Genomic DNA, 115,343 nt, shown 5'->3' on the forward strand with positions numbered 1-115,343 from the left:
CGTCCGGATTGACAGCGCGCCACATCAGGCCCTGCATCACGCCGGCGATCCACATGGCGGCGATGTACAGCACGATGCCGATGGTGGCGACCCAGAAGTGCACGTCGATCAGCTTGGTGCTCCACATCTTTTGCTGGCCCGACAGGCGTGGCAGCAGGTAGTAGATCGAGCCCATGGTGATGAAGCCCACCCAGCCCAGTGCGCCGCCGTGAACGTGGGCGATGCCCCAGTCGGTGTAGTGCGACAGCGAGTTGACGGTCTTGATCGACATCATCGGGCCTTCGAAGGTGGCCATGCCGTAGAACGACAGCGAGACGATCATGAATTTCAGGATAGGGTCGGTACGCAGTTTGTGCCATGCGCCCGACAGCGTCATGATACCGTTGATCATGCCACCCCACGACGGTGCCAGCAGGATCAGCGAGAACACCATGCCCAGCGACTGGGTCCAGTCAGGCAGCGCGGTGTAGTGCAGGTGGTGTGGGCCGGCCCACATGTAGGTGAAGATCAGGGCCCAGAAGTGCACGATCGACAGGCGATACGAGTACACGGGACGCTCGGCCTGCTTGGGGATGAAGTAGTAGACCATGCCCAGGTAGCCGGCCGTGAGGATGAAGCCCACGGCGTTGTGGCCATACCACCACTGGATCATGGCGTCCTGCACACCGGCGTAGGCCGAGTAGGACTTGAAGGCCGACACTGGCAGGCTGGCGCCGTTAACGACGTGCAGCAGCGTCACCGCCAGGATGTAGCCACCGAAGAACCAGTTGGCCACGTAGATGTGCTTGACCTTGCGGGTGATCAGGGTGCCGAAGAACACGGTGGCGTAGGCCACCCACACGACGGCGATCAGGATGGTGATCGGCCATTCGAGCTCGGCGTATTCCTTGCCGCGGGTCAGGCCCATCGGCAGGGTGATCACGGCGGAGAGGATGACGGCTTGCCAGCCCCAGAACGTGAAGGCGGCCAGCTTGTCAGAGAACAAACGCACCTGGCAGGTGCGTTGAACGACGTAATACGAGGTGGCGAACAGGCCACTGACGCCAAAGGCGAAGATGACGGCATTGGTATGGAGCGGGCGTAGCCGTCCATACGTCAGCCAAGGGATGTCCAGGTTCAGAGCCGGCCATGCCAGCTGGGCGGCGACAATGACGCCTACCAGCATGCCCACTATGCCCCAGACTACCGTAGCGATCGCGAATTGCTTCACGACCTTGTAGTTGTAGTTCAGTGCTTGATCCACTTGATGTTCTCCTGAGAACGCTTCGATGATGTGGATCAAAGGGTACGAGGAAGGACTTCAAAAATCTTTGATTTGGATCAAAATTGCCGGAATGAAGCCATGTGGAGACGGGGCCACGAGATTTCAATCACTTTTTTTGTCGTCAGGGGCAGGCGGACGGTCATCGTCCTGCAACACGCGCAGGCCGGGGCCCACCAGGTCGTCGAACTGGCCATGGTCGGCGGCCCGGAAGAACAGCCACAGGGCGCCGAACACCAGCAGCACGCTGAGGGGGATGAGCAGGTACAGGGCTTCCATGATGGCGAATGAATAATCTTTTAAAAATGATCAGGCGCGCCGCAGCCGCACGGCGTTGAGCACCACCACGGCCGAGCTGATCGCCATGCCGGCGCCCGACAGCCAGGGATTGAGCCAGCCCAGCGCGGCGGCCGGGATCGCCACCAGATTGTACAGCGTGGCCCAGGCCAGGTTCTGGCGGATCACGGCCATGGTGGCGCGCGCCGTGCGGGCCGTGCCGGCCACCGCGTCGAGCGAACCGGACAGCAGCACCGCGTCGGCCTGGGCCTGCGCCAGCGCCGCGCCCGAGCCCATCGCGAACGACACGTTGGCCGCGCGCAGCACGGCCGCGTCGTTGATGCCGTCGCCCACCATGGCCACCACGGCGCCGTCCGCTTGCAGTTTTTGCACATAGGCCAGCTTGTCGGCCGGCAGGCAACCGCCCTGCGCCTCCGTGATGCCGAGCGCTTCGGCCACGTGGCGGGTCAGGCCCGGCGTGTCGCCGCTCAGCAGCACCACCGTCTTGCCGGCGGCGCGGAAATAGTCGACCGTGGCGCGCGCGTCCTCGCGCAGCGCGTCCTGCAACAGGAAGCAGGCCAGCCAGCCTTGCGCGCTGCCGAGGAACACGGCCGTGGTGCCGGGCGCGCCGGCCACCAGCGGACCGTCGCCGTTGGGCCCGGCCAGGCCCGCCACGAAGGCCGCGTTGCCTAACCGGTAAAGTTGTCCATCCACCATGCCGGCCAGGCCCTGGCCCGGCGTTTCCTCCACTTGCGTCGCATTCCACGGCAAGGGGCCGTCGGCCGCCGCCGCCAGCGCGCGCGCCAGCGGGTGGGCGCTCGACGCTTCCAGCGCGGCGGCGATCTGCACGCAGTGGGCGCGGCGCGCGCCGCCATACAGCAGCACGTCCTGCAGCACGGGTTTGCCCACGGTCAGGGTGCCGGTCTTGTCGAACACGATGTGGGTGGCGCGGTGCAGCGTTTCCAGCGTTTGCGGGCCCACGGCCAGCACGCCGCGCCGCAGCAGCCGGTCACCGGCCGCTGCCAGCGCCGTCGGCGTGGCCAGCGACAACGCGCACGGGCACGACACCACCAGCACGGCGATCGCCACCGGCCAGGCGCGCGACGGGTCGTACCAATACCAGAAGCCGAAACTGAGCAGCGCGAAGACCAGCAGCGCCGTCACGAAATGGGCGGCCGCCTTGTCGGCCCACAGGGCGATGCGCGGCTTGCCCTGGCCGGCCCGCTCCACCAGCCGGATCAGGTCCGACAGGGTGCTGTCGCGCGCCGTGCGCGTGACGCGCGCCAGCACGGCGCGGCTGGCGTTGATGGCGCCGCCGGGCACGGCCTCGCCCACGTGCTTGAGCTGGGGCGCGCTCTCGCCCGTCAGCAGCGAGACGTCGAACGCCGTGTCGGCGTCGAGCAGCACGCAGTCGGCCGCCACCGCCTCGCCCGGCTTGACGAGGATCACGTCGCCCACGGCCAGCGTGGCGGCCGGCACCACGGCGCCGTCCAGTTGTTGCGGATAGCCGGCCACGCGGGTGGCCGAGGCCGGCAGCGCGTGGTGCAGCCGCTGCAACGCGCCGGCCGCCTTGCGCCGCGCCTGCAGCTCCAGGTAGCGGCTGCACAGCAGCAGGAAGATGAACATGGTGACGGAATCGAAATACACCTCGCCCGTGCCGCGCCACGTCGCCACGAGGCTGGCGCCGAAGGCGGCCACGATGCCCAGCGTGACGGGCACGTCCATGCCCGGCACCCGGGCCCGCAGGCTGGACAGCGCGCCGCGGTAGAACGGCAGCGCCGAATAGCAGACCGCCGGCAGCGTCAGCAGCAGGCTGGCCCAGCGCATCAGGGCCGCCATGGCCGGTTCCAGCGTGCCGTCGTCGCCGGCCAGGTAGGCCGGCGCCACGTACATCATCACCTGCATCATAGCCAGGCCGGCCACGAACAGCTGGCGGCCCAGGGTCTTGACGGCGCGCTGCAACTGCTCGCCGTGGCGGCCCGCCTCGTACGGGTAGGCCGTGTAACCGACTTCGCGCACGGCTTGCAGGATCCGGGCCGGCTCGCACAGCGAGGGGTCCCAGCGCACGTGGAGGGTTTCCGTGGCCACGTTCAGGTTCGCTTCGATCACGCCCGGCTGTTGTTGCAGGCGGCGTTCGATCAGCCACACGCAGGCGGCGCAGCGGATGCCCTCCACCGACAGGGCGGCGGCACGGCCATCTTCGCAGTCGGCGAAACGCGGATCGGCGTTGGTGTAGAGCTGCAGTTCGGGCGGCACCAGCTGGTCGGCGCTGGCGGTGGCGCCGAACTCGGTGCGGTCGCGGTAGTAGGCGCTCTGGCCGATGTCGACGATCGCCTGCGCCACGCTGGCGCAGCCGGGGCAGCACATGGCCCGGTCCACGTCATCGATGCGCACCGACCAGCGGCCGTCGCGCGGCAGCGGCAGGCCGCAGTGGAAGCAACCGGCCGGCGCGTTGGCAGCCGTGGCCATGGTCGCGTCTGCACCCGCGCCTGCGCGTGGCGCACCGCTGTCCATGACGGTGGGCGCCATGGCCGGTCCCGCCGGGGTGATTTCCGGCACGCTGCGTCGTTCAGTGCTGATGCTCATGTTGAGGTTTCCTTGCCGCTTCACGGATGACCCGTCAAGCATAGCGCATCGAGCCAGCCCAGCGAGGCGCCATGGCTGGCGCGCACCAGGCCCAGCACGCCAAAGCCCAGCACCAGCAAGCCGCAGGCGATGCGCACTTTGCGCTGTTGCAGACGGGCCCGCACGCCGGCGCCCATCAGGCCCAGCGTGACCAGCATGGGCAGGGTGCCCAGGCCGAACGCCAGCATGACGGCCGCGCCGTCCAGGGCCGAGCCGCTCAGCAGGGCTGTCAGCAGCACGCTGTAGACCATGCCGCACGGTACCCAGCCCCACAGCCCGCCCAGCGCCAGCGCCTTGAGCTGGCTATCCATGGGCAGCAGCAGCTTGAGCAGCGGTTGCACCCGGCGCCACACGATCTGGCCCGCGCTTTCCACGTGGGCCAGGCCGCGCCACGCATCCATCAGGTACAGGCCCAGCGCCACCAGCATCAGGTTGGCCAGCCAGTAGAACGCCAGTTGCAGCGTGGCCAGTCTGGCAAGGCTGGCGGCGCCTTGCGCCAGGCCGCCGGCCAAGGCGCCGGCCACCATGTAGCTGCTGATGCGGCCCGTGTTGTAGGCGGCCACGCGCAGCAGGCGCTGGCCGGCCGGCGCCAGCGACGCGGCGGGGGTAATGGCGATCACGCGCGCGGGCGGTGGCGTCGGTGCGCGCGGGGCGGTGGCCGACAGCGCGCTGACGATGCCGCCGCACATGCCGATGCAATGCACGCTGCCGGCCAGGCCGACAGCGAACACGGACAACAGGTGCGCGCCATTCATGGTGAACCGCTCAGATGGTGCGCGAGAAGCGCAGCGGCTGGCCCGGCTGCGGCTGCGTGCGCGCCATGCGCAGGTAGCGGTCGAACACCATGCAGATGTTGCGGATCAGCAGCCGGCCCTTGGGCGTGACGCTCAGCCAGTGCGGCTCCAGCGTGACCAGGCCGTCCTGTTCCAGCGGCGCCAGCGCTTCGAGCTCGGTGGCGAAATAGGTGCGGAAGTCGATCGGGTAGGCTTGTTCGATGGAGTCGATCGACAGTTCGAAATTACACATCAACATCTGGATGATGATACGGCGCAGCAGGTCGTCGCTGGTCAGCTTGATGCCGCGCGCCACGGGCAGCTTGCCCTCGTCCAGTTTTTCGTAATAGGCGTCCAGCGTCTTCTCGTTCTGGCTGTAGGTGGCGCCCACGGCGCTGATGGCCGACACGCCGCAGGCCACCAGGTCCGATTCCGCGTGGGTCGAATAACCCTGGAAGTTGCGGTGCAGCCGGCCCTGGCGCTGGGCCACGGCCAGGTCGTCGGTCGGCTTGGCGAAGTGGTCCATGCCGATGTAGACGTAGCCGGCCGCGCTCAGGCGGCGGATGCACAGCGCCAGCATGTCGAGCTTGACGGCCGACGGCGGCAGATCCGCTTCCAGGATGCGGCGCTGCGGCTTGAACAGGTGCGGCATGTGGGCGTAGTTGTACAGCGCGATGCGGTCCGGGCTGGCCGCGATCACCTGCTCCAGCGTGCGCGCCATGCTGTCCATGTTCTGCTTGGGCAGGCCGTAGATCAGGTCGATGCTGATGGAGCGGAAGCCGGCGTCGCGCGCGGCCTGCATCACGGCCAGCGTGTCCTCGGCCGGCTGGATGCGGTTCACGGCTTGCTGCACGTCGGGGTCGAAATCCTGCACGCCCAGGCTGATGCGGTTGAAGCCTTGCGAGCGCAGCGACTGCACCCGCTCGCGGCTGACCGTGCGCGGGTCGATCTCGATCGAGTATTCGCCGATGTCGTCGGGCGCGAACTCGAAGTGGTGGCGCAGGTGGGCCATCAGGTCGTCCATCTGGCGGTCGCTCAGGTAGGTCGGCGTGCCGCCGCCGAAGTGCAGCTGCTCGATGTGGTTCATGCCCGAGAACAGCTTGCCCTGCATCTCAATTTCCTGCTTCAGGTAGCTGAGATAGGTGGCGGCCTTGCTGCGGTCCTTGGTGACGATCTTGTTGCATGCGCAGTAATAGCAGATCGTGTCGCAGAACGGGATATGGATGTACAGCGACAGCGGGCGGCGGCCGCCGCGCATGCGCAGGCCGGCGATGGCTTCCAGGTAGTTACCGTAGCCGAAGTCCTCGCTGAAGCGGTCGGCCGTGGGATACGAGGTGTAGCGGGGGCCGGACTGGCTCAGCTTGCCGATGATGTCAGCGTCGAACTGCACCGTCGGGAAGTACGCGACGCTGGATGAGGCGCCGGCTGCGGTAGGGGACATGATCATTTCTGCTATCTAACTAACGGTGCGGTGAAGTCAAAAGGTGCGCGTTCAGGCCGCCAGGCGCTTGAGGTTGCTGGCAGGTTGCGCGCTGGTTCTGGCGGCGCGGCCACCACGATTCTGGCGCAGCGCGTGGCCGAAGTTGAACAGGCTCACGGCCTGGGTCAGTCCGGTCGCTTCCTGGGCCAGGCTGGCGGCGGCGGCGGCGGCCTCCTCCACCAGCGCGGCGTTCTGCTGGGTCACCTGGTCGAGGTGGGCGATGGCCGAGTTGACCTGGTCCACGCCAATGCTCTGCTCGCGCGAGGCGGTCGAGATGTCCTGCATGATGGTGGTCACCTGCTGCACCGACTTGACCACCTGCTCCATGGTGGCGCCGGCCCGGTGCACCTGCTCCATGCCGGCGCTGACCTTGCCGACCGACATGTCGATCAGGTTCTTGATGTCCTTGGCGGCCGTGGCGCTGCGCTGGGCCAGGTTGCGCACCTCGCCCGCCACCACGGCGAAACCGCGGCCCTGCTCGCCGGCGCGGGCCGCCTCGACGGCCGCGTTCAGGGCCAGGATGTTGGTCTGGAAGGCGATGCCTTCGATCAGGCTGATGATGTCGACGATCTTCTTGGACGAGTTGTTGATGTCGTCCATGGTGGCGATCACGTCGGCCACGATCACGCCGCCCTCCTGCGCCACGTTGGAGGCGTTCACGGCCAGCTTGTTCGCTTCCACCGAGTTGTCGGCGTTCTGCTTGACGGTGGCGGCGAACTCCTCGATGCTGGACGCCGTCTCCTCCAGGCTGGCGGCCTGGGCTTCTGTGCGGCCCGACAGGTCGGCGTTGCCGGCCGCGATCTGGCGCGTGGCCACGGCCATGGTTTCCACGTTCATGCGCACGTCGCGGATGGTGGCGATCAGGTTGCTGTTCATTTGTTCGAGCGCGCGCAGCAACTGGCCGACCTCGTCGGTGGAATCGGTCTCGAAATGGGCCGACAGGTCGCCGGCCGCGATCGAGCGGGCGCCGTGCAGGGCGCGGTTCAGCGGCTGCAGCATGCCCACCCGCAGCGTGTACCACAGGAATACGTTGACGATCAGGCCGATGAAGGTGGCGCCGAAGATGCCGTAGCTGACGGCCGTGTTGCGGCCGTCCGAACCGAGCAGGCTGGCCACGCAGACGCCAGCCAGCAGCGTGTTGACCAGGCTGGTGCAGGCCCAGATGCGCATGGCCAGCGACAGGTGGCGCATGCGGCCCAGCAGGCTGGCCAGGCCCGGTTGCACCACTTCGCCGTGGCGGATCGTGATGCCGGGTTTGTCCTTGGGTTGCTGGCGGATCGCGCGGTAGGCTTGCTCGGCCTTGGCCACCTGGTCACGGTCGGCCCGCACCCGCACCGACATATAGCCGATGGTGCGGCCGGCGTCGCGGATCGGGGTGATGTTGGCCTTGACCCAGTAAAAGTTGCCGTTCTTGCAGCGGTTCTTGACCAGGCCCGTCCATGGATAGCCGGCCTTGATCGAGCACCACAGGTCGGCGAACGCCTCGGGCGGCATGTCGGGATGGCGCACGATGTTTTGCGGCGAACCGATCAGTTCCTCGGCGGAGAAGCCGCTCACCTCGCAGAAATACGGGTTGACGTAGGTGATATTGCCGTCCAAATCTGTCTTGGACACGATGGCGTGATCATCCAAAACTTCCTGTTCGCGGTCGGTGACGGGCAGGTTGGTGCGCATGACGGCTATCTCCAAGGAAAAAAGTCTATTCTTGCTCTATCGCAAGCTATGTCGTCAAGTGTAAGGAGTCAGCCTCGTAAATTTATTGATTTAGATCAAAAATCTCCAGATTGGGATGCGCTAGGCGGCGGGCCCGCCAAGCCTGCCGCCATGCGGTTTTCGCAAGATTTGTCGTGCACGCGGCCGGCTGGCGCGGCTGTTGCTCCATGTCACGCGCGGCCGGCCGTCAGCGGGCGCAACGGGCCCACGGCGTAGCCCTGGGCGTAGTCGACGCCGATGGCCCGCACCTGGTCCAGGATGGCCTCGTCCTCCACGTATTCGGCCACCGTGCGGATGCCCATCACGTGACCGACCTCGTTGATGGCCTTGACCATGGCCCGGTTGATGGCGTTGGTGGCCAGGTCGCGCACGAAGATGCCGTCGATCTTCAGGAAGTCCACCGGCAGCGCCTTCAGGTAGGCGAACGAGGACAGGCCGCTGCCGAAATCGTCGAGCGAGAAGCTGCAGCCGAGCGCCTTGAGCTTGCCCATGAATTCTTGTGCTTTCGGCAAGTTGGCGATGGCGGCCGTCTCCGTGATCTCGAAGCAGATCTCGTCCGGCGCCACATCGTAGCGGCTGAATTGCTCGACGATGTAGTCGTGCAGCACGTCGTCGTTGAGCGAGGTGCCCGACAGGTTGACCGCGTAGCGGGCCGGGTGGCGCTGGCGGCTGTCGAGGTAGGCCTGGTCCGGCGCCAGGCTGTCGCGCATGCTCTGGATGTGGCGGCACACGGAGCAGATCACCCAGCGGTCGATATCGAGCATCATGTCGTAGCGTTCGGCGGCCGGGATGAAGGCGCCGGGCAGGATCAGGTGGCCCTTGGCGTCGCGCAGGCGCAGCAGCACTTCGTCGTGCGGCTGGCCCACGGCCGTCAGGCAGACGATGGGCTGGGCGTACAGCCGGAAGCGCTGCTGCCGGAACGCCTCCGTCAGGCGCGACACCCACAGCATCTCGCCATGGCGCTGGATCAGCCGCGAGTCCGACTCCTGGTACTGGTGCACGCGGTTGCGGCCCCGTTCCTTGGCCAGGTAGCAGGCCTGGTCGGCCGCCACCAGCAGTTCGCTCAGGGACTTGCTGTCGTGGTTGACCTCCACCAGGCCGATGCTCACACCCAGCTCGAAACTGCGGTTCTCCCACACGAAGCGGAAGCCCTTGACGGACTGGCGCAGGTCCTCGGCCACGTGCAGCGCCTGGGCCGGCGGGCAGTGGGGCAGCAGCACGCCCAGCTCGTCGCCGCCGAGCCGGGCCAGGATGTCGGAGTCGCGCATCTGGGTCTGCAGCAGCTTGGCCAGCAGTTGCAGCAGCAGGTCGCCGGCGCCGTGGCCGCAGGTGTCGTTGACCACCTTGAACTGGTCCAGGTCCAGGTACAGCAGTGCGTGCACGTGGCCTTCCTGCTTGGCGCTGTGCAGGGCGCCGGCCAGCTGGTTTTCGAATTCGCTGCGGTTGATCAGGCCGGTGAGCATGTCGTGCGTGGCTTGCCAGCTGAGCTGGCGGCTCAGGCGCCGCTCGTGGCTGACGTCGCGGAACACGATCACCGCGCCCAGCAGTTCGTTCTCGTCGGACCAGATCGGGGCGGCCGATTCCTCGACGGCGATGTGGCGCCCTTCGCGCGTTACCAGCAGGCTGTGGTCGGTCACGGCGATGGTCTGGCGCAGCCGCAGGCATTTCAGGGCCACGTGCTCCTGCTCGGCGCCTTGTTCTCCCTGCTCGTCGACCAGGCGCAAGGTGGTGGCGATGCCCACCCCCTGGGCCAGTTCGGTGGTCCAGCCCGTCAGTTGCTCGGCCACCCGGTTCAGGTAGAGGGTGCGGCCGTCGGCGTCGGTCGTGATGACGCCTTCGCCGATCGAGCGCAGCGTGATCTCGGCCAGCTCGCGCTGGCGCGCCAGGTGCCGTGCTTCGGCTTTGCGGCGGGAAATGTCCCAGATCATGCCCAGGGTGCCGGTGGGCTGGCCTCCGGCCGAGAACATGACCCTGGCCTTGGCCGTCAGCCAGTGCACGGTGGTGTCGGGCCAGATCACGCGAAATTCCAGCTCGTAGCCATCGCCACGGTCCACGCCGGCCTGCATGCGCCGCTGCACGGTATCGCGGTCGGCCGGGTGTACCAGGTCCAGGAACTCGGCATAAGGCTGCGACAGGTCCTCGGCGGCAAGGCCCAGCAGCGCCGGCCCCGGCGCCCGCCAGTGCACGGTGCTGCCGGTAACGTTGCCGTCCTGCAGTTGCGCATCCCACAAGGTCATGTGGGCCGCCTCCAGCGCCAGCGCCAGCGCCAGTTTCTGCTGCTGTGTATCCATGGTGTACTCCCGCGCGCGGCGGGCGTGCTTGCGCCGTGCCTGCCGTGCACGGACCGTGCGCGGACCAAGTGCCGTTCCAAGTTGGACTGCGGCGGCGCGGCGCGGTTCCGTGCCCGGCCGTCATCGGCGTCGTCGGCGTCAGCGGCCTGGCAACAGGCGCCGCAGGCGGCCGGCCAGGCCGGCCACGGCCAGCGCGGCGGCGCCGGCCAGCACCCCGGCCACGGCGTTCAGCACGCTGGGCGTGACGGGCGCCAGTACGGGGCCGGCCACCGGCACCAGACCGGCTGTGCGCGCGGCCGCCTCCAGCAGCGCGTGGCTGCCCGGCACGCCGTGCAGCAGGATGCCACCGCCGACCATGAACATGGCCACCGTGCCGGCCACGGAGAGCAGCTTCATCAGCCGGGGCGCGGCCGCCAGCAGCAGGCTGCCCAGCGCCTTCAGGGCGACGCCGCCATGCTGGCGCAGGTACAGGCCGGCGTCGTCGAGCTTGACGATGGCCGCCACCAGGCCGTACACGCCCACCGTCATCAGCACGGCCACCCCGGCCAGCACGGCCACCTGCTGGCCGAACGGGGCCCCGGCCACCGTGCCCAGCGCGATCACGATGATTTCGGCCGACAGGATGAAGTCGGTGCGCACGGCGCCGGCGATCTTGTCGCGCTCCAGCGCCACCATGTCGATGGCGGGATCGGCGACGGCGTCGGCCAGCTGGTCGAGGTGCTGCGCGTGCTCGGTCCGGTGCAGATAAGTGTGGGCCAGCTTTTCAAAGCCCTCGTAGCACAGGTAGGCGCCGCCGGCCATCAGCAGCGGCGTGACGGCCCACGGCGTCAGCGCGCTGATGGCCAGCGCGGCCGGGACCAGGATGGCCTTGTTGCGCAGCGAGCCACGGGCCACGGCCCACACCACGGGCAGCTCGCGCTCGGCCTGCACGCCGGCCACCTGCTGGGCGTTCAGGGCCAGGTCGTCGCCCAGCACGCCGGCGGTCTTCTTGGCCGCCATCTTGCTCATCAGGGCCACGTCGTCGAGGATGGCCGCGATGTCGTCGATCAGGGCCAGCAGGCTGGAGCCGGCCATGTCAGTGGCGCTCCGCGGGGCGGGTGGTGGAAGATGTGTGGCGCATGGTGGGGCTCCGGGATGAAAGTCTGGCAATCTTACCTCAGCCGGGGCGGGCGGCGCGCGGCGGGAGCCGCTACAATGGCCGTTGCCGTGTGGCGCGTCGCCGGCAGCCAGCATCTTCCACGCGCTTTTTGAATCGGATACCGCCATGAGCTTCACCACCTGGATCACGTTTGTCATCGCCGCCACCATCATTGCCATCTCGCCCGGATCGGGGGCCGTGCTGTCGATGTCGCACGGCTTGTCGTACGGCGTACGCAAGACCAGCGGCACCATCCTGGGCCTGCAGGCCGGGCTGCTGCTGGTGCTGTTCATCGCCGGCGCCGGCGTCGGTTCCCTGCTGCTGGCGTCGGAAATCGCGTTCAACGTGGTCAAGACGGTGGGCGCGCTGTACCTGATCTACCTGGGCCTGAGCCAGTGGCGGGCCCGGGTCAGCGTGGACGCGGACGCGCCGGCGGCGCAGGCGGTGGCCGTGGCGCCTTCGCTGCGCAGGCGCGTGCTGACCGGTTTCCTGACCAATGCCACCAATCCCAAGGGCATCATCTTCATGGTGGCCGTGCTGCCCCAGTTCATCGCGCGCGGCGCGCCCGTGCTGCCGCAGTTGCTGATCCTGGCCGCCACCATGTGCACCATCGACCTGATCGTCATGCACAGCTATGCCTTCCTGGCGTCGTCCATGCAGCGCTTCTTCCGCGACCCGCGCGCCGTGCGCAAGCAGAACCGCTTCTTCGGCGGCCTGCTGATGGCCGTGGGCACGGCGCTGTTCTTCGTCAAGCGGGGCGCGGCGGCGACGGCCTGAGTTTCGGGTGCGCCGACGAATGTGCAAACATTTGTAACCCCGGTATTCCTCATTTGCTGTGCCGCGTTAGATAAACAATGATAAACAGGGCCGTTCCGACGCCGGCGGCCACACGCTTAGGAGCGCCGCCATGAGCCGCAGCACCCTCACCTCCGCCGTCCTCGCCGCGTTGCTGGCCTGGACTCTGCCCGCGCTGGCCGACGATATTCCGGGCCGGGTGGGTCGCATTTCCAGCGTCGAAGGCCAGGTGACGGTGGTGGGCGAAGGCGACCCGGCTGACGCCATGCTGAACTGGCCGGTGACCACGGGCGACCACCTGAGCACGGCCACCGGCGCGCGCGGTGAATTTCGGGTGGGGCCGGCCGCGATCCGGCTCGATGGCGATTCCGACCTGGAAGTGGTGCAGCTGGATGACGACAACGTGCGGCTGCGCCTGAATTACGGCAGCGCCAGCGTGCACCTGCGCGACGGCAGCCTGCTGCGCGATTTTGAACTGACTACCCCGCAGGCCCGCCTGACCCTGGTCGAACCGGGCACGGTGCGGGTGGACGCCGAACGCCTTCCCGACACCACCGTCGTCAACGTGCTGGCCGGGGTGGCGCGGGTGGACGGCGCCGGCAGCCAGCTGGTGCTGCGGGCCGGTCACCGGGCCGAGGTGAGCAGCGACGATGTGCGCACCGGGGAAGCACTGCGCGATGGTTTCGACAGCTGGGCCGACCTGCGCGACCGCCAGTACGAGTCGTCCATCGCCAGCCGTTACGTGCCCAGCGAAGTGACCGGCTACGAGGAGCTGGACCGCTACGGCAGCTGGAGCGACAGCCCCGATTACGGCCCGTTATGGACGCCGCGCGTGGTGGCGGCCGACTGGGCGCCCTACCGCGACGGGCAATGGATCTGGATGGTGTCGTTTGGCTGGACCTGGGTCGACAGCGCGCCGTGGGGTTATGCGCCTTCACACTACGGGCGCTGGGTGATGGTCAACCAGCGCTGGTGCTGGGCGCCGGGACGCTACGTGGGCCGGCCCGCGTGGGCCCCCGCGCTGGTGGGCTGGGTGGGCGGCGATCGGCTGGAAGCGTCGCACCGCGATGGCCGCCGGGGACCCGGTTTGGGCTGGTATCCGTTGGCGCCCCACGAGCGCTATGTGGCCCCGTTCCAGTTGTCGCCCGAGCACGAGCGGCGCCTCGTATGGACCCACAATGGCCGTCCGGCCGAACGCCGCGATGGCCCGCATGAAGGCGTGACCGTGGTGCCGCGCGACCGCTTCGATGCGGGCCACGTGGTGCCGGTGCATGCCAGCCCGCAGGTGATCCTGCCTCCGGCGGTGGTGCGCACCGCGCCGCTGGTGGCGGCCCCTGCCCCGGCCGCGCCCGCGTTCGTGCGCAATGACGGCCGGCGCCGCGGCGACGGCGACGACCGGCGGCCGGAGCGCGGTGGCGCCACGTATGCGCCGCAGGGCCAGACCGTGCAGCCGCAGCAGCGCTGGCAGCAGAATGCCGCACCGGGACAGGTGTTGACGGCGCCCGCGCGCCCATCGTACCCGCAACCGTCGCAGCCGGCGTACCAGCAGCAGCAACAGCAACAGCAACAGCAACAGCAACAGCAACAGCAACAGCAACAGCAGCAGCAACAGCAGTTACAACAACAGCAGTTACAGCAACAGCAGTTGCAGCAGCAACGGCAGCGGCAAGACGATCAGCAGCGGCAGCAGTGGGAGGACCAGCAGCGGCGCCAGCGTCAACAGCAACAAATGCAGAACCAGCAGCAAGCCCAGCCCTTGAGCGCGCAACCGCCTGGCCGCCTGATCGAACCACGTGGCACCCAGCAACCGGCACAGGACGATCGCAGCCGTGAGCGCTTCGAGCGCGGCGACCGGGGCGAGCGCGGTGTCCGTTATGAAGACGGCCGGCGGCAGATCCGGCCGGAAGGCGAGCTAGCGCGTCCGGCCGCCCAGCCGTTCCAGGCGCCGCCCCAGCAGCAACCGGTCCAGCCGCCGCCCCAGCGCGTGGTGGTGCCTCAGCAACCGGCGCCGTCCCAGCCGCAGCAACTCCAGATGCCGGCCCGGCCCGCGCCGCAACCGCAAGTTATGCCGCAGCCACAGCCGCAGCGTGAGCAGGCGCATCCGGGAGGCGGGCGTCCGGCGAACGAGAACGACCGGCGCCGCGATGAAGACCGCGAAAAGCGGGGGCACCAGGTGGAGCGCTGACGGGGCGCGGGTCCGCCATCACGGGCCCATCTTGCATTCCAGTCGGGGAAATCGGCCGTTCAGGCCGCAAATGTTGCCGTTCATCACAAAGTTGTAGCCAAAAACATTACTTTTATATACAGTATGCGTTTTAGGCAACAACGGCGGCAGCGCGGCATGACAGGGAGTTCACTCCCGCAACGCCAGGTCGTCGGGATCGTACCGAGTCTATCCCGACTATTTTCAAGACAGTGAGAATAGTTTTTCAAGCCAGCTTCTCCAGCTGGCTTTTTTTTGTCCGACAATCTGGGGCGGCGCGCTTATCCCGGCCTGCGGCCGCTCGCGCTCACGCTGTTCCGGCCAGCGTTCCGATTACCCAGCCATACGGCCCCAGTTTAGCGTGTTCATCCTGCCAGCCTGATGCGTAGAGAGGGCTGACGGGCACCCGTCCGGCATCGAGCGTCAGCGTGGTTGACGACATATTGGCCAGCACCACGATCTGTTCGCGCTGGTCGGTGCGGGTGAAGCCGATGGCGCCGGGCGGCAAGTTGTCCAGGAACGCCGTCGCGCCGGTACGCAGCGCGGTGTGGCGACGGCGCAGATGGATCAGGGTCTGGTAATGTCGGTACAGCTCGCCATCGAAGGCTTGCCAGTCGAGTTGATAGGGGTTGAACAGGACCGGCCAGCCAGTCCAGGTCGGCTCATCGAATTCCTGCCCCATCAGGAGGTGCGGTACCCCATCCAGGGTCAGCATCACGGCGGCGGCCGGTCGGTGGGCGGGGCGGCCCAGGAAGTCGGAGGCGCGGCCCTGCTCCTTGTCTTCCAGCCAGCGCATGCGCAGCGCCCCGCGCGGGAAGCTGAAGGTTGACTCGTTCCAGTAGCGGGCGAAGGCGGTGCCATCCGCCCCACCCTGGGCGCAGCGCCGCAACATCTCGCGCGTGCCGCCCTCGTAGGTCAGGTCGCAGGCGGCCAGGTGGTGAAATTCGTCATAGGACTGCGAGATCAGGGCGATGTCCGGCCGCAGCGCCGCTAGGTCCGCGCGGATCTCGTCGAGGAAATCGCAGGGGGTGATGTCGCTATCGTCGAAGCGCAGGCCATCAAAGCCGAAGCGCTCGATCCAGCCGCGCATGCTGCCGATCAGGTAGCGCCGCAGGGCGCGGTCGGTGAAGTCGAAGCCGGCGAAGTAGTCGCGCTCGGGGACGGCGTAATAGATGCTGCCGTCGGCGCGCCGCGTGTACCAGTGGGGATGCGTGCGCGTGAATGGGTGGTCCACGCTGCTGCGGTTGAGCGTCCAGTCCAGCAGCACGCGCATGCCGCGCGCGTGCGCGGCGTCCACCAGCGCGCGCAAGGCAGCCGCGTCGCCCAGGGCCGGATCGATGGCGTCGAAATCGCGCACCGCATACGGGTCGCCCAGTGTGCCGCGCCGTCCTTCGACCCCGATCGGTTGGATGGGCATGATCCAGAGGATGTCGGCGCCTAGTTCGCTCAGGTAGCCGAGTTTGGCGCGCACGCCGTCGAAGTCGCCGCCGAAAGCGGGCACCGACAACTGGTAGATCACGCCATGGCGCAGCCAGTCCGGGCTGGCCAGCGCCGCGCGCGCGTGCAGCGGGCCGGGCGCGGCGGCGCTCAAGCCAGCCTCGCGCATCAGGACGGCGCCCGTTTCATCCACCGTCAGGCAGGAGTTGTTCTGGCCGTCTTCCGAGAGCCAGGGGTTGGCGGGGTCGGCAATCCAGTCCCTGCCGTCGATGACGAGTTTGTAGAGGTGCCGCCCGGCCGGGATGGGCAGCGTGGCCTGCCAGCGCGTGGGCGCCACGTATTCCAGCATGCAGGCGTCGCCCACCCAGCTGTTGAAGGTGCCCGCCAGCGCGACACTGCAGGTGCCGGGCGCGGCATCGAAGACAAAGCGCACGCCGCCGGGAACGGCATGCGGCAGCATGGCCGGGTCGGCGCGAAACTGCAAATCCACGGTGATCCTTTCTGAGAGGCGGGTTGGCCGACGTCCACGCGCTGCGAGGTGGGTAGCAAATTCCCCATAGTGCTGACAATGCGGTATCGTGTAATTTAACTACATGAGTATAAAAAAGTAAACGCCACACATTGATGTTGCCAGCCAATCCATATGCTGTTGTCTTTGTGGTAGTCGTATTGCTTGGTAATTTGGTTACACGCTGTGAGTGTCATTCCCCAACATGCTATTTTTCAGACAATATGCCGTCATGAAGAGAGCTACATTGCTGCCTATCCTCCTTGCGCTGCTGCCCGCCGCCTATCTCAGCCTGTGGCCGGTGCCGATCGAGCCCGTCGCGTGGCGGGCGCCACCGGCGCCCGGGTACGTGGGCGTGCACGCCGTCAATACCCGGCTGGCGCACGCGCACCAGATCGACCTGCACGGCGAAGTGGGGCCCGAGCACGTGGCTGCCGGCCCCGACGGCAAGCTGTACATGGGCGTGGTCAGCGGCCACGTGCTGCGCATGGATCCGGACGGCAGCGCCCAGCAAGTGTTGTGCGACACCGGCGGGCGGCCGCTGGGCCTGGCGTTCGACGCCGGCGGCCGGCTGCTGGTGGCCGATGCCGTCAAGGGCTTGCTGTCCGTCGATGGCGACGGCAAGGTCACGGTGCTGGCCGACGCGGTGGATGGGGCGCCGATCCGGTTCGCGGACGGCGTCATCGTCGCCCCCGGCGGCAAGGTGTATTTCACGGACGCGTCCATGCGCTTTTCGCCCGGCCCCTGGGGTGGCACGCTGGAGGCTGCCACGCTGGACGTGCTGGAACAATCGGCCACGGGACGGGTGCTGGAATATGATCCGCTGGCCCGCGCGGTGCGCGAGGTGGCCCACGGCCTGAGTTTCGCCAACGGCATCGCCTTGAGCGGCGACGGCCAGGCGCTGTACGTGGGCGAAAGCGGCCGCTACCGGGTATGGCGCATCGCCGCCACCGCATCCCGGCTCGACCTGGCCCAGCCATCGGCCCAGGCCCACGTGTTGCTGGATAACCTGCCCGGCTATCCGGACAACCTGACGCGGGGCGCCGATGGCCGCTTCTGGCTGGGCCTGTCCGGCCCGCGCAACGCGCTTGATGCGATGGCGCCCTGGCCGGCGCTGCGCCGCGTCATGCTGCGCTTGCCGCGTGCGCTGTGGCCTACGCCCAAGCCCTACGGCCACGTGCTGGCCTTCACGGAGGACGGCGCCGTGGTGGCCGACCTGCAGGATCCGGGCGGCCACTCGCCTACCACGACCGGCGTGACGGAGCTGGCCGGCCGCGCCTACATCCACAACCTGGACGGCCGGCATCTGGACTGGCTGGCGTTGCCGCCGCCCGCCGCGCCCCGGTAGCGCCTGGCGGCGGCGCACATGGCACTGGTAATTCCCGGATTAGCTACAATATGCGGGTGAGCGCCGCGTTGGCGCGCACGTTTTTTATATTGATTGGAATGACCATGGCAGCGACGATCCCACCCAACATCCCTCCATCGGAGTCCCTCATCGAGTACCCGAGCGACTTCCCGATCAAGGTGATGGGCTTGACGCATGTCGAGTTCACCACCACGATCCTGCAGGTGGTGCAGAAGCACGACCCGACCTTCCATGAAGGCAAGCTGGAGGCGCGTCCCTCGGCCAAGGGCAATTACACGGGCCTGACGGTGGTGGTGCGCGCCACCAGCCGCGAACAGCTTGACGCGCTGTACACTGAACTGTCGGGCCATCCCATGGTCAAGGTGGTGCTGTAAGCCACAGTTGTGCTGTGATCAGCCGCCCTGCTGCTGCCGGAATTTGTCGATTTCGGCCAGCAGCCAGGCGCGGAACGCCTGCACCTGCGGCTTGGCGGCCGCCGCCGGCGGGCTGACGAAGTAATACTCATCCGGGCACGGCGTGGCGATGTCGAACAGCCGCACCAGCTGGCCCGAAGCAATTTCCTGCATTGCCACCACATGGCGCACCAGCGCCACGCCATTGCCGTCCACGGCCGAGCGCACCAGCATCGACAAATCCTCGAACATCACGCCGCCCGACGGTTCGGCCATTGCCAGGCCGGCCGCGTGGAACCATGGCGTCCACGGCTCCACCGAGCGCAGCAGGCAAGCCTGTTCCAGGTCGGCCGGCGTGGTTGGCAGGCGCCCGCCCCGGTACGCGGGGCTGACCACCGGATAGTAGACATCGCCCATCAGCCGCTGCACCACCATGCCCGGATAGTGGCCGCGGCCAAAACGGATACCGACGTCGACCGCGTCGCGCACCAGGTCCTGCAACTGGCCGCTCGCTTGCAGCACCACTTCCACGTCCGGATGCTGCTCGATGAACTGGCCCAGCCGGGGCGCCAGCCAGCGCGCCGCGAACGAGGGGATCGACGACACGGTCAGGCGCCGGCTGGCGCTGGATGGCCGCAGCGCGTCGGACGCCGTGGCGATGTCGCTGAAGGCCTTGGCCAGCTGGCGCGCGAAGCGCAGGCCATCCGCCGTCACTTTCACGTGGCGGCCATTGCGCACGAACAGTGGCGTGCCCAGTTCCTCCTCCAATGCCCGCACCTGGTGGCTGATGGCGCCATGGGTCAGGTGCAATTCCTCGGCCGCGCGCGAAAAATTCTGGTGGCGGGCTGCCGCCTCGAAGGCGCGCAGGGCGGAAAAATTGGGCAGGCGATGCGGGCCGGACATGGTTTTATGTGAATAAAATTAGCTACAGTTGCCAAAATATATCGTTATGTCATCAGCATCGCAAGGCTTACCATGTGAAATCCATTCAATCAGCATACGGAGCCTTCATGTCTTTCAAACTGGTCGTCGACAGCCTGTTCGCCAGCCCTTATGCCATGTCCGTGTACGTGGCGCTGACCGAGAAGGGCCTGCCCTTCAGCCTGGAAACCATGGACCTGGAGGCCGGCGTGCATCGCCGCCCGCCCTACCGCGACCTGGCGCTGACGGGCCGCATCCCGGCCCTGGTGCACGACGGCTTCGTGCTGACGGAGTCGAGCGCCATCACCGAGTACCTTGATGAAGCGTTCCCGGCGCCGCAATACACGGCCCTGTATCCGCAGGAGATCCACCGCCGCGCCCGTGCGCGCCAGTTGCAGGGCTGGCTGCGCAGCGGCCTGATGCCGCTGCGTGTCGAACGCGACACGGAGTCCGTGTTCTTCCGTCCCACCAATGTGCCGCTCAGCGCCGAAGCGCAACTGTGCGCCGACCAGGTGATCCGCGCTGCCGAGCAACTGGTGGACGGCGCCCACCTGTTCGGCCAGTGGAGCATCGCCGACACCGACCTGGCCATGATGCTGCAGCGCCTGATCGTGAACGGCGACCCGGTGCCGCCGCGCCTGCGCGACTACGCGGACGCCCAGTGGCAGCGGCCGTCCGTGCAGCGCTGGCTGGCCCACCACCAGCCGAACTGAAGGGCACCCCGCAGCAACACATGCGTCGTTCCCGCGCAGGGGGAATCCAGGCACTGCCTGAATTCCCCCCATGCTGAGCCCTTGAGGACGCGGCCAATGGGGGGGCCAGGCAATGCCCGGATTCCCGCTTGACGGGGCAGGCAGCCTGGAATGCCGGGCTGGCTTATAATGCGGGGTTCCGGTTTCCCGCCGTCCGGCTCCGAAGCCAGCCTGCAGCCTGTCATTATGTCCACACTCCAAGCCGAACCGGCGCTGATCCGCCACCTGGGCCGCGCCGACTATGAACCGACGTTCGCGGCCATGCGCGCCTTCACGGACGCCCGCACGCCCGACACCCGTGACGAATTCTGGATCGTCGAGCACCCGCCCGTGTTCACGCTGGGCCTGGGCGCCGACCGCGGCCACCTGCTGGCCGGCGCCGATTCGATACCTGTGGTACAGACTGACCGTGGCGGCGAAGTGACCTACCACGGCCCCGGCCAGGTCGTGATTTACCTGCTGATGGACTTGCGCCGCAACAAGCCGGGCGGCAAGCTGTACGCGCGCCAATTCGTGCATAAAATCGAGCAAGCGATCATCAACGTATTAGCGGCGTATAATCTCGCAGGCGAGCGCGTCGAAGGCGCGCCCGGCATCTACATGGCCGACGGGCCGAAGAAGGGCGCCAAAATCGCCGCCCTCGGCCTGAAAGTGCGCGGCAACGGCTGCACCTACCATGGCTTGTCGCTCAACGTGGCGATGGACCTGGCGCCGTTTTCCTGGATCAATCCTTGTGGCTATGCCGGACTGGAAACGGTCGACATGCGCTCCATGGGCGCGGCGGCCGAACTGGCCGACGTGCAGCAGGCGCTGGCCGGGGAACTGGTGCGCGTACTGGCGCACACTGAAACATAAGCAAGGTGGCGCCGCAAGCGCACCGCAAGCAGGCAATCCTGCACAACAGGCAAGCCGATCTCGAATAACCAACCACCGCCCCTGTGGGCACGCAGCCAAATGACGACTCCAGATACCAACTCCACCGTCGCCCCCGCTTACAACCCGAGCGAAAAGCAAAAAGGCGCCAGCAAAACGGCGCGCATTCCGATCAAGATCGTGCCGGTCGAGCAGGTGGAGCGGTTGAAGAAGCCGGACTGGATCCGCGTCAAGGGCGCCTCCGCCTCGACCCGCTTCTACGAGATCAAGGACATCCTGCGCGAGAACAAGCTGGTGACCGTGTGCGAGGAGGCGAGCTGCCCCAACATCGGCGAATGCTTCGGCAAGGGCACGGCCACCTTCATGATCATGGGCGACAAGTGCACCCGCCGCTGCCCGTTCTGCGACGTCGGCCACGGCCGTCCGGACCCGCTGGACCAGAACGAGCCGGCCAACCTGTCCAAGACCATCGCCGCCCTCAAGCTGAACTACGTGGTGATCACCTCGGTGGACCGCGACGACCTGCGTGACGGCGGCGCCGGCCACTTCGTCGAGTGCATCCAGCACACGCGCAACCTGTCGCCCAAGACCCAGATCGAAGTGCTGGTGCCGGACTTCCGCGGCCGCCTGGAAAAGGCGCTGGAGCTGTTCAAGGACGGCCTGCCGGACGTGATGAACCACAACCTGGAAACGGTGCCGCGCCTGTACAAGGAAGCGCGTCCCGGCGCCGACTATGAGCACTCGCTTAAGCTGCTCAAGGACTTCAAGGCCATCTACCCCGACGTCAAGACCAAGTCCGGCCTGATGGTCGGCCTGGGCGAGACGGACGAGGAAATCCTGCAGGTGATGCGCGACATGCGCGCGCACGACATCGACATGCTGACCATCGGCCAGTACCTGGCGCCATCGAACAGCCACCTGCCGGTGCGCCGCTACGTGCACCCGGACGTGTTCAAGATGTTCGAGGAAGAAGCGTACAAGATGGGCTTCAAGCACGCCGCCGTGGGCGCCATGGTGCGCAGCTCGTACCACGCCGACGTGCAGGCGCATAACGTGCTGGCCGGCGAATAAGCGCCACCGCGCCGCGCCGCAATCACAAGGCCGCTGATGTCAGCGGCCTTTTTTGTATGCGTTGATCCGCAGTTCTTGGCGCGCCGGCAACGCGCCTGAATAAAAGTTGCTATCATCGTTGCGACCCGCTGGCGCGCGCCGGCGTGCATCGTCCACCCGCAACCGATACCCACCGAGTCGCCATGAACGACAATAAATTCACTCCCGCCTATTTCAACGCATTCGGCGTCGGCACCCTGCCGGCCCACCTGGGCATCACCGTCACCGACGTGCGCGAGGGCAGCGTGACGGCGGAATTCGAGGTCACGCCGCAGCACCTGGCGCCCAACGGCTACCTGCACGCGGGCAGCGTGGTGACGCTGGCCGACACGGCCTGCGGTTACGCCTGCGTGGCCCACCTGCCCGAAGGGGCTGCCAGCTTCACCACCATCGAATTGAAATCCAACCACCTGGGCACGGCGCGCGAAGGGACGGTGGTGGCCACGGCCACCGTGGTCCACCTGGGCAAGACCACCCAGGTGTGGGACGCCACCGTGCGCAACAAGGCCAGCGGCAAGACCATGGCGCTGTTCCGCTGCACGCAAATGCTGTTGTATCCGAAATAAGGAGGCGACATGGGGTGTTCGATTTCACGGGCCGGACTGGCCCTGCTGCTGCCGGCCGCGCTGGCCACGGCGCAGCCGTCCGCGCCGGACGATGCCGTCTACCGTGGACTGGGCGGCCAGGAAGGCATACACAAGATCGTCGCCAGCTTCATTCCGCTGGTGCTGGCCGATCCCAGGATCCGCGACACCTTCGAGGATTTCGACATGGAGCAGCTGGCCAAACGCCTGGGCGAGCAGTTCTGTGAAGTGAGCGGCGGCCCCTGCACCTACACGGGCAAATACCGCGACAAGACCATGGACGGCGTGGGCACCGTGCGCGACATGGTCACCGTGCACCAGGACCTGAAGATCACCGACGCCCAGTTCAACGCGCTGGCCGAGGACCTGCAAGTGGCCATGGCGCGCAACCAGGTGCCCAACGGCGTGGCCAACCGCCTGATCGCCCGGCTGGCGCCGATGCGGGCCATGATTGTCACCGCCCGCGCCGATACGGGCCGGCCAGACTTGGGCAAGTTCCTCGCCACGGGCGGCGTGAGCCAGCTGGAAGGCGCGGCCGGCGGCGGCCTCACGCCGTGGGCCCTGATCGGCGGCTACGGCACCCGCGACAGCTGGGGCGCCAACGCCCATTACACTTGGGTACGCACGCAGGATTACGCATTGGGCAGCGGCGGCGTGGCCGTGGGCCTGGCCGACCGGCTGGAATTGTCGCTGGCCGAGCAGACCTTCACAGGCAGCCTGGCGCCGCTGGACAGGCTCCGGCTGCGCCAGGACATCCTCGGCCTCAAGCTGCGCGTGGCCGGCGATGCCGTCTACGGGCAGGACAGCCTGATGCCGCAGCTGGCCATCGGTGTGCTCTACAAGCGCGACAAGGGCGTGGGCGGCCTGGGTGCGCTGGGCGTGACGGACGTGCGCCAGCTGGGCGCGCGCGATGACCACGGCTACGATTACTACGTGGCGGCCACCAAGCTGCTGCTCGAACACAGCCTGCTGTTGAACGGCACCGTGCGCGCCACCCGCGCCAACCAGATGGGCCTGTTGGGCTTTGGCGGCGACCGCGGCGACAGCATGCGCCTGATGCCGGAACTGTCGCTGGCCTGGCTGGCCGACCGCAAGCTGGTGCTGGGCGTGGAGTATCGCCGCAAACCGCACAACCTGGGCGTGGACAACGAGAAGGCGTATTACGACGCGTTCGTGGCCTGGTTCCCGACCAAGCAGGTGTCGGTGACGGCGGCCTACGCGGTGCTGGGCGATATCACCGTATTCAATCCGGTGCGCCAGCGCGGCCCCTACCTGTCACTGCAGGCGGGTTTCTGACGTAAAAAAGGAGCCGGCGGCTCCTTTTTCTTATCCCTGCAGGGCTTTTTCCAGCAGCTTGTGCAGGGCCGGGAATTCCGGCTGGCCCACGTAGCGCTTGAGGATCTTGCCATCCTTGTCGATGACGAAGGTGGTGGGCGTCATGGCCACGTTGCCGTAGGCCTTGGCGGCGTCGCCGGCCACGTCCAGCGCCACCTTGAACGGCAACTGGCGCGTTTCGGCGTAGTTGACGACGTAGTTGGGCGGGTCGTCCTTCATGGCCACGGCCACGAATTCCAGTCCCTGCGACTTGTATTTATTGTACGTTTCCACCATCTGCGGCATCTCGGCCACGCAGGTGGCGCACGAAGTCGCCCAGAAATTGACCATCACCACCTTGCCATGCAGGCTCTCCGGCGAAATCTTCTCGCCCTTGATGCTCATGAACGTGACGGCGGGCGCGCTGCTGCGCTGGTTCAGCGTGGCGTAGGCGGCCAGGCCGGCGCCGGCCAGCAGCACGGCGGCCAGTGCGGGCTTGAGCCAGGCCTTGGAGGAGGAAGTGGTCGCTTGCATGGTCAAAATGGGGCAGCTAAGTAATGTACGGGCCATTATAGACCCGTATTCTTAAGCGTGCCTTGCGGGACGTTGCGGCCTTACTGGCCGCCGCCCTGCGCCGCCTGGGCCGGCGTCGGCTTGGGCTGGTAGGTCTTCCATTCCTCTTCCGAGATGTATTCGAACACCTTGACCACTTTGGTCACGCCGCTCACGCCGCGCGCGACTTCGGCCGCGATGGTGCCTTCGCGCTGGGTCACGCGGCCCATCAGGAATACGGCGCCGCGCTCCGTCACCACCTTGAAGGTGTTGGCCGAGATGTCCTTCTGGTCCACCAGGCTGGCCTTGACCTTGGTGGTGATCAGGGCGTCGTTGGAGCGCGAGGTGAAGCTGCTCAGGCCCGCGACTTCCAGCTCGTTCACGGTCGAGGCCACGCCTTCGATGCCGCGCACTTCACGTTCGACCTGTTCCTTCATGGCCTGGTCGCGCACCTCGCCCGTCAGCAGGGCGCGGCGGTTGAAGCTGTTGATGTTCACGTGGCCGGCGTCGCCCACCAGGTTGTGGACCTTGATCTCGGCCTTCACGACGATGGCCTGGTCTTCCGTCTGGGCGCCGAAGGTGCGGCGGTCCGAGGCGGCCACGGTGCCGACCACGGCGCCGCCGACCATCATTTCCACGCAGCCCGACAGGGTGGCCAGCATGGCGCCGCACAGCAGCGTCATGGCCAGCGGGCGTTGCCAGCGGCGGCCGGCGCCCGCGTTGATCAGTGGCTTACTCATTGACGTCTCCTCCGAACAGGGCGACATCGATGCCGTCGCAGATGCAGTGTATGGTCACCAGGTGCACTTCCTGGATGCGGGCCGTGCGGTCGGCCGGCACGCAGATGTGGACGTCGGCGTCGGTCAGCATCTTGCCGATGGCGCCGCCGCCCTTGCCGGTCATGGCCACCACGCGCATCTCGCGCTCCAGCGCCGCCTCGATGGCCGCCATCACGTTGGCCGAATTGCCCGAGGTGGACAGCGCCAGCAGGATGTCGCCGGCCTGGCCGAACGCCTGCACCTGCTTGGAGAAGATGTCGCGGTAGCTGTAGTCGTTGGCCACGGCCGTCAGGATCGAGGTGTCGGTGGTCAGCGCCAGCGCCGGCAGCGGGAAGCGTTCGCGCTCGAAGCGGCCCACCAGTTCAGCCGCGAAGTGCTGGGCATCGGCGGCCGAACCGCCGTTGCCGCACACGAGGATCTTGTTGCCGTTCGAGAGTGCGGAGAACATCATCTCGATCGCCTGCGAGATCGGCTGGGCCAGCACGGTGGCCGATTGGATTTTGAGTTCGGCACTTTCGTGGAAGTGCGACAGGATGCGTTGAGTATTCATAGTCGGCGATTATAGTGCAATGGCCGTGCCCGCCCCACAAGCGCTGAAAAAAATGCTTACATTTGCAGCACATTGCGCAGCCAGCGCAACTGGCCGCCGTCGATGGCCACCACGTCGAAGCGGCACGGCGGCAGCGGCGCGCAGCGCAGCAGGTAGACCTGGGCCGCGCGCACCATGCGCTGCTGCTTGCGCGCGGTGATGCTGGCGGCAGCCCCGCCGTGGCGTGTGTCGGCCCGGCGCCGCACTTCGATAAACACCAGGTGGGCGCCGTCGCGCATGATCAGGTCGATCTCGCCGCCCTTGCACAGGAAATTGCGGGCCACCAGCGCCAGGCCGTGCCGGGTCAGGTGGGCCAGCGCCTCGTCCTCGCCCTCGCGGCCCAGTTGCTGGCGCTCGGTGCGGGCCATGGCGCGCTCACGGCGCCACGGGCTGCGGCACGCCGTTCTTGTAGACGGCGGCCTGCTCGATGCGCTCGAAACTGGCCGGCCCGAGGCCGAAGCTGACCGTCAGGCGGCCCGTCACGCCATCGAGCTGGAAGCGCACACCGGCATGGTGGCCGATCTCGCGCGCCACGCGGTAGGCGTCGATGCCCAGTGCGTACAGCCGTTCCAGGTCGGCCGCGCCGGGCTTGCGTTCCTCGGATTGGGGCGGATGGGGATAGACCATCACGGCCGGATGGTCGGCTTGCAGTTGCCACGGCAGGTCCAGCAGGCGCACGCCGTCCAGCTCCTGGGTGGGGAAGTTGCTGCCGTTGCCGGGATTGAGCGAGGAGGTGCCGTAGATGGGCGGCTGCTCCGGCAGCGCGCCTTCGAGTGCGCCGCGCAGCTGGCGGGTCTGGGCCGCGTCCAGCGCCGCGAACAGCAGGCCGGGTGCGTCGGTCTGCAGGCGCGCGCGTAGCTGCACCAGTTCCGGGTCGTTCAGGTAGCCGTTGGCCGCGCCCAGTTCCACCGTCCTGACGGCCAGGCCCTGGCGTTGCCACTGGCTGGCGAAGGCGGTGGCGATGCGGCGCTGCCACGGCGTGCTGGTGGCCAGCACCAGCGCGCTGGCGCCCGGATGTTCGCTGGCGGCCCAGTTGGCGGCCTGGCGCGCCTCCTCCTCGATCGACAGGCCCATGGCCAGCATGCGGGGCGGCAGCGGCGACTGGCCGGGATTGCCGTAGCCTTCGGGCGTGTTGAGGGCGATGGTGGGCTTGCGCAGCAGCGGGCTGGCGGCCAGCGCGCCGACGGCGGAGCGGCCCAGCGGACCGACGATCAGGTCCGCCTGCTCCTGGGCGCTGGCGTAGGTGGCCAGCACGTCGCTGGTGGCGTCGCCGGTGTCGGCCACGGTGACGGTGACGCCGTCGCGGTCGCGCTCCCAGGCGGCCAGGAAGCCGGCTTTGACGGCGGCGGCGGCCTGGCCCAGCGTGTCCGAGCGCAGCGGCAGCAGCAGCGCCACGCGCAACGGCGTGTTGGAGGGGATGGCGTCCATGTCGGCCGCCGGCGCGGTGGCCTGCCCGTTGGACAGCGATGGCATGGCGGTGCCCGCCGTTTCGGACTGGCCGGCGGCGCCGGGCATGGCGATGGCGAAGGTTTCCACCCGCGCCGGCGGCGGTGCGGGCGCGGGACGTGGCGCCGCGACAGGCGCGGCCGGCGGGCTTGCCGGGCTTGTAATTGAGGTGATAGGCGCGCACAATCGCCCGGGCGCGTCACAGGGCGTGCTGCAGCCGGCCAGTCCGGCCGCCACGCCCAGCAACAGCAAACTCACACTTTTAGCCAGCATCCTACCCCCAATGACCGTACACGATTCCAGCACCATCGCCACCCTGCCCGTGATGGGCGAAATGGCGCACCAGACCTATCCTAGCGCAACATTGTATGTAGTGGCGACGCCGATCGGTAACGTTACTGATATTAGCTTGCGCGCGCTGCATGTCTTGAGCCTGGTCAACGCGGTGGCGTGCGAGGACACCCGCAACACGGCCCAGCTGATGACCCGCTTCGGCCTGCACAAGCCCCTGATCGCGGCCCACCAGCACAACGAGCGCGAGGTGGCCGACACCCTGATCGCCCGTTTGCAGGCCGGCGAACGGATCGCGCTGGTGTCGGACGCGGGCACGCCGGCCGTGTCCGACCCGGGCGCGCGCATCGTGGACACCGTGCGCGCGGCTGGCTTGCGCGTGTTGCCGTTGCCGGGCGCCTCGGCGGCGGTCACGGCGCTGTCGGCCAGCGGGCTGGTGAACGACCAGTTCTACTTTGTCGGCTTCTTGCCGGCCAAGGCCAAGCAGCGCGAAGGGTTCTTGCAGTCGCTGCGGAGCGTGACGGCCACCATGGTGTTCTACGAGGCGCCGCACCGCATCCTCGACTGCGCCGGCGCGCTGGCGGCTGTGTTCGAACCGGAGCGGCAGGTGGTGTTCGCGCGTGAGCTGACCAAGATGTTCGAGGAAATCCACCGCTGCCCGTTGTCCGAGGCCGAAGCGTGGATCAAGGCCGACCCGCACCGCGAGAAAGGTGAATTCGTCGTGCTGCTGGCCGGCGCCCCGGCCGCCGACGAGGCGCAGGACGCGGAGGCCGAGCGCATTTTGTCCATTCTGCTGGCCGAATGCCCGGTCAAGCAGGCGGCATCGCTGGCGGCGCAGATCACGGGGCGCAAGAAGAACGCGCTGTACGAACTGGCATTGAAGATGAAGGCGGACGGTGGCGAATAAGCAGGCTTTGTGTGGCATTAAGCTTGAAATTTCTGCCATTTCACCTTGAATTATTCGCGCCATGGTACATACTGTTTGCCACGCCCCTTGACGGATCGCACATGAACCGGTATGATTCTCTTTATTCGGAGTGTAGCGCAGCCCGGTAGCGCATCTGGTTTGGGACCAGAGGGTCCAAGGTTCGAATCCTTGTACTCCGACCAAAATTTAAAACCCCGTGTGATGGCGACGTCACACGGGGTTTTTCCTTTTCCGAAGCCAGAAAGCGGGTTTGGGGTCTGACCCAGAGGGTCTGACCCCGGTTTGAGATGCCGGTTTAAGCCGCCCGCTTGGCGGCGATGGCGTTGCCGGCCCGGCTGGCGCCTTTGCGGCCCAGGAATTGCGAGATGAACTGGCCGGCGTCGACCACGATGTCGAGGTCGATGCCCGTTTCCACCCCCAGCCCCTGCATCATGTACAGCACGTCCTCGGTGGCCACGTTGCCGGTGGCGCCCTTGGCGTACGGGCAGCCGCCCAGGCCCGAGACGGACGAGTGGAAGATGGCGATCCCCACTTCCATGCTGGCGTAGATGTTGGCCAGCGCCTGGCCGTAGGTGTCGTGGAAGTGGCCCGACAAGCCGTCCACCCGGAACGCAGCGATGGCGCGCTCCATCACGGCTTGCGCCTTGCGCGGGGTGGCTACGCCGATGGTGTCGGCGATGTCGATCTCGTCGCAGCCCAGGTCGCGCATGCGGCCCACCACGTCGGCCACGGCGTCCAGCGGTACCTCGCCTTGATACGGGCAGCCGAACGCGCAGCTGATGCTGCCGCGCAGGCGCAGGCCGTTGTCCTTGGCGGCCTTGGCCACGCCTTCAAAGCGGGCGATCGATTCGGCGATCGAGCAGTTGATGTTCTTTTGCGAGAACGCCTCCGAGGCCGAGCCGAAGATCACCACCTCGTCGGCGCGCGCGGCCAGCGCCGCCTCAAAACCCTGCATGTTGGGCGTGAGGGCCGAATAGATCACGCCCGGCTTGCGCGTGATCGCGTCCATCACTTCGCGGCTGGTGGCCATCTGCGGCACCCACTTGGGCGAGACGAACGACGCCGCTTCGATGTTGGGGAAGCCGGCGCTGGTGAGGCGGTTCACCAGCTCGATCTTCACGTCGGCCGGGACGTTTTCCTTCTCGTTCTGCAGGCCGTCGCGCGGCCCCACTTCGACGATCTTGACTTGCTTGGGCAGGCTCGCTTGCTTGTTCATGTGTTCAATATCCCAGGTTGCGGTCGACGATGCCGTCGACCAGTTCGCCGTTTTCGATCTTGCGGATTTTTTCCGCGATCTGCTGCACGCTTTCGCGGCGCAGCGTGAGCGCGGAGATGTGCGGCGTGATGGTGATGCGCGGCTCCTGCCAGAACGGGTGCTGGGCCGGCAGCGGTTCGTTGCGGAACACGTCCAGCGTGGCGCCGGCGATGTGGCCGGCCTTGATCAGGTTGAGCAGGTCCGGTTCGGCCAGGTGGGCGCCGCGCGCCACGTTGATCAGGTAAGCCCCTTGCGGCAGCTTGGACATGTTGCTGCGGTCGATGATGTTGCTGGTGTCGGGTGTGAGCGGCAGCATGCACACCAGCACGCGCGTGCCGCGCAGGAAGGTGTCCAGCCCGGTCGGGCCGTGGTAGCACTGCACGCCGGCCACGTTCTTCTCCGTGCGGCTCCAGCCGCGCAGCGGGAAGCCGAACGGCGCCAGCGCCTTGAGCACCTGGCCACCCAGCGCGCCCATGCCCAGCACGCCCACCGTGAAGTCCTCGCGGTGGTATTGCGGCAGCGGGGCCCAAGTGCCGGCGCGGGCCTGGCTTTCGTACTCGTCGAAGCGGCGGAAGTAGCGCAGCACGGCGTGCGCCACGTATTCGGCCATCTGCGCGCCCATGCCGGCGTCACCCAGGCGGATGATGGGCACATGGCGCGGCAGCGCGTCGCCGAACTTGAGCAGCGCGTCCACGCCCGCCCCCGTGTTGAAGATGGCCTTGACGTCGGCCAGTTCGGGCAGCATGGTCTCCGGCGGCGCCCACACGACGGCGTAGTCGCACGGCGGGGATTTCTCGCCCGCGTGCCAGATCGCGATCTCGGCCTCCGGCAGGAATTTGCCGAAGTCCTTGATCCACGGCTCGGTCTTGCCGTCCGCGCGGTGCAACAGGATGCGCATGATGCCCTCCGCTTACGCCGCCGCCTTGAAGGCCAGCAGCGGCGCGCCGTCCGCGACCTGGTCGCCGACGTTGTACAGGATTTCTTCCACCAGGCCGTCATGCGGGGCGGCGATGGTGTGCTCCATTTTCATCGCTTCCATGATCACCAGCGCCTCGCCCTTCTTGACGTCCTGGCCCTTGGCGGCCAGCACGGCCACCACCTTGCCCGGCATGGGCGCCGTCAGGCGGCCGCCCTCGGCCTCGCTTTCGCCGGCGTGGGCCATCGGATCATTGTAGTGCAAGGGATAATGATGACCGCCCGTGAACACGTGCAGCAGTTCGCCGTCGCGGCGCACGGTGCCATGCACGGCCGTGTCGCCCAGCTTGATGCTGAGGTCCGAGCCGTCCTGCTGCATCAGGCTCAGCACCTGCGGTTCGCCGCCGTCGCGCGCGAACAGCCAGTCCGTGGCGCGGTAGGTGACGGCCACGCCGTAGGCCTTGGCCGGCAGCGCGGCCGCGTAGTCGTCGCTGAACGACAGCGCGCGCGCATACGGGAAGTTCATGCGCCAGCCCAGCGCCTGGCCCCACGGGTCGGCGCGGTTGGCGCCCGACTGGGCGGCCGCGGCGTCCTTCTCCGCTTCGATCAGGGCCACGGCGGCCAGCGCCAGCGCGGCCGACGGCGCCGAGTGGGCGGCCGGGAACAGGCTGTCCTGGTTGCGTTCGATCAGGCCCGTGTCCAGGTCGGCGCCGGCGAAGGCGTCGCCTTCCACCAGGCGCTTGAGGAAAGCGATGTTGGTGGCCAGGCCGACGATCTTGTACTGCGCCAGCGCCTGGGCCATGCGGGCCAGCGCCTGCTTGCGGTCGGCGCCCCACACGATCAGCTTGGCGATCATGGGGTCGTAGAACGGCGAGATGGCGTCGCCCTCGCGCACGCCCGAGTCGATGCGCACGGCGGCCGGCACGCCGGTGCCGGGGGCCCCACCCAGTTCAAAGGTGACGGCGGCCGGAGTGTCCATGTGGCGCAGCGTGCCGATCGAGGGCAGGAAGCCCTTCTCCGGGTTCTCGGCGTAGATGCGGGCCTCGATGGCGTGGCCGTGGATGGCCAGTTCCTGCTGCTTGCGCGGCAGCGCTTCGCCGAATGCGACGCGGATCTGCCATTCCACCAGGTCGGTGCCGGTGATCATTTCGGTCACGGGGTGCTCGACCTGCAGGCGGGTGTTCATCTCCATGAAGTAGAACGAACCGTCCTGGTTGGCGATGAATTCCACCGTGCCGGCGCCCACATAGCCAACGGCCTTGGCGGCGGCCACTGCCGCCTCGCCCATGGCGGCGCGGCGCTCGGGCGGCATGTTGGGCGCTGGCGCTTCCTCCAGCACTTTCTGGTGGCGGCGCTGCACCGAGCAGTCGCGCTCGAACAGGTAGATGCAGTTGCCGTGGGTGTCGGCGAACACCTGGATTTCGATGTGACGGGGGCGCAGCAGGTATTTCTCGGCCAGTACCTTGTCGTCGCCGAAGGAGCTGATCGCTTCGCGTTTGCACGAGGCCAGCGCCGCTTTGAAGTCAGCCGCGTGTTCGATCACGCGCATGCCCTTGCCGCCGCCGCCGGCCGAGGCCTTGAGCAGCACCGGGTAGCCGATGCGGTCGGCCTGGGTCTGCAGGAAGTCGGCGTCCTGCTCGTCGCCGTGGTAGCCGGGCACCAGTGGCACGTTGGCCTGTTCCATCAGCGACTTGGCGGCGGACTTGGAGCCCATGGCGCGCATGGCCGACGCGGGCGGGCCGATGAACACCAGGCCGGCGGCGGCGCAGGCGTCGGCGAATTCGGCGTTCTCGGACAGGAAGCCGTAGCCGGGGTGGATGGCCTGGGCGCCCGTGGCCAGCGCCACTTCGATGATCTTGTCGCCGCGCAGATAGCTTTCCTTGGCCGGGGCGGGGCCCAGCAGCACGGCTTCGTCGCACACGGCCACGTGCTTGGCGTTGGCGTCGGCCTCGGAATAGACGGCGACCGTTTTGATGCCCATGCGGCGGGCGGTGGCGGCCACACGGCAGGCGATTTCACCGCGGTTGGCGATCAGGATTTTTGTGAACATACGTCTCCTCTATTCAGCGCGTGGCTGGGGTTGTTTTTAGAGCCTGCTGCGAACCAGGGGCAGGCCCGGGGGCTGACCCTTGATCCGCGTACGTCGTTTTCGCTTAGCAGCCGCACTTCTCTTTCGGCGCCGATTCGAGCACCGTGCCGCGGGTTTTCAGGCCCAGCTTGGCCAGCAGCGCGCGGTCGTCCTCCGCTTCCGGGTTGCCGGTGGTGAGCAGCTTGTCGCCGTAGAAAATCGAGTTGGCGCCGGCCAGGAAGCACATGGCTTGCACGGCCTCGCCCAGCTGCCGGCGGCCGGCCGACAGGCGCACGCGCGCCTTCGGCATGGTGATGCGGGCCACGGCGATGGTGCGCACGAATTCCAGCGGGTCCAGCGGGTCCAGGCCGTACAGCGGCGTGCCTTCCACCTGCACCAGGTGGTTGACGGGCACCGATTCCGGATACGGGTTCAGGTTGGCCAGCTGGGCGATCAGACCGGCGCGCTGCAGGCGCGATTCGCCCATGCCGACGATGCCGCCGCAGCAGACCTTGAGGCCCGCTTCACGCACGCGGCCCAGCGTGTCCAGCCGGTCCTTGTATTCGCGGGTGGAGATCACGTTGTCGTAGAACTCGGGCGCCGTGTCCAGGTTGTGGTTGTAGTAATCGAGGCCGGCGGCCTTCAGGCGCAGCGCCTGTTCTTCCTCCAGCATGCCCAGCGTGGCGCAGGTTTCCATGCCCAGCGCCTTCACTTCACGCACCATCTCCTCGACCTTGTCCATGTCGCGCTCTTTCGGGCTGCGCCAGGCGGCGCCCATGCAGAAGCGGGTGGCGCCGCTGGCCTTGGCCTGCTTGGCCGCGTCCAGCACAGTGTCGATGTCGAGGATCTTCTTGGCCTCGACGCCGGTGTCGTAGCGGGCCGCCTGCGGGCAGTAGCCGCAATCTTCCTCGCAGCCGCCGGTCTTGATCGACAGCAGCGTGGCCAGTTCCACGTCGCCGTCCGGGAAGTTGGCGCGGTGGGTTTGCTGGGCCTGGAACATCAGGTCGTTGAACGGCAGCTCGAACAGGGCCAGCACGTCGTCCACCGGCCAGGTGGCGGCGGCCGGCAGCGTGATGGGTGCCGTGGGGCGGTGCAGTTCGACGGTTTTCGGTTCTTGGGTCAGGGACATCGTGTTTCCTTCTACGGTCAATCAGGTTAGGCAGCCGGCCAGTTGGGCAGCTTGGTAAAGTCCAGGTATTCGGCGGCGGCGGCGGCCGATGGTTGCGCCAGGCGCGGCACGCGGCCCAGCAGCGGCGCCGGGATGCGTTCCTCCAGCGCGGCGATGTTCTCGTCGATGAAGGCCATGTCGGGGTCGACCTCGTTGGCGACCCAGCCGGCCAGCATCAGGTTGCGGTTGGCGATCGCCTCCACCGTCAGCAGCGCGTGGCTGATGCAGCCCAGGCGCAGGCCCACCACCAGCACCACGGGCAAATCGAGTTGCTCGGCCAGGTCGGCCGTGTCGAATTCTTCGTTCAGGGGCACGCGGAAGCCGCCCACCCCTTCCACCACCACCGCGTCCGAGGCGGCGCTCACTTCGATGTAGGCGGCCAGGATGGGCACGGGGGAGATGTATTCGTCTTCCAGTTCGGCCGCGATATGGGGCGCGGCCGCTTCCTTGAGCAGGAAGGGCGTGGTCAGCTCCTGCGGCAGCGAGACGTTGCCGGCCGCGATCAGCTGGTCGGCATCTTCGTTGTGCCAGCGGCCGTTGCGCAGTTCGGCGCCGGCCGCGATGGGCTTCATGCCGCAGGCGCGCACGCCGCTTTGCACCAGCGCGTGCAGCATGGCGGCCGAAATCAGCGTCTTGCCGATTTCCGTGTCGGTGCCGGTGGTGAAACAGGCGAAGCGGGGGCGCGCGCCGGCGGCCGCCGGTGCGGGCTGCACCTGCGGCGTGGCGGCCAGAACGGGGTCGTCCAGACTCATGTCACATCCTTTCCAAGGCATTGATGGCGTTGATCAGCGTCGCCACGTCCGCGTGGGTGTGGCCGGCCGACAGCGTCACGCGCAGGCGCGAGGTGCCCGGCGCCACCGTCGGCGGGCGTATCGTGCCCACCCACAGGCCCTGCTCGTACAGGGCGGCGCCGGCGCGCATGGTTTCGGCGTTGTCGCCGATCAGAATCGGCTGGATCGCCGTGTCCGAGGGCAGCCGCTGCCAGCGCGTCAGGCGCAGGCCATCGTTCAATTGTGCCACCAATGCCTGCAGGTGTGCGCGTCTTTGCATGCCTTCCGGGCCTTCCAGCAGGTCCAGGCTGGCCAGCAGCGCGTGCGCCAGCGCGGGCGCGGCGGCCGTGGTGAAGATGTAGGGGCGGGCTTTTTGTATTAACGTTTCGATCACGGTTTCGTGGGCCGCCACGAAGGCGCCGCCCACCCCCGCCGCCTTGCCCAGGGTGCCCATGTAGACCAGGTACGGCGATTGCAGCTTGAAATGCTCAAGCGCGCCGTGGCCATGTTCACCCAGCGTACCGAAGCCGTGGGCATCGTCCACCACCAGCAAGGCGCCGTACCGTTCGCACAACGCCAGCAGGGCCGGCAGGTCGGCCAGGTCGCCGTCCATGCTGAACACGCTGTCCGTGACCACCACCTTGGTGCTGGCGGTGCTGGCTTGCAGCATGGCGGCCAGCGCCTCCAGGTCGGCGTGCGGGTAGACCTGCACGGCGGCGCGCGCCAGCCGGGTGCCGTCGATCAGCGAGGCGTGGTTCAGCGATTCGGAGAAGATGGCCGCGTCGCGGTCGCCCGCCGTCAGGCCCGAGATGATGGCCAGGTTGGCCATGTAGCCGGTGCAGAAGTACAGTGCGCGCGGGCGCTCCAGGTGGGCGCCGACGAATTGGGCCAGCCGGTCCTCCAGCTGGGCGTGGGCGCGGCTATGGCCGGAAATCAGGTGCGAGGCGCCGCTGCCGGCGCCGTACAGCCCCGCGCCCTCTTGCAGCGCGGCGGCCAGCGCCGGATGGCTGGCCAGGCCCAGGTAGTCGTTGCTGCAGAAGGCCAGCAGCTCGCGCCCGTCCACGCGCACGCGCGGCCCGCACGGCGAGTCCACCACACGGCGGGTGCGCACCAGGCTTTGTTGGGCCAGCGTTTGCAGCTGGGCGTCCAGTCGGTTCAACAGTTCCATGGTCAGCCCGCCAGTACTTTGTCGAACACGGCCAGCGTGTTGGCGGCCAGGCCGTCGATGTCGTCGTCGCTGAGGATGTAGGGCGGCATCATGTAGACGGTGGAACCAATGGGGCGCATCAGCAGTTCGTGTTCGAGCGCCGTGGAGAAGAAGCGGCGCGAGAAGTCGGCCGGGGCGCGGATCGCGTCGAAGGCCCAGATCATGCCGCGCTGGCGGAAGTGGCGCACGCGGTCATGGTTGGCCAGCGGCGCCAGCGCCTGCGTCAGCCGTTCGGCGCGGACGCGGTTGTGTTCGAGCACGTGGTCGTCCTCGAAGATCTGCAGCGTGGCCAGGGCGGCGCGGCAGGCCAGCGGGTTGCCCGTGTACGAGTGCGAGTGCAGGAAGCCGCGCGTGACGTCGGCGCTGTAGAAGGCCTGGTAGATGTCGTCGCGCGTCATCACCAGCGACAGCGGCAGGTAGCCGCCGCTGATGCCCTTGGACAGGCACAGGAAGTCGGGCCAGATGCCGGCCTGCTCGCACGCGAAGAAGGTGCCCGTGCGGCCGCAGCCGACGGCGATTTCGTCCAGGATCAGGTGCACCTGGTGGCGGTCGCACAGTTCGCGCACCAGCGTCAGGTACAGCGGGTCGTGCATGGCCATGCCGGTGGCGCACTGCACCAGCGGCTCGATGATGATGGCGGCGATCTTGTCGCCGCGTTCGACGAACAGGCGCTCCACGTCGGCCGCCGCGCGGCGCGCCACGTCCTGCGCCGTTTCGCCGTCCACGGCCTGGCGCGCGTCGGGCGACATCACGGTCTGGCTGGCGCGCAGCAGCGGGCCGTAGGCGTCCTTGAACAGGGCGACGTCGGTGACGGCCAAAGCACCGATGGTTTCGCCATGGTAGCTGCCCTTGAGGCAGACGAATTCCTGTTTTTCAGCCTGGCCGCGGTTGCGCCAGCTGTGGAAGCTCATTTTCAGCGCGATTTCCACGGCCGAGGCGCCATCGCTGGCGTAGAAGCAGTGGCCCAGCACATCGCCCGTGAGGGCCGCCAGTTGCTCGGACAGGCGGATCACCGGCTCATGGGTGAAACCGGCCAGCATCGCGTGCTCCAGCAGGTCCAGCTGCTCCTTGAGGGCGGCGTTGATGCGCGGGTTGGCATGGCCGAACAAGTTCACCCACCAGGAGCTGATCGCGTCCAGATAGCGCTTGCCTTCGTGGTCGTACAGCCAGGCGCCGCGGCCATGGCTGACGGGGATCAGCGGCACAGTTTCGTGATGCTGCATCTGGGTGCACGGATGCCACACGCTGCGCAGGCTGCGTACGACCCAGTCGCTTTGTTTGTTCGGTTCCAAAAATACTCCAGCTGAAAAATGGCCCGCCTAGTTCAACCAGGCCGGCTTGCGCTTATCCAGGAAGGACTGCACGCCTTCGCGGCCCTGCTCGGAAGCGCGGATATGGGCGATGCGCTCGGCCGTGTCGGCCAGCAGCGCATCGGTGACGGGGTGCCCGGCCACGTCGCGCACCAGCACCTTGGCTTGCTGCACGGCGTTCGGACTGTTGTTGACCAGCGCCTTGACGATGGCGGCTACGGTGGCGTCGAGTTCACCGGCGGCCACCACCTCGTGGGTGAAGCCGATGCGCAGCGCCTGCTGCGCCGTGAAGCGCTCGGCCGTGAGGAAGTAGCGGCGCGCCGCCTGTTCGCCCATGGCCTTGATCACGTAGGGCGAAATGGTGGCCGGGATCAGGCCCAGTTTCACTTCGCTCAGGCAGAAATTGGCTTCCTCCACCGCGACCACGATGTCGCAAGCGGCCACCAGGCCCATGCCGCCGGCGTAGCAGTCGCCCTGTACCTTGGCCACCACGGGCTTGGGGCACAGGTAGATAGTACGCAGCATCTCGGCCAACTGCATGGCGTCGGCGTTGTTCTCCTCGTGGGAGTAGCCGGCCATTTTTTTCATCCAGTTCAGGTCCGCGCCGGCGCAGAAGGCCGGGCCGTTGGCGGCCAGCACGATGGCGCGCACGGCTTCGTCGCGGCCCAGCTGGTCGAAGGCCAGCGTGATGTCGCTGATGGTGGTTTCGTTGAAGGCGTTGCGCACGTCGGGCCGGTTCAGGGTGATGGTGGCTACTTTGTCGGCGATGGCGATGGTCAGGGTTTGATAAGTCATGGCAGCCTCCATTACATGCGGAACACGCCGAATTTGGTATCGGGGATTTCCGCATTGAGCGCGGCCGACAGGCCCAGGCCCAGCACCATGCGGGTGTCGGCCGGGTCGATCACGCCGTCGTCCCACAGGCGCGCGGTGGCGTAGTAGGGATGGCCCTGATGCTCGTACTGGTCCTTGATGGGCTGCTTGAACGCGGCCTCCTCCTCGGCCGACCACTGGCCGCCCTTGGCCTCGATGCCGTCGCGCTTGACGGTGGCCAGCACGCTGGCCGCCTGGTCGCCGCCCATGACGGAGATGCGGGCGTTGGGCCACATCCACATGAAGCGCGGCGAGTAGGCGCGGCCGCACATGCCGTAGTTGCCGGCGCCGAAGCTGCCGCCGATGATGACGGTGAACTTGGGCACGGCGGCCGTGGCCACGGCCGTCACCATCTTGGCGCCGTTGCGGGCGATGCCTTCGTTCTCGTATTTGCGGCCGACCATGAAGCCGGTGATATTTTGCAGGAACACGAGCGGGATCTTGCGCTGCGCGCACAGCTCAATGAAGTGGGCGCCCTTCAGCGCCGACTCGGAGAACAGGATGCCGTTGTTGGCGATGATGCCGACCTTCATGCCGAAGATGTGGGCGAAGCCGCAGATCAGCGTGGTGCCGTAGCGGGCCTTGAATTCATCGAACTCGCTGCCGTCGACGATGCGGGCGATCACTTCGCGCACGTCGAACGGTTTGCGGGTGTCGACCGGGATCACGCCGTACAGCTCCTCGGTCGGGTATTTCGGCTCCACCGATTCGCGCAGCGCCATCTGCTGCGGCTTGGTGCGGTTCAGGTTGGAGACGATGGTGCGCGCCAGCGACAGCGCGTGCAGGTCGTTCTGCGCCAGGTGGTCGGCCACGCCGGACAAGCGGGTGTGGACGTCGCCACCGCCCAGGTCCTCGGCCGTGACCACCTCGCCGGTGGCCGCCTTCACCAGCGGCGGGCCGCCCAGGAAGATGGTGCCCTGCTCCTTGACGATGATCGACTCGTCGCTCATGGCCGGCACGTAGGCGCCGCCGGCCGTGCACGAACCCATCACCACGGCGATCTGCGGGATGCCCTTGGCCGACATATTGGCCTGGTTGTAGAAGATGCGGCCGAAGTGGTCGCGGTCGGGGAACACGTCGTCCTGGTTGGGCAGGTTGGCGCCGCCCGAATCGACCAGGTAGATGCAGGGCAGGTTGTTCTGGTCGGCGATCTCCTGTGCGCGCAGGTGCTTCTTCACCGTGACGGGGTAGTAGGTGCCGCCCTTGACGGTGGCGTCGTTACAGACGATCACGCACTCCTGGCCGGCCACGCGGCCGATGCCGGTGATGATGCCGGCGGCCGGCGCCGCGTCCACGCCGTTGGCGTCCTGGTACATGCCATAGCCGGCCATCTGGGAAAACTCGAGGAAGGGGGTGCCGGGATCGAGCAGCATCTGGACCCGGTCGCGCGGCAGCAGTTTGCCGCGCGCCACGTGCTTGGCGGCGGCCGCCGCGCCGCCGCCGGCCGCGATCTGCGCCACCTTGGCGCGCAGGTCGTCGACCAGGGTTTGCATGGCGGCGGCGTTGGTCTTGAAATCCTCGCTGCGCGGATTGAGTTTGCTTTCGATGTGCGGCATGTGGTTGTTCCTCGTGTTGTGGCGCTGTCTCCGGCGCCTTTATTCTGGAAAACTCCCGTCAACGTAATACCAGCGCAAGCCGCCCTCACCCTCCTCACGCACGAAGTTGCTGACCTCGTGCAGGCGCTGGGCGCGGCCATTGAGCTTGCAGCGCGCCACGAATTCGACGGTGTCCTGACGCAGCGCATCGTCGGATTCTGCTTTACGTTGACGTAAACGTAAAGCAGATTTTACCTCAAGTCCCAGCCACTGCAATTTTTCGCCGGCCACGATGATGGGTTCCGTGGGGCGCGTGCTGCTATGCCAGGTGGCTAGCAGGTAGGCTTCGTTGCCTAAAGTGTAGGCAGTGTAGCGTGAACGCATCAGTTGCTCGGCCGTGGCCGGGATGGCGGCGCCCTCCAGGTAGGGGCCGCAGCAGGTGGCGTAGGAAGGGCCGCCACACGGGCAAGCCGCGGACGTCGTTGTTTTTTTGGACATGAATGAGGGGGTGGACGGCGGAACAATCCCGCATTATCCGCCAATTCGGGATGGGACGGGCTGCGGGGCCATCCGCCACGGCCGCCGCAGTGCTTGCGCGCCGCGACAAAAAACCGTCGTTGCGCCCCCCGGCGCAACGACTTCCCCCTGAAAGCAGCCCGAGCCTAGCGCAGCCCCAGCCCCGCCAGTGGGAACGGCGTGGGCTGGCCGCGCATCACGCCGGCCAGAAGGCTGGCGCTGCCGCAGGAAAAGGTGAAGCCCAGCGCGCCGTGGCCCACGTTCAGCCACAGGTTGGGCAGCGGCGTGGCGCCGATGATGGGGGCGCCGTCCGGCGTGGCCGGGCGCAGGCCGGACCAGGCGACGGCATGTGCGTAGTCGGCCGCGCGCGGCATGGCGGCGCGGGCCGTGCGCGTGAGGCTGGCCACGCGGCGCGGGTCGATGGCGGGACGCTCGCCCACCATGTCCACCATGGCCGCGATCCGCAACTGGTCGCCGATGCGGGCGTACAGGGTCTTGCGCTCGAAATCCGTCACGCTGATGAACGGGGCGTTGTCGCCGGGGCGGACCGGCGCCGTCAGGCTGTAGCCCTTGAGTGGATACAGCGGCAGCCGCAAGCCTGCGCCGGCCGCCAGGTCGCGGCTCTGGATGCCGGCGGCCAGCACGAACTGGTCGGCGCTGAGCGGCCCGAGGCTGGTTTCCAGCGCCGCCACCTTGCCGTGCGCGACGCGCCAGCCTTGGGCGCTGCCCGGCAATGTGCCGTCGTAGCGCGGATGGCTGCGCAGCAGGTCCGCCAGCGACAGGCAGAAGGCGCGGCAGTCGGCCACCGCCTCGCCGCCCGTGTAGATGGCGCCGGCCAGGGCGGGCGCCAGCGTGGCCAGCGCCGGTTCCAGCGTCACCGTTTCATCCGGCGACAACAGCCGCACCAGCCCGCCATCGCGCGCCCCGTCCGCGCGGGCGCGGGCGGCGGCCGCGTCGAACAGGGCCGGCGAACGGTAGAGTACCAGCTTGCCCGGCTCGCGCCAGGCGAAGTCGGCTGGTGGGATCAGCGTCATCAGCTGTCCCATGGCCTCGCGGCTGTGTTCGCCCAAGCGCAGCAGCATGGCCGTGGTGCGGGCGTTGCTGGCGCTATTGCAGCGGAACAGGAATTGCGCCAGCCAGCGCCACTGGCGCGGGTCGGCCTCGGGACGCAGCCGCAGCGGGCCGTCGCGCTGCAGCAGCCAGTGCAGCGCCTTCAGTGGGACGCCAGCGTCGGCCAGCGGCGCCACGTAGCGGTAGCTGAGCTGGCCGCCGTTGGCGTGGCTGGCGCCACTGGCCGGCTCGGCCGCGCGTTCCAGCACGCGCACGCGGTAGCCCGCTTCCAGCAGCCACCAGGCTGTGGTCAACCCCACCACCCCGCCGCCGATGACGATCACCTGCTGTGCCATTGCCCCTCCTGATAGACAGTCCTAATCGCGTGTGGCGGACCCAATCGACCCGGGCGCATTCCGGGCGGCTGGGCCCTGCCGCCAGCATAGCGCCGTTGCCGTGCCTGGCATGATGAAAATACGCGATTCGCCTGCGCGAGCGTAGGATTGTTTGTCATTTTTCGCCAAACTGAAGGAAATTCGACTTTCCGGGCTACACGCCGGCCCCAACGCCAGTACACTAGCGCCGATAGGAGATTCATATGAGCCAGAGCAGTGCCGCATTCAAACCCGACGACAAGGACAATTCGCCCCTGTACATGCAAATCGCGCGCAAGCTGACCGACGACGTGCACAACGGCCGCTACCAGGTGGACCAGGCCCTGCCGTCCGAGCGCACGCTGTCCGAGTTGCTCAACGTGTCGCGGGTGACGGCGCGCAAGGCCATCGACCAGCTGGTGGACCAGGGCCTGGTGGTGCGCCGCCGCGGCTCGGGCAACTACATCGCGCCCCGCATCGAGCAGCCGCTGTCGAACCTGACCAGTTTTTCCGAGCAATTGCAGCAGCGCGGCCACCAGCCCGGCTCGCGCTGGCTCAAGCGTTCCATCGTCGCGCCGTCGCCGGACGAGCAACTGAGCCTGGGCCTGTCGCCGTATTCCAAGGTGGCGCGGCTGGAGCGCCTGCGCCTGGCCGACGACGTGGTGATGGCCTACGAGGTCAGCGTGCTGCCGCAGACCATCCTGGCCGATCCCGAGGCGGTGGGCGATTCGCTGTACCGCTACCTGGACAGCATTGGCAAGGCGCCGGTGCGCGCCTTGCAGCACATCCGCGCCATGAACGCCTCGGCCGAGCTGGCCCGCCAGCTGGGCGTGCCGGAGGGGCAGGCCGTGCTCTACATCACCCGCATCGCCTACCTGGAGTCGGGCGAGGCGATGGAATTGACCCATTCGTACTGCCACAGCGACCACTACGATTTCGTGGCGGAGATGCGCCGCCCCATCTGACTTGCCGGGGGGCAGTAAAGCTTTCATGGCGGTAGGCGGGGGTTTGGGATTACACTGAGCTTGTCTCGTTCTCGGACCACGGCGATGCTGAACACGGAAACCCCCCATCCGGACCACGGCCAGCTGGACCAGTACCCGCTGCCGGCGCTGATCGCGGCGCTGATCGACGATCAGGCGCGCGCCGTGCAAGCCGTGCGCGCCGCCGCGCCGGCCATCGCGGCCGCCGTGGAAGCCATGCTGCCGCGCATCAGCGCCGGCGGTCGCCTCATCTACGTGGGCGCCGGCACCTCGGGCCGCATCGGCGTGCTCGACAGCGTGGAACTCCATCCCACCTTTTCCTGGCCCCATGAGCGGGCCGTGGCCGTGCTGGCAGGCGGCCAGCCGGCCATGTTCGCGTCCGTCGAGGGCGCGGAGGACAAGCCGGAACTGGGCGCGGCCGACCTGCGCCGGCTGTATCCGGCCCCGCACGACGTGGTGCTGCTGCTGGCCGCGTCCGGCGCCACGCCCTATGTGCTGGGTGCGCTGCAGGCGGCCCGCAAGCTGGGCGCCTACACCATCGGCATCGCCAACAACGCCGGCTCGCCGCTGGCGCGCGAAGCCGACCTCGGCATCACCATCGACACCGGGCCGGAAATCATATCCGGCAGCACCCGCCTGAAAGCGGGCACGGCGCAGAAGATCGTGCTCAACACGCTGTCGAGCGCGCTGATGGTGCGGCTGCATAAAGTGTACGGAAACTTGATGGTAGACTTGCAGCCGACCAACGCCAAGCTGATGGCGCGCGCCGTGCGGCTGACCATGCACGCCACCGGCGCCGACGCGGCCGCCGCCCGCCTCGTGCTCGAGCAATGCCGCTTCCACGTCAAAGTGGCCATCGTGGCCTTGCTGCGGCAGGTGGACGTGGAGCAAGCCCAGGCCTGGCTCGACGAGGCCGACGGCAGCGTGCGCGCCGCGTTGACAAAATGATACAAATTTGCCGTCGCGGCACCGGAAACTGACTCATTAGGAAAGCATGGAGCAACGCAGCCCGTGGTGGTGGGTGCCCACCCTGTATTTCGGCCAAGCCATCCCCTACGTGGTGGTGATGACGCTGTCGGTCGTCATGTACAAGAACCTGGGCGTGTCGAACACCGATATCGCGCTGTACACGGGCTGGCTGTACCTGCCGTGGGTGATCAAGCCGCTGTGGTCGCCCGTGGTCGAGTTGTTGCGCACGCGCCGGCTGTGGATCGTGGCCATGCAATTGCTGCTGGGCGCGTCGCTGGCGCTGGTGGCCCTGACCACCAGCCTGCCGCAGTTCTTCCAGATCAGCCTGGCCTTGTTGTGGCTGATGGCGTTCAGCTCCGCCACGCACGACATCGCGGCTGACGGTTTTTACATGCTGGGCCTGCCCCAGCACCAGCAAGCCGCGTTCGTCGGCGTGCGCTCCACGTTCTACCGGCTGGCCATGATCGCCGGCCAGGGCGGGCTGGTCTACCTGGCCGGCAAGCTGTCCGAGTCGCTGGACAGCGTGCGGCTGGCGTGGTCCATCGTGTTCTTCGTACTGGCCGTGCTGTTCGTGCTGCTGTTCGCCTACCACCAACTGGTGCTGCCGCGCCCGGCTGCGGATCGCCCGCCGGCGGCCGGCGGCGCCCTGCTGCGCGATTTCCTGGCCACCTTCAAGAGCTTTTTCCGCAAGCCCGGCATCGGCGTGATACTGGGCTTTTTGTTGCTGTTCCGTCTGGGCGAGGCGCAGTTGCTCAAGCTGGCCGTCCCGTTCCTGCTCGATCCGGCCGACAAGGGCGGCCTCGGGCTGACGACGGCCCAGGTGGGACTGGTGTACGGCACCATCGGCGTGGCGGCGCTGACCGTGGGCGGCCTGCTGGGCGGCGTGGCTGTGGCGCGCTACGGCCTCAAGCGTTGCCTGTGGGGCATGGTGTTGGCCGTGCACTTGCCGGACCTGGTGTTTGTCTACCTGGCCAGCGCGCTGCCGCACAATGTCTACCTGATTGGCGCCAGCATTGCGCTCGAACAACTGGGCTACGGGTATGGCTTCGCCGCCTACCTGATGTACATGATCCTGGTGGCCGAGGGCGAACACAAGACGGCCCATTACGCCATCTGCACCGGCTTCATGGCGCTCGGCATGATGGTGCCGGGCATGGCCAGCGGCTGGATCCAGCAGCAACTGGGCTACCAGCACTTTTTCATCTGGGTGTGCGTGGCGACGGTGCCGGCCTTTGTCATGGCCGCGCTGGTGAAAATCGATCCCGAATTCGGCCGGAAACAGGCGCCGGCCGCATTACAATAGGGCATTGCGGGCATCGCGCGTGATCTGGATCGGGGAATGGTAAGTGGAGTTTAATGCGAAAAAGCGGCAGTCCTTGGCCGCCTGCGTGGCTGGCGGCCTGGCCGCGCTGTTGAGCGCTTGCTCGTCGACGCCGATGGCGCCGGGCCAGCCTGCGCCATCGGGCTCCGGCACGGGTTCTGGCGCCGGCATAGGTTCTGCCGGCGGCGCTGGCGCTGGTGCGGGCCCCAATTCCGGCGCAGCCGCCGATCCGGCCGTCCCGCCGCCGGCCCCGCGCGAATTCCGCGCCGCCTGGGTCTCGACCGTGGCCAACATCGACTGGCCCAGCCGCAGCAACCTGAGCGTGGACAAGCAGCAGGCCGAGGCGCTGGCCATCCTGGAGCGGGCCAAGGCCCTGAACCTGAACGCCATCGTGCTGCAGGTGCGCCCCAGCGCCGACGCCATCTACCCGTCCGAGCTGGAACCGTGGTCGGAATTCCTCACCGGCCAGCAGGGCCGCGCGCCCCGTCCCCTGTACGACCCGCTGCAATTCTGGATCGACCAGGCCCACGCGCGCGGGCTGGAACTGCATGCGTGGTTCAACCCGTACCGGGCCCGCCACGCGACGGCCAAAAGCCCGCTCACGTCCGGCCACATCGCCAACACCCAGCCGGAAGCCGTCAAGCCCTACGGCCGCTACCTGTGGATGGACCCCGGCGAGCAGGCCGCCTCGCGCCACACGCTGGAGGTGGTGCTGGACGTGGTGCGCCGCTACGATATCGACGGCGTCCACATCGACGATTACTTCTACCCGTATCCCATCGACGCGCCCAATGCCCCCGGCGCCGAGGGTGCTGCGCTCGATGGCGGCGCCGGGACCAAGGCGGAACTGGAATTCCCCGACCAGCCCTCGTGGCAGCGCTACCTGCTGGCCGGCGGCCAGTTGGACCGGGCCGCGTGGCGCCGCCAGAACGTCAACCAGCTGATCGAAGCGCTGTACAAGGGCATCCACAAGGAAAAGGCGTGGGTGCGCTTTGGCATCAGCCCGTTCGGCATCGGCCGCCCGGACCGGCGCCCGGCCGGCATCGTCGGCTTCAGCCAGTACGACAAGCTGTATGCGGACGCCGAACTGTGGCTGGCCAACGGCTGGCTCGATTACCTGGCGCCCCAGCTGTACTGGCCCGTGGCGCAGGCGCCGCAGGCGTTCGACGTGCTGCTCGACTACTGGCTGGCGCAGAACACCCAGGGCCGCCACGTGTGGCCCGGCCTCTACACCAGTCGCATCGACAATTCCAGCAAGGCCTTCCCGCCCGAGGAGATCGTCAAGCAGATCGGCGTCACGCGCAGCCGCACGGGCGGCCACGGCCACCTGCATTTCAGCGTGGCGGCCCTGATGGAGAACCGCAAGGGCGTGTGCGACCAGCTCAAGACCCAGGCTTACCAGTACGCGGCGCTGGTGCCGCCCACGCCGTGGCTGGGCGCCGCGCCGCCATCCGCGCCGGCCGTCACGGCCCGCCGCGACGGCGCCGGCGTCGCGCTCAAGCTGGCGCCGGGCGCCGGCAAGGCCGTGGCCCAATACGCCGTCTGGTCGCGCTATGGCAATGAGTGGCGCTTCGCCGTCGCTCCCGGCACGCGCACGGAATTGCGCCTGCCCGACGACGGCACGGCCGGCGCGGCCAGCGCGGTCGTCGTCAGCGCCGTCGACCGGCTCGGCAACGAGAGCGCGCGCGTGACGGTGGCCGCCGCGTGAACGCCATGCACATGCGCCATTCCTCATCCCGCTTCGGCCTGGGTATCGACGCGGGCGGCACCCAGACCCGCTGGGCGCTGGCCAGCGCCGATGGCGTGATCGTGGCCGAGGGCCACGTGGGCGGCCTGACGGCCCTGCAGATGGAAAGCGAGACGGGACGCGCCGCCGTCCACGCCAGCTTCACGGCGCTGTGCGCGGCCGTGCTGGCGGCCGGTCGTCCGGACGCCGTGTGCGCCGGCCTCACCGGCTTTGGCGGCGACAGCGTGAAGCTCGCGCACTGGCTCGCCACCCTGCTGGCCATCGCGCCTGATGCCGTCTCGGTGCGCAATGATATCGAGATCGCCTGCCTGGACACCTTCGCACCGGGTCACGGCTACCTGGTCTACGCGGGCACGGGTTCAATCGCGGCCTGGGTCGACGAGCATGGCCAGTTCCACCGGGCCGGCGGGCGCGGCGTGCTGCTCGACGATGGCGGTGGCGGCTACTGGATCGCGCGCGAAGCGCTGCGCAGCATCTGGCGCCGCGAGGATGAAACGCCGGGCGCGTGGCGCGAATCGCCGCTGGCGCAGGCGGTGTTCGCCCACGTGGGCGGGAGCGACTGGGCCCACAGCCGCCAGTTCATGTATGGCCAGGATCGCGGCACCATAGGACGGCTGGCGCTGGCGGTGGCCGCCAGCGTGGAGGCCGACCCGGAAGCGCGCCGCATCCTGCTGGACGCGGGCCTGGAGCTGGCCCGGCTGGCCAACGCCATGGTGCGCCGCTACGGCATGCGGCCCGTGGTGCTGGCCGGACGCGCGGCGGAACTGCATCCGCTGCTGGCGCAATCGATGCGCGCCGAGCTGCTGGCCGGCGTGCCGCTGCAGCAAAAGACGGTGCGCCCGCACCACGCGGCGGCCCGCATCGCTGCCCAGGCCCGCCATTTCCCGTTCCACCGGCCCGATACCACGTATGAATAACCGTTCCCACCCGCGTCCCGGCCGCCCGCGCGCGGTGTTGTCATCGCTGCCATCGCTGCGATCACTGGCGTCGTTGCCGTCGTTGCCCACGTTGCCATCGCTGGCGCCGCTGGCCATGCTGGCGCTGCTGGCCGGTTGCGCCGTGGCGCCGTCCGGCCCCCGGCTCGACCACAGCTACACGGCGCGCAGCCAGAGCGACCGCGTCAAATTCATCGTGCTGCACTACACGGCTGGCGACCTGACCCGTTCCCTCAAGACCCTGACCCAGGACGTGGTGAGCAGCCACTACCTGCTGACGGACGGCGAGCAGCCATTTTTCTACACGTTGGTGGACGAATCGCGGCAGGCCAACCACGCGGGTGTGAGTAACTGGAAGACTTATACACAGCTGAACGTCAGCTCGATTGGCATCGAGATCGTCAACCCCGGCTTCCGCGACACGCCCGAGGGCCGGATCTGGTATCCGTTCTCGCAAGCCCAGATCGACCAGCTGATTCCGCTGCTCAGGCAGATCATGGCGCGTCATAACATCCCACCCGAGAACGTGCTCGGTCACAGCGACATCGCGCCCCAGCGCAAGCAGGACCCCGGTCCGCTGTTCCCGTGGAAGCAACTGGCCGACGCGGGACTGGTGCGCTGGCCCAGCCCCGTGCAAGTGGCCGCGCGCCTGCCCGTGTTCACGGCGCAGTTGCCCGATATCGGCTGGTTCCAGCAGAAACTGGCGCAGCATGGCTATGCCGTGCCGCAGACGGGCGAATTGGACGCGGCCACCCGCAACGTGCTGGTGGTGTTCCAGTCCAAGTACCGGCAGGCCCGGTTCGACGGCGAGCCGGATGCGGAAACGGCCGCCATCCTCGACGCGCTGACGTCGCCGGCCATGCCTACACCGCCGTCAGCCGTGTCCCCGCCAACTGTAGCGCCGCCAACTGTCGCGCCGCCGGCGCCGCCCGTGGCGCCATCCGTGCCGCCGCCCCCGGAGCCGGCCCAGGAAAACTGAAGGGGCTTACGCGCGCGCCATGCGCGGAGCCAAACTTGCGGTTATGCTTAGCTTGGCCCGTCATGGAGGACAGCATGCATCCAGCCATATCCTGCGAAGCGATCGCCAGCGACGGCGCATTCCGGCCGTTGGCCAGCGTGGCCGGCATCGCCATCGACCTGCGCTATGCCACGCCCGACAACTTCGTCGGCCGCGACCTGTACACCCCGCTCGATTGCGCCTGGCTGCACCAGGAGGCGGCCGCCGCACTGGAACTGGCCGTCGATTGGCTGGCCTCGCGCTGGCCCGGCTACCGGTTGCTGGTGCTGGATGCGCTGCGTCCGCAGCGGGTGCAGGAACAACTGTGGCTGGCGCTGCAGGGCACGGATTTGCTCGGCTATATCGCGGAGCCGGGGCGTGGTTCCATCCATTCCTTCGGCATGGCGGTCGACCTGACCATACTCGACGACGCGGGTTGCGAGCTGGATATGGGCACCGCCTTCGATGACCTGAGCGAGCGCTCCCACCCGGTGCTGGAGCCGGAACTGCTGGCTAGCGGTGCGCTCACCGCCACCCAGACCGGCAACCGTCAATTGCTGCGCGACGCCATGGCGCACGCGGGCTGGGTCGGCATCAACACGGAATGGTGGCACTTCGATTGCGGCGACCGCGAGCGGGTGCGCGCCAGTTACACCCGTGTGTTGTGAACAACATTCCGTGCGAAACGATATAAACAGTATGGTTCGATTATTTCCGCTGATCGGCGGTTAATCGGCGGCTCGTCAGCGGGTGGCCACCGGCGGTTGCGGACCACGCGCGACCCAATCGACCAGCGCATCGAGCACCGCGCGGCCGGCGCCGTTGGCCACGTGCTCGTCGTTGATGAGGGCCACCACCACGCACGGGTGGCCGCTGGCGTCGGGCACGTAGCCGGCGATGGCCACTACGGCGTGCAGGCTGCCCGTCTTGAGGCGCGCGTGCAGGGCGGCGGGGCTGTCCTTGAGACGCTTGCGCATGGTGCCGTCCAGGCCGGCGATGGGCAGGCTGGAGAGGAATTCGGGCATCCACAAGCTGCGCTGGCCCGCCTGCAGCACCCCCGCCAGCTGGGCCGGCGTGGCACGTTCGAGCCGCGACAGGCCGGAACCGTTCTCCAGCACCAGGCCTTCGGTGGCGATGCCGTGTTCGCGCAGCCATGCGTGGATGCGTTGTTCGGCGCGCACTGCCGTGCTGTCGGCCGATGGCGGCAGCGGGTGGCTGCCCAGCGCGCTGTCGGTTTCCAGGCTGCCCAGGCTGAGGAACAGGGTGCGGGCCAGCGTGTTGTCCGATGGCTTGTTGATGTCGCGCAGCAGCTCGGGCAGCGGGCGCGACACGTGGGCTGCCAGCAGGCGCGAGGTGGGCGGCGTGGTGGCGTCCGGGCTGGCCTCGCGTACGTCGCCATTGAGCACGCCACCCAGGCGTTTCCATGTGGTGCGCAGCAGGCGCTCCAGGTAGTCGTGGCGGTCCAGCACGTTGACGCTGGTTGAGATGCTGCAATCGCGCGGGAAGGTGCCGCGCAATACCACGTTGATTTTGCCGTCCGTGCGCACGGCTTCGGGCCGCTTCCAGCCGTTTTCCCATTCAGCGCATGGCGCGTCCACCAGTTTCAGGTCCGCTTTCAGGCCTACCTTGTCCATGGCCGGCAGCATCACGGCCGACAACTGGCCGCCCGTCGAGCGCAATTCCAGCCGCAGCAGGTTGGTGTTGAGCAGTAGCGCGTCCGGCACCACGTTGTAGTAGGCGTATGGGTATTCATCGAACGGCGGAGCGTGCGGGTCAGGCTGGGCCGGCTGGAACAGCTGGCGGTCGAGCACGATGTCGCCCTTGATGCGCCACACGCCCTGATTGCGTAACTCCTGCAGCATGCGGGTCAGCACGTCCTCGCTCAGATCGGCATCGGCCCCGCCGCGCAGGTACAGGTCACCGCGCAGCACGCCGCGCACCAGTTCCGCATCCGTACGCAATTCCGTACGTCCGCGGAACACGGGGCCCAGTTCGTCCAGCGCCACCATGGTGGTGAACAGCTTCATCGTGGACGCGGCCTGCATGCTGCGCTCGGCGCCATGGGACAGCAGCGGCACGCCGTCGCGCAGCACGATTGCGCCCACCGCTTCCTGTGGAATGCGGGCCGCCTGCAGCAGCTGGGCCACAGGTTCGGGCAGCTGGGCGTGGGCGGCGGTGGCCAGGGTGGCAAACAGGATGGCGAGTAGCGAACGGCGCATGGCGATGGTCAGTGGAAGAAGGCGTAGGACACGAGGATGGCGGCCACCACCCCGGCAAAATCGGCGATCAGGCCGCAGGAGATGGCGTAGCGGGTCTTGCGGATGCCCACCGAGCCGAAGTACAGCGCCACGATGTAGAACGTGGTGTCGGCCGAACCCTGGAACACGCAGGTGAGGCGGCCGATGAAGGAATCGGGGCCGTAGGTCTTCATGGCGTCGATCATCAGGGCCTTGGAGGCGCTGCTGCTCAAGGGCTTCATGAGCGCCGTCGGCAGCGAGGGCACGAAGTCCGCGTTCCAGCCCAGCTGCGTCACCACCCAATCGAGGCCGTTGATCACGAAACCGAGCACGCCGGCGTTGCGGATCACGCTGATGGCCACCAGCATGCCCACCAGGTAGGGAATGATGGTGATGGACGTCTGGATGCCGCCCTTGGCCCCTTCGATGAACGCTTCGTACACATTCACCTTCTTCCATAGCGCGGCGATGATGAAGGCCGCGATGACCACGATCAGCACCAGGTTGCTCACCACCTTGGACACCTGCTCGATCTCGCTGCGCGCCAGATATTGCGTGAAATACCACACGGTGGCGCCGATGAAGGCCGTGATGCCGCCCAGCCAGCCCATGACGACGCCGTTGAACAGGTTGATGCGCTGGCGGATCGCCACGCCGATGATGCCGGCCATGGTGGCGACGTAGGTGGCGATCATGCAGGGGATGAAGATGTCGGACGGGTCGTGCGCGCCCTGGATCGCGCGCTGGGCCATGATGGCGACCGGGATCAGGGTCAGGCCCGAGGTGTGCAGCACCAGGAACATGATTTGCGCGTTGCTCGGCTCATCTTTGTTGGAGTTGAGGGTTTGCAGGCTCTCCATGGCCTTCAGGCCGAACGGGGTGGCCGCGTTGTCCAGGCCCAGCAGGTTGGCCGAGAAGTTCATCACCATGTGGCCGGTGGCCGGGTGGTTCTTCGGCACCTCGGGGAAGATGCGCGAGAAGAACGGCGAGATCACGCGCGCCAGCAGGTTCACAATGCCGGCCTTCTCGCCGATGTTCATGATGCCCAGCCACAGCGTCATCACCCCGGCCAGCGGCAGCGCGATATCCATCACGCCCAGCCGGGCTGAATCGAAGGTGCCTTCGATGATGCGCTTGAAGATTTCCGTATCGCCCATGAGCAGCCACTGCGCCAGCGCGGCGGCGAAGCCCACCAGGAAAAAGCCAGACCAGATGTAATTGAGCGACATAAAGCGGGAAATTCCTCAAACGGGATGGGATAGGCAATATTGCAGCCAGAGTATAGAGTATGCTGGCCGCGCATTCTCAACGGAAGATCACATGAAGCGTTACTGGACATCGATTGTGGCCGCCGCCGTGCTGGCGCTGGCCGGCTGGGGCTCCGCCGCGCAGGCCGCCGCTGCCGCCGCGCCCGCAGCCGCTGGCACCGCACCAGCAGCCGCCACCGCCGTGTCGGCCGCCGCTGTCGCCATCACCGCACCGAAAGTGCTGCACGCCTTCCTGAGTACGGGCGAAACGGGGCTGGACCCGGCCGTCGCCTCCGACCTGGCCAGCCTCAGCCTGCTGGAAAACCTGTTCGACCCGCTGCTGCGCTATGACTACCTGGCCCGTCCCGTGCGGTTGCAGCCGAACACGGTCAGCGCCATGCCCACCATCGACGAAGGCGGTCTGCGCTACACCTTCCACCTCCAGCCCGGCATTGTGTTCTCGCCCGACCCCGCCTTCCACGGCACGCGGCGCGAAGTGACGGCCCAGGACTACGTCTACAGCCTGATGCGCCTGTACGATCCGGCATTGAAATCGCCTTGGCTGTTCCTGCTCGAAGGCAAACTGGAAGGCGACAGCGCGCTCAAAGGCGACGGTTTCCGCTATGACCGCCCCATCGCCGGCCTGCGCGCGCTGGACAAATACACGCTGCAACTGCGGCTGACGGCGCCCGATCCCAACTTCCTGTTCTATCTCGCCATCCCTGCGACTGGCGTGGTGGCGCGCGAAGTGGCGGACGCCTACGGCAACCAGTTCGGCAACCATCCGGTCGGCACCGGCCCGTTCGTGATGGGCGAGTGGAAGCACAGCGACAAGATCACGCTGCTGGCCAATCCTGATTACCGCCCCACCATCTTCCATGCCGGGCCGGACGTGGCGCCGGCCGACCGCGCGCTGGCCGCAGCGCTGGAAGGCAAGCGGCTGCCGCTCGTGCAGCGGGTCGAGGTGAAGATCATGGAGGAATACCAATCGCGCATGCTGGGCTTCCTGAACGGCGAATTCGACTACCTGGAGCAGGTGCCGGAATCGATGAAGGACATGGTACTGACGCCCGACGCCACACCCACCCTGAAACCCGAACTGGCCCGCAAGGGCATGACGCTCACGCCCTTCCCCGTGCTGCAGACCTACTACATGTGGATGAACATGGACGCCCCGCTGATCGGCGGCTACAGCAAGGACAAGGTGGCGCTGCGGCGCGCCATCGCGCTCGGCTACAACGGCGCGGAAGACATCGCACTGTTGAAGAAAGGACTGGCGCTGCCCGCGCAAACCCCGCTGCCGCCCAATGTGCGTGGCTACGATCCCGCTTTCCGCAGCCCGACCGTGTACGACCCCGCGCTGGCGCGCGCGCTGCTGGACCGCTACGGCTATCGCCTGGGCGCGGATGGCTACCGCCGCCAGCCCAATGGCCAGCCGCTCACGCTCATCATGCACACGGAACCGACCACGGTCGGCCGGCTGCGCGACGAGCTGTGGCGCAAGAACCTGAACGCCATCGGCCTGCGGGTGGAATTCAAGAGTGACAAGAAGACGGAAGTGATCAAAGCCTCGCGGCTGGGCAAGGTAATGATGTTCGAAACCAACTGGATCGCCGACTTCCCCGACGGCGACAACTTCTACCAGCTGCTGTACGGCCCCAACAGCGGCCGCGCCAACTACGCCCGCTTCAACCTGCCCGCGTTCAACCAGCGCTATGAGCAGGCCAGCAAGCTCGGCGACTCGCCCGAGCGCACCAAACTGTTCGACGAGATGGCCCAGCTGCTGCACGCCTACGCGCCTTGGGTCCTGCTCACGCACCCCATCTCGGCCGACCTGCAACAACCGTGGCTGCAACACTACAAGCGCCACCCCGTCGCGTTGACGGCATGGCGCTACGTCGACATCGAACGGACTGCGCGCTGACAAGAGACCGGGGTCAGGTCATGCACTGGTGCATGACCTGACCCCGGTTTCATAGCGCGCACCAAACTATTTTGTGCGCCGCACAAAAAACTGTGCTACACTGCGTTCTGTGGTGAGGTTTGTTTGCAAACAGCACCGCTATCCAGTAGCATGCGCCGCGATTTGTATTGTGTAAGTTCAAATTGTGCAAAGCCGCAAACGCTTGGATTTGTAATTCCGAATACGTTGGTCGATTTACACGTTGGGGGCACCACGCAGATAGCATGGGCGCCCGAGACTCTGGAGGCACTTTGCAGATAGCACTGGCGTCCGGAACGATTAAAGCATAGGTGATACATTGGAACAAAGCTCGCTTCGGCGGGCTTTTTTTTCGTCTGTAAGACTGCGGGGCCGGAGCCGGCCCCGCAGTTTGTTACAGCGCGCGGGCGATCAGCAGTTTCTGAATGTCGCTGGTGCCTTCGTAGATCTGGCATACGCGCACGTCGCGGTAGATGCGTTCGACCGGGAAGTCCGACACGTAGCCGTAGCCGCCGTGCACCTGGATCGCGTCCGAGCACACGCGCTCGGCCATCTCGGAGGCGAACAGCTTGGCCATCGCCGCTTCCTTCAGGCAGGGCAGGCCGGCGTCCTTCATCGACGCGGCGTGGCGGATCAGCTGGCGCGCCGCTTCGATCTGGGTCGCCATGTCGGCCAGGCGGAACTGCACGGCCTGGTGGTTGAAGATGGGCTGGCCGAAGCTTTCGCGGTCTTTGGCGTAGGTGAGCGCGGCTTCATACGCGGCGCGCGCCATGCCGACCGACTGCGAGGCGATGCCGATGCGGCCGCCTTCCAGTCCGGACAGGGCGATCTTGTAACCCTGGCCTTCCTCGCCGATCAGGTTCTCGGCCGGGATGCGGCAGTTCTCGAACAGGATCTGGGCCGTGTCCGACGAGTGCTGGCCCATCTTCTGCTCCAGGCCCGCCACGATGTAGCCGGGCGTCGAAGTCGGCACCCAGAACGCGCTGATGCCCTTCTTGCCGGCCGCCTTGTCCGTCACGGCCATCACGATGGCCACGTCGGCGTGCTTGCCGCTGGTGATGAATTGCTTGACGCCGTTCAGCACGTAGCTGTCGCCGTCGCGCGTGGCCGTGGTGCGCAGCGCGGCCGCGTCGCTGCCCGTGTGCGGTTCCGTCAGGCAGAATGCGCCCAGCATCTCGCCCTGGGCCAGTGGCCGCAGCCATTGTTCCTTCTGGCGCTCGTTGGCGTACATCATGGCGATGCTGCACACGGGGCAGTTGTTGACGGAGATGATGGTGGAGGTGCCGCCGTCACCGGCCGCGATCTCTTCCAGCACCAGCGCCAGCGACACGTAGTCGAGGCCGGCGCCGCCCAGCGCCTCGGGCACGGCCACGCCAAACGCGCCCAGCGCCGCCAGTTCCTTCAATTCCTGCTTGGGGAAGTAGTGTTCCTTGTCCCAGCGCGCCGCGTTGGGCGCCAGGCGTTCCTGCGAAAACGCGCGCAGGGCGTCGCGGATCATATTGTGTTCGTCGCTCAGTATCATGTCTTCTCTTGTTCGTTGTTGAAGGCGTCCGCGCTGCCGCTTACCAGCCGATCGGCGTGCCGTCGTAGTTGCGGTAGACCGCGTGTTCCGCGTGCGGCAACCCGGCCAGCGTGCGGCGGATGCCGGCCGCGCTGGTGGCCACGTCCAGGTCGGCATCGCTGCCGCCCATGTCGGTGCGCACCCAGCCCGGATGCAGGGCCACGCAGGTGGCGCCCTTGGCGCCGTACTGGAGGGCGATGTCGATCAGCACGGAGTTGAGGGCCGCCTTGCTGGCCCGGTACAGCGTGCCGCTGGCGTTATCGCGCTCGGACAGCGAGCCCATGTGCGACGACATCACGGCCAGCTTGCCGCGCGCCGCGCACACCAGCGGCGCCACGATGGGCAGCAGCCACATGGCCGCCAGCACGTTGGTGTGCATCACGGCGTCGAAGTCCGATTGCAGCGGGAAGCCGTCGTGGCGCGGGCCGTACACGCCCGCGTTGAGGATGGCTACCTCCAGCTGTTCGCCATCGAGCCGCCAGCCGAGGGCGGCGCACGCTTCCACGTTGGTCACGTCCAGCGTGTGCGATTCGGCGCCAAGGTCGGCCAGCGTCTGGCAATCCTGTGGCTGGCGGGCGGTGGCGATCACGCGCCAGCCGTCGGCCAGGTATTGGCGCGCCAGTTCGTGGCCGATGCCGCGCGAAGCGCCGATGATGAGTGCGGTGGGCATGATCAGGCCAGTTCGATCGCCATCGCGGTGGCCTCGCCGCCGCCGATGCACAAGGCGGCCACGCCGCGCTTGCCGCCGGTGCGCTTGAGGGCGCCGATCAGGGTGACCAGGATGCGGGCGCCGGACGCGCCGATCGGGTGGCCCAGCGCGCAGGCGCCGCCGTGCACGTTGATCTTCTCGTGCGGGATCTCCAGGTCGCGCATGGCGGCCATGGACACGGCGGCGAACGCTTCGTTGATCTCGAACAGGTCGACGTCCTTGGTGCTCCAGCCGATCTTCTTGTACAGCTTCTGCACGGCGCCGATCGGGGCCGTGGCGAACAGGTCGGGCGCCTGCGCGTGCGTGGCGTGGCCATGCACGGTGGCGATAGGCGCCAGGCCCAGCTTCTTGGCGGTGGAGGCGCGCATCATCACCAGCGCGGCCGCGCCGTCGTTGATGGACGAGGACGAGGCGGCCGTGATGGTGCCGTCCTTCTTGAACGCGGGGCGCAGCGCGGGGATCTTGTCGAGCTTGGCCTTGAGCGGGCCTTCATCCTTGTCGATCACGGTGTCGCCGCCGCGGCCGGAGACGGTCACGGGCGCGATCTCCCACTTGAAGTAGCCTTCGGTCGTGGCTCGCTGGGCGCGCTTGACGGATTCGATCGCGAACGCGTCCTGCTCCTCGCGCGTGAACTGGTACTTGGCCGCGCATTCTTCGGCGAAGGTGCCCATGGAGCGGCCCTCGCCCGTCTTCTCGTTGCGCGAGTAGGCGTCTTCCAGGCCGTCGTACATCATGTGGTCGAACAGCATGCCATGGCCGATGCGGTAGCCGCCGCGTGCCTTGGGCACCAGATAGGGCGCGTTGGTCATCGACTCCATGCCGCCGGCCACCACCACTTCGGCGCTGCCGGCGACCAGCTGGTCGTGCGCGAAAATGGCCGCCTGCATGGCCGAGCCGCACATCTTGGACAGCGTGACGGCGCCGGTGGAGGTGGGCAGGCCCGCCTTCAGCAGGGCCTGGCGGGCCGGGGCCTGGCCCTGGCCGGCCATCAGGCAGTTGCCGAAATAGACGTGCTCGACCAGCTTGGGATCGACGCCGGCGCGCTCGACGGCGGCGGCGATGGCCACGCCACCGAGGTCATTGGCGCTCTTGGCCGAGAAATCGCCCTGGAAGGCGCCCATGGGGGTGCGCGCGGCACCGACGATTACGATGGGATCATTCATTTTCTAACGTCTCCATAAAGGGGGGCGGAGTGACCGCCGGGGGTGTAGTGAGGTGCTGGTGACAAAAACGGATGTGCTGCGGATAGGGGAATACGTCGTCCACGTAGCCATCCTGGATGCGCTGCTTGCGGGCCTGCCAGTAGGACGCGGTCAGCAGGTCGGCGTGGTGCTTCATGAAATACTTGCGGATCTTGGCGTTGCCTAGCAGGAAGGTGCCGAACTGCTCGGGGAACACGTCGTTCTTTGCGACCGGGTACCACGGTTCGGACGCCATTTCCTCCTCCTCCGTGCGCGGGGTGGGGATCACGCGGAAATTGCAGTCGGTGATGTACTCGATCTCGTCGTAGTCGTAGAACACGACGCGCTGGTGGCGGGTGACGCCGAAGTTCTTGTACAGCATGTCGCCGGGGAAGATGTTGGCCGTCACCAGTTCCTTGATGGCGTTGCCGTATTCGAGCACGCCATGCTCGATCTGGGCGTCGTCGCCATCCTTCTCGGCGTTGCTGAGCCACATATTGAGCGGCACCATGCGGCGCTCGATGTACAGGTGCTTGATGATGATTTTTTCGCCCTCCTCCTCCACCAGCGACGGTGCGTAGTGCTGGAGTTCGGCGATCAGCTCGTCCGTGAAGCGGTGCCTGGGGAAGGCCACGTTCGAGTATTCGAGCGTGTCGGCCATGCGGCCCACACGGTCGTGGTTCTTCACCAGCAGGTATTTTTCCTTGATCAGCGCGCGCGTGGTCTCCTTGGGCGCCGGGAAGAAATCCTTGATCACCTTGAACACGTAGGGGAAGGACGGCAGCGCGAACACCAGCATCACCAGGCCGCGGATGCCGGGCGCCATGTCGAACTGGTCGGACGAATGCTTGAGGTGTTGCAGGTAGTCGCGGTAGAACAGCGTCTTGCCCTGCTTTTGCAGGCCGAGGATGGTGTACATTTCGCTGCGCGGCTTGCGTGGCATCAGGCTGCGCAGGAACTGCACATAGGCCGACGGCACTTCCATGTCGACCAGGAAGTAGGCGCGCGTGAACGAGAACAGCACCGTGATCTGTTCCAGGTCGAACAGCACGGTGTCCAGGATCAGTTCACCGTTGCGGTTGTGCAGGATGGGCACGATGAACGGGTATTCCTTGTTGCCGTTGATGCCCTTGCCGACGATGTAGGCGCCCTTGTTGCGGAAGAACAGGCTCGACAGCACCTGGATCTGGTGGTTGGGCTCCATGCGGATGGTACCGAACAGCTGGCGCAACCGCGCCTCCACCAGGTCGACGTCGCGGTCGAGGTTGGCGAACTTGGCGTTCAGCTGGAAATTCGTGATGATGCGTCGCAGCGCGAAGTGCAGCCCATCCTTGCCCGGATAATAGACCCGGTAGGTGGGCGACAGCTCATCCGTCTCGATGTACTCGGTGGACACCACCGGGCGCACGAAGATGAAATCGTTGTGGAAATAGGTGCGGTGCAGGATGTTGCAGCAGACGGAGTTGAAGAAGGTTTCGGCCAGTTCCGGCTGCTTGTGGTCCGACAGCATGCCGATGTAGTGCAGCTTGAGCTCGCGCCACACGTCGTCTGTCAGTTCCTCCTGGTCGTACTCGTCTTCCAGCATCTGCACGCATTCGTGCACGCGCTTGTCGTAAAAGCCGATGCGCTCGCGCGCGGCCCGCTGGGCCTCGCGCCAGGCGCCCTGCTCGAAGTGCTGCTTGGCCTGCTGGCTGGTCTCGCGAAAGAGCCGGTAGTGCTTGTCGAAACCGTCGCGTATCGTGCGCGCAATATCGAAAGCGATCTGGGAAGACAGCAGTTTAGGGAAAGCAGCTTGGGTCATGTCCTACTCGCGGTTGGGCTGGTGGGTAAGCGCCGCTCCCGCGCGGGAACGGCGTACGGACCGCCCCAAACTTACATGGTCTCTGCGAACAGTTCGCGACCGATCAGCATGCGGCGGATTTCGCTGGTACCGGCGCCGATCTCGTACAGCTTGGCGTCGCGCCACAGGCGGCCCACCGGATACTCGTTGATGTAGCCGTTGCCGCCCAGGGTCTGGATCGCCTCGCCGGCCATCCAGGTGGCTTTTTCCGCGCTGTACAGGATCGCCCCTGCCGCGTCCTTGCGCAGCTGGCGGACCGCTTCCGGGGTCGTGGCCCGGTCGCAAGCCTGACCGACGGCGTACACGTATGCCTTGCACGCCATCATGGTCGAGTACATGTCGGCTATCTTACCCTGCATCAGCTGGAATTCACCGATGGACTGGCCAAATTGCTTGCGGTCGTGGATGTAGGGCACCACGTTGTCCATGCAGGCCTGCATGATGCCCAGCGGGCCGCCGGACAGCACGGTGCGCTCGAAGTCCAGGCCCGACATCAGCACGTTGACGCCCTTGCCCAGGCCGCCCAGCACGTTCTCGGCCGGCACCTCGCAGTTCTCGAACACCAGTTCGCCCGTGTGCGAACCGCGCATGCCCAGCTTGTCGAGCTTCTGGGCCACGGAGAAGCCCTTGAAGCCTTTCTCGATCAGGAAGGCGGTCATGCCGCGCGGGCCGGCTTCCAGGTCGTTCTTGGCGTAGACCACCAGCACGTCGGCGTCAGGGCCGTTGGTGATCCACATCTTGCTGCCGTTGAGCACCCAGCGGTCGCCCTTGAAGTCGGCGCGCAGCTTCATGCTCACCACATCCGAGCCGGCGTTCGGTTCGGACATGGCCAGCGCGCCCACGTATTCGCCCGAGATCAGCTTGGGCAGGTATTTGCGCTTCTGCTCTTCGGTGCCGTTGCGCTTGATCTGGTTCACGCACAGGTTGGAGTGGGCGCCGTAGGACAGGCCGACCGAGGCCGAGGCGCGCGAGATTTCCTCCATCGCCACGATGTGGGCCAGGTAGCCCATGTTGGCGCCGCCGTATTCCTCGCCGACGGTGATGCCCAGCACGCCCAAGTCGCCGAGCTTGCGCCACAGGTCCATGGGGAACTGGTCGTTGCGGTCGATTTCAGCGGCGCGCGGCGCAATTTCGGCGGCGGCGAACTGTTGCACGGCAGCGCGCAGGGCGGCGATGTCTTCGCCATGGTCAAAGGTCAGGCCGGGGAGATGGAGCATGTCATCCTCTATTTGTCGTATGGGTGGCTGGGTGGTGATGCGGCAATGATACGCTTATGTGACGTTAACGTAAACGTCAAGTGAAACGCGCGGGGCGGCGGCCTCAGGGCCCCGCCCACGCTTATCGGGTGGCGCCCTCCGGTTGTTCACCGGCTTGCCCTTCGCCGGCCTGGGCCGCCAGCAGGCGTTTGCATTCGTCTTCATGGGCGGTCAGTTCGGCCAGCGCCATTTCCAGGTCCTCGCGCTGCTGTTCCAGCGTTTCGCGGTGTTGCGACAGCACGTTCAGGAAACGGTGCATCTGGGCCGCCGTGTCCTTGGGCGATTCGTACATGTCGACCAGGCTCTTGATCTCCGACAGCGACAGGCCCAGGCGCTTGCCGCGCAGGGTCAGCTTGAGCCGGGTGCGGTCGCGCGGCGTGTAGACGCGGTTGCGGCCGCCCGCGCCTTCGCGCGTGGGGCTCAGCAGGCCCTGGTCTTCATAAAAGCGGATGGCGCGCGCCGTCACATCGAATTCACGGGCCAGTTCGGTAATAGTATAGGTCGGCATGGTTGGGCTTGCGGTAAAGTGGCGGAATCAGGGTGACGGGGGCGGTTTGCGCCGCTTACAATCGTCGCTCATCTTCCGTTTACGTCAACGTCAACCACATTGTAGCGCGCCTGCACCGAAAGATCGCCATGAATCCACTTGAATCGCAATTGCAGTATCCGTTGGGCGACACCGTGCCCGCCATCGGCACCGTCACCGCCGTGGCCGACGGCATTTCCTGGCTGAGGATGCCGTTGCCATTCGCGCTCGACCATATCAACCTGTGGCTGCTGAACGACAATGACTGCGACACGGGCGCCCCCGGCTGGGCCGTGGTGGACTGCGGCGTGGCCACGGACGCCACCCGGGCCGGCTGGGAAGCCATCTTCGCCGGCCCCATGGCGGGCCGGCCGCTGCAGCGGGTGCTGGCCACCCATTGCCATCCCGACCACATCGGCCTGGCCGACTGGCTGGGCCAACGCTGGCAGGCGCCGCTGTGGACCACGACCGGCGAATACGCGTTCGCGCGCCTGATGTCGGCCGCCCTGCCCGGCGTGGACGGCTCGTCGGCGGTGCCGCACTTCCAGCGCCACGGCCTGCGCGACCCCGACATGCTCGACAAGATGCGCAGCCGGCGCCAGTATTATCCGTCGCTGGTGCCGTCGGTGCCGGAAAGTTACCACCGCATCCAGGACGGCCAGTTGCTCACCATCGGCGCCCACCAGTGGCAAGTGATCACCGGCTTCGGCCATGCGCCCGAGCACGCATCGCTGTACTGCGCCGCCCTCAACGTGCTGATCTCGGGCGACATGGTGTTGCCGCGCATTTCCACCAATGTGTCCGTGTTCGCCGTCGAGCCGGAGGCGAACCCGCTGGGCCTGTACCTGGACTCCCTCGGCAAGTTCGCCGCGCTGCCCGACGACGTTCTGGTGCTGCCGTCGCACGGCAAGCCGTTCCGTGGCCTGCACACCCGCATCGCCCAGCTGCGCCAGCACCACGTGGAACGGCTGGCCGAGGTGATGGCCGCCTGCGCCGAGTGGCAGTCGGCGGCCGACATCGTGCCCATCATGTTCAAGCGCACACTGGATGCCCACCAGCTCAGCTTCGCGCTGGGCGAAGCACTGGCCCACCTGCATAAATTGTGGCAGGAGGGTATCGTGCGCCGCGAAACGGGTGCGGACGGCATCATAAGATTTCAGCGGCGATAAGCCGGCCTGGCAGGCGCCGGGCGTGTCGCAGGTCACGACGCAGGTAGTTTTATAACGGAAATTGCGCCGGTGGGCTGGCCGGGGGCGGGCATAAAGTGTTATGGTATCAATCTTGCCATTTAACCTCCATTCGCATTCCAATTGCCTGGAAAATACGCTGGCCGTCACCAAATTTAGTTTGGTGGCGGTGTTGGTCATTGGTGTGACGCCTGTGAGATAGAATGTCAAACGTTAAATCAATTTGTGTCACAATTAGTGTTTGCATACTAGAGACTGACTTTCATGCGGCAACGTGAAATAGTGCAATTATGAATTCTTCCAATGAACGCGAAAGCTTTAGCCAGCGCCTGCAACAGGCTCTCAAGAATGCTCACTACTCTCCCGACAGTCCCACCCGTCTGGCACGGGAATTTAACATTCGCTTCGACGGCCGTCCGATCACGGTCCACGCGGCGCGCAAGTGGCTGGTAGGCGAGGCGATTCCCACCCAGGAAAAGCTGCGCATGATTGCGCAATGGCTGGGCGTACCGGCTGAATGGCTGCGTTTTGGCGGACCCGAGGCCGGCGCACCGGCCAGCGAGGGCGGCAACGGCTTGTCGCGCTTCGAGTCGGCCGACGTCAAGCTGATCGCTGATTTGCAACGGCTGGACGAACATCACCGCCAGATCGCCCGCGAATTTATCCGGATGCTGGTCCGCGTGAACTACCAGAAGTAACAAACACCCATAGATTGTCCTGGACAAAACGGTAGCCGGACAGGCTGCCAACTCCGCATAAATTTAAGCACACTTAAATCATCGTCGATTTTTATTCGGTCTCTTGCCCCTTGGTAAGGCCTTGGGCGGCCTTGCCCTGCCCGCATGCGCGTTCACTTGCGGTTGCGCTGTGTCATACGCGCGACACGCGCCCGGCGCACAATACCTGACAGACCATTTTATTTTTTGGCAATGACTCGCTTCTTTACAGCGCAGTTGCCAATAGTGGCTCATAATTGGGAAAGTTTCGCGTCGCAGCAGTCTTCACTACGGAGTCAGCATTTGAGCCGCCTTATCAAAAGTAACTACAGCAACGTCGCACAGCTGAAAGACCTGATGACCGCACCGCCCATGACGGCGGCCCAGCATGCCGAAGTGATGCGCAAGCGCATCGCCCAGCGCCGCATGGTGGAAGAAGCGCGGGAATTGAAACAGGCCTGCGGCGCCCAGTTCGATAAACGCTAGGGTGTCGTGCCGGGACCGCCAGGACCCGGCAGCTGGTGCAGGGAGTGCTGTCGCCGCCGCAGGCATGCGGCTGGCGCGGGCAGGCTGACGCCGCGCAATCAAGATCCACCACGCTGAATGCGTTATGCCGGGAACAAGGGAGGCCGTTCAGGCGTCCGTCGAAGGCTTCAGGCCGTGCCAGCGGGGCGCCAGCGCGTGGTCGATGCCGAACAGGTCGATGACGCGGGCCACCGTGTGGTCGACCATCTCGTCTATGCTTTGTGGGTTGTGGTAAAAGCTGGGCAGCGGCGGGAAGACGATGCCGCCCATTTCCGTCACGGCCGTCATATTGCGCAGGTGGGCCAGGTTGAACGGCGTTTCGCGCACCATCAAGATCAGGCGGCGGCGTTCCTTGAGTACCACGTCGGCCGCGCGTGCGATCAGGTTGTCGGACAGGCCGTGGGCCACGGCCGCCAGCGTCTTCATCGAGCATGGCGCGATCACCATGCCGTCGGACTGGAAGGAACCGCTGGCGATGGACGCGCCCACGTCGCGCGTCTTGTACACGACGTCGGCCAGCGCCTCGACGGCGCGCCGCGTCATGCCCGTCTCCTGTTGCAGGGTCAGCACGGCGGCGTCGGAGACGATGACATGCGTCTCCACGCCGGGCATGGCCTGCAAATGTTGCAGCAGCCGCACCCCATACACGGCACCGGTGGCGCCCGTGATGGCGATGACGAGCCGCTGCGGACGATCAGGCACCGAGCAGGGCCTTCAGTTCGCCCGACTCATACATTTCATTCATGATGTCGGAACCGCCGATGAATTCGCCCTTGATGTAGAGCTGGGGAATGGTGGGCCAGTTCGAGTATTCCTTGATGCCCTGGCGCACTTCCGGATCGTCCAGCACGTTCACGGTGGCGATATTTTCCACGCCGCAGGCTTTCAGGATCTGGATGGCGCGGCCGGAAAAACCGCACTGTGGGAACTGGGCCGTGCCCTTCATGAACAGCACCACGGGGGTGTTGGTCACGGTCTCTTTGATCCAGGTTTGTACGTCGCTCATAGCTGCCTCAGGGGAAAAAAATAAAGATGCCTGTATTTTATAAGAAAACGGCCGGACGGGTATGCCGGGCCATGGCCCGGAGATCATGGTTTGGACCGAAATCCGGTATCTGGAGCGCCGCTGCGGCAAATGCGGGTATCCTATGCGCATGCCAACTCCCCATCCCGACACCGCTCATTATTTCTGGCGCGATGCCAGCCTGCCGTTCATCGAGGCGCGGTCTATTGTGGACGGGCGCAAGGTCCGCTACGCCAGGCATTCGCACGAGACGTTTTCGATCGGCGTGATCCGTTCCGGTCGGACCGACTATTTCAACCAGTCCAAGCGCCAGTGCGCCGGCGCGGGCAGCGTGGTCGTGATGAACCCCGGCGACGTCCACGGCTGCAATCCGATCGCCGGTGAGCCCTGGTCGTACCGGATGTTGTATGTCGATCATGCCTGGCTGGGCCGCTTGCAGCAGGGGTGGGGTTTCAGCGCCAACCGGGATTTCCACCCCTTTGCCGCCACCATGAGCACGGCACCGGCCCTGTACGCGGATTTCAACCGCTTTTTCGACGTATTGACGGACGAGTTGGCGGACCCGCTGCTGCGCCAGAGCGCGGCGGTGGTGTTTTTCGAGCAAGTCCAGTCCAGTTTCGATCCGGCCACGCGCACGGAGCGCGACGCCAACCACAAGCTCGCACGCGCGGCCGAATACATCAGCGACAACTGCGGCGCCGCCCTCAAGCTGGACGACATCTGCGCCGCGGCCAACCTGTCGCCTTCCTACCTGATCCGCGCTTTCAGGAAGCACTACGGCATGACGCCGCACACCTACCTGCTGAACCGCCGCGTGCAGCGCGCGCGTGGCTTGCTCCAGCGTGGCGGCACGATCGCCGACGTGGCGTTGGCGACGGGATTCGCCGACCAGGCCCATTTCCAGCGCATCTTTAAACACTTCCTGGCGGCGACGCCGGGCCAATATCGCCGCTGAACAGCAGGTAGATGGCGCTGGCCGCCAGCAGCAACGCCATCGTACGGTTGAACAGCCGCATGCCGGCCGGATCGGCCAGGCGGCGCTGCAGGAAGGTGCCGGCCCAGGCCCAGCAAGCGATCGACACATAGCACACCACGCCATACAAGGCGGCGAAGCGCCACACCAGCGCCGTGTCGCCGTTGGCGGCGAACGCGCCCATGCCGGCCACGGCCGCCACCCAGGCCTTGGGATTGAGCCACTGCATCGCCGCCCCCACCGCCAGCGACGGGCCTTTGCCGTCGCCGGAGAACGCCAGCTCGCCGTCGTCGCGCGCCAGTTGCCACGCCATCCACAACAGGAAGGCGGCGCCGGCCAGCTGGGTCGCCCGCGTCAGGGCGGGCACCTGCGCCAGCAAGGCTTGCAAGCCCAGGCCGGTCAACAGCAACAGCGCGGTAAAGCCGACCGTGGCGCCGGTGACATGGCGCATGCTGGCCCGCAGCCCATGCCGCGCCCCGCTGCTGAGCGCGACGATGTTGACCGGGCCGGGGGAAATGGAGGAGGCCAGCGCGAAGGCGGCCATGGAAACGAGGATGTTCATAGTTAAAGTCTCCGGTGAATGAACGCTACCGGAGCGGACGATACGTGGCGGGGGCGCGGCTGTATTGAAGAAAATGACCCCACCGTTCAGGAAATAAAAAAAGCCACCCGAAGGTGGCTTCTTGCTTGTTGCCTGACCGCCTGGCGCTTAGCCGCGCAGCTTGGCGAACGCCGCCGCCATGCTGCCGCCCATCGGTTCCGAGCGTGCCGCCTGCTTCTGGTGCTGGCCCAGGCTCTTGCGGTCGTTGCGGTCGCCGCGTTGCTGCGGGTTGGCGCCGGCCTGGGGCGCGCTGTCCGTCAGGCGCATGGTGAGGGCGATGCGCTTGCGCTTCTCGTCCACTTCCAGCACTTTCACCTTCACCACCTGGCCCGCCTTGACCACCGTATGCGGGTCCTTGACGTAATTGTTGGACAGGGCCGAGATGTGCACCAGGCCATCCTGGTGCACGCCGATGTCGACGAAGGCGCCGAAGGCGGCCACGTTGGTCACCACGCCTTCCAGGATCATGTCCGGACGCAGGTCGCGGATTTCCTCCACCCCTTCCTTGAAGGTGGCCGTGCTGAATTCCGGGCGCGGATCGCGGCCCGGCTTTTCCAGTTCCTTCAGGATGTCGGTCACGGTGGGCACGCCGAACTGTTCGTCCGCGTACTTGGCCGGGCTCAGCGTCTTGATCAGGGCCGTTTCGCCGATCACGGCGCGGATATCCTTTTTGATATCGCCCAGGATCTTTTCCACCAGCGGGTACGATTCCGGGTGCACGGCCGAGGCGTCGAGCGGGTTTTCGCCGCCGATCACGCGCAGGAAGCCGGCCGCCTGCTCGAAGGTTTTGTCGCCCAGGCGCGGCACGGCTTTGAGTGCTGCGCGCGATGGGAAGGCGCCCTTCATGTCGCGGTAGGTGACGATGGACTGGGCCACCGAGGCCGACAGGCCCGACACGCGCGCCAGCAGCGGCGCCGAGGCCGTGTTCACGTCCACCCCGACCGCGTTCACGCAGTCTTCCACCACGGCGTCCAGCGAGCGGGCCAGCTGGGTTTGCGACACGTCATGCTGGTACTGGCCCACGCCGATCGATTTGGGGTCGATCTTGACCAGTTCGGCCAGCGGGTCCTGCAGTCGGCGCGCGATCGAGACGGCGCCGCGCAGCGACACGTCCATGTCGGGCAATTCGCGCGAAGCGAATTCGGAGGCCGAGTACACCGAGGCGCCCGCTTCGGACACGACGATCTTGGTCAGTTTCTGTTCCGGATGGCGCTTGATCAGGTCCTGGGCCAGCTTGTCCGTTTCGCGCGAGCCGGTGCCGTTGCCGATCGAGATCAGCGAGACATTGTGCTGGGCGGCCAGCCGGCCCAGCGTGTGCAGCGCGCCTTCCCAGTCGTTCTTGGGCTGGTGCGGGTAGATCACGGCCGTGTCCACCACCTTGCCGGTGGCGTCCACTACGGCCACTTTCACGCCCGTGCGCAGGCCCGGGTCCAGGCCCATGGTGGCGCGCTGGCCGGCCGGCGCGGCCAGCAGCAGCGCCTTCAGGTTGGTGGCGAAGATGTTGATCGCGTCCTGCTCGGCCCGCTCGCGCAGCGCGCCCATCAGTTCCGTTTCCAGGTGCATGAAGCTCTTCACGCGCCAGGTCCAGCGCGCCGTGTCGGCCAGCCATTTGTCGGCCGGGCGGCCGGCCTGCTTGATGCCGAAACGGGCCGCGATGCGGCTTTCGCACGGGTTGTGGGGCGCGTCCCACTTCGGTTTTTCCGCTTCCGTGTCCAGCCGCAGCGTCACGTCCAGGATGCCTTCGCGGCGGCCGCGCAGCAGGGCCAGCGCGCGGTGCGAGGGCACCGTGCCCAGGGTTTCCGAATAATCGAAGTAGTCGGCGAACTTTTCGCCCTCTTCTTGCTTTCCTTCAACGACTTTCGATTCCACCACGCCATGATCGAGCACATATTCGCGCAGCGATTGCAGCAGCGTGGCGTCCTCGGCGAAGCGCTCCATCAGGATCTGGCGCGCGCCGTCGAGGGCGGCCTTGATGTCGGCCACGCCCGGGTTGTTGCCGTCGGCCGTGGTGAACGGTTCGCGCAGGAACTTGTTCGCTTCCATCTCCGGCGTCAGTTCCGGGTTGGCCAGCAGGGCGTCGGCCAGCGGCGCCAGGCCGGCCTCGATGGCGATCTGGGCCTTGGTGCGGCGTTTTTGCTTGTAGGGAAGATACAAGTCTTCCAGCCGGGTCTTGTCTTCCGCGTGCATGACTGCATCTAATAACTCAGGCGTCATCTTGTTTTGCTCGGTGATCGAGGCGACGATGGCGGCGCGGCGCTCTTCCAGCTCGCGCAGGTAGCGCAGCCGTTCCTCCAGCAGGCGCAGCTGGGTATCGTCCAGCCCGCCGGTCGCTTCCTTGCGGTAGCGGGCGATGAAGGGCACGGTGGCGCCTTCGTCCAGCAGGGCGATGGCGGCGGCGACCTGGACGGGCTTGGCGGCCAGCTCCAGGGCAAGACGTTGTTCGATGGAAGGCAACATGAGGGGTGGTTCCTAAGCGGTCAAGCCCGGAATGATACGCAATCGTGGCGATTGCGCCAGTCTTGACAGTCCAATTGGACTGTGCCCGCCCCTACGCGCCGTAAAGCTTGCTGAAGATTACGCAAACACGAAGCCGCGTATCGCGGATAATATTGCCTGTTGCCGTTTTTGAACCATCTTTGACCAACAATGCGCCCTATGGATATCACCCGCGACGACGCCACCGATGCCCCAGCCGTACCGGCACGCCCCGCGCCGCCCGCGACCCAATTGTCGTACGCTGTCGCCACCTGGCTGCAGCGGGTGGATGCGGCCGCGCATCCCAAGGCCAAACTGCCCGCCGTCCCGGTCGATGCCGATCCCAAGCAGCCTCAGTTCCGTTTGATCTATGTGATGGCGCCCACCAGCGGCGGGCGCCACGTGGCCCTGTGCCTGTACAAGGCGCGCCTGCGCCCCAACGGCGACGTGGCCGCGGCCAGTCCCGTCAGTGAAATCTTCTCCCTGTTGTCGGCCCCGCCCACCTTCCTGGCACCCGGCGACGAGGACTTGATCCGTTTCTTCGTGGCCATGCGCAGCGGCGCCGCCTCGCAGACCGGCAGCGCCACCGAGCCGCGCGGCAAGATCGGCGCGGCCCTGCTGCAAATGCTGTCGGACCAGGAGAAATTGCTGTGGGCAAACTCCTGGGCCGACGTCGGCAATGGCCTCGTGTATCCGCTCAAGGCAGGACCGTTGCGTCCAGCCAACCTCGTGTGGCGCGAGGAAGGCAAGGGGCTGCGCCTGGGCTGGCAGGTGCAGGCGCCCGAAGGCGCGCGCCACCACGGCGCCGACCAGATCGACTACATGCTGCCGACCGATCCGCCGTGGTATATCGACAACCTGTCGTGCGGCGTGTTGCAACTGAACCAGGGCGGCGCCGCCATCCCGCTGGCCGAATTGCAGGCGCTAGTGGCCCAGGCGCCGTTGTTGACGGCCAACGACAAGGTGCGCGTGTCGCAACTGCTGCTGGCCCATGGTTTGCAACAACTGATGCCGCTGCCGCAACCGCTGCCCCAGCGCGTGCGCGAGGACGTGCGGCCGCGCCCCGTGCTGCTGCTGGACGCGGCCATGCTGGCCGATGGCAGCTTGCAGCGCTGGCATGATTTCGCCGTGCTGTCCTTCGATTACGACGGCGAGCGCGTCTCGTTCGACCCGTCCCAGCGTGTGGTGCGCCAGCGTGGCGAGGTGACGGAAATCATCCAGCGCGACACGGCGGCCGAGACGGCCGCCCTGGAATTGCTGCAATCGATGGCGTTCCGCAAGCCGACGGCCCTGCCGCTGAGCAGCGTCAAGGGCGGCCAGTTGCTGCCCGGCCAGGCGGACTGGATACGCTTCGCCGGCGACGGCCTGGCCGCCCTGCAGGCGCAGGGCTGGAAAGTGGAGAAAAGCCCCCGTTACCGTTATGACATGACCGCCGTGGACGACTGGTACGCGGACGTGGAGCTGGACAGCGCCGACGGCGGCCACGCCTGGTTCGACCTGGAGCTGGGCATCGTCGTCAACCAGCAACGCGTGCCGCTGCTGCCCGTGCTGGTGCAACTGATCCGCGGCGCGCCCAACGATTTCAACCCGAAAACCATGGACAGCCACGCGGCCGAGGACCAGATGCTGGCCACTTTGCCCGACGGCAACCGGGTGGCGCTGCCCTGGGGCCGGGTGCAACCCATCCTCAACACGCTCGGTGAGTTGTATTTCAGCGACAAAATCAAGACGTCGCTGCGCATGGCCACGCTGGACGCGGCCCGGCTCGACGAACTGGCGCGCAACGTGGACTTGCGCTGGACGGGCGGCGAGGAATTGCGCCAGATGGGCGCGCGCTTGAACCAGTTCGGCGCCGTCAAGCGGGTGGCCACGCCGGCCGGCCTGCAGGCCACCTTGCGCGATTACCAGGCCGACGGCCTGGCCTGGATGCAATTCCTGCGCGAATACGGTTTCGCCGGCATCCTGGCCGACGACATGGGCCTGGGCAAGACGGTGCAGACGCTGGCCCATATCCTGGTGGAAAAAGAGGCGGGCCGGCTGACGGCCCCCACGCTGGTGATCGCGCCCACCAGCCTGATGGGCAACTGGCAGGATGAGGCGGCCCGGTTCGCCCCCAGCCTGCGCGTGTTGCTGCTGCAAGGCAAGGATCGCATGGGCCAGTTCGACCAGATCGCCCAGTCCGACCTGGTGCTGACCACCTATGCCTTGTTGCCGCGCGACGAGGAAAAACTGCGCGAGCATGATTTCCACCTGGTCATCCTGGACGAGTCGCACTACATCAAGAACACCCGCTCCAAGGCGGCCCAGAGCGCCGGCCTGTTGCGCGCGCGCCACCGGCTGTGCCTGTCGGGCACGCCGCTGGAAAACCATTTGGGCGAGCTGTGGTCGCAATTCCACTTCCTGCTGCCCGGCCTGCTGGGCGATGAGAAAACGTTCAACACCCAGTTCCGCCACCCGATCGAACGCCAGGACGACCCGCTGCGGCGCGCGCTGCTGAACCGCCGCATCAAGCCGTTCCTGCTGCGTCGTACCAAGGACAGCGTGGCCAAGGAATTGCCGCCCAAGACGGAGATGGTGCGCAAGGTGGAGCTGACGGGCGCCCAGCGCGACCTGTACGAAACCGTGCGGCTGGCCATGGACCAGAAGGTGCGCGAGGAAATCGACCGCAAGGGCGTGGCCCGCAGCCAGATCGTGATCCTGGAAGCGTTGCTCAAGCTGCGTCAGGTCTGTTGCGACCCGCGCCTGGTCAAATCGCTGCCGGCCAAGAAGCAGACGGCCGGCTCGGCCAAGCTGGCCGACCTGATGCAGATGGTGGAGGATTTGCTGGAGGAAGACCGCAAGATCCTCGTGTTCTCCCAGTTCACCTCGATGCTGGAGTTGATCGAGCAGGAGCTGGAGGCGCGCGACATCCCCTACGCCCTGCTGACCGGCGACACCAAGGACCGCGGCGCCCAGGTGGCCGCGTTCCAGCAGGGCGCCGTGCCGATCTTCCTGATCAGCCTGAAGGCGGGCGGCGTGGGCCTGAACCTGACGGCGGCCGACACCGTGATCCACTACGATCCGTGGTGGAACCCGGCGGCGGAAAACCAGGCCACGGACCGCGCCTGGCGCATCGGTCAGGACAAGCCCGTGTTCGTCTACAAGCTGATCGCCAAGGGCACGCTGGAGGAGAAAATCCAGGTCTTGCAGCAGAAGAAATCGGACCTGGCGCAATCGATCCTGGCCGAAGGGGAATCGCAGAAGATGGCGCTAACTCAAGAAGATTTGCAGCAGATCTTCGCCCCGCTGGTCGATTAAGGCCGAGGGGGCTATACTCGCGATGTTGCTTTATAAATGTAGTTTCATCCATGCAAACAGCTCAGGAACTCGACACAGCGCTGCGGGAGGCCCGGTTGAACGAGGCCCGCTACCGGCTGCTGCTCGAGCACAGTAGCGAAGTGAGCTGGATGGCCGACTGCGCCAGCGGCCGGTTGACCTATCTGAGCCCGGCGGCCGAGCGCCAGTTCGGCTACCGGCTCGACACCGTGCAGCCGCTGGCGGCCGCCCTGCTGGCCGATCTGCCGGCCCGGCTGGCCCGGCTGGCGGCCGGCGACCTCAGCCGCATGCGCGTGGTGCGCCAGTCCGAGCAGCCGCATGCCGACGGCCACCCGGTGCCGGTCGAAATCGAATCGACGGTGGTGCTGGACGCCGAGGGCCGGCCCGCTACCCTGGTCGGCGTGGTGCGCGACCTGAGCGGGCAGCGCGCGCTGGCCGAGCAGCAGAAGAAATTTGCCTCCATGGTGTCGCACGAGTTCCGCAGCCCGCTGGCCACCATCGACGGCGCCATCCAGCGCCTGGAAATGACGGGCGCCCACCACGACGAAGCCACCCGCAAGCGTTACCGCAAGATCCAGACCGCCGTCGACCGCCTGCTGGCCATGGTGGACGATTATCTGTCGCCCGAGCGCCTGGCCAGCATCGGCCGCGCCCGCCAGCCCAATGAAATCTCGCCGCAGGCCCTGCTGGAGACGGCCACCGCCCAGGCCCGTGCCCGGCGCGCGGCCATCACCGTGCGCTGCGACGGCTTGCCGCAATGGATACGGTGCGAGCCCGATGGCTTGCGCCTGGCGCTAGAAGTTTTACTCGACAATGCAATTAAGTACACAAAACCCGATACCGCGATAGAATTGATAGGTAAAAAGGCAATGGAAGGCGGGATCGAATTCCTGGTGCGCGACCGTGGCGAAGGCATCCCCGAAGCGGACCTGGCGCGCGTGTGCGACAAGGGCTACCGGGGCGCGAACGCGGCCGGCACCGCCGGATCGGGCCTGGGCCTGTACATGGCGCGGGCCGTGGTCGACGTGCACGGCGGCACCCTGGAGATACAAAATCTGCCGGAAAGCGGCGTGGAATGTCGGATTTGGTTGCCGGCCCCCGCCGCTGCCGGGAAAAGCCTTGCACAAGCACTAGGCAGCAGTGATAATTCCCCGATGCAAGTTCACTCTGCCGCGGGGCGGAACTGAGCACGATTGCTCACTCATCGGACCAAATGGCGCATCAATGACGCAAATACTCATCGTGGAAGACAATCTGGACTATGCCGAGGAAATGGCAGAGTTTTTGACTGAGCTTGAACACGAGGTGCACATCACCAACAACGCCAGCGAGATGTGGTCGGCCCTCAGCCAGGGCAAGGTGGGCGTCGTGGTGCTGGACCTGGGCTTGCCCGATGAGGATGGTTTCAATGTGATTCCGCGCATGCGCCAGCTGTATCCGCAGATCGGCTTGCTGGTGCTGACGGGCCGGGTGGCGTTCGACAACCGCATCCTGGGCCTGCGCCTGGGCGCCGACCATTATCTGACCAAGCCGATCAAATTCCCCGAGCTGGCCGCCCACATCGAGGCGCTGGACAGGCGGGTGGGCCCGCAAGATCCCGTGCCCGTGCCCAGCAAGTGGACGCTGCGGGTCTCGGCCCGCCAGCTGGAGCTGCAGGGCCTGGCCATTACGCTGACGGAAAAGGAGTGCAACTTCCTGCACTTGCTCACAATTAACACCCGGCCCGTGCCGCGCCAGGTGATCGTGGCCGGCATCGGCGGCGACGATCCCGACGCCGGGCGCCGGGTCGACATGCTGGTCTACCGTTTGCGCAAGAAGGCGCGCACCGGCCTGGGCCAGGACCTGCCGTTGCGCAGCGCCTACGGCGAAGGCTACAGCCTGTCGGCCAGCTTCAATATTTCTTGACTTTTACTCAACTAAACCACATATATTTTTGTTGCTTGTGGGAATATGTGAGTTTTCTCCCGCTATCCATCACGTAGTATGAACTTTCCACGCACCATCTAGCCGGTCCACCGGACAACAGATGGGCGCCTTGTCCACGGCTGGGGAGTTCGCGATGAAGATTTCCGATTTAAAGATTGGGGTAAGGCTAGGGGGCGGCTTCGGCCTGATCCTGGTATTGATGATGGCAATGGCGGCGGCCGGCATCTGGCGCCTGCAGGAAGTGGGGCGGCTGACCGAGAAGATGGTCAGCGAAGCCATGCTCAAGGAACGCCTGACGGCCGAATGGCATAACCTGATCAGTATTTCCGGCATCCGCGTGATCGCGTTCGCGCGTAATTCCGACCAGGCCGAGTCGCCCACCGAGGCGCAGCAGGCGGCGGCCACCCGGTCCCGTGTGAATGCGATCCAGAAACAACTGGAACCGATGCTGGACAGTCCCGAGGAAAAAGTCTTGCTGGACGCCGTGGCCGGCGTGCGCAAGGATTACGCCGCCACCCGCGACGCCGTGTTCAAGCTCAAGAAGACCGACCAGGAGGCGACCCGCCAGCTGGTCGACACCAAGCTCGAAGGCCAGTTCGCCGCTTACCTGAGCAACGTGGAAAAGATCGGCGCCTACGAGGCCGACGTGGGCCGCACGCTGGCCGCGCAAGTGCAGCAGCAATACCGCGACGGCCAGCGCTTCCTGCTGGCGCTGGTGGCCGGCGGCCTGGTGCTGGGCAGCTGGTTCGCCTACCTGATCGCCGTCTCCATCACGCGGCCCCTGCATAAGGCGGTGCAAGTGGCGCAGACCGTGGCCGCCGGCAACCTCAACAGCAAGATCGACGTGCGCAGCGCCGACGAGACCGGCATGCTGCTGCAAGCGCTGAAGGACATGAACGCCAGCCTGGTCAACATCGTCGGCCAAGTGCGCCAGGGCACGGAAACCATCGCCACCGCCTCCAGCCAGATCGCCAGCGGCAACCTGGACCTGTCGGCCCGCACCGAGCAGCAGGCCAGCTCGCTGCAGCAGACGGCATCCTCGATGGAACAGTTGACGGCCACCGTCAAGCAGAACGGCGACAGCTCGCGCCAGGCCCACACGCTGGCGCTGTCGGCGTCGGAAGTGGCCGTCAAAGGCGGCACCGTGGTCGAGGAAGTGGTGGACACCATGGGCATGATCAACGACTCGGCGCGCAAGATCGTCGATATCATCGCCGTGATCGACGGTATCGCGTTCCAGACCAACATCCTGGCGCTGAACGCGGCCGTGGAAGCGGCCCGGGCCGGCGAGCAGGGGCGCGGCTTCGCCGTCGTCGCCACCGAAGTGCGCAACCTGGCCCAGCGCAGCGCCGCCGCCGCCAAGGAGATCAAGGAACTGATCGGCGATTCCGTCGACAAGGTCGAGGCCGGCGCCCGGCTGGTGGACCAGGCCGGCAGCACGATGAAGGAAATCGTGATCAACGTGCGGCGCGTGACGGACATCATCGGCGACATCACGGCCGCCAGTTCGGAACAGACGATGGGGATCGAGCAGATCAACCGCGCCATCTCGCAGATGGACCAGGTGACCCAGCAGAACGCGGCCCTGGTGGAGGAAGCGGCCGCCGCCGCCGCCTCGCTGCAGGACCAGAGCTCGTCGCTGGCCGAGGTGGTGAGCGTGTTCCAGCTGACGGGCCACGCGCAGGCGGCCCCCCGTTCGCTGGCCGCTGTGGCGCCGCGCACGACCTTGCCGGCGGTGCGCCCCGGCAAACAAGCGGCGGCGCCCGCGTGGGAAGAATTCTGACAGGCGGAACGGCGCGGGTCCGCCCGCGCCGCGTCAGAAAATAATCAGGGACAGAGTGGCGTCGGACGGGTAAGATAAGGGCTTACGCCACCTTGGCGCCGTCACTTTCCCCTGCATTTTCATGGCTCGTCTGCCCCGCCTCATCATTCCCAACCAGCCGCACCACATCATCCAGCGCGGCAACAATAACCAGCCCGTGTTCCAGGACACGGCGGACTACCTGGCCTTCCTCGGCTGGCTGCGCACGGCGGCCCGCAACGACCAGGTCGCCGTGCACGCCTACGTGCTCATGCCCGACCACCTGCATTTGCTGGTCACGCCGTCCGACGAGGAAGGCCTGGGCCACATGATGCAATGGATAGGCCGCTACTACGTGCCCTACTTCAACCAGAAATACGGCCGCACCGGCACCTTGTGGAATGGCCGTTACAAGACCTCGGTGATCGACGCCGACCATTTCTTCATGCAATGCAGCCGCTACGTCGAAGGCAATCCCGTGCGGGCCGGCTTGGCGGCGGCGGCGGCCGACTATCCGTGGTCCAGCTACGCCCACCACGCGGGCCAGCGGGTCGATCCGCTGATCACCGACCACCCGCAATACTGGGCGCTGGGCAACACGCCATTCCAGCGCGAGGCGGCCTACATCGCGCTGGCCGAGACGGCGCTGACGGTGGAACAGGTCGACACCATCGAGCGCGCCGTGCTCAAGGGCTGGCCGCTGGGCTCGGACCAGTACAAGCGCGAGCTCGAAAAGAAGATGCAGCGCCAGGTGCTGCCGGCCAAGCGCGGCCGGCCGTTCAAGAAGCCGGCGGTCGAAGCGGAGGCCGCCACCGCCACCACCAGCCCGGACCCCGGAACCTGACGGCCCGGCGGGCTCCGTAACGCGGCGGCGCGCCGGCAACGGCGCCCGGCCGCGTTTCTTTTTCCCTGCCTTCACTCTGTCCCTATTTAATTTTTCGGAGAACATTTAAAAAATTAATTCGACTCCGACCCTAATTGTTATTGTTGAAGTTTCTGCTGCATTGCACTACTCTAGGGTTTCGATATTCCAATTGCAGTGGAGAAGCCCATGAAAGCCCAAGGTCTGTACGATCCGTCCAATGAACACGACGCCTGCGGCGTCGGTTTCGTCGCCCATATCAAGGGCAACAAGAGCCATTCGATCATTGAACAGGGTCTGCTGATCCTGAAGAACCTCGATCACCGGGGCGCCGTGGGCGCCGATGCGCTGATGGGCGATGGCGCCGGTATCCTGATCCAGATTCCCGACCAATACTACCGCGATGAGATGGCCAAGCAAGGCATCGAACTGCCGCCGCCCGGCGAATACGGCGTCGGCATGGTGTTCCTGCCGAAGGAAAACGCCTCGCGCATCGCCTGCGAACAGGAAATCGAACGCGCCGTGCGCGCCGAAGGCCAGGTCGTGCTGGGCTGGCGCAATGTGCCGGTCGACTGCGACATGCCAATGTCGCCGACCGTGCGCGCCAAGGAACCCGTGATCCGCCAGATCTTCATCGGCCGCGGCGCCGACATCATGGTGACCGACGCGCTGGAGCGCAAACTGTACGTGATCCGCAAATCGTCGGGCCACGCGATCCAGGCCCTGAAGCTGATCCACGGCAAAGAATTCTTCGTGGCCTCGATGTCGGCCCGCACCATCGTCTACAAGGGCCTGCTGCTGGCCGACCAGGTGGGCGTGTACTACAAGGACCTGCAGGACGCGCGCTGCGTGTCGGCCCTGGCCCTGGTGCACCAGCGCTTCTCCACCAACACCTTCCCCGAGTGGCCGCTGGCCCACCCGTACCGCCTGATCGCCCACAACGGCGAGATCAACACCGTCAAGGGCAACTTCAACTGGATGCGCGCGCGCGAAGGCGTGATGAAGTCGGCCGTGCTGGGCGACGACCTGAACAAGCTGTTCCCGCTGATCTATGAAGGCCAGTCCGACACCGCTTGCTTCGACAACGCGCTGGAACTGCTGCTGATGGCCGGCTACCCGATCGCCCAGGCCATGATGATGATGATTCCGGAAGCGTGGGAAAACCACAGCCTGATGGACGACAACCGCCGCGCCTTCTACGAATACCACGCCGCCATGATGGAACCATGGGACGGCCCGGCCGCCATGGCCTTCACCGACGGCCGCTACATCGGCGGCACGCTGGACCGCAATGGCCTGCGCCCTGCCCGCTACATCGTCACCGACGACGACCTGGTGGTGATGGCTTCGGAATCGGGCGTGCTGCCGATTCCTGAATCGAAGATCATCCAGAAATGGCGTCTGCAACCAGGCAAGATGTTCCTGATCGACCTGGAAGCGGGCCGCATCATCGGCGACAAGGAACTGAAGGACACCTACGCCAACGCCAAGCCCTACAAGGCCTGGATCAACGCCGTGCGCATCAAGCTCGACGAGATCAAGCTGAGCGAAAGCCAGCTGGGCCACAACCGCGCCAAGTACGCGGCCGCGCCTGGCGAAAAACCGGTGCCTTCGCTGCTGGACCGCCAGCAAGCGTTCGGTTACACCCAGGAAGACCTGAAGTTCCTGATGGCGCCAATGGCCGTGGCCGGCGAAGAAGCGACCGGCTCGATGGGCAATGACTCGCCGCTGGCCGTCATGTCCAACAAGCTCAAGCCGCTGTATAACTACTTCAAGCAGCTGTTCGCCCAGGTGACCAACCCGCCGATCGACCCGATCCGCGAAGCGATGGTGATGTCGCTGGTGTCCTTCATCGGCCCGAAACCGAACCTGCTCGACACCAACAACGTCAATCCGCCGATGCGCCTCGAAGTGTCGCAGCCCATCCTGGGCTTCAACGACATGGCGCGCCTGCGCGGCATCAGCGGCCACACGGGCGGCAAGTTCAAGTCGTATGAACTGAACATCTGCTACCCGCTGGCCTGGGGCAAGGACGGCGTGGAAGCCTGCCTGGCCTCGCTGTGCGCGGAAGCCGTAGACGCCGTCAAGTCGGGCCACAACATCCTGATCGTGTCGGACCGCTCGGTATGCGCCGACCGCGTCGCCATCCCGGCCCTGCTGGCCACCTCGACCATCCACCAGCACCTGGTGAGCAAGGGCCTGCGCGCCTCCACCGGCCTGGTGGTGGAAACCGGCTCGGCCCGTGAGACGCACCACTTCGCGCTGCTGGCCGGCTACGGCGCGGAAGCCGTCCACCCTTACTTGGCGATGGAAACCCTGATCGAACTGGCGCAGGACATGCCGGGCGAACTGTCGGGCGACACGGCGATCTACAACTACACCAAGGCCATCGGCAAGGGCTTGATGAAGGTGATGTCCAAGATGGGCATCTCGACCTACATGTCGTACTGCGGCGCGCAGATCTTCGAAGCCATCGGCCTCAACAAGTCGCTGGTCGACAAGTACTTCAAGGGCACGGCCTCCAACGTGGAAGGCATCGGCGTGTTCGAAGTGGCGGAAGAGGCGCTGCGCCTGCACCACCTGGCCTTCGGCGACGATCCATTGCTGGCCAACCACCTCGACGCGGGCGGCGAATACGCGTTCCGCGTGCGCGGCGAAGACCACCTGTGGACCCCGGACGCGATCGCCAAGCTGCAGCATTCGACCCGCGCCAACAACTATTCCAGCTACAAGGAATATGCGCAGATCATCAACGACCAGAGCAAGCGCCACCTGACGCTGCGCGGCCTGTTCGAGTTCAAGCTCGATCCGAAGAAGGCGATCCCGCTGGAGGAAGTGGAACCGGCCAAGGAAATCGTCAAGCGCTTCGCCACCGGCGCCATGTCGCTCGGCTCGATCTCGACCGAGGCGCACGCCACCCTGGCCGTGGCCATGAACCGCATCGGCGGCAAGTCCAACACCGGCGAGGGCGGCGAAGATCCGGCCCGCTACACGATGGAACTGAAGGGCATCAAGATCAAGCAGGGCGAAACCATGTCGTCCGTGGTCGGCAAGGAACGCGTGGTGGTCGACATCCCGCTGCAGGAAGGCGACTCGATGCGTTCGCGTATCAAGCAGGTGGCGTCGGGCCGCTTCGGCGTCACCGCCGAGTACCTGAACTCGGCCGACCAGATCCAGATCAAGATGGCACAGGGCGCCAAGCCCGGTGAAGGCGGCCAGCTGCCGGGCCACAAGGTATCCGAATACATCGCCCAGCTGCGCTTCTCGGTACCGGGCGTGGGTCTGATCTCGCCGCCGCCGCACCACGACATCTACTCGATCGAAGACCTGGCCCAGCTGATCCACGACCTGAAGAACGCCAATCCGCGCGCTTCGATCTCGGTCAAGCTGGTGTCGGAAGTCGGTATCGGCACCGTGGCCGCCGGCGTCACCAAGGCCAAGGCCGACCACGTGGTGGTGGCCGGTCATGACGGCGGCACGGGCGCTTCGCCGCTGTCGTCGGTCAAGCACGCCGGCACGCCATGGGAACTGGGTCTGGCGGAAACGCAGCAGACCCTGGTGCTGAACGGCCTGCGCAGCCGCATCCGCGTCCAGGCCGACGGCCAGATGCGTACCGGCCGCGACGTCGTGATCGCCGCCATGCTGGGCGCCGACGAAATCGGCTTCGCCACCGCGCCGCTGGTGGTGGAAGGCTGCATCATGATGCGCAAGTGCCACCTGAACACCTGCCCGGTGGGCGTGGCCACGCAGGATCCTGTGCTGCGCGCCAAGTTCTCCGGCAAGCCTGAGTACGTGGTCAACTACTTCTTCTTCGTGGCCGAGGAAGCCCGCCAGCTGATGGCGCAACTGGGCATCCGCACCTTCGACGAGCTGATCGGCCGCGCCGACCTGCTCGACAAGTCGAAGGCCGTGGCCCACTGGAAGGCCAAGGGCCTGGACTTCAGCTCCGTGTTCTACCAGCCGGAAGTGACCAACGGCCAGTCTGTGTACCACACCGAAGAGCAGGACCACGGCCTGGACAAGGCACTGGACCACAAGCTGATCGCGCAAGCCAAGGCCGCGCTGGAGAAGGGCGAGCGCGTCTCGTTCATCTCGCCGGTGCGCAACGTCAACCGCACGGTCGGCACCATGCTGTCGGGCGAAGTGGCCAAGCGCTACGGCCACGCCGGTCTGCCGGACGACACCATCCACATCCAGCTGCAAGGCACGGCTGGCCAGTCGGCCTGCGCCTTCCTGGCGCACGGCATCACCATCGACCTGGTGGGCGAAGGCAACGACTACGTGGGCAAGGGTTTGTCGGGCGGCCGCATCATCGTGCGTCCGAACACGGAATTCCGTGGCTGGGCCGTCGATAACATCATCATCGGCAACACCGTACTGTACGGCGCCATCAGTGGCGAAGCCTTCTTCAACGGCGTGGCCGGCGAGCGTTTCGCTGTGCGTAACTCCGGCGCCACGGCCGTGGTGGAAGGCCTGGGCGACCACGGTTGCGAATACATGACCGGCGGCACGGTGGTGGTGCTGGGCGCCACGGGCCGTAACTTCGCGGCCGGCATGTCGGGCGGTATCGCCTACGTGTACGACCCGGACGGCGACTTCGCCGGCAAGTGCAACACGGCCATGGTGCGCCTGGAATCGGTGCTGACGGCGAGCGAGCAGCAAGTGGACCGCGCCACCTGGCACAGCCAGCACCGCGACGGCGAGCCGGAAGCGGACGAAGTGATCCTCAAGCGCCTGATCGAGCGTCACTTCAAGCACACCGGCAGCACCCGCGCCCGCTACCTGCTCGACAACTGGGCCGAAGGCCGCAGCAAGTTCGTCAAGGTGTTCCCGAGCGAGTACAAGCGCGCGCTGGCCGAACTGGCCGAGGACATGGCGAACGAAGCGTCCGTCGTGCAGCCGAAAGCGGCTTGAGCCAACCAGCACATTACGACCGAGGGCAGGCCACGGCCTGCCCCCCGCCAGCACATTATTTGAGGATTTATCGTGGGTAAAATCACCGGCTTCATGGAATTTCAGCGTCAGGAAGAAGGCTATCTGCCGCCAGCCACGCGTCTTAAGAACTATGCGGAATTCGTCATCCCGCTGACCAACGAGCAAGCCAAGGTCCAGGGCGCGCGCTGCATGGATTGCGGCATCCCGTTCTGCAACAACGGCTGCCCGGTCAACAACATCATCCCCGACTGGAACGACCTGGTGTATCGCGGCAACTACCGCGAAGCGCTGGACGTGCTGCACTCGACCAACAACTTCCCCGAGTTCACGGGCCGCATCTGCCCCGCGCCGTGCGAAGCGGCCTGCACGCTGGGCATCAGCGAAGACCCGGTCGGCATCAAGTCGATCGAGCACAAGATCATCGACGAAGGCTGGGAACATGGCTGGGTGGTGCCGCAACCGGCGGCCCAGCAGACCGGCAAGAAAGTGGCCGTGATCGGTTCCGGCCCCGCCGGCCTGGCAGCGGCCCAGCAGCTGGCGCGCGCCGGCCACGCCGTGACCGTGTTCGAGAAGAGCGACCGCGTGGGCGGCCTGCTGCGCTACGGCATCCCCGACTTCAAGATGGAAAAGTCGCACATCGACCGCCGCGTCAAGCAGATGGAAGCGGAAGGCGTGGTGTTCCGCACCAGCGTGCTGGTGGGCAAGGACTTCCCGGCCAACGTCAACAACTGGGCCAAGGAAACCATCTTCCCTGAAGACCTGGCCAAGGAATTCGACGCCGTGGTGCTGGCCGGCGGCGCCGAGCAGCCGCGCGACCTGCCCGTGCCGGGCCGCGAGCTGAAGGGTGTGCATTTCGCGATGGACTTCCTGCCCCAGCAGAACAAGGTCAACGCGGGCGACAAGGTCAAGGACCAGATCAAGGCCACCGGCAAGAACGTGGTGGTGATCGGCGGCGGCGACACCGGTTCCGACTGCGTGGGCACCTCGAACCGCCACGGCGCCGCGTCCGTGACCCAGTTCGAACTGATGCCGATGCCTCCCGAGCAGGAAAACAAGCCGCTGGTGTGGCCGTACTGGCCGACCAAGCTGCGCACCTCGTCCTCGCACGACGAAGGTTGCTCGCGTGACTGGGCCGTGGCCACCAAGCGCCTGGAAGGCAAGGGCGGCAAGGTTGAGAAGCTGATCGCCTGCCGCGTCGAGTGGAAGGACGGCAAGATGAGCGAAGTGCCGAACTCGGAATTCGAAATGAAGGCCGACCTGGTGCTGCTGGCCATGGGCTTCGTCTCGCCCGTGCAGCAAATCCTGGACGCGTTCGGCGTGGAAAAGGATGGCCGCGGCAACGCCAAGGCGACCACGGACGGCGACGGCTGCTACCAGACCTCGGTGCCGAAAGTGTTCGCGGCCGGCGACGTGCGCCGTGGCCAGTCGCTGGTGGTGTGGGCGATCCGCGAAGGCCGCCAGTGCGCGCGCGCCGTCGATGAATTCCTGATGGGCTCGTCGGTACTGCCACGCTAAACCGCCGTCACGTTCCATCAGGCCGGAAGCCGGCGGGTGCCCCCACCCGCTGCTTCCGGTTTTTTTCGTCAAGATTTGGTGCGATGCAGCAAGTTAAACTGGTTTCCAATTGTAACTTGCTGACTTTTCGTTCATTAGTGTTGTATTATCAGCCATTTGCCGTGCCGAATCGGGGCGGCGCCAGCAGAGTTGTGTCTTTCTGCACTACAATACGGCATCCCAAAAAATGAGTACCGATGTGCCCAATCTAGTCGAAATCCGCGATTTGCACTTCTCCTATGGAAAGCGCCCCATCCTGTCGGGCCTCCAGATGGACTTTCCGCGCGGAAAAGTCGTGGCCGTCATGGGCGGTTCGGGCAGCGGCAAGACCACCGTCCTGCGCCTGATCGGCGGCCAGTTGCGTCCCAACAAGGGGCAAGTGACCGTGCACGGCCAGGTTGTGCACCAGCTGAAGACCGACGACCTGTATCTGCTGCGCCGCAAAATGGGCATGCTGTTCCAGCACGGCGCCCTGTTCACGGACCTGACCGTGTTCGAGAACGTGGCCTTCCCCCTGCGCGAGCATACGGATTTGCCGGAAGAACTGATCCGCAACCTGGTGCTGATGAAGCTGCACGCGGTCGGCCTGCGCAACGCGGCCAAACTCAAGCCGGCCGAGATCTCGGGCGGCATGGCGCGCCGCGTGGCGCTGGCCCGCTCGATCGCGCTGGACCCGGAACTGATCATGTACGACGAGCCGTTCGCCGGCCTCGACCCCATCTCCATGGGCGTGACGGCCAACCTGATCCGCAACCTCAACACGGCGCTCGGCTCCACCACCATCCTCGTGTCGCACGACGTCAAGGAGTGTTTCGCCATCGCTGATTACGTGTATTTCCTGTCGCAGGGCAAGATCGTCGCCCACGGCACGCCGGACGACATGATGGTGTCGACCGATCCCTATGTGAAACAGTTTGTCCACGCGGAAGCGGACGGCCCGGTGCCGTTCCACTACCCGGGCAAATCGCTGGCCGACGACCTGGGCCTGGGAGGCCGGCCATGATCGCGGAAACCCTGCTGGCCCGGCTGGGCGCGACGGTGCGCGAGCAGATCGCCAGCGTTGGCTATGGCGCGCGCATGTTCGCGGCCATGCTGGGCCTGTCGCCGGGCATGCTCAAGCGGCCCCGCCTCGTGGTCGAGCAACTGCATTTCATCGGCAATTACTCCCTGCTCATCATCACCCTGTCCGGCCTGTTCGTGGGCATGGTGCTGGGCCTGCAGGGCTATTACACCCTGAACAAGTACGGCGCCGAGCAGTCGCTGGGCCTGCTGGTGGCGCTCGGTTTGACGCGCGAACTGGGCCCCGTCATCACGGCCTTGCTGTTCGCGGGCCGCGCCGGCACCTCGCTCACGGCCGAGATCGGCCTAATGAAGGCGGGCGAGCAACTGTCGGCCATGGAGATGATGGCTGTCAACCCGATCCAGCGCGTGCTGGCGCCCCGTTTCTGGGCCGGCGTGCTGGCCGTGCCGCTGCTGGCCTCGATCTTCAGCGCCGTGGGCGTGTTCGGCGGCTACCTGGTCGGCGTGAAGCTGATCGGCGTGGACGATGGCGCGTTCTGGTCGCAGATGCAGGGCGGCGTCGATATCTGGAAAGACATCTTCAACGGTTTCTTCAAGAGCGTGGTGTTCGGCATCGCCATCACCTTCATCGCCCTGTACCAGGGGTATGAGTCGCAGCCCACGCCGGAAGACGTGGCGCGCGCCACCACCCGTACCGTGGTGCTGTCGTCGCTGGCGATCTGGTGGCTGGACTTCATGCTGACGGCCTTGATGTTCAGCAAATAAGCGCCGTTTCGGCGCCAGTAAACGCAATGCAGTGGCTGGCGGCACGCGCCGCCGCCCGAAAAATTCTTTAGGATGATGTTATGCAACGTAAATCTCTGGATGTGTGGGTAGGCTTGTTCATCGTGATCGGCGCGGCGGCGCTGATGTTCCTGGCCCTCAAGGCGGGAAATATGAGCTCCCTGTCGTTCGGCAAGACCTATACTATCGTGGCCAAGTTCGACAACATCGGCAGCCTGCGTCCCCAGGCGCCCGTCAAGGCGGCCGGCGTGGTGGTGGGCCGGGTGGGCCAGATCCAGTTCGACGACAAGAGTTACCAGGCGCTGGTCAAGCTGGACATGGACGAAGGCTACAAGTTCCCCAAGGATAGCTCGGCCAAGATCCTCACGGCCGGCCTGCTGGGCGAGCAGTACGTGGGCATCGAGGCGGGCGGCGACACCAACAACCTGGTGGGCGGCGACAAGATCGCGCGCACCCAGTCGGCCGCCGTGCTGGAAGACTTGATCAACCAGTTCATCTACAGCAAGGCAGCGGAAGGAAAGGACTCCTCCAAATGACTCCCATCCCCGGTAAATGGCGTGCGCTGACGCTGGCGCTGGGCGCGGCTGCCCTGCTCAGCGGCTGCGCCGGCCCCAACCCGCGCGACCCGTACGAGGGCTTCAACCGCGCCATGTTCAAGTTCAACGACACGGTGGACCAGGTGGCCCTGAAGCCAGCCGCCACAGCCTACCGCGCCGTGCTGCCGTCGTTCGTGCAGACCGGCATCGACAACTTCTTCGGCAACCTGGCCGACGTCTGGAGCGCCGTCAACAACTTGCTGCAAGGCAAGGGCGAGGCTGGCATGTCCGATGTGGCCCGCGTCACACTGAACACCAGCTTCGGCTTGCTGGGCGTGATCGATTTCGCCTCGCAGGCGGGCTTGCCCAAGCACAATGAGGATTTCGGCCAGACGCTCGGCTACTGGGGCGTGCCATCGGGTCCTTACCTGATGCTGCCGCTGTTCGGCGCCTCCACCGTGCGCGACACGGCCGCCCTGCCGCTGGACTTCAATGGCGACCTGTGGCGCTACAAGGAGCCGGTCTACCTGCGTAACATCGGCACGGCCACGCGCGCCGTGGACCAGCGCGCCAACCTGCTGGACGCCTCCACCCTGCTCGAAGATGCGGCGCTGGACCGCTATGAATTCGTGCGCGACGGCTTTTTGCAACGGCGCGAAAACAAGGTCTACGACGGCGACCCGCCGCCGCGCAAGCCGCAGCCCAAGGACGACGATGGCGACGGCAATGGCGACGGCGATGGCGTGAAAAAAGTTGACGGCGGGGAAACTTCCGCACCGGTGTCATCCGAACCGGCGCCAAAAGAGTTAAACTCGGAAGCACCGGCTGCAAAAAAAGACAGCCTGTGACCCCGTTTAAAATCAGACATAGGTAAAACAAGATGAAATATATTAAACAACTGATCGCTCTCGCCACCATCGCGCTGGCAAGTTACGCCGGCGCCGCTACCGCCACCCCGGCCGCCGTCGAGGCGCCGGACGTGCTCGTCAAACGCATTTCGCAGGACGTGATCGACACGGCCAAGGCCGACAAGGCGATCCAGGCCGGCGACCAGAAAAAGGTCATGGACCTGGTGGAATCCAAGATCCTGCCCTACGTGGACTTCCAGCGCATGACGCAACTGGCGTCGGGCCGCTTCTGGCGCGACGCCACGCCCGAGCAGCAAAAAGCCCTGTCGGCCGAGTTCCGCACGCTGCTGATCTACACCTATTCGGGCGCCCTGTCGCAGATCAAGAATGAAACGGTGGAATTCAAGCCGCTGCGCGCCGACCCGTCGGACACGGAAGTGGAAGTGCGCTCGCAGGTCAACGTGCCGCGCGGCGAACCGATTCCGCTCAACTACCGCGTGGCCAAGTCGGCCAACAACGGCTGGAAGATCTATGACATCAACGTGCTGGGCGCCTGGCTGGTGGAAACCTACAAGGGCACCTTCGCGTCCGAGATCAGCAAGGGCGGCATCGACGGCCTGATCAAGGCGCTGTCCGAGAAGAACAAGAAGCTGGCCAGCAAGCCCCTGAAGGCCGCTTCCAACGCGAAATAAGACCACCCAGGACCACCGACGACCATGGCCGACACCGTAGACAACCTGCAATCACTGTCGTCGCTGACCGTGCTCAACGCCACCGCGGCGCTGGAGCGCGGCCTGGCGGCCATCCGCGCCGGCCAGAAGGAATTCGACCTGCGCCATGTGCTGACGGTCGATTCGGTGGCCGTGGCCGTCATGCTGGCCTGGCAGCGCGCCGCGCGCGAGGCCGGCTTCGCGCTGGGACTGCGCAACCTGCCGCCAGCCCTGCAAAGCCTGACCAAGCTGTACGGCGTGTGCAACCTGCTGTTCCCCGACGCGGCCCAGGCCGAGTCGCTCCCCGTGGCTGGCGCGCCCGCGTCCGCCGCCATCGGCCTGACGGCGGCCGAACTGCATCACCATTGACCCTGTCCCGTCCCCCGCGAATCGCCCGGTCCGGCTCTGCCGGATCAAAATTCCCCTATAATTGAACGTTGCCGCCGCCAAAAACGTGCCGCGGCGCCAAGCACCACCTTCCGCCAACGAGCATCCCTGCCGTGTCCTTGCGCTGCGGCAACAACTGACAAGTCAAGCATGACAGCTATCCAAATCAACCAGGTCCAGAAGCGCTACCAGTCGCTGCAGGCACTGGGCGGCGTTTCCCTGTCCATCGAGGAGGGCGAGTTCTTCGGCCTGCTGGGCCCGAACGGCGCCGGCAAGACCACCCTGATCTCCATCATCGCCGGCCTGATCCGGCCGGACGCGGGCAGCGTCACCATCCACGGCCACGACGTGCAGAGCGATTTCCGCGCCGCCCGCCGCAAGCTCGGCGTGGTGCCGCAGGAACTGGTGTTCGACCCCTTCTTCACCGTGCGCGAGACGCTGCGCCTGCAGTCCGGCTATTTCGGCCTGTCGCGCAACGACGACTGGATCGACGAGGTGATGTTCAACCTGGACCTGACCAACAAGGCCGACACCAATATGCGCGCGCTGTCGGGCGGCATGAAGCGGCGCGTGCTGGTGGCCCAGGCGCTGGTGCACAAGCCGCCCGTGATCGTGCTCGACGAGCCGACGGCCGGCGTGGACGTGGAATTGCGCCAGACGCTGTGGAAGTTCATCTCGCGCCTGAACCGCGAAGGCCACACGGTGGTGCTGACCACCCACTACCTGGAGGAGGCGCAAGCCATGTGCAAGCGCGTGGCCATGCTCAAGGCCGGCAAGATCGTGGCGCTCGACACCATGAGCGCGCTGATCCGCCGCATTTCCGGTTCCCAGCTCAACCTGCACTTGAAGGGCGCGCTGCCGCCGCAGTTGCAGCACCTGATCACGCACGCCGAGCAAACCGTGCCCGGCGAGTACAACCTGCGCATCAACGATTACGCGGAAGTGGAGAACATCCTCGCACGCGTGCGCGAAAGCGGCGCCGTGATCGACGAGATGCAGTTGCAGCAGGCCGACCTGGAAGACATCTTCCTGCAAATCATGGAAAAGGGGACCGTATGAGCCTGATCTCGACCGGCTTCCGCACCCTGGTGTACAAGGAAACCCTGCGCTTCTGGAAAGTGGCGACCCAGACCGTGGCCGCGCCCATCCTGACGGCCATGCTGTACCTGCTGATCTTCGGCCACGTGCTCGAAGGCCGGGTGCAGGTGTACGCCGGCGTCAACTACACGGCCTTCCTGATCCCGGGCCTGGTGATGATGAGCGTGCTGCAGAATGCGTTCGCCAACTCCTCGTCCTCGCTGATCCAGTCCAAGATCACGGGCAACCTCGTGTTCGTGCTGCTGACCCCCTTGTCGCACTGGGAGATCTTCTCCGCCTACGTGCTGGCCTCCATGGTGCGCGGGATCGTCGTCGGCCTCGGCGTGTTCATCGTCACGGCCTGGTTCGCCCACCTGTCGTTCACGGCGCCCGTGTGGATCGCCGTGTTCGCGCTGCTGGGCGCGGCCATCCTCGGCACCATGGGCCTGATCGCCGGCGTGTGGGCCGAGAAGTTCGACCAGCTGGCCGCGTTCCAGAACTTCCTCATCATGCCGCTGACCTTCCTGTCCGGCGTGTTCTACTCGATTCATTCGCTGCCCACGTTCTGGCTGACCGTGTCGCACCTGAACCCGTTCTTCTACATGATCGACGGCTTCCGCTACGGCTTCTTCGGCCAGTCCGACGTCAACCCGGTGGTCAGCCTCGGCATCGTGTCGGCCTTCCTGGTGGTGCTGTCGCTGGCGGCCATCCGCCTGCTGCGCAGCGGCTACCGGCTGCGCCACTGATAACTATTCATACCGTTTATACCGAATTCAATACCAAGGAATTATCGTGTCCACTACTCCAGAACTGATCCACAGCTACATCGCCGCCGGCCTCGAATGCACCCACCTCGAAGTGGAGGGCGACGGCCAGCACTTCCAGGCCGTGATCGTGTCGCCCGCATTCGCCGGCAAGCGGCTGATCCAGCGCCACCAGCTGGTGTACGCGGCGCTGGGCGACCGCATGCGCGAGGAAATCCACGCGCTGTCGATGAAGACCCTGACCCCCGAAGAATTCCAAGGCTAAGCATGGACAAGCTCCTCATTCAAGGCGGCAAGCGCCTGTCCGGTGAAATTTCCATCTCGGGCGCCAAGAACGCGGCCCTGCCCATCCTGTGCGCGGGCCTGCTGACGGCGGGCGACCTGGAACTGTCGAACGTGCCGCACCTGCACGACGTGGCCACCATGCTCAAGCTGCTGGGCCAGACCGGCCTGAAAGTGGCGCAGGACGGCGAGCGCGTCACCCTCAACGGCAGCGCCATCACCAAGCTGGAAGCGCCGTACGAGATGGTGAAGACCATGCGCGCCTCGATCCTGGTGCTGGGCCCCCTGCTGGCGCGCTTCGGCGAGGCCAAGGTATCGCTGCCGGGCGGCTGCGCCATCGGTTCGCGTCCCGTGGACCAGCACATCAAGGGCTTGCAGGCGCTGGGCGCCGAGATCTCGATCGAAGGCGGCTACATCTACGCCAAGTGCAAGAAGCTCAAGGGCACCCGCATCGTCACCGACATGATCACCGTCACCGGCACCGAGAACCTGCTGATGGCGGCCACCCTGGCTGAAGGTGAAACCATCCTGGAGAACGCGGCGCGCGAGCCGGAAGTGACGGACCTGGCCCACCTGCTGGTGGCCATGGGCGCGAAGATCGAAGGCATCGGCACCGACCGCCTGGTGATCCAGGGCGTGCCGGAGCTGCATGGCGCCAAGCACGCCGTGATCTCGGACCGCATCGAAGCGGCCACCTTCCTGTGCGCCGTGGCGGCGGCCGGCGGCGACATCACGCTGCGCAACACCCGCACCGACATCATGGACGCGGCGCTCGACAAGCTGCGCGAAATGGGCCTGGAGATGACCATCGGTACGGATTCGATCCGGGCCCAGATGCACCGCCGCCCCACGCCGGTCAGCTTCCGCACCACCGAATACCCGGGCTTCCCGACCGACATGCAGGCCCAGTTCATGGCCGTCAACACGGTGGCCGACGGCGCCAGCCGCGTCACCGAGACGATTTTCGAGAACCGCTTCATGCACGTGCAGGAGATGAACCGCCTGGGCGCGGCCATCGAGACGGACGGCAACACGGCCTTCATCAAGGGCGTCGAGCAGCTGATCGGCGCGCCCGTGATGGCGACCGACCTGCGCGCCTCGGCCTCGCTGGTGATCGCCGCGCTGGCGGCCCGCGGCGAAACGCTGGTGGACCGCATCTACCACCTGGACCGCGGCTACGACCGCATGGAAGTGAAGCTGTCGGCCGTGGGCGCCGACATCCGCCGCATCAAATAACGGGAACCACCATGAGTGCATTTAACGGCCAGTCCAACTCGCAACTGATCCTGGCGCTGTCGAAAGGCCGCATCTTCGAAGACACCCTGCCGCTGCTGGAAGCGGCCGGCATCACCGTGACGGAGAATCCGGAAACGTCGCGCAAGCTGATCCTGAACACCAACGATCCCAACGTGCGCGTGATCATCGTGCGCGCCACCGACGTGCCGACCTACGTCCAGCACGGCGCTGCCGATTTCGGCGTGGCCGGCAAGGACGTGCTGCTGGAGCATGGCGGCGAAGGCCTGTACCAGCCGATCGACCTGAACATCGCCACCTGCCGCATGTCGGTGGCCGTCAAGAACGGCTTCGACTACGAGACGGCCGTGCGCCAGGGCGCGCGCCTGCGCGTGGCCACCAAGTTCGTGCAGACGGCGCGCGAGCACTTCGCCGCCAAGGGCGTGCACGTGGACCTGATTAAGCTGTACGGCTCGATGGAGCTGGCGCCGCTGGTGGGCCTGTCGGACGCCATCGTCGACGTGGTCAGCACCGGCAACACGCTGCGCGCCAACGACCTGGTGGAAGTGGAAGCGATCATGCCGATCTCGTCGCGCCTGATCGTCAACCAGGCCGCGCTGAAGCTCAAGCGCGAGCGCCTGCAGCCGATCATCGAAGCGTTCGAACGCGCTTCCCAGCCCAAGAGCCAATAAAGACCAGCCGGAACCGCCCATCATGCCGATTCAGATCACCAAGCTCGACTCCAGCCAAGCCGATTTCCAGTCCGCCCTGTCCGCCCTGCTGGCGTTCGAGGCCAGCACCGACGACGCCATCGAAACCGCCGTCACGGCCATCCTGGCCGACGTCAAGGCGCGCGGCGACGCCGCCGTGCTGGAATACACCAACCGTTTCGACCGCATCCCCTACGGCGGCGCCACCAGCATGGCCGCCTTCGAAGTGTCGCAGCAGGAGTTGCAGGCTGCGCTGGCCGCGCTGCCCGACACCCAGCGCCAGGCGCTGCAAACAGCGGCCGACCGCGTGCGCGCCTTCCACCAGCGCCAGAAGCAGGAACTGAACGGCTTCACCTACACGGAAGCCGACGGCACGGTGCTGGGCCAGAAGGTCACACCGCTCGACAGCGTGGGCATCTACGTCCCCGGCGGCAAGGCCGCCTACCCGTCGTCGGTGCTGATGAACGCGATCCCGGCCCACGTGGCTGGCGTGGGCGAGATCATCATGGTGGTGCCCACCCCGGACGGTGTGAAGAACCAGATGGTGCTGGCCGCCGCCGCCATCGCCGGCGTCACGCGCGTGATCACCATCGGTGGCGCCCAAGCCGTGGCCGCGCTGGCCTACGGCACCGAAACCATCACGGCCGTGGACAAGATCGTCGGCCCCGGCAACGCCTACGTGGCCGCCGCCAAGCGCCGCGTGTTCGGTGTGGTCGGCATCGACATGATCGCCGGCCCGTCCGAGATCCTGGTGGTGTGCGACGGCACCACCGACCCGGACTGGGTGGCCATGGACCTGTTCTCGCAGGCCGAGCACGACGAGCTGGCCCAGGCCATCCTGCTGTGCCCGGACGCGGCCTACATCGCCCGCGTCGAGGCGAGCCTGAACAAGCTGCTGCCGGCCATGCCGCGCGCGGCCACCATCCGCACCTCGCTGACCGACCGTGGCGCCCTGGTCAAGGTGCGCGACATGGACGAGGCCTGCGCCATCGCCAACGCCATCGCGGCCGAACACCTGGAAATCTCGGCCGAAGAGCCGCAGCAGTGGGCCGACAAGATTCGCCACGCGGGCGCCATGTTCCTGGGCCGCTTCTCGTCCGAATCGCTGGGCGACTATTGCTGCGGTCCTAACCACGTGCTGCCCACGTCGCGCACGGCCCGCTTCTCGTCGCCGCTGGGCGTGTACGACTTCCAGAAGCGCTCGTCGATCATCCACGTGAGCGAAGCCGGCGCCCAGACCCTGGGCAAGGTGGCGGCCGAACTGGCCTACGGCGAAGGCTTGCAGGCGCACGCGCGCAGCGCCGAGCTGCGTTTGAAGTCGGCCATCTGAGTCCCGTATGAGCGAGTCCGTGGGCACGTGGCTGAACCAGGTTTTTTGCGAGGATGCGCTGGCCGGCCTGGCCCGCATCCCCGATGGTTCCGTCGATCTGATCCTGACGGACCCGCCCTACAACCTGGGCAAGGACTACGGCAACGCGTCCGACAAGCAAAGCGTGGACGATTACCTGCGCTGGACCGAGCAGTGGATCGACCTGGCCCTGCCCAAGCTCAAGCCCAACGGCAGCCTGTACATCTTCCTCACCTGGCGCTTCTCGCCCGAGATCTTCGTCATGCTTAAGCAGCGCATGACGATGATGAACGAGATCATCTGGGACCGCCGCGTGCCGTCCATGGGCGGCAGCGTGCGCAGCTTCTCGTCGGTGCACGACACCATCGGCTTCTTCGTGCGCCGCAAGGATTACTACTTCGACCTCGACGCCGTGCGCATCCCCTACGACGCGGCCACCAAGAAGGCCCGCTCGCGCTCCATCTTCGTGGGCGCCAAGTGGCTGGAAGTGGGCTACAACCCGAAAGATTTGTGGAGCGTGTCGCGGCTGCACCGCGAGCATCCCGAACGGGCCGACCACCCGACCCAGAAGCCGCTGGAAATCATCGAACGCATGGTCAAGGCCTCGTGCCCGCCGGACGGCGTGGTGCTGGACCTGTTTATGGGCAGCGGCACCACGGCCATCGCGGCCCGGCGCTGCGGCCGGCATTTCGTCGGCTTTGAATTGAACCCCGATTATTGCGCCATCATCAACGAGCGGCTGGCGCAGCTGGACGACGACGCCGTCGCCGCCTAGCCCGCCAACTATTCCAGGAGCCCCGCCCGATGTCCGCCGTATCCAAGCTGATCGCCGCCACCATCCGTTCCGACGTGCGCGCCATCGGCAGCTACCATGTGCCCGACGCGGGCGGCTACATCAAGCTCGACGCGATGGAGAACCCGTATGAACTGCCGGAGCCTTTGCTGCGCGAGCTGGGCCAGCGCCTGGCCGACGCCACGCTGAACCGCTACCCGGTGGCCTCGTACAGCGCGCTCAAGCAGCGCATCTGCGCCAAGCTGGGCGTGCCGGCCGGTTACGACGTCATGCTCGGCAATGGTTCCGATGAACTGATCTCCATCCTCGACATGGCGTGCGCGCTGCAGGAGCGGCGCGCCGTGGTGCTGGCGCCCTCGCCGTCGTTCGTCATGTACCAGCGCTCGGCCCAGTTTGCGGGCATGGATTTCGTCGGCGTGCCGCTCAAGGACGACCTGACGCTGGACTTGCCGGCCATGCTGGCTGCCATCGCCCAGCACCGGCCGTCGCTGGTCTACCTGTCCTACCCGAACAACCCGACCGGCAACCTGTTCGACGCCGACGCCATCGTCGCCATCATCGCCGCGCTGGGCGAGACCGGCATCGCCGTGGTGGATGAAGCGTATGAACCGTTTGCCCAGGCCAGCTTCATGGAGCGCCTGCCCGAGTTCCCCAACCTGGTCGTGATGCGCACCGTGTCCAAGCTGGGCCTGGCCGGCATCCGCCTCGGCTACATGTCGGCGGCGCCGGAATTGCTGGCCCAGTTCGACAAAGTGCGGCCTCCTTACAACATCAACGTGCTGACCCAGGCGGCGGCCGAATTCGCGCTCGACCACGTGGACGTGCTGAACCAGCAGGCGGCGCAATTGCGGGCCGCGCGCGCTGAACTGGCGGGCGCCATGGCCGCGCTGCCCGGCGTGACGGTGTTCCCGTCGGCGGCGAATTTTATCTTGATCCGGGTGCCAAACGCCGATGATGCCTACGCGAAACTCCTTGATCGCAAGGTATTAGTCAAAAATGTGAGTAAAATGCACGCTGTGCTGTCCAATTGTTTGCGCATCACGGTCAGCACCCCGGAAGAAAACGCGGCCTTCCTCGATGCCCTGCAAGCATCGTTGGCAGCCTGATACCATCGTAGAGCCCTTCATGAACCGCACCGCAGAAATCACGCGCAACACCAACGAGACGCAAGTCCGCGTCGCCATCAACCTGGACGGCACCGGCCAGCAAAAGCTGAACACCGGCGTGCCCTTCCTCGACCACATGCTGGACCAGATCGCCCGCCACGGGCTGATCGACCTGGAGGTGGAAGCGACGGGCGACATCCACATCGACAACCACCACACGGTGGAAGACGTGGGCATCACGCTGGGCATGGCGGTGGCCAAGGCCATCGGCGACCGCAAGGGCATCCGCCGCTACGGCCACGCCTACGTGCCGCTGGACGAGGCGCTGTCGCGCGTGGTGCTCGATTTCTCGGGTCGTCCCGGCATCGAATACCACATCCCGTTCACGCGCGCCATGATCGGCACCTTCGACGTCGACCTGACGCTGGAATTCTTCCGCGGCTTCGTCAACCACGCGCTGGTCACGCTGCACATCGACAACCTGCGCGGCACCAATGCCCACCACCAATGCGAAACCGTGTTCAAGGCCTTCGGCCGCGCGCTGCGCATGGCGGCGGAACTGGATGAACGGGCCGCCGGCACCATCCCTTCGACCAAAGGTAGCCTGTAAGCACGCCCCAGCCGGGCGGGCGGCTCCGGTCACATTTTGATGCTTGAATATGAATAAAATTGTTGTAGTGGATTACGGCATGGGCAACCTGCGCTCGGTGGCGCAGGCGTTGCGCGCCGTGGCGCCGGAAGCGGACGTGAAAATTTCCGGCGAGGTGGCCGACATCGAGAACGCGCACCGCATCGTGCTGCCGGGCCAGGGCGCCATGCCCGACTGCATGCGCAGCCTGCGCGAGTCGGGCGTGCAGGAAGCGCTGATGCGCGCCGCTGAGACCAAGCCGCTGATGGGCGTGTGCATCGGCGAGCAGATGCTGTTTGACGTGAGCGAGGAAGGCAACGCGGCCGGCCTGGGCCTGCTGCCGGGCAAGGTGGTACGCTTCCAGCTCGACGGCATGCTGCAGGACGACGGTTCGCGCTACAAGGTGCCGCAGATGGGATGGAACCAAGTGCGCCAGACGGCGTCTCACCCGTTGTGGCAGGGTATTCCGGACAACAGCTATTTTTATTTCGTGCACAGCTATTACGTCGAGCCGGCGCAAGCGGCCCACGTGGTGGGCGAGACCGTGTACGGCAAGCCGTTCGCCTGCGCCGTGGCGCGCGACAACATCTTCGCCACCCAGTTCCACCCGGAGAAGAGCGCGGCCATGGGCCTGCAACTGTACAAGAATTTCGTTCACTGGCAACCTTGAGTTCCACCCTTTTTCACTCTCACATCTGACACGATCATGCTGCTCATTCCTGCCATCGACCTCAAAGACGGTCACTGCGTGCGCCTGAAACAAGGCGATATGGAACTTGCCACCGTATTTTCCGAAGAACCGGCCGACATGGCGCTGCACTGGCTCAAGCAGGGCGCCCGCCGCCTGCACCTGGTGGACCTGAACGGCGCGTTCGCCGGCAAGCCCAAGAATGAAGGCGCCATCAAGTCCATCCTCAAGGTGGTGCAGGACTTCGCGCTGGAAAACGACATCGATGAGATCCCCGTCCAGCTCGGCGGCGGCATCCGCGACCTCGACACCATCGAGCGCTACCTGGACGCCGGCATCAGCTACGTGATCATCGGCACGGCCGCCGTCAAGAGCCCCGGCTTCCTGCACGACGCCTGCGGCGCCTTCCCCGGCCACATCATCGTCGGCCTGGACGCCAAGGATGGCAAGGTGGCCACGGACGGCTGGAGCAAGATGTCCGGCCACGAAGTGATCGACCTGGCCCGCAAGTTCGAAGCCTATGGCGTGGAATCGATCATCTACACCGACATCGGCCGCGACGGCATGATGGGCGGCGTGAACATCGAAGCGACCGTCAAGCTGGCCCAGGCCGTGAAGATCCCCGTGATCGCCTCGGGCGGCCTGCACAACCTGGGCGACGTGGAAGCGCTGTGCGCGGTGCAGGACGAAGGCATCGAAGGCGTGATCTGCGGCCGTTCCATCTACGAGGGCACGCTGGACCTGGCCGCGGCCCAGGTGCGCGCGGACGAACTGACCGACGGCGCCGCTGAGTAAGCGCGCCAGATTCTTTGATTATGGCCTGCGGGCCGACGGGTTCCAACATGCTTGCAAAACGTATCATCCCCTGCCTGGACGTGACCGATGGCCGCGTCGTCAAGGGCGTCAATTTCACCGAGCTGCGCGACGCCGGCGACCCGGTCGAGATAGCGCGCCGCTATGACGAACAGGGCGCCGACGAACTGACCTTCCTCGACATCACGGCCACCAGCGACAACCGCGGCCTGATCCTGCACATCATCGAGGCCGTGGCCTCGCAGGTGTTCATTCCGCTGACGGTGGGCGGCGGCGTGCGCGAGGTGGCCGACGTGCGCCGCCTGCTCAACGCGGGCGCCGACAAGATCAGCATGAATTCCTCGGCCGTGGCCAACCCGCAGCTGGTGTTCGACGCCTCGCAGAAGCACGGTTCGCAGTGCATCGTGGTGGCGATCGACGCCAAGCAGGTGTCGCCGGGCAAATGGGAAGTGTTCACCCACGGCGGGCGCAAGGCCACCGGCCTGGACGCCATCGAATGGGCGCGCAAGATGGAACAGCTGGGCGCGGGCGAGATCCTGCTGACCAGCATGGACCGCGACGGCACCAAGTCCGGCTTCGACCTGGCGCTCACGCGCGGCGTGTCGGACGCCATCAGCATCCCCGTGATCGCCTCGGGCGGCGTGGGCGGCCTGCAGGACCTGGCCGACGGCATCAAGCTGGGCCGCGCCGACGCCGTGCTGGCGGCCAGCATCTTCCACTACGGCCAGCACACGGTGCAGGAAGCCAAGCAGTTCATGGCGGCCCAGGGCATTCCCATGCGGCTGGCATGAGCGGAGGAACGACGATGGCTACGCCACCCAACAACAACGGCCTCGCCAAGGCCAAATGGTTGAAAAAAGTACAATGGGATGAGAACGGGCTGGTGCCCGTGATCGCCCAGGAAGCCGGCACCAACGACGTGCTGATGTTCGCCTGGATGAACCGCGAGGCGCTGGCGCGCACGGTGGAGCTGGGCGAGGCCGTGTACTGGAGCCGCTCGCGCAAGAAGCTGTGGCACAAGGGCGAGGAGTCCGGCCACGTGCAGAAGGTGCTGGAAATCCGCCTCGATTGCGACGAGGACGTGGTGCTGCTCAAGATCGAGCAGGCCGGCGGCATCGCCTGCCACACGGGCCGTCACTCGTGCTTCTTCCAGAAATTCGAGGGCGACGCGCTGGAAGGCGACTGGCAGGTCGCCGAGCCGGTGTTGAAAGACCCGGCCATCATCTATCCCGAACCCGCCAAGCCCGCGCCCAAGGCCGTGGCCAAACCGAACAAGACCAAACCGACATGAGTACCATCCTGGACCGCGTTGCGGACATCATCGAATCGCGCAAGCTGGCCAACGGCGGCGACCCGGCCACCTCCTACGTCTCGCGCCTGTTCGCCAAGGGCGACGACGCCATCCTGAAGAAAATCGGCGAGGAAGCCACCGAGACCGTGATGGCCGCCAAGGACGCGCGCGCCGGCGGCGATGCCTCCAAGGTGCTGTACGAGTGCGCCGACCTGTGGTTCCATACGCTGGTGCTGCTGGCCCAGTTCGACCTGACCCCGCAGCAAGTGCTCGACGAGCTGGCCCGCCGCGAAGGCGTGTCCGGCATCGTCGAAAAAGCGTCGCGCAAGGATGCGAACGGCGACGGCGCCTAACCCTGGCGGAAACAACCCGACTTTTTAGGAGTGTTTGTGGATAACTGTATTTTTTGCAAGATCGCGGCCAAGCAGATTCCTTCGACCATCGTCTACGAGGACGAGGACGTGCTGGCGTTCAAGGACATCAACCCGGCCGCGCCCGTGCACTTGCTGCTGATCCCCAAGCAGCACCTCTCCACCCTGTCGGACTGCACGGCCAACCAGGCCGCGTTGCTGGGCAAGATGCTGGCCCTGGTGCCGCGCCTGGCCGAGGAATTCGGCTGCGCCGTCAGCTACGACGCCGACGGCACGCCAACGGGCGGCTACAAAACCATCATCAATAGCGGCCCCGACGGCGGACAAGAGGTGTACCATCTGCACCTGCATCTGGTGGGCGGTCCGCATCCGTGGCGCCGGCTGCATTAATAAGCATTCCGGACGAGATCATGTTAGTCCAAGTGACAAATACATGACGGCCCGCGCATCGCTTATACTGTGCATATTGGTTATAACTGAATTCTTTGGGCGTATGCCCTTGCAAGGGGATTAAGATGGGTTCTATGAGTATTTGGCACTGGCTGATCGTGCTGGTGGTCGTGATGCTGGTGTTCGGTACCAAAAAGCTGGGCAATATCGGTTCGGACATCGGCAAGGCCGTCAAGGGCTTCAAGGATGGCGTGCGCGGCGAGGAAGACAAGCCTGCGGCCACCACCCCGCCCACCATCGACGTCGACGCGAAAGAGAAGAACAAGCTGTAAGCGGCGCGGGGCTCCGGCCCCGACCGCGATAGCCTGCGCCTTATGATCGATCTCGGTCTTTCCAAACTAGCCATTATCGGCGTCGTCGCCCTGGTCGTAATCGGTCCCGAAAAGCTGCCCAAGGTGGCGCGGATGGCCGGGTCCTTGTACGGCCGTGCCCAGCGTTACCTGAACGAAGTCAAATCCGAAGTCTCGCGCGAGATCGAGATGGAGGAATTGAAGAATTTGCAAAAGGAAGTGCAGCAGGCGGCCCAGAACGTCAAGCAGGACGTGGAAAAGGCGGTCTCGGACAACCTGGGCGAGATCCAGGGCGACCTCCAAGGCGCCTGGGATGGCACGCCCTTGCCGGTGACCGAGCGCCTGATCAGTGCCACCCCGGACGACCTGTCCCGCAAGGCGCGCGAGTTCCGTCGCAAGAAGCTGGTGCGCAATTCCGCCATCCCCGGCTGGTACAAGCAGCGCCACGGCGGCAAGATGCACGTGACGTCGGGCGCGGCCCGTGTGGCCCGTTTCCGCCCGCGCGGCAATTCCTCCTCCTCGTTTTACTAAATGACTACACCTGCGCCGGGCGAAGAGACCTTTATTTCCCACCTGATCGAGCTGCGCGACCGCCTGGTCAAGGCGTCGATCGGCATCGTGCTGGTGTGCATCGGGCTGCTGGTGTGGCCCGGTCCCTCGCATATCTATGACATCATTGCCCGTCCGATGATCGCCTCGCTGCCGGTGGGCTCGAAGATGATCGCCACCGGCGTCATCTCGCCGTTCCTGGTGCCGATGAAGGTGACGCTGGTGATCGCCTTCATCCTGGCCCTGCCGTGGGTGCTGTACCAGCTGTGGGCCTTCATCGCCCCCGGCCTGTATGCGCACGAGAAGCGGCTGATCGCGCCGCTGGTGATTTCGTCGTCGGTGCTGTTCATGATGGGTGTGGCGTTCTGCTACTTCTTCGTGTTCGGCCGCGTGTTCAAGTTCATCAGCGAGTTTTCCCCGCAGTCGATCGCCGTCACGCCCGATATCGAAAACTACCTCGATTTCGTCATGTCGATGTGCCTGGCGTTCGGCGCCACCTTCGAGGTGCCCGTGGTGGTGGTGATCCTGGTGCGCATGGGCCTGGTGAGCGTGGAAAAGCTCAAGGAAGTGCGGCCCTACGCCATCGTCGGCGCCTTCGTGGTGGCGGCCGTCGTCACCCCGCCCGACATCGTCAGCCAGTTCTCGCTGGCCCTGCCCATGTGCCTGCTGTTCGAACTGGGCTTGCTGGTCGCGCCCATCTTCGTGCGCGTGACCCAGGCGCCCGAAGAAACCTCCTGATCACACCTGCCGGAAAGCAAACGGGACGCTCGCCGCGTCCCGTCGTGTCACTGCCTGCCCGCGACCGCGCTTACTGCGTCATCAGCTCGCGGATCATGGGCACGGGCGCACTGCCATAGCTGAGGAATTGCTCGTGGAATTCCTTGAGCGAGAACTTGCTGCCCAACGCCTGCTTGCGCTGCTCACGTAATTCCATGATCGCGCTGTAACCGCTGAAATAGCTGGTCAGCTGCACCGACGTCACCTGCACCCGGTGCCATTTCTCCTCCGCCTCGCTGCGGGTCTGGAAGGCCTGGCGCGTCAGCAGGTCCATGGCCTGTTCCTGCGTCATGCCCAGCACGTGCACGCTGTAGTCGAGGATGGTGTTGGTCACGCTGCGCAGGTTCCATTTGGACCACATCAGCCACATCTCGGGTGCGTTGTCGCCGTAGCCCGATTCCAGCATCATGCGTTCGCCGTAGACAGCCCAGCCTTCCACCATGGCGCCGTTGCCGAAGATGGATTTGACGATGGACGGCGAACGGTTGGCATACACGAGCTGCGCGTAGTGGCCCGGTATCGCTTCGTGGATGTTAAGGATCTGCAATATCCAGTCGTTGTATTCGCGCAGGCTGCTCTCGGCCGCCTCGGGCGTGGCGCCGTCGAGCGGGGTCACGTTGTAGTAGGTGCGGTCCTGCGGCCGGTACGGGCCGGGCGCGTCGATGCTGGCGCCGGCCACGCCGCTCTGGTAGGCCGGGGTGGCGCGCACTTCGAGCTGTTTGCTGGGGTCGAGCGTGAGCAGGTCGTGGCTGATCACCCAGTCCTGCAGCAGCGGCACCTGGCGCCGGATCTCGTTGAAGAAGTTCTCGCGCGCCACGTGGTGGCTCGACAGCTTGTCGATCACCATGGCGACCTTGGCGTAGCGGTCGTCGGGCTTGGCGGCGTCGCCCATGGTCTTGGTCCACAGTTCGTCGGACAGCTTGTCCATATTGGTCAGCAGTTCCTCGCGGGCGGCCAGCGCCTTGCGATAAGTCTGCTCGGCCGTGTCGCCGGACTGGATGTCAAACGCGAATTTCTGCTCGTACAAGTCCTTGCCGATGCGGAAAGAGCGGCCGGTGCCGTTCTTGGCCATGGTCTGGTCCAGGTCCTTCAGGTAGGCCACGTAGCCATCGACGGCCGTCAGCGCCGCGTTGATGCGCTGGGTGAACAGCTGCTTTTCCACCGGCGTGAGGATGGACGCCTGGGCTTCCTTGTCGAGCTGGGTCAGTACGGTGAGGACGCCGGGCGCCTGCGCGATGGCCAGTTTGGTGTGCTCGGGGGTTGGATCGGTCAGGTTGGCGCGGGCCGCGTCGTAATAGGCGGGGATGCTGGCGATGCGCTTGAGCAGCGTGCGCAGCCGCTGCGGCTTGGCCGCGTAGCGCGTGTTGAGGATCAGGTCGATCGGCCCGGCCGGGTTGTACAGCGCGGGATTCCACTGGTATTCGCGGAACGTGGTGAGGTTGAAGCGGTCCGAGTTCAGCTTGTTGATGAGCAGGGCCAGGTCGGTGCGGCGGCTGGCCGACAGCTGACGCGTGTCGACCTTGGCGAAGCGGCCCAGCCAGTCGTCCGTGAACGCCTGCTGTTTGGCCAGGGTGGCTGCGTCGTAGACGGTCATGGCGGCGGCCGTGTCGTACTTGCCGGCGTAGATCGCGCTTTCCGGGTCCATGCGCCACAGCGCGTTCAGGAATTGCACGCTGAGCGCATCGAGCGCCTTGTCCTGGCGCCGCTCGGGCGAGACGGGCTGGGCGTGGTGCACGGCGGCGGCCACGGTGGCCGCCGCTACCGGCGCGGCCGCGTGGGATTTGCCCTTGCCGTGCTTGCTGCTGCCTTTGCTGCTGGTGTTTTTACTGCCGCTTTTTCCGCTGGCTTTGCTGTCGCCCTTGGCATGTTTGCCGTGGGACGAACTCTTGGTCCCCGACTTGGCCGTGCTGGCGGATGCCTTGGCATGGTGTTGATGGGTGCTGGCGCTGGCCGGCGCCAGCGCGATCGACGTCAGCAACGCGGCCAGCGCGATAGGGGTCTTCATCATAAAAAGCAGCCTCGTGTATGTTGGGCAAGACGCGCATGTTCGCAGGTTTGGGGCGGCGCGCCAAGGTCAAGCGTGGGAGATTATCACTAAACGGGGCCTGCGAGGGCGCCCGTTACATGCCGCTACATGTCCTGCGGCGGCACCGTCAGCGTTGCATGCCTTCAGCCAGCATGGCCAGCATATCGGCGGCCGACATGCGCGCGGCCAGGTCGCTGCCGTCGAGCAGGCTGTCGGCCAGGTCGCGCTTGTGCTGGTGCAGCGCCACGATGCCCTCCTCGATCGTGTGGCGCGCCACCAGACGGTAGATGGTGACGGGCCGCTGCTGACCCATGCGGTGCGCGCGGTCCGAGGCCTGGTCTTCCACGGCAGGATTCCACCACGGGTCCATATGGATCACGTAGTCGGCCGCCGTCAGGTTGATGCCCATGCCGCCCGCCTTCAGGCTGATCAGGAACACGTCGCCGTCGCCAGCCTGGAACGCGTCGACCCGCGTTTTGCGCTCCTGCATGGGCGTGGCGCCGTCCAGGTACTGGTAGCGGATGCCGTTGGCGTCCAGGTGGTCGCGGATCAGTTTTAGATGATCGACGAACTGGCTGAACACCAGCACCTTGTGGCGGTTGTCGAGCAAGCCTTCCAGCAGTTCCGCGAAGGCGGCCAGCTTGCTGCTGGCCAGCCCCAGGGCCGGCGCCACCAGCTGCGGATTGCAGCAGGCGCGGCGCAGCTTCATGATCTCGGCCAGGATCTGGATGGTCTTGCGGTCGACCGGACCTTCGGCCTGTTCCAGCTTTTCCAGCGCGGCACGGCGCAGCGATTCGTACAGCGCCGTTTCCTCCTTCGACAGCTCCACCTCCAGCGTGATCTCGGTGCGCGAGGGCAGCTCGGCCAGCACCTGGGCCTTGGTGCGGCGCAGGATGAAGGGCTGGATCAGGCGCCGCAAGCGCTGGCGCGCACCCACTTCCGCCTTGTGGTTCTGGGCCTTCTCGATCGGCCCCGCGAAGCGCAGGTTGAACTGCTCGATGCTGCCCAGCAGGCCGGGATTGATGAAGCGGAACAGGTTCCACAGTTCACCCAGGTGGTTCTCCAGCGGCGTGCCGGTGGCCACCATCTTGAAGTCGCCCTGCAAGGCCATCACGGCTTGCGAACGCTTGGTTGCGCCGTTCTTGATGGCCTGCGCCTCGTCCAGCACGATGGTGTGCCAGCGCACGCCGGCAAACAGCTTGGCCTCCAGTTGCAACAGGCCGTAGCTGGCCACCACCACGTCGTAGGGCTGCAAGGTGGCCAGCGTTTCGCCCCGATCACCGGCCCCGAACAACTTGATGTTGAGCGTGGGCGCGAAGCGGGCCGCCTCGCTGATCCAGTTCAGGCACACGGAGGTGGGCGCGACCACCAGTGTCGGACCGTGCGGCGCGCGCGCGAGGATCAGGGCCAGCGCCTGCAGCGTTTTACCGAGGCCCATGTCGTCGGCCAGGCAGGCGCCCACGCCCCAGTGGGCCAGGCGCGCCAGCCAGTCGTAGCCTTCGCGCTGGTAGTCGCGCAGTTCCGCCTGCAGGGTGCTCGGTAGTTGCGGCACGAATTCCGTGCGCGCCTGCATGCGCGCCAGGTGTTCGCGCCACAGCTTGTCCGCCTTCAGCCCGCCCGCGTCGTCGGCCAGCTCCTCCAGCGCGAACGCGGCCAGCGGATGCAGGCGCACGCCGTCGGCCGTCAGTTCGCCGTAGGCCGACACTTCGCGCAGGCGGCGGTGCAGCTCCTCCGTCAGCGCCAGGAAGCGATTGCCGCCCAGCTCCACGAAGCGTCCCTGGCTGTTGTGCATCAGCTCCAGCAGGGTGCGCAGGTCCAGCACCTGGTCCTCGTCCACCTGCACTTCGCCGCTGGCCGCGAACCAGTCCTTGTGGCTCCTGATGGCCAGCCGCAGCTGGCCGCTGCCCACTTTGGACGTGACGCGGAAACTCTCACCTTCCGGCCAGGCCAGCACGATGCTGTCAGGGTCCAGCGCCTGCAGTTCCACCAGCAGTTGCAGGCACAGCGCCGGTTGGCCCAGCAGCCACTCGCCGTGTTCCTGCTCGGCCGATTCGAGGATGGGGCAGCGCGCCACCAGCGCCCGTTCCGCGTCGCGTTCGCCGTTCAGGTCGCGGCGCGCCTGCACCGGCTTGCCGCCGGCGTCCGCGATCACGCTGTCGGCGCCGGTGCCGGGCGGGTAGTAGGCGCCGCCGGCCAGCGGACGCACCAGCAGTTGCATCTTCAGGCCGTGCTGGTAGGGCAGCAGGTGCACGTGCAGGCGGGCGTCGGCCGCCACCTGCTCCATGTCGGCGCCGGCGCCGCCGATTTCCGACTGCACCGTCACCAGCGACGAGATCGAGCCGATCGCCTGCAACACCTGCTGTTCCGCGTGGCGCGGCACGGTCAGGCCGTCGCCGACGATGGCGGCGATGCGGCGGTGCTCGTCGAGGATCTGGATCACGCGCAGCCGGGTCGGCGTTTCCTTGTTGATGATGACGGTGCTGCCGTCGTCGGGGATGGCCGGTTGCAGCGCGATCGTCAGGTTGTCGCCCTGCTTGCGGATCAGCAGTTCCGGCTCGCCGGCCAGCAGTTCGACCCGCGTGTCGGGCGCGTCGTGCCAGAACAGCAGCGGGTGACCCACCAGCGCGGCGGCCGCGCGTTGCGGGTCGATCTCGTAACTGAGGCCGGACGAATGGTAGTGGCGGTGCGCCACGCCGATGGCCTCGGCCGCGCGCAAGTCCTGTGGCGTGAGGAAATCGAACTGCTCGGCTTCGAAGCGCAGCCGCTTCAAGGCCACGGCGCGGCCCTTGCCCCAGATGCCGCGCGCGTCGCGCTTCTGTTCGCGCGGCTCCACCGCCGTCAGGCCGTGGCGCGGATGGAAATCGAGCACCCAGGCCAGGCGCGTGTTGCCGCCGGCCGTGGAGGTCGCCGGCTGCTGCAGATTGATCAGGGCGGCCAGCTGGCGCTGCCATGCTTCCTGCCGCTCGAACCATGCCGTCAGGTCGGCGTAGCCGTGCTGGCGGCGCAGGGCTGTGCCGTGGCGCGCCTGCTCCGCGTCGCCCAGGTGGCCCAGCAGGCTGGCCGCCTGGCCGGCGATGAAGTGGTAACCAGCGCGGTCGGCCTGCTGCACCAGCTCCACCAACTGCGGACGGTAATCGGCCAGTTGCGGCTGCGATAGCCAGAAGTACAGCAAGGCCTGGAACATCTGGGCTTGCAGGCCCGTTTCCCATGCGCGCTTGGTGACGGTGTCCGGCGTCAGCGTGCCGGCGCGCACCTGGCGCAGCAGGTCCAGTTGCTGGTAGACGGCGCTGTCGTGGTTGTGCGGCGCGCGCAGCGCCGCTTCCAGGTAGGCTTCGGCGGCCTTGTCCAGTTTGGGGTCGCCTTGGCGCAGCATGGCCAGCACGTACAGGTGGCCGCCCAGGCCAGCGAACAGTTGCTTGCGCTTGCCCGATTCGCGCCGCAGCATCTTGAGCGCCGCGTCGAAGCCGGTGATGGCGGCCGAGGCGGCGCCGCGCAACAGCACGATCACGCTGGCCAGGAACTGGCTTTGCGCGCCGGCCGTGCCCTCCAGGTAGCGGCCCGCGTCGTCCAGCCGGCCGCACAGGATGGCGTCTTCCGCCAGCGCCAGGCGCAGCGCGGGCGCCAGCTCGTCGCCGCCGGCGTGGCGGCGCTGGAAGTGCTGCTCGATGAAGTCGCGCAGCACGGGCGCGCTGGCGATATCGCGCTGTGCGTTCTGCAGCAGCAGCGTCAGGATATCGTCCTGCAGCAGCGGGTGGACGCGGGCGATCATGCCCGCTTCGAACGGGCGGCCGAAGATCTCGATAATGGGATGAAGCTGGGCCGCTTCGTAGCAGTTCTGGCAGAACGTCAGTAGTGGCAGCACGCGCTGCGGGTCCTGGCCGCGCAGCAGCGCCATGCGCAACCGCGCCACGCCGGCCCGGTAGCTGCGCGGCTCCACCGTGTTCCAGGTCTGGCGCAGCGGCACCAGCAGGTCGTGCGCCTGGCTGATGTCGTCGAGCGCGTGGGTGCCGATGGCGGCCCGGATGGCGGGCCAGCGCAGACCGGGGTTGCAGCTGTGGCCGCGCCCTGTCACCACGTTGGTGAAGGCCAGCCGCTCCAGCTTGCGCAGCGCGTCGTCCAGCGAGTCCACGCTGAGCGCTTCATGATGCTGGTCCTCGATGCGGGCCGCCTTCAGATGGTCGAGGATGGCGGTACGGCCCATCGGCTCGCCGATCAGCGCGAGCAGGGCCAGCGTCATTTTCTCGTGGTCGGCCAGCGCGTCGAATTCGGCCTGCAGCTGCGTTTCGTTCATGCAGGAAGATTGTCGATGTGGACGGCGCCGGGCGCGTCGCCCGGGTGCAGGCCGAACAGGCGTTGATAGAAGTACAGCTCCGCCTCCAGCGTGCGCACGATGTTCTCGGCCTTGCGGAAGCCGTGGCCCTCGCCTTCCAGCGGCACGTAGGCCACCGGCACGCCGCGCGCGCGCAGCGCCGCCACCATGGTTTCCGATTGCTGCGGCGGCACCACCTTGTCATCCAGGCCCTGGAAGAAGATCATGGGGCGCGCCAGCCGGTCGGTGTGGTTGATCGGCGAGCGGGCCTGGTACAGCGCCTCGGCCGCCGGTTGCGGCGCGATCAGGTATTCGTTGTAGTGCGATTCGAACTTGTGCGAATCCTGGTCCAGGCCCTTGAGGTCGGACACGCCGTAGTAGCTGGCGCCCAGCTTGAACACGTCGTGGAAGGTCAGCGCGCACAGCGTGGTCAGGCCGCCGGCGCTGCCGCCACGGATGATCAGCCGTTCGCCGTCGGCCAGGCCGCGTGCCACCAGCGCGCGCGCGCCGGCGATGCAGTCCTCGACATCGACGATGCCCCACTGGCCCTTGAGCGCATCGCGGTAGGCGCGGCCGAAACCGGCGCTGCCGCCGTAGTTCACGTCCAGCACGCCGAAGCCACGGCTGGTCCAGTACTGGGTGGCCAGCTTGAGGGTGCTGGTGGTCATGCTGGTGGGGCCGCCATGGCTGATGACGATCACGGGCGGCAGGCTGGCGGCCGGCGCCTGCACGGCCGGATTGCAGGGCGGATAGAAGAAGGCGTGCGCCGTGCGGCCGTTGGCGCTGGGGTAGCTGATGGACTGCGGCACCGACAGTTCGGCCACGGCCGGCAGCGTTTCGATGGAACGGGCCAGCACTTCGACCTCGTCACTCGTATATTCGATGCGGGCCAGTTCCAGCGCGATGGTAGGGCTGCCGCCCATCAGCGCGATGAAACCGGGGCCCACCTTCAGTTCGCGGATTTCCTGATACGGATTGGCGATTTCTTCCAGCTTGCCGCTGCCCACATGCAGGCGCGCCAGCTTGCTCACGCCCTGCACGATGTAGGTGCAGATGATCTCGTCGGCCGAACGGAAGCCGTACATGGAGGCGCCGAACACCCAGTGCGGGGTGGCGAATTCGGCTTCCATCGGGCACAGGGCCTGCAATTGTTCGCCGGCCAGCCGGTACAAATTCCACCAGCCGCTGCGGTCGGACACGAAGTGCAGCACGCCGGCCGGCGACCATTCGGGCTGGCACACGGCTTCCTCTGGGCCGCCGGCCACGCGGCGCGCGGCGCCCAGGCTGCCGTCGTCCAGCACGGGCGCCAGCCACAGTTCCGTGCCCTGCCACGGCATGCGCGGGTGGTCCCAGCTCAGCCAGGCCAGCTGACGGCCGTCCGGCGACAGGCGCGGCGCCGCGTAAAAATCCGCGCCTTCAACCAGCACCGTCTCGACGCCGTCAGCGCCGATCGCGCACACGGTGTTGACCGGCTGTGCGTGCGGATCGTCGCCATGCAGTTCGCGCACGCTGATCAGGCGCGCGCGGGCGCGGTCGGCCACGAAGTCGGCGTGGCGCTGCTTGCCGGGCCGGGTCAGGGCCACGGCCGGAGCGTTGCCGTCCTGGCGGTACAGCAAGTTGTCGGCATAGTGCGAGAAGTAGATGGTGTCGCCATCGACCAGGCAGGCGCCGCCGCCGTATTCGTGCACGCGGCTGCGCACATTGAACGGCAGCGGGGTCAGTTCGGCCGTCGTCGCGCCACGGTGGCGCAGCAGCGTGTTGCGGCCCGCCTCGGCGGCGCGGCCGGCCAGCCAGTAGATATCGTTGCCATCGGCCCCGCCCAGGGCCAGTTGCGACAGTGGCGTGGCGCCGGCCGCCACGCGCGCTGCGCTGATGGTCGATGGCCAGGCGCCGAACGGTGCGGTGGGCAGTGGGGTGGCTGGGGTCATGGTCGCTCCAAGAGTGGTCGGGATCGGGGTGCAGGCATCATAGTGAATGCGGACATAATGTTCCAGTGCAAACTAGCGTCGCGCCGGGCCTACGTTTCGTCATGCCTGGCACAGGGCAAAGCGTAAAAACGGGGCGCGGGATGCGATAATAGCTTTTTTATTCCCGCCATTGATTGCCTTCCATGCCACAATTCGCCCCGCTCCAGAACGACACCTTCTTGCGCGCGTTGCTGCGCCAGCCCACCGACTACACGCCCGTGTGGCTGATGCGCCAGGCGGGGCGCTATTTGCCGGAATACCGCGCCACGCGCCAGAAGGCTGGTTCCTTCATGGGCCTGGCCACCAATCCCGATTACGCCACCGAGGTGACGATCCAGCCGCTGGACCGCTTCCCGCTGGACGCGGCCATCCTGTTCTCCGACATCCTGACCGTGCCCGACGCCATGGGCCTGGGCCTGCACTTCGTGGAAGGCGAAGGGCCGAAGTTCGAGCGCCCGCTGAAAACGGAGCAGGACGTGCTGGCCCTGCGCCAGCCGGAACCGGGTTCGCTGGACTATGTGTTCAAGGCCGTGACCCAGATCCGCACCGAGCTCAATGGCCGCGTGCCGCTGATCGGCTTTTCCGGCAGCCCGTGGACGCTGGCCTGCTACATGGTGGAAGGCCAGGGTTCGCGCGAGTTCCACACCATCAAGAAGATGCTGTACAACCGTCCGGACCTGATGCACCACGTGCTGGCCACCAACGCCAAGGCGGTGGCCGAATACCTGAACGCCCAGATCGACGCCGGCGCCCAGGCCGTGATGATTTTCGACTCCTGGGGCGGCGCGCTGGCCGATGGCGCCTACCAGGAATTCTCGCTGGCCTACATGCAGCAGGTGGTGTCCCAGCTCAAGCGTGAAAAGGATGGCGTGCGCATCCCCGCCATCGTGTTCACCAAGGGCGGTGGCCAGTGGATCGAGGACATCGCCGGCATCGGCGCCGACGCCGTGGGCCTGGACTGGACCGTCAACCTGCGCCAGGCGCGCGCGCTGGTGGGCGACAAGGTGGCCCTGCAAGGCAACCTGGACCCCGCGATCCTGTTCGCCAGCCCGGACCAGATCCGCGCCGAAGTGCACAAGGTGCTGGACGCGTTCGGCAAACCCGGCCCCAACAGCGGCCACGTGTTCAACCTGGGCCACGGCATTTCCCAGTTCACCGAGCCCGACCATGTGGCGGCCATGGTGGAAGCCGTCCACAGCCACAGCCGCGCCCTGCGCGCCTGACCTCGTTGCCGGAAAAAAGGGGCCGTTTCCGCGCACACGCGCCCTTTTTTCATGTTGTCTTCGTTCGTCCGATACCGACTTATACACAATTTTATTTGCTGCTGAAATAACAGGCAGGGTATTTTTCCCCAAGGGGAACGGTGTTGTAAGTAATTGATTGTATTAGGTTTATTTTTGCCTCCCCAGAGGCAAGATTAGCGATAGGTAAACCTTATCCCAGCAGCGAAACGGGCTTGTCAGTCCATTGTCCACAAAGTTATCCACTAAAACTGTGGATAAAAAAGAAAAGACCTTAGTAAACCGCCACTTAGGCGTTTTGTTAGCATCTTGGTTCAAGAGCATGTTGCGCTGCACTAAATCGAGGCAATGTTTTTGCCGTGATAAGGACCTTGTTTTCGCGTAAACGTTGTCGTTGCAGTATGTGTAGAATGCGCAGCGTCCGGCCGCGTGCTGCAAACGGTTGCTGCTCTGCGGCAAACGTGATCTGTGTGGCATCCGGTGCAAAAAAGTGCTTGATTTCGGCCCAGAAAGTCCTCTAAATACTTCACTTATGCACAGCGGCGCGGATCTGGCGCGATTTTTTCCTCCCCTAGGGAGCAATTTTCAAGTTGTTGATTTATAAGGGAATTAATTTTGGTTTTTTGCCCGGTTTATGACACTGGCAAGGCGGAAGTCATCGGTTTCCGTGAATTAATTTTCCTTTGTCCACAAAGTTATCCACAAAAACTGTGGATACTTTCAAGCGCCCCCAGCGTGGCGGGGCGGCCGGGGAAAACCGCGTGATTTGTGCAGCCACACGATGACGACGCCGGACCACCTTTCCCATTGCATCCTGCAGATCGTGCTCGACACGCCGCTGAACGCGGTGTTCGATTACCGCTGCGCTTGCGATTCCGCACATCCGCCGCAGATCGGTCAACTGGCGCTGGTGCCGTTCGCCCGGCGCGAAGTGGTGGGCCTGATCGTCGGCATCAGCGACCGCAGCGACGTGCCAGAAGCCAAGCTCAAGGATGCGCTGGCCGTGCGCAGCCAGTTGTCGCCGCTGTCGCCGCAATGGCTGGCGCTGGCCGGCTTCGCGGCCGATTACTACCAGCGCCCGCTCGGTGAGGTGGCGCTGCCCGGCCTGCCCAAGAACCTGCGCGTGCTGACCACGGTGGCGCTGGACCGGGCGCTGAAAAAGCTGGCCAAGCATGACACGCCGCACGACGGCACGCCGATCGCCATGCCCCGCCTGAACCCGGCCCAGCAGCAAGCGGCGGACGCCATCGGCGGCGCCCAGGGCTACGCGCCCACGCTGCTGTATGGCGTGACGGGCAGCGGCAAGACCGAGGTCTACCTGCAGGCCTGCGCCCAGGTGCTGGCGCGCGAGCCGGAGGGCCAGATCCTGATCCTGGTGCCCGAGATCAACCTCACGCCCCAGCTCGAAGGCAACATCCGCGCGCGCTTCCCGGGCGTGATGCTGGCCACCTTGCACAGCAGCCTGTCCGAAGGCGAGCGCATGCTGCACTGGCTGGCTGCGCACCAAGGCAAGGCCCGCATCGTGTTGGGCACGCGGCTGGCCATCCTGGCCTCGCTGCCCCAGCTCAAGCTGATCGTGATCGACGAGGAGCACGACCCGTCATACAAGCAGCAGGAAGGCTTGCGCTACTCGGCGCGCGACCTGGCCGTGTGGCGCGCCTGGCAGCTTGGGATTCCCATCGTGCTGGGTTCGGCCACGCCGTCGCTGGAGAGCTGGCACCACGCCCAGTGCGGCCGCTACCGCAAGCTGGAGCTGCGCGAACGGGCCGTGCAGAACGCCACGCTGCCGCAGGTGAAGCTGCTCGACATGGAGCGCGACAAGCCCAAGGATGGCCTGACGTCGCAACTGGTGGCCGCGCTGCGCCTGCGCATGGAGCGCGGCGAACAATCGCTGCTGTTCCTGAACCGGCGCGGTTATGCGCCCGTGATCTGCTGCGAGTCGTGCGGCTGGATCAGCGATTGCAAGCGCTGCACCTCGTTCATGGTGCTGCACAAGCCCGAGCATCGTTTGCGCTGCCACCATTGCAGCCTGGAGATGCGCATCCCGCGCCACTGCCCCACGTGCGGCAATGTCGACTTGCAGCCGCTGGGCCGTGGCACGCAGCGCGTCGAGGAAGGCTTGCAGCAGCTGTTCCCGGAGGCGCGCATCCTGCGTATCGACGCCGATTCCACCCGCAAAAAGGGTAGCGCCCAGGAAGCGTTCGACACCGTGCACCGGGGCGAGGTCGACATCCTGATCGGCACCCAGATGGTGGCCAAGGGCCACGACTTTAAAAAGCTGACCCTGGTCGGCATCCTCAATCCGGACACGGCCCTGTTCTCGCAGGACTACCGGGCCAGCGAGCGCCTGTTCGCGCAGCTGATGCAGGTGGCCGGGCGCGCCGGACGGGCCGGCCGCGCGGAAGGCGGCAGCGCCAGCGAAGTGCTGATCCAGACCCGCTATCCGCAGCACCCGCTGTACGGGGCCGTGGTCAACCACGATTACGACCATTTCGCCACGGCCCTGCTGGAGGAGCGCGAACAGGCTGCGTTGCCGCCCTATCTGTTCCAGGCCCTGCTGCGGGCCGAGGCGCCGGAGCTGGCCACGGCCATCGCCTTCCTGCAGGCGGCGCGCGACTGCGTGGAGCATGGCGGCATCACCATCAACGACCCCATCCCGATGAGCATGACGCGCGTGCACAACGTGGACCGCGCCCAGCTGCTGGTGGAGTCGCCGTCGCGCCCGGCGTTGCAGGCCTTCCTCAAGCACTGGATGGCCACCCTGCGCGACATGAAAAGCCGCGTCAAATGGTCGCTGGAAGTGGACCCGCTCGATATTTGAGGTGCGTCATGAGTGAGGTCTGTCGCGTCAGCAGCGATAGCGGCGGGCGTATAATGGTCGGATGACCGCATTGAACCTTCAATCCCTTGATCCGGCAGAATTGCTGCCGACACCCGAAGTTCCGGAGCACTATGGCCCGCGGAACGAGGAGGAAGCGCGCGTGCATGCGCTGGTCAAGGAGGCGCTTCTGGCCGGCCCCGGCAAGACTTACCCCACGGTAGCCGACCTGATAGACGAGCTGCGCGCGGGAATTCCCCGTCGCCCCTGAGCGTATGCTCAAGCTCAACGTCCGGACATCGGCCTCGGCCGATTTGGCGGAGGTGCTTGCGTACCATGCGGATATCTCACCAGAATTGCCTGAGGCTTTCTTGCAGCAGCTTGAGGCCGCGCTGACATTGCTGCGAGAGCGGCCACATGTCGGGTCCCGATGCTTCGCTCATCTATTTCCTGATGTACCGTTGCGGACCTGGTCGCTCGATCGCTTCCCATTCCGCCTTTTCTATATGGTCGATGGCGACACCTTGCATGTGCTTCGTGTCGACCATGAACGGCGCAATGTTACGTCCGGGACCTTCGCCTTGTCTGTCCATAAGCAACAGGAGTGACACAAATAGCGTTCCGCGCCCCGGTGTGCGCTCGGAGCGTGGGCTGTGATGGCTGGTGTCGCCTACGGCTGCAGCAGATAGCGCCGCGCCGTCGCCACCACCTGTTCGGACAGGGCGCGCGTGAACGGCGTGTCGAGGTTCCAGGCGTGCCAGGCCAGCGCCACGTCCACGTGCTGCTCCGGCGCCAGGTCGACCAGCCGGTCCTGCGCCAGCGCGCCGCGTACTTGCGGCAGCGGCAGCAGGCCATAGGCCAGGCCGCCGTGGATGCATTCGCCATACGCGGGCGACAGCGGCATGGTGTGATGGGGATACGCACCCTGCACCTGCACGGCGCCAGCCAGGTAGCGCGCCATCAGTTCGCCATCGCTGACGACGGCCGGCGCCAGCGCCACCGCCTCGGCCGAGAAACCGTCGCCGAACCAGTGGCCCGCGAACACGGGCGTGGCCACGCAGACATAGCGCATCAGCCCCAGCGGGGTGACGTTGGGGCCGTTGGGCTGGTCGGCGCCGGCGGGCGCGCTGGCGGCCACGCAGCCGAACACGCTGCCTTCATGCACCAGGTGCAACGCCAGCTCGGGCGCCGCCGCCTGCACCTGCAACTGGCAGCGCGGCGGTGACAGCAGCGGTTGCAGGCTCAGGGGGAACCAGGTGGCCAGGCTGGCCGCGTCCACGGCCAGCGCGATTTCCGGCATGCTGACCGGGTTGCCCAGGTCGATGTCGAGCGCCGCTTCCATCAGCTTGACGTTGCGGTGGTGGGACACCAGCCGCTGGCCCAGCCCGGTGGGCACGGCCGGCTGGCCGCGCACGATCAGCAGCCGCCCGCTGGCGTCCTCCAGGGCCTTGATCCGCTGCGAGACGGCCGATTGGCTGATGCCCAGGGCCAGCGCGGCTTTTTCAAAGCTGCCATGGCTGGCGACAGCGTCGAGTACGGCCAGGGCACGATAGTCCAGGTTTCCCATAAGCTGCACTTATAAAAGTTTCGACGGATAAGTAATACTAATGCGATTTTGCCGCAAAGTAAAACTTAAACGTGCAGTGAAACGCAAACCGGCTTGTGCCCGCGCAACGGCGCGCAGGCACGCGCTGCCTGCGCGCGAAGCGGCGTAACATCGGCCCCATGCCGGCTTGCCGCCGGGCGGGAGCACATCATGCGCAGCATAGCGACGGAAGTGGCCGTGATCGGCGCCGGCACGGCCGGTTTGAACGCCTACCGGGCCGCGCGCGCGGCCGGCAGGCGGGCCGTGCTGATCGAAGGCGGGCCCTATGGCACCACTTGTGCGCGCGTGGGCTGCATGCCCAGCAAGCTGTTGATCGCGGCGGCCGAGGCGGCCCACGCGCTGGCCGCCGCGCCCGGGTTCGGCGTCCACCCGGGCGCCGTGCGTGTCGACGGCGCGGCCGTCATGGCGCGCGTGCGCGCCGAGCGCGACCGCTTCGTCGGCTTCGTGCTCGACTCGGTGGAACAGGTGCCCGTGACCGACAAGCTGCATGGCCACGCCCGCTTCGTCGCGCCGGACTGCTTGCAGGTGGACCAGCACACGGAGGTGCGCGCCCCGCGCGTGGTGATCGCCACCGGCTCCAGCCCCGTCCTGCCGCCGGCCTGGCTGGCGGCCGGGCCGCGCGTGACGGGCAGCGACGCCGTGTTCGACTGGACCGCGCTGCCCGCCTCGGTGGCCGTGATCGGCAGCGGCATCATCGGCCTGGAGCTGGGCCAGGCCCTGCACCGGCTGGGCGTGCGGGTGGCGCTGTACGCGCGCGGCGACAGCATGGCCCAGCTGGGCGACCCGGCCGTGGGTATGGCCGCCGCGCAGGCGCTGGCGCGCGAACTCGATATCCGCTTCCACACGGTGGTCAAGGCCATCGCGGCCGACGGCCAGCAGTTGCTGGTGCGCAGCCGTGACGGTGAGGGCCGCTTGCGCGAGGAGCGCTACGACCATGTGCTGTGCGCCATCGGCCGCCAGCCCAATGTGCACCAGCTGGGGCTGGAAACGACGGGCCTGGTGATGGACCGCCACGGCGTGCCGCTGGTCGACCCGCACACCATGCAGTGCGGCGCCAGCGCCATTTTCATCGCTGGCGACGCCAGCAATGAGCGCCCGCTGCTGCCGGAGGCGGTCGATCAGGGCAAGATCGCCGG

General features: G+C 66.3%; 100 protein-coding genes and 1 tRNA gene (2 of these 101 running past the window's edge). 59 read left to right on the forward strand and 42 right to left on the reverse strand.

Annotated features, from left to right (window positions below; all coding sequences use genetic code 11):
* The 8 genes from ccoN to H3H37_RS06810 form a co-directional block, all read right to left on the reverse strand.
* Positions 1-1,243: the 5' portion of a cytochrome-c oxidase, cbb3-type subunit I gene (ccoN, locus tag H3H37_RS06775; RefSeq protein WP_182160880.1), read on the reverse strand. The gene continues 185 nt to the left of window position 1, outside the view; only the first 1,243 of its 1,428 coding nucleotides appear in the window; it begins with the start codon at positions 1,241-1,243; the stop codon falls past the left edge of the window.
* 123 nt (positions 1,244-1,366) lie between these two features.
* Positions 1,367-1,540 (reverse strand): cbb3-type cytochrome oxidase assembly protein CcoS, encoded by a 174-nt coding sequence (gene ccoS, locus H3H37_RS06780; protein ID WP_182160881.1) that lies wholly within the window; start codon positions 1,538-1,540, stop codon positions 1,367-1,369.
* A gap of 30 nt (positions 1,541-1,570) precedes the next feature.
* Complete coding sequence (locus tag H3H37_RS06785) at positions 1,571-4,006, reverse strand: heavy metal translocating P-type ATPase (protein WP_229218713.1); 2,436 nt, start codon at positions 4,004-4,006, stop codon at positions 1,571-1,573.
* A gap of 137 nt (positions 4,007-4,143) precedes the next feature.
* Positions 4,144-4,917, reverse strand: coding sequence for a sulfite exporter TauE/SafE family protein (locus H3H37_RS06790; protein ID WP_182160882.1), 774 nt, complete (start codon positions 4,915-4,917; stop codon positions 4,144-4,146).
* 10 nt (positions 4,918-4,927) lie between these two features.
* The gene (hemN, locus tag H3H37_RS06795) at positions 4,928-6,376 is read right to left on the reverse strand and encodes an oxygen-independent coproporphyrinogen III oxidase (RefSeq protein WP_182160883.1); all 1,449 of its coding nucleotides are present in this window, start codon (positions 6,374-6,376) and stop codon (positions 4,928-4,930) included.
* Positions 6,377-6,427: 51 nt separating this feature from the next.
* The gene (locus H3H37_RS06800; protein ID WP_182160884.1) at positions 6,428-8,089 is read right to left on the reverse strand and encodes a methyl-accepting chemotaxis protein; all 1,662 of its coding nucleotides are present in this window, start codon (positions 8,087-8,089) and stop codon (positions 6,428-6,430) included.
* 209 nt (positions 8,090-8,298) lie between these two features.
* A complete protein-coding gene (locus H3H37_RS06805) occupies positions 8,299-10,419 on the reverse strand; it encodes an EAL domain-containing protein (RefSeq protein ID WP_182160885.1) in 2,121 nt (706 codons plus the stop codon).
* Between the two features lie 138 nt (positions 10,420-10,557).
* Positions 10,558-11,493 carry a DUF808 domain-containing protein gene (locus H3H37_RS06810; RefSeq protein WP_182160886.1) on the reverse strand — a complete coding sequence of 312 codons (936 nt, stop codon included), beginning with the start codon at positions 11,491-11,493 and terminating at the stop codon, positions 10,558-10,560.
* Positions 11,494-11,683: 190 nt separating this feature from the next.
* On the opposite strand from H3H37_RS06810, the gene H3H37_RS06815 reads away from it, so the two are divergent.
* The gene (locus H3H37_RS06815; protein WP_182160887.1) at positions 11,684-12,334 is read left to right on the forward strand and encodes a LysE family transporter; all 651 of its coding nucleotides are present in this window, start codon (positions 11,684-11,686) and stop codon (positions 12,332-12,334) included.
* A gap of 130 nt (positions 12,335-12,464) precedes the next feature.
* Positions 12,465-14,537, forward strand: coding sequence for a DUF6600 domain-containing protein (locus tag H3H37_RS06820; protein WP_182160888.1), 2,073 nt, complete (start codon positions 12,465-12,467; stop codon positions 14,535-14,537).
* A gap of 325 nt (positions 14,538-14,862) precedes the next feature.
* Here the strand turns inward: H3H37_RS06820 and H3H37_RS06825 are convergent, their stop codons facing one another.
* Complete coding sequence (locus H3H37_RS06825; protein WP_182160889.1) at positions 14,863-16,482, reverse strand: alpha-amylase family glycosyl hydrolase; 1,620 nt, start codon at positions 16,480-16,482, stop codon at positions 14,863-14,865.
* A 250-nt stretch (positions 16,483-16,732) separates the two neighbouring features.
* Here H3H37_RS06825 and H3H37_RS06830 point away from each other — a divergent pair, with 250 nt between their 5' ends.
* Positions 16,733-17,848 (forward strand): SMP-30/gluconolactonase/LRE family protein, encoded by a 1,116-nt coding sequence (locus H3H37_RS06830; RefSeq protein WP_182160890.1) that lies wholly within the window; start codon positions 16,733-16,735, stop codon positions 17,846-17,848.
* A gap of 98 nt (positions 17,849-17,946) precedes the next feature.
* Complete coding sequence (locus H3H37_RS06835) at positions 17,947-18,243, forward strand: DUF493 family protein (protein ID WP_182160891.1); 297 nt, start codon at positions 17,947-17,949, stop codon at positions 18,241-18,243.
* A gap of 18 nt (positions 18,244-18,261) precedes the next feature.
* Here H3H37_RS06835 and H3H37_RS06840 read toward each other — a convergent pair whose 3' ends face one another.
* A complete protein-coding gene (locus H3H37_RS06840; protein ID WP_182160892.1) occupies positions 18,262-19,164 on the reverse strand; it encodes a transcriptional regulator GcvA in 903 nt (300 codons plus the stop codon).
* 107 nt (positions 19,165-19,271) lie between these two features.
* On the opposite strand from H3H37_RS06840, the gene yfcF reads away from it, so the two are divergent.
* The 5 genes from yfcF (at position 19,272) to H3H37_RS06870 (ending at position 23,797) form a co-directional block, all read left to right on the forward strand.
* The gene (gene yfcF, locus H3H37_RS06845; protein ID WP_182160893.1) at positions 19,272-19,895 is read left to right on the forward strand and encodes a glutathione transferase; all 624 of its coding nucleotides are present in this window, start codon (positions 19,272-19,274) and stop codon (positions 19,893-19,895) included.
* 225 nt (positions 19,896-20,120) lie between these two features.
* A complete protein-coding gene (gene lipB, locus H3H37_RS06850) occupies positions 20,121-20,789 on the forward strand; it encodes a lipoyl(octanoyl) transferase LipB (protein ID WP_182160894.1) in 669 nt (222 codons plus the stop codon).
* Between the two features lie 99 nt (positions 20,790-20,888).
* Entirely contained in the window at positions 20,889-21,878 is a 990-nt protein-coding gene (gene lipA, locus H3H37_RS06855; RefSeq protein ID WP_182160895.1) for a lipoyl synthase, read from the forward strand.
* A gap of 182 nt (positions 21,879-22,060) precedes the next feature.
* Positions 22,061-22,483, forward strand: coding sequence for a PaaI family thioesterase (locus tag H3H37_RS06860; protein ID WP_182160896.1), 423 nt, complete (start codon positions 22,061-22,063; stop codon positions 22,481-22,483).
* A gap of 9 nt (positions 22,484-22,492) precedes the next feature.
* Positions 22,493-23,797 carry a DUF3034 family protein gene (locus H3H37_RS06870; RefSeq protein WP_375539986.1) on the forward strand — a complete coding sequence of 435 codons (1,305 nt, stop codon included), beginning with the start codon at positions 22,493-22,495 and terminating at the stop codon, positions 23,795-23,797.
* Positions 23,798-23,827: 30 nt separating this feature from the next.
* Here H3H37_RS06870 and H3H37_RS06875 read toward each other — a convergent pair whose 3' ends face one another.
* The 5 genes from H3H37_RS06875 to H3H37_RS06895 form a co-directional block, all read right to left on the reverse strand.
* The gene (locus H3H37_RS06875) at positions 23,828-24,349 is read right to left on the reverse strand and encodes a TlpA disulfide reductase family protein (protein ID WP_182160897.1); all 522 of its coding nucleotides are present in this window, start codon (positions 24,347-24,349) and stop codon (positions 23,828-23,830) included.
* Positions 24,350-24,429: 80 nt separating this feature from the next.
* Positions 24,430-25,107, reverse strand: coding sequence for a BON domain-containing protein (locus H3H37_RS06880; protein WP_229218698.1), 678 nt, complete (start codon positions 25,105-25,107; stop codon positions 24,430-24,432).
* On the reverse strand, positions 25,100-25,696 hold the full coding sequence (locus H3H37_RS06885) for a phosphoheptose isomerase (RefSeq protein ID WP_182160898.1): 597 nt from the start codon (positions 25,694-25,696) through the stop codon (positions 25,100-25,102). Before H3H37_RS06885 ends, H3H37_RS06880 begins: the two co-directional genes overlap by 8 nt.
* A gap of 56 nt (positions 25,697-25,752) precedes the next feature.
* Positions 25,753-26,103 carry a YraN family protein gene (locus H3H37_RS06890; protein ID WP_182160899.1) on the reverse strand — a complete coding sequence of 117 codons (351 nt, stop codon included), beginning with the start codon at positions 26,101-26,103 and terminating at the stop codon, positions 25,753-25,755.
* 7 nt (positions 26,104-26,110) lie between these two features.
* Positions 26,111-27,439: a penicillin-binding protein activator gene (locus H3H37_RS06895; protein WP_311197420.1), complete on the reverse strand. Its 1,329-nt coding sequence runs from the start codon at positions 27,437-27,439 to the stop codon at positions 26,111-26,113.
* A 25-nt stretch (positions 27,440-27,464) separates the two neighbouring features.
* Between H3H37_RS06895 and rsmI the strand changes: the two genes are divergently transcribed.
* Complete coding sequence (rsmI, locus tag H3H37_RS06900; protein ID WP_182160901.1) at positions 27,465-28,379, forward strand: 16S rRNA (cytidine(1402)-2'-O)-methyltransferase; 915 nt, start codon at positions 27,465-27,467, stop codon at positions 28,377-28,379.
* Between the two features lie 126 nt (positions 28,380-28,505).
* A tRNA-Pro gene (locus H3H37_RS06905) sits at positions 28,506-28,582 on the forward strand.
* Positions 28,583-28,695: 113 nt separating this feature from the next.
* On the opposite strand, the gene H3H37_RS06910 is transcribed toward H3H37_RS06905, so the two are convergent.
* The 11 genes from H3H37_RS06910 to H3H37_RS06960 all read right to left on the reverse strand — a co-directional run bounded on the left by H3H37_RS06910 (position 28,696) and on the right by H3H37_RS06960 (position 41,423).
* Positions 28,696-29,616, reverse strand: coding sequence for a hydroxymethylglutaryl-CoA lyase (locus tag H3H37_RS06910; RefSeq protein WP_182160902.1), 921 nt, complete (start codon positions 29,614-29,616; stop codon positions 28,696-28,698).
* Positions 29,617-29,620: 4 nt separating this feature from the next.
* Positions 29,621-30,553: a 2-hydroxyacid dehydrogenase gene (locus H3H37_RS06915; protein WP_182160903.1), complete on the reverse strand. Its 933-nt coding sequence runs from the start codon at positions 30,551-30,553 to the stop codon at positions 29,621-29,623.
* Positions 30,554-30,565: 12 nt separating this feature from the next.
* Complete coding sequence (locus tag H3H37_RS06920) at positions 30,566-32,620, reverse strand: acetyl/propionyl/methylcrotonyl-CoA carboxylase subunit alpha (protein WP_182160904.1); 2,055 nt, start codon at positions 32,618-32,620, stop codon at positions 30,566-30,568.
* A 103-nt stretch (positions 32,621-32,723) separates the two neighbouring features.
* A complete protein-coding gene (gene bioB, locus H3H37_RS06925) occupies positions 32,724-33,767 on the reverse strand; it encodes a biotin synthase BioB (protein ID WP_375539987.1) in 1,044 nt (347 codons plus the stop codon).
* 26 nt (positions 33,768-33,793) lie between these two features.
* Complete coding sequence (gene bioD / locus H3H37_RS06930; RefSeq protein WP_182160905.1) at positions 33,794-34,558, reverse strand: dethiobiotin synthase; 765 nt, start codon at positions 34,556-34,558, stop codon at positions 33,794-33,796.
* A 1-nt stretch (position 34,559) separates the two neighbouring features.
* Entirely contained in the window at positions 34,560-35,744 is a 1,185-nt protein-coding gene (gene bioF / locus H3H37_RS06935; RefSeq protein WP_182160906.1) for an 8-amino-7-oxononanoate synthase, read from the reverse strand.
* Between the two features lie 2 nt (positions 35,745-35,746).
* Entirely contained in the window at positions 35,747-37,075 is a 1,329-nt protein-coding gene (gene bioA / locus H3H37_RS06940) for an adenosylmethionine--8-amino-7-oxononanoate transaminase (RefSeq protein WP_182160907.1), read from the reverse strand.
* 27 nt (positions 37,076-37,102) lie between these two features.
* On the reverse strand, positions 37,103-37,888 hold the full coding sequence (locus H3H37_RS06945; protein ID WP_182160908.1) for an enoyl-CoA hydratase/isomerase family protein: 786 nt from the start codon (positions 37,886-37,888) through the stop codon (positions 37,103-37,105).
* Positions 37,889-37,899: 11 nt separating this feature from the next.
* A complete protein-coding gene (locus H3H37_RS06950; RefSeq protein ID WP_182160909.1) occupies positions 37,900-39,522 on the reverse strand; it encodes a carboxyl transferase domain-containing protein in 1,623 nt (540 codons plus the stop codon).
* A gap of 39 nt (positions 39,523-39,561) precedes the next feature.
* The gene (locus H3H37_RS06955; RefSeq protein ID WP_182160910.1) at positions 39,562-39,999 is read right to left on the reverse strand and encodes a YchJ family protein; all 438 of its coding nucleotides are present in this window, start codon (positions 39,997-39,999) and stop codon (positions 39,562-39,564) included.
* A 164-nt stretch (positions 40,000-40,163) separates the two neighbouring features.
* Entirely contained in the window at positions 40,164-41,423 is a 1,260-nt protein-coding gene (locus H3H37_RS06960; RefSeq protein WP_182160911.1) for a D-amino acid dehydrogenase, read from the reverse strand.
* 242 nt (positions 41,424-41,665) lie between these two features.
* Here H3H37_RS06960 and H3H37_RS06965 point away from each other — a divergent pair, with 242 nt between their 5' ends.
* The 7 genes from H3H37_RS06965 to H3H37_RS06995 all read left to right on the forward strand — a co-directional run bounded on the left by H3H37_RS06965 (position 41,666) and on the right by H3H37_RS06995 (position 49,061).
* Positions 41,666-42,406: a GntR family transcriptional regulator gene (locus tag H3H37_RS06965; protein WP_182160912.1), complete on the forward strand. Its 741-nt coding sequence runs from the start codon at positions 41,666-41,668 to the stop codon at positions 42,404-42,406.
* Between the two features lie 84 nt (positions 42,407-42,490).
* Complete coding sequence (gene murQ, locus H3H37_RS06970; protein ID WP_182160913.1) at positions 42,491-43,372, forward strand: N-acetylmuramic acid 6-phosphate etherase; 882 nt, start codon at positions 42,491-42,493, stop codon at positions 43,370-43,372.
* A gap of 46 nt (positions 43,373-43,418) precedes the next feature.
* A complete protein-coding gene (locus H3H37_RS06975) occupies positions 43,419-44,696 on the forward strand; it encodes an MFS transporter (RefSeq protein ID WP_229218699.1) in 1,278 nt (425 codons plus the stop codon).
* Positions 44,697-44,769: 73 nt separating this feature from the next.
* Positions 44,770-46,422, forward strand: coding sequence for a glycoside hydrolase family 10-like protein (locus H3H37_RS06980; RefSeq protein ID WP_229218700.1), 1,653 nt, complete (start codon positions 44,770-44,772; stop codon positions 46,420-46,422).
* Positions 46,423-46,427: 5 nt separating this feature from the next.
* Entirely contained in the window at positions 46,428-47,378 is a 951-nt protein-coding gene (locus H3H37_RS06985) for an N-acetylglucosamine kinase (protein ID WP_182161019.1), read from the forward strand.
* A gap of 82 nt (positions 47,379-47,460) precedes the next feature.
* Positions 47,461-48,375: an N-acetylmuramoyl-L-alanine amidase gene (locus H3H37_RS06990; protein WP_375539991.1), complete on the forward strand. Its 915-nt coding sequence runs from the start codon at positions 47,461-47,463 to the stop codon at positions 48,373-48,375.
* Between the two features lie 74 nt (positions 48,376-48,449).
* Entirely contained in the window at positions 48,450-49,061 is a 612-nt protein-coding gene (locus tag H3H37_RS06995; RefSeq protein ID WP_182160914.1) for a M15 family metallopeptidase, read from the forward strand.
* 75 nt (positions 49,062-49,136) lie between these two features.
* Here the strand turns inward: H3H37_RS06995 and dacB are convergent, their stop codons facing one another.
* Positions 49,137-50,612, reverse strand: coding sequence for a D-alanyl-D-alanine carboxypeptidase/D-alanyl-D-alanine endopeptidase (dacB, locus tag H3H37_RS07000; protein WP_182160915.1), 1,476 nt, complete (start codon positions 50,610-50,612; stop codon positions 49,137-49,139).
* A gap of 8 nt (positions 50,613-50,620) precedes the next feature.
* Positions 50,621-51,859, reverse strand: a complete 1,239-nt coding sequence (locus H3H37_RS07005) for a spore maturation protein (protein WP_182160916.1) — start codon at positions 51,857-51,859, stop codon at positions 50,621-50,623.
* A 91-nt stretch (positions 51,860-51,950) separates the two neighbouring features.
* Here H3H37_RS07005 and H3H37_RS07010 point away from each other — a divergent pair, with 91 nt between their 5' ends.
* Positions 51,951-53,801 carry an ABC transporter substrate-binding protein gene (locus H3H37_RS07010; protein WP_182160917.1) on the forward strand — a complete coding sequence of 617 codons (1,851 nt, stop codon included), beginning with the start codon at positions 51,951-51,953 and terminating at the stop codon, positions 53,799-53,801.
* Positions 53,802-54,213: 412 nt separating this feature from the next.
* Here H3H37_RS07010 and H3H37_RS07015 read toward each other — a convergent pair whose 3' ends face one another.
* The 6 genes from H3H37_RS07015 to H3H37_RS07040 form a co-directional block, all read right to left on the reverse strand.
* Positions 54,214-55,341, reverse strand: coding sequence for an acyl-CoA dehydrogenase family protein (locus H3H37_RS07015; protein ID WP_182160918.1), 1,128 nt, complete (start codon positions 55,339-55,341; stop codon positions 54,214-54,216).
* A 40-nt stretch (positions 55,342-55,381) separates the two neighbouring features.
* Entirely contained in the window at positions 55,382-56,050 is a 669-nt protein-coding gene (locus H3H37_RS07020) for an SDR family oxidoreductase (protein ID WP_182160919.1), read from the reverse strand.
* Between the two features lie 2 nt (positions 56,051-56,052).
* The gene (locus H3H37_RS07025; protein ID WP_182160920.1) at positions 56,053-57,252 is read right to left on the reverse strand and encodes an acetyl-CoA C-acyltransferase; all 1,200 of its coding nucleotides are present in this window, start codon (positions 57,250-57,252) and stop codon (positions 56,053-56,055) included.
* A complete protein-coding gene (aceK, locus tag H3H37_RS07030) occupies positions 57,245-59,071 on the reverse strand; it encodes a bifunctional isocitrate dehydrogenase kinase/phosphatase (RefSeq protein WP_182160921.1) in 1,827 nt (608 codons plus the stop codon). The genes H3H37_RS07025 and aceK overlap by 8 nt, the downstream gene beginning before the upstream one ends.
* Positions 59,072-59,142: 71 nt before the next feature.
* Complete coding sequence (locus H3H37_RS07035) at positions 59,143-60,327, reverse strand: isovaleryl-CoA dehydrogenase (RefSeq protein ID WP_182160922.1); 1,185 nt, start codon at positions 60,325-60,327, stop codon at positions 59,143-59,145.
* 121 nt (positions 60,328-60,448) lie between these two features.
* Positions 60,449-60,874: a MerR family transcriptional regulator gene (locus H3H37_RS07040; RefSeq protein WP_182160923.1), complete on the reverse strand. Its 426-nt coding sequence runs from the start codon at positions 60,872-60,874 to the stop codon at positions 60,449-60,451.
* A 128-nt stretch (positions 60,875-61,002) separates the two neighbouring features.
* Here H3H37_RS07040 and H3H37_RS07045 point away from each other — a divergent pair, with 128 nt between their 5' ends.
* The 3 genes from H3H37_RS07045 to H3H37_RS07055 all read left to right on the forward strand — a co-directional run bounded on the left by H3H37_RS07045 (position 61,003) and on the right by H3H37_RS07055 (position 63,281).
* Positions 61,003-62,061: an MBL fold metallo-hydrolase gene (locus H3H37_RS07045; protein WP_182160924.1), complete on the forward strand. Its 1,059-nt coding sequence runs from the start codon at positions 61,003-61,005 to the stop codon at positions 62,059-62,061.
* Positions 62,062-62,369: 308 nt separating this feature from the next.
* On the forward strand, positions 62,370-62,777 hold the full coding sequence (locus H3H37_RS07050; protein ID WP_182160925.1) for a hypothetical protein: 408 nt from the start codon (positions 62,370-62,372) through the stop codon (positions 62,775-62,777).
* 321 nt (positions 62,778-63,098) lie between these two features.
* Positions 63,099-63,281 (forward strand): hypothetical protein, encoded by a 183-nt coding sequence (locus H3H37_RS07055; RefSeq protein WP_182161026.1) that lies wholly within the window; start codon positions 63,099-63,101, stop codon positions 63,279-63,281.
* A 147-nt stretch (positions 63,282-63,428) separates the two neighbouring features.
* Here the strand turns inward: H3H37_RS07055 and H3H37_RS07060 are convergent, their stop codons facing one another.
* Together H3H37_RS07060 and grxD are read right to left on the reverse strand one after the other, a co-directional pair.
* Positions 63,429-64,022 (reverse strand): UbiX family flavin prenyltransferase, encoded by a 594-nt coding sequence (locus H3H37_RS07060; RefSeq protein ID WP_182160926.1) that lies wholly within the window; start codon positions 64,020-64,022, stop codon positions 63,429-63,431.
* Positions 64,015-64,326, reverse strand: a complete 312-nt coding sequence (gene grxD, locus H3H37_RS07065) for a Grx4 family monothiol glutaredoxin (RefSeq protein ID WP_182160927.1) — start codon at positions 64,324-64,326, stop codon at positions 64,015-64,017. Before grxD ends, H3H37_RS07060 begins: the two co-directional genes overlap by 8 nt.
* A gap of 148 nt (positions 64,327-64,474) precedes the next feature.
* Between grxD and H3H37_RS07070 the strand changes: the two genes are divergently transcribed.
* Complete coding sequence (locus tag H3H37_RS07070; protein WP_182161021.1) at positions 64,475-65,299, forward strand: AraC family transcriptional regulator; 825 nt, start codon at positions 64,475-64,477, stop codon at positions 65,297-65,299.
* Here H3H37_RS07070 and H3H37_RS07075 read toward each other — a convergent pair.
* Together H3H37_RS07075 and H3H37_RS07080 are read right to left on the reverse strand one after the other, a co-directional pair.
* A complete protein-coding gene (locus H3H37_RS07075; RefSeq protein ID WP_182160928.1) occupies positions 65,256-65,879 on the reverse strand; it encodes a LysE family translocator in 624 nt (207 codons plus the stop codon). The genes H3H37_RS07070 and H3H37_RS07075 overlap by 44 nt on opposite strands.
* Before the next feature lie 147 nt (positions 65,880-66,026).
* The gene (locus tag H3H37_RS07080; protein WP_182160929.1) at positions 66,027-68,375 is read right to left on the reverse strand and encodes a Tex family protein; all 2,349 of its coding nucleotides are present in this window, start codon (positions 68,373-68,375) and stop codon (positions 66,027-66,029) included.
* Between the two features lie 198 nt (positions 68,376-68,573).
* On the opposite strand from H3H37_RS07080, the gene H3H37_RS07085 reads away from it, so the two are divergent.
* The 31 genes from H3H37_RS07085 (at position 68,574) to tatC (ending at position 100,201) form a co-directional block, all read left to right on the forward strand.
* Positions 68,574-71,690, forward strand: a complete 3,117-nt coding sequence (locus tag H3H37_RS07085; protein WP_182160930.1) for a DEAD/DEAH box helicase — start codon at positions 68,574-68,576, stop codon at positions 71,688-71,690.
* A 50-nt stretch (positions 71,691-71,740) separates the two neighbouring features.
* Positions 71,741-72,895, forward strand: a complete 1,155-nt coding sequence (locus H3H37_RS07090; RefSeq protein ID WP_182160931.1) for a PAS domain-containing sensor histidine kinase — start codon at positions 71,741-71,743, stop codon at positions 72,893-72,895.
* A gap of 37 nt (positions 72,896-72,932) precedes the next feature.
* Positions 72,933-73,613, forward strand: a complete 681-nt coding sequence (locus tag H3H37_RS07095) for a response regulator transcription factor (RefSeq protein ID WP_182151741.1) — start codon at positions 72,933-72,935, stop codon at positions 73,611-73,613.
* A 154-nt stretch (positions 73,614-73,767) separates the two neighbouring features.
* Complete coding sequence (locus H3H37_RS07100) at positions 73,768-75,417, forward strand: methyl-accepting chemotaxis protein (protein WP_182160932.1); 1,650 nt, start codon at positions 73,768-73,770, stop codon at positions 75,415-75,417.
* Between the two features lie 121 nt (positions 75,418-75,538).
* The gene (locus tag H3H37_RS07105) at positions 75,539-76,279 is read left to right on the forward strand and encodes a transposase (protein WP_182160933.1); all 741 of its coding nucleotides are present in this window, start codon (positions 75,539-75,541) and stop codon (positions 76,277-76,279) included.
* Positions 76,280-76,486: 207 nt separating this feature from the next.
* The gene (locus H3H37_RS07110; protein ID WP_182160934.1) at positions 76,487-81,211 is read left to right on the forward strand and encodes a glutamate synthase-related protein; all 4,725 of its coding nucleotides are present in this window, start codon (positions 76,487-76,489) and stop codon (positions 81,209-81,211) included.
* A gap of 72 nt (positions 81,212-81,283) precedes the next feature.
* Positions 81,284-82,747 carry a glutamate synthase subunit beta gene (locus H3H37_RS07115; protein ID WP_182160935.1) on the forward strand — a complete coding sequence of 488 codons (1,464 nt, stop codon included), beginning with the start codon at positions 81,284-81,286 and terminating at the stop codon, positions 82,745-82,747.
* 238 nt (positions 82,748-82,985) lie between these two features.
* Positions 82,986-83,789 (forward strand): ABC transporter ATP-binding protein, encoded by an 804-nt coding sequence (locus tag H3H37_RS07120; RefSeq protein WP_182160936.1) that lies wholly within the window; start codon positions 82,986-82,988, stop codon positions 83,787-83,789.
* Positions 83,786-84,571, forward strand: a complete 786-nt coding sequence (mlaE, locus tag H3H37_RS07125; protein WP_182160937.1) for a lipid asymmetry maintenance ABC transporter permease subunit MlaE — start codon at positions 83,786-83,788, stop codon at positions 84,569-84,571. The genes H3H37_RS07120 and mlaE overlap by 4 nt, the downstream gene beginning before the upstream one ends.
* A gap of 80 nt (positions 84,572-84,651) precedes the next feature.
* Positions 84,652-85,125: an outer membrane lipid asymmetry maintenance protein MlaD gene (gene mlaD, locus H3H37_RS07130; RefSeq protein ID WP_182160938.1), complete on the forward strand. Its 474-nt coding sequence runs from the start codon at positions 84,652-84,654 to the stop codon at positions 85,123-85,125.
* A complete protein-coding gene (locus tag H3H37_RS07135) occupies positions 85,122-85,973 on the forward strand; it encodes an MlaA family lipoprotein (RefSeq protein ID WP_182160939.1) in 852 nt (283 codons plus the stop codon). The genes mlaD and H3H37_RS07135 overlap by 4 nt, the downstream gene beginning before the upstream one ends.
* Positions 85,974-86,005: 32 nt before the next feature.
* Positions 86,006-86,665, forward strand: coding sequence for an MlaC/ttg2D family ABC transporter substrate-binding protein (locus H3H37_RS07140; RefSeq protein ID WP_182160940.1), 660 nt, complete (start codon positions 86,006-86,008; stop codon positions 86,663-86,665).
* A 24-nt stretch (positions 86,666-86,689) separates the two neighbouring features.
* Positions 86,690-87,052, forward strand: a complete 363-nt coding sequence (locus H3H37_RS07145; protein WP_182160941.1) for an STAS domain-containing protein — start codon at positions 86,690-86,692, stop codon at positions 87,050-87,052.
* 168 nt (positions 87,053-87,220) lie between these two features.
* Complete coding sequence (locus H3H37_RS07150; RefSeq protein ID WP_182160942.1) at positions 87,221-88,129, forward strand: ABC transporter ATP-binding protein; 909 nt, start codon at positions 87,221-87,223, stop codon at positions 88,127-88,129.
* Positions 88,126-88,893, forward strand: a complete 768-nt coding sequence (locus tag H3H37_RS07155; RefSeq protein WP_182160943.1) for an ABC transporter permease — start codon at positions 88,126-88,128, stop codon at positions 88,891-88,893. The genes H3H37_RS07150 and H3H37_RS07155 overlap by 4 nt, the downstream gene beginning before the upstream one ends.
* Positions 88,894-88,939: 46 nt before the next feature.
* Positions 88,940-89,176, forward strand: a complete 237-nt coding sequence (locus tag H3H37_RS07160) for a BolA family protein (RefSeq protein ID WP_182160944.1) — start codon at positions 88,940-88,942, stop codon at positions 89,174-89,176.
* 2 nt (positions 89,177-89,178) lie between these two features.
* Entirely contained in the window at positions 89,179-90,429 is a 1,251-nt protein-coding gene (gene murA / locus H3H37_RS07165) for a UDP-N-acetylglucosamine 1-carboxyvinyltransferase (protein WP_182160945.1), read from the forward strand.
* An 11-nt stretch (positions 90,430-90,440) separates the two neighbouring features.
* Positions 90,441-91,118 (forward strand): ATP phosphoribosyltransferase, encoded by a 678-nt coding sequence (hisG, locus tag H3H37_RS07170; protein WP_182160946.1) that lies wholly within the window; start codon positions 90,441-90,443, stop codon positions 91,116-91,118.
* 22 nt (positions 91,119-91,140) lie between these two features.
* Positions 91,141-92,466 (forward strand): histidinol dehydrogenase, encoded by a 1,326-nt coding sequence (hisD, locus tag H3H37_RS07175; RefSeq protein ID WP_182160947.1) that lies wholly within the window; start codon positions 91,141-91,143, stop codon positions 92,464-92,466.
* Positions 92,467-92,473: 7 nt separating this feature from the next.
* Entirely contained in the window at positions 92,474-93,259 is a 786-nt protein-coding gene (locus tag H3H37_RS07180) for a DNA-methyltransferase (protein WP_182160948.1), read from the forward strand.
* A 29-nt stretch (positions 93,260-93,288) separates the two neighbouring features.
* Positions 93,289-94,383: a histidinol-phosphate transaminase gene (gene hisC / locus H3H37_RS07185; protein WP_182160949.1), complete on the forward strand. Its 1,095-nt coding sequence runs from the start codon at positions 93,289-93,291 to the stop codon at positions 94,381-94,383.
* 19 nt (positions 94,384-94,402) lie between these two features.
* The gene (gene hisB / locus H3H37_RS07190) at positions 94,403-94,993 is read left to right on the forward strand and encodes an imidazoleglycerol-phosphate dehydratase HisB (RefSeq protein ID WP_182160950.1); all 591 of its coding nucleotides are present in this window, start codon (positions 94,403-94,405) and stop codon (positions 94,991-94,993) included.
* Between the two features lie 49 nt (positions 94,994-95,042).
* Positions 95,043-95,681 (forward strand): imidazole glycerol phosphate synthase subunit HisH, encoded by a 639-nt coding sequence (gene hisH / locus H3H37_RS07195; protein ID WP_182160951.1) that lies wholly within the window; start codon positions 95,043-95,045, stop codon positions 95,679-95,681.
* Positions 95,682-95,717: 36 nt separating this feature from the next.
* Positions 95,718-96,494, forward strand: coding sequence for a 1-(5-phosphoribosyl)-5-[(5-phosphoribosylamino)methylideneamino]imidazole-4-carboxamide isomerase (hisA, locus tag H3H37_RS07200; RefSeq protein ID WP_182160952.1), 777 nt, complete (start codon positions 95,718-95,720; stop codon positions 96,492-96,494).
* 47 nt (positions 96,495-96,541) lie between these two features.
* A complete protein-coding gene (gene hisF, locus H3H37_RS07205; protein ID WP_182160953.1) occupies positions 96,542-97,303 on the forward strand; it encodes an imidazole glycerol phosphate synthase subunit HisF in 762 nt (253 codons plus the stop codon).
* Between the two features lie 14 nt (positions 97,304-97,317).
* The gene (gene hisI, locus H3H37_RS07210) at positions 97,318-97,803 is read left to right on the forward strand and encodes a phosphoribosyl-AMP cyclohydrolase (protein ID WP_182160954.1); all 486 of its coding nucleotides are present in this window, start codon (positions 97,318-97,320) and stop codon (positions 97,801-97,803) included.
* The gene (locus H3H37_RS07215) at positions 97,800-98,156 is read left to right on the forward strand and encodes a phosphoribosyl-ATP diphosphatase (protein WP_182160955.1); all 357 of its coding nucleotides are present in this window, start codon (positions 97,800-97,802) and stop codon (positions 98,154-98,156) included. Before hisI ends, H3H37_RS07215 begins: the two co-directional genes overlap by 4 nt.
* A 36-nt stretch (positions 98,157-98,192) precedes the next feature.
* On the forward strand, positions 98,193-98,564 hold the full coding sequence (locus H3H37_RS07220; RefSeq protein ID WP_182160956.1) for a histidine triad nucleotide-binding protein: 372 nt from the start codon (positions 98,193-98,195) through the stop codon (positions 98,562-98,564).
* Positions 98,565-98,689: 125 nt separating this feature from the next.
* A complete protein-coding gene (gene tatA, locus H3H37_RS07225) occupies positions 98,690-98,896 on the forward strand; it encodes a Sec-independent protein translocase subunit TatA (RefSeq protein WP_182160957.1) in 207 nt (68 codons plus the stop codon).
* Positions 98,897-98,938: 42 nt separating this feature from the next.
* Entirely contained in the window at positions 98,939-99,445 is a 507-nt protein-coding gene (gene tatB, locus H3H37_RS07230) for a Sec-independent protein translocase protein TatB (RefSeq protein ID WP_182160958.1), read from the forward strand.
* On the forward strand, positions 99,446-100,201 hold the full coding sequence (tatC, locus tag H3H37_RS07235) for a twin-arginine translocase subunit TatC (protein WP_182160959.1): 756 nt from the start codon (positions 99,446-99,448) through the stop codon (positions 100,199-100,201).
* Between the two features lie 70 nt (positions 100,202-100,271).
* Here tatC and H3H37_RS07240 read toward each other — a convergent pair whose 3' ends face one another.
* The 3 genes from H3H37_RS07240 to H3H37_RS07250 all read right to left on the reverse strand — a co-directional run bounded on the left by H3H37_RS07240 (position 100,272) and on the right by H3H37_RS07250 (position 108,503).
* Positions 100,272-102,248: a DUF885 domain-containing protein gene (locus H3H37_RS07240; RefSeq protein ID WP_182160960.1), complete on the reverse strand. Its 1,977-nt coding sequence runs from the start codon at positions 102,246-102,248 to the stop codon at positions 100,272-100,274.
* A gap of 145 nt (positions 102,249-102,393) precedes the next feature.
* Entirely contained in the window at positions 102,394-106,557 is a 4,164-nt protein-coding gene (locus H3H37_RS07245) for a DEAD/DEAH box helicase (protein ID WP_182160961.1), read from the reverse strand.
* The gene (locus tag H3H37_RS07250) at positions 106,554-108,503 is read right to left on the reverse strand and encodes a dipeptidyl-peptidase 5 (protein WP_182160962.1); all 1,950 of its coding nucleotides are present in this window, start codon (positions 108,501-108,503) and stop codon (positions 106,554-106,556) included. The genes H3H37_RS07245 and H3H37_RS07250 overlap by 4 nt, the downstream gene beginning before the upstream one ends.
* Positions 108,504-108,685: 182 nt before the next feature.
* On the opposite strand from H3H37_RS07250, the gene hemE reads away from it, so the two are divergent.
* The 4 genes from hemE (at position 108,686) to H3H37_RS07270 (ending at position 113,209) form a co-directional block, all read left to right on the forward strand.
* Positions 108,686-109,765, forward strand: a complete 1,080-nt coding sequence (gene hemE / locus H3H37_RS07255) for a uroporphyrinogen decarboxylase (protein ID WP_182160963.1) — start codon at positions 108,686-108,688, stop codon at positions 109,763-109,765.
* Between the two features lie 799 nt (positions 109,766-110,564).
* Positions 110,565-112,604, forward strand: a complete 2,040-nt coding sequence (locus tag H3H37_RS07260; RefSeq protein ID WP_182160964.1) for a primosomal protein N' — start codon at positions 110,565-110,567, stop codon at positions 112,602-112,604.
* 61 nt (positions 112,605-112,665) lie between these two features.
* Positions 112,666-112,872 (forward strand): hypothetical protein, encoded by a 207-nt coding sequence (locus H3H37_RS07265; RefSeq protein WP_182160965.1) that lies wholly within the window; start codon positions 112,666-112,668, stop codon positions 112,870-112,872.
* 4 nt (positions 112,873-112,876) lie between these two features.
* Positions 112,877-113,209 (forward strand): type II toxin-antitoxin system RelE/ParE family toxin, encoded by a 333-nt coding sequence (locus H3H37_RS07270; RefSeq protein ID WP_182160966.1) that lies wholly within the window; start codon positions 112,877-112,879, stop codon positions 113,207-113,209.
* A gap of 62 nt (positions 113,210-113,271) precedes the next feature.
* On the opposite strand, the gene H3H37_RS07275 is transcribed toward H3H37_RS07270, so the two are convergent.
* Positions 113,272-114,168: an ArgP/LysG family DNA-binding transcriptional regulator gene (locus tag H3H37_RS07275; RefSeq protein ID WP_182160967.1), complete on the reverse strand. Its 897-nt coding sequence runs from the start codon at positions 114,166-114,168 to the stop codon at positions 113,272-113,274.
* A gap of 189 nt (positions 114,169-114,357) precedes the next feature.
* Between H3H37_RS07275 and H3H37_RS07280 the strand changes: the two genes are divergently transcribed.
* Positions 114,358-115,343: the 5' portion of a dihydrolipoyl dehydrogenase gene (locus H3H37_RS07280; protein ID WP_182160968.1), read on the forward strand. The gene runs 457 nt beyond the window's last position; the window shows 986 of its 1,443 coding nt (coding positions 1-986); its start codon is at positions 114,358-114,360; the stop codon falls past the right edge of the window.

The sequence above is a fragment of the Rugamonas brunnea genome (assembly GCF_014042345.1).
Taxonomy (GTDB): Bacteria; Pseudomonadota; Gammaproteobacteria; order Burkholderiales; family Burkholderiaceae_D; genus Rugamonas; species Rugamonas brunnea.

Bases quoted from the DNA above. Each gene is read 5' to 3' on its own strand.
- H3H37_RS07035 (WP_182160922.1), bottom strand. From the start codon at position 60,327: ATGCTCCATCTCCCCGGCCTGACCTTTGACCATGGCGAAGACATCGCC.
- H3H37_RS07110 (WP_182160934.1), top strand. From the start codon at position 76,487: ATGAAAGCCCAAGGTCTGTACGATCCGTCCAATGAACACGACGCCTGC.
- H3H37_RS06860 (WP_182160896.1), top strand. From the start codon at position 22,061: ATGAACGACAATAAATTCACTCCCGCCTATTTCAACGCATTCGGCGTC.
- dacB (WP_182160915.1), bottom strand. From the start codon at position 50,612: ATGCGCCGTTCGCTACTCGCCATCCTGTTTGCCACCCTGGCCACCGCC.
- bioF (WP_182160906.1), bottom strand. From the start codon at position 35,744: ATGGAACTGTTGAACCGACTGGACGCCCAGCTGCAAACGCTGGCCCAA.
- H3H37_RS06810 (WP_182160886.1), bottom strand. From the start codon at position 11,493: ATGGCCGGCTCCAGCCTGCTGGCCCTGATCGACGACATCGCGGCCATC.
- H3H37_RS07180 (WP_182160948.1), top strand. From the start codon at position 92,474: ATGAGCGAGTCCGTGGGCACGTGGCTGAACCAGGTTTTTTGCGAGGAT.
- H3H37_RS06870 (WP_375539986.1), top strand. From the start codon at position 22,493: ATGGGGTGTTCGATTTCACGGGCCGGACTGGCCCTGCTGCTGCCGGCC.
- hisG (WP_182160946.1), top strand. From the start codon at position 90,441: ATGAGTGCATTTAACGGCCAGTCCAACTCGCAACTGATCCTGGCGCTG.
- H3H37_RS06790 (WP_182160882.1), bottom strand. From the start codon at position 4,917: ATGAATGGCGCGCACCTGTTGTCCGTGTTCGCTGTCGGCCTGGCCGGC.
- H3H37_RS06985 (WP_182161019.1), top strand. From the start codon at position 46,428: ATGCACATGCGCCATTCCTCATCCCGCTTCGGCCTGGGTATCGACGCG.
- yfcF (WP_182160893.1), top strand. From the start codon at position 19,272: ATGTCTTTCAAACTGGTCGTCGACAGCCTGTTCGCCAGCCCTTATGCC.
- H3H37_RS06800 (WP_182160884.1), bottom strand. From the start codon at position 8,089: ATGCGCACCAACCTGCCCGTCACCGACCGCGAACAGGAAGTTTTGGAT.
- H3H37_RS07080 (WP_182160929.1), bottom strand. From the start codon at position 68,375: ATGTTGCCTTCCATCGAACAACGTCTTGCCCTGGAGCTGGCCGCCAAG.
- H3H37_RS07265 (WP_182160965.1), top strand. From the start codon at position 112,666: ATGACCGCATTGAACCTTCAATCCCTTGATCCGGCAGAATTGCTGCCG.
- H3H37_RS06840 (WP_182160892.1), bottom strand. From the start codon at position 19,164: ATGTCCGGCCCGCATCGCCTGCCCAATTTTTCCGCCCTGCGCGCCTTC.
- bioD (WP_182160905.1), bottom strand. From the start codon at position 34,558: ATGAGTCTGGACGACCCCGTTCTGGCCGCCACGCCGCAGGTGCAGCCC.
- H3H37_RS06875 (WP_182160897.1), bottom strand. From the start codon at position 24,349: ATGCAAGCGACCACTTCCTCCTCCAAGGCCTGGCTCAAGCCCGCACTG.
- murA (WP_182160945.1), top strand. From the start codon at position 89,179: ATGGACAAGCTCCTCATTCAAGGCGGCAAGCGCCTGTCCGGTGAAATT.
- H3H37_RS06880 (WP_229218698.1), bottom strand. From the start codon at position 25,107: ATGAGTAAGCCACTGATCAACGCGGGCGCCGGCCGCCGCTGGCAACGC.
- H3H37_RS06955 (WP_182160910.1), bottom strand. From the start codon at position 39,999: ATGTCCAAAAAAACAACGACGTCCGCGGCTTGCCCGTGTGGCGGCCCT.
- hisH (WP_182160951.1), top strand. From the start codon at position 95,043: ATGAATAAAATTGTTGTAGTGGATTACGGCATGGGCAACCTGCGCTCG.
- H3H37_RS07070 (WP_182161021.1), top strand. From the start codon at position 64,475: ATGCCAACTCCCCATCCCGACACCGCTCATTATTTCTGGCGCGATGCC.
- H3H37_RS07215 (WP_182160955.1), top strand. From the start codon at position 97,800: ATGAGTACCATCCTGGACCGCGTTGCGGACATCATCGAATCGCGCAAG.
- H3H37_RS07095 (WP_182151741.1), top strand. From the start codon at position 72,933: ATGACGCAAATACTCATCGTGGAAGACAATCTGGACTATGCCGAGGAA.
- H3H37_RS07250 (WP_182160962.1), bottom strand. From the start codon at position 108,503: ATGACCCCAGCCACCCCACTGCCCACCGCACCGTTCGGCGCCTGGCCA.
- lipA (WP_182160895.1), top strand. From the start codon at position 20,889: ATGACGACTCCAGATACCAACTCCACCGTCGCCCCCGCTTACAACCCG.
- H3H37_RS07005 (WP_182160916.1), bottom strand. From the start codon at position 51,859: ATGTCGCTCAATTACATCTGGTCTGGCTTTTTCCTGGTGGGCTTCGCC.
- hemE (WP_182160963.1), top strand. From the start codon at position 108,686: ATGCCACAATTCGCCCCGCTCCAGAACGACACCTTCTTGCGCGCGTTG.
- tatB (WP_182160958.1), top strand. From the start codon at position 98,939: ATGATCGATCTCGGTCTTTCCAAACTAGCCATTATCGGCGTCGTCGCC.
- H3H37_RS06950 (WP_182160909.1), bottom strand. From the start codon at position 39,522: ATGCCGCACATCGAAAGCAAACTCAATCCGCGCAGCGAGGATTTCAAG.
- H3H37_RS07260 (WP_182160964.1), top strand. From the start codon at position 110,565: ATGACGACGCCGGACCACCTTTCCCATTGCATCCTGCAGATCGTGCTC.
- H3H37_RS07270 (WP_182160966.1), top strand. From the start codon at position 112,877: ATGCTCAAGCTCAACGTCCGGACATCGGCCTCGGCCGATTTGGCGGAG.
- H3H37_RS06960 (WP_182160911.1), bottom strand. From the start codon at position 41,423: ATGGCACAGCAGGTGATCGTCATCGGCGGCGGGGTGGTGGGGTTGACC.
- H3H37_RS06815 (WP_182160887.1), top strand. From the start codon at position 11,684: ATGAGCTTCACCACCTGGATCACGTTTGTCATCGCCGCCACCATCATT.
- rsmI (WP_182160901.1), top strand. From the start codon at position 27,465: ATGACCGTACACGATTCCAGCACCATCGCCACCCTGCCCGTGATGGGC.
- mlaE (WP_182160937.1), top strand. From the start codon at position 83,786: ATGATCGCGGAAACCCTGCTGGCCCGGCTGGGCGCGACGGTGCGCGAG.
- H3H37_RS07100 (WP_182160932.1), top strand. From the start codon at position 73,768: ATGAAGATTTCCGATTTAAAGATTGGGGTAAGGCTAGGGGGCGGCTTC.
- H3H37_RS06910 (WP_182160902.1), bottom strand. From the start codon at position 29,616: ATGAACAAGCAAGCGAGCCTGCCCAAGCAAGTCAAGATCGTCGAAGTG.
- hisC (WP_182160949.1), top strand. From the start codon at position 93,289: ATGTCCGCCGTATCCAAGCTGATCGCCGCCACCATCCGTTCCGACGTG.
- H3H37_RS06830 (WP_182160890.1), top strand. From the start codon at position 16,733: ATGAAGAGAGCTACATTGCTGCCTATCCTCCTTGCGCTGCTGCCCGCC.
- H3H37_RS07020 (WP_182160919.1), bottom strand. From the start codon at position 56,050: ATGCCCACCGCACTCATCATCGGCGCTTCGCGCGGCATCGGCCACGAA.
- hisA (WP_182160952.1), top strand. From the start codon at position 95,718: ATGCTGCTCATTCCTGCCATCGACCTCAAAGACGGTCACTGCGTGCGC.
- H3H37_RS07010 (WP_182160917.1), top strand. From the start codon at position 51,951: ATGAAGCGTTACTGGACATCGATTGTGGCCGCCGCCGTGCTGGCGCTG.
- H3H37_RS06975 (WP_229218699.1), top strand. From the start codon at position 43,419: ATGGAGCAACGCAGCCCGTGGTGGTGGGTGCCCACCCTGTATTTCGGC.
- H3H37_RS06805 (WP_182160885.1), bottom strand. From the start codon at position 10,419: ATGGATACACAGCAGCAGAAACTGGCGCTGGCGCTGGCGCTGGAGGCG.
- tatA (WP_182160957.1), top strand. From the start codon at position 98,690: ATGGGTTCTATGAGTATTTGGCACTGGCTGATCGTGCTGGTGGTCGTG.
- hemN (WP_182160883.1), bottom strand. From the start codon at position 6,376: ATGTCCCCTACCGCAGCCGGCGCCTCATCCAGCGTCGCGTACTTCCCG.
- H3H37_RS06920 (WP_182160904.1), bottom strand. From the start codon at position 32,620: ATGTTCACAAAAATCCTGATCGCCAACCGCGGTGAAATCGCCTGCCGT.
- H3H37_RS06885 (WP_182160898.1), bottom strand. From the start codon at position 25,696: ATGAATACTCAACGCATCCTGTCGCACTTCCACGAAAGTGCCGAACTC.
- H3H37_RS07240 (WP_182160960.1), bottom strand. From the start codon at position 102,248: ATGATGAAGACCCCTATCGCGCTGGCCGCGTTGCTGACGTCGATCGCG.
- H3H37_RS06890 (WP_182160899.1), bottom strand. From the start codon at position 26,103: ATGGCCCGCACCGAGCGCCAGCAACTGGGCCGCGAGGGCGAGGACGAG.
- hisF (WP_182160953.1), top strand. From the start codon at position 96,542: ATGCTTGCAAAACGTATCATCCCCTGCCTGGACGTGACCGATGGCCGC.
- H3H37_RS07145 (WP_182160941.1), top strand. From the start codon at position 86,690: ATGGCCGACACCGTAGACAACCTGCAATCACTGTCGTCGCTGACCGTG.
- H3H37_RS07150 (WP_182160942.1), top strand. From the start codon at position 87,221: ATGACAGCTATCCAAATCAACCAGGTCCAGAAGCGCTACCAGTCGCTG.
- H3H37_RS07040 (WP_182160923.1), bottom strand. From the start codon at position 60,874: ATGCCGACCTATACTATTACCGAACTGGCCCGTGAATTCGATGTGACG.
- grxD (WP_182160927.1), bottom strand. From the start codon at position 64,326: ATGAGCGACGTACAAACCTGGATCAAAGAGACCGTGACCAACACCCCC.
- tatC (WP_182160959.1), top strand. From the start codon at position 99,446: ATGACTACACCTGCGCCGGGCGAAGAGACCTTTATTTCCCACCTGATC.
- ccoS (WP_182160881.1), bottom strand. From the start codon at position 1,540: ATGGAAGCCCTGTACCTGCTCATCCCCCTCAGCGTGCTGCTGGTGTTC.
- H3H37_RS06820 (WP_182160888.1), top strand. From the start codon at position 12,465: ATGAGCCGCAGCACCCTCACCTCCGCCGTCCTCGCCGCGTTGCTGGCC.
- hisB (WP_182160950.1), top strand. From the start codon at position 94,403: ATGAACCGCACCGCAGAAATCACGCGCAACACCAACGAGACGCAAGTC.
- H3H37_RS07050 (WP_182160925.1), top strand. From the start codon at position 62,370: ATGAATTCTTCCAATGAACGCGAAAGCTTTAGCCAGCGCCTGCAACAG.
- H3H37_RS06945 (WP_182160908.1), bottom strand. From the start codon at position 37,888: ATGACTTATCAAACCCTGACCATCGCCATCGCCGACAAAGTAGCCACC.
- hisD (WP_182160947.1), top strand. From the start codon at position 91,141: ATGCCGATTCAGATCACCAAGCTCGACTCCAGCCAAGCCGATTTCCAG.
- H3H37_RS07090 (WP_182160931.1), top strand. From the start codon at position 71,741: ATGCAAACAGCTCAGGAACTCGACACAGCGCTGCGGGAGGCCCGGTTG.
- aceK (WP_182160921.1), bottom strand. From the start codon at position 59,071: ATGACCCAAGCTGCTTTCCCTAAACTGCTGTCTTCCCAGATCGCTTTC.
- H3H37_RS07045 (WP_182160924.1), top strand. From the start codon at position 61,003: ATGAATCCACTTGAATCGCAATTGCAGTATCCGTTGGGCGACACCGTG.
- H3H37_RS07245 (WP_182160961.1), bottom strand. From the start codon at position 106,557: ATGAACGAAACGCAGCTGCAGGCCGAATTCGACGCGCTGGCCGACCAC.
- H3H37_RS06995 (WP_182160914.1), top strand. From the start codon at position 48,450: ATGCATCCAGCCATATCCTGCGAAGCGATCGCCAGCGACGGCGCATTC.
- H3H37_RS07155 (WP_182160943.1), top strand. From the start codon at position 88,126: ATGAGCCTGATCTCGACCGGCTTCCGCACCCTGGTGTACAAGGAAACC.
- H3H37_RS07075 (WP_182160928.1), bottom strand. From the start codon at position 65,879: ATGAACATCCTCGTTTCCATGGCCGCCTTCGCGCTGGCCTCCTCCATT.
- H3H37_RS07025 (WP_182160920.1), bottom strand. From the start codon at position 57,252: ATGAATGATCCCATCGTAATCGTCGGTGCCGCGCGCACCCCCATGGGC.
- murQ (WP_182160913.1), top strand. From the start codon at position 42,491: ATGCTGAACACGGAAACCCCCCATCCGGACCACGGCCAGCTGGACCAG.
- H3H37_RS06835 (WP_182160891.1), top strand. From the start codon at position 17,947: ATGACCATGGCAGCGACGATCCCACCCAACATCCCTCCATCGGAGTCC.
- H3H37_RS07135 (WP_182160939.1), top strand. From the start codon at position 85,122: ATGACTCCCATCCCCGGTAAATGGCGTGCGCTGACGCTGGCGCTGGGC.
- mlaD (WP_182160938.1), top strand. From the start codon at position 84,652: ATGCAACGTAAATCTCTGGATGTGTGGGTAGGCTTGTTCATCGTGATC.
- bioB (WP_375539987.1), bottom strand. From the start codon at position 33,767: ATGTCCCTGACCCAAGAACCGAAAACCGTCGAACTGCACCGCCCCACG.
- H3H37_RS07105 (WP_182160933.1), top strand. From the start codon at position 75,539: ATGGCTCGTCTGCCCCGCCTCATCATTCCCAACCAGCCGCACCACATC.
- H3H37_RS07275 (WP_182160967.1), bottom strand. From the start codon at position 114,168: ATGGGAAACCTGGACTATCGTGCCCTGGCCGTACTCGACGCTGTCGCC.
- H3H37_RS07085 (WP_182160930.1), top strand. From the start codon at position 68,574: ATGGATATCACCCGCGACGACGCCACCGATGCCCCAGCCGTACCGGCA.
- H3H37_RS06915 (WP_182160903.1), bottom strand. From the start codon at position 30,553: ATGCGCATCCTGTTGCACCGCGCGGACGGCAAGACCGAGCCGTGGATC.
- H3H37_RS06965 (WP_182160912.1), top strand. From the start codon at position 41,666: ATGAGCCAGAGCAGTGCCGCATTCAAACCCGACGACAAGGACAATTCG.
- H3H37_RS06785 (WP_229218713.1), bottom strand. From the start codon at position 4,006: ATGGCCACGGCTGCCAACGCGCCGGCCGGTTGCTTCCACTGCGGCCTG.
- hisI (WP_182160954.1), top strand. From the start codon at position 97,318: ATGGCTACGCCACCCAACAACAACGGCCTCGCCAAGGCCAAATGGTTG.
- lipB (WP_182160894.1), top strand. From the start codon at position 20,121: ATGTCCACACTCCAAGCCGAACCGGCGCTGATCCGCCACCTGGGCCGC.
- H3H37_RS07140 (WP_182160940.1), top strand. From the start codon at position 86,006: ATGAAATATATTAAACAACTGATCGCTCTCGCCACCATCGCGCTGGCA.
- H3H37_RS07015 (WP_182160918.1), bottom strand. From the start codon at position 55,341: ATGATACTGAGCGACGAACACAATATGATCCGCGACGCCCTGCGCGCG.